We start from the raw sequence: 88,914 nt of genomic DNA on the forward strand, positions 1-88,914 counted from the left end.
ATCGTGGGGGAGTCGCTGGAGCTGTCGGACTTCTTGTAGGTGTCGTTGATGACGGTCGCGGGCGTCGTCAGCTTGTGCGGGCCGTCGTCCGCGACCGAACCGCTGCCGCTGCCACCACCGATGACGAGATACGCCCCCACGGCGATCGCGGCGACGACCGCGACCGAGCCGATGATGAGCGCCGTCTTCTTCTTGCCACCGCCGGGCGCGGGCGGCTGCGGGACGTTGTAGGGCTGCTGGCCGTAGGGAGGCTGCTGCCCGTAAGGGGGCTGCTGGCCGTACGCGGGCTGCTGACCGTACGGAGGAGCCTGCGGCGCACCCTGGGGAGCCTGCTGGGGGTAGCCGTAGCCGGGCTGCGGAGGGGCCTGCTGCGGGTAGCCGTAACCGGGCTGGGGGGCCTGCGGCGGCTGGCCGTAGCCGGGCTGGGGGGCCTGCGGCTGGCCGTAAGGCCCCGGCTGCCCCTGCTGCCCCGGCTGACCGTACGGTCCGGGCTGCTGGGGCTGCCCGCCGTACGGGCCCGGCTGGTTGTAGCTCATCTCTGGGTTCCCCTCCAGATGCTTATGTGTTCCTGACATCCTGGCGTAACCCCTGGGGTGCCACGGCAGTGGGGGGCGGACCGTTACGAAAGAACCGTGTTTCGGGACAGGGCGGTGACGCCCCTAAACTGACCCCGTGACCGAGAACTCTCAGCAGCCGCAATCAGAGCCCACTCCCGAACTGCCGACCCAGTACGCGCCGGCCGACGTAGAGGGGGCGCTGTACGAGCGCTGGGTAGAACGGGGTTACTTCGAGGCGGACGCGAAGAGCGACAAGCCGCCCTACACCGTTGTCATCCCGCCGCCGAACGTCACGGGCAGCCTGCACCTCGGGCACGCCTTCGAGCACACCCTCATCGATGCCCTCACCCGCCGCAAGCGCATGCAGGGCTACGAGACGCTGTGGCAGCCCGGCATGGACCACGCCGGCATCGCCACGCAGAACGTCGTCGAGCGGGAGCTGGGCAAGGAGGGCAAGTCCCGCCACGACCTGGGCCGGGAGGCCTTCGTCGAGCGCGTCTGGCAGTGGAAGGCCGAGTCCGGCGGGCAGATCTCCGGGCAGATGCGCCGCCTCGGTGACGGTGTCGCCTGGTCCCGTGAGCGCTTCACCATGGACGAGGGTCTGTCCCAGGCCGTCCAGACCATCTTCAAGAAGCTCTACGACGACGAGCTGATCTACCGCGCCGAGCGCATCATCAACTGGTGCCCGCGCTGTCTCACGGCCATCTCGGACATCGAGGTCGAGTACCAGGACGACGACGGCGAGCTGGTCTCCATGAAGTACGGGGAGGGGGACGACACGATCGTCGTCGCCACCACCCGTGCCGAGACGATGCTCGGTGACACGGCCGTCGCCGTGCACCCCGACGACGAGCGCTACAAGCACCTCGTCGGCAAGAACATCCGCCTCCCGCTCACCGAGCGCTTCATCCCGGTCGTCGCGGACACCCACGTCGATCCGGAGTTCGGCACGGGTGCGGTCAAGGTCACCCCGGCCCACGACCCGAACGACTTCGAGATCGGCCAGCGCCACAACCTGCCGAACATCGCCGTGATGGACGAGCACGCGGTCATCACGGTCCCGGGTCCGTTCCAGGGCCTGGACCGGCTGGAGGCCCGCTCCGCCATCGTCGCCGCGCTGCGCGCCGAGGGCCGGATCGTCGCCGAGAAGCGGCCGTACGTCCACTCGGTCGGCCACTGCTCGCGCTGCAAGACCACCATCGAGCCGCGGCTGTCCATGCAGTGGTGGGTCAAGGTCGGCCCGCTCGCCAAGGCCGCCGGTGACGCGGTCCGCGACGGCCGGGTCAAGATCCACCCGCAGGAGATGGAGAAGCGGTACTTCGACTGGGTCGACAACCTCCACGACTGGTGCATCTCGCGGCAGTTGTGGTGGGGCCACCGCATTCCGGTCTGGTACGGCCCGAACGGCGAGATCGTCTGTGTCGGCCCCGACGACGAGGCCCCGACCGGCGCGGGCTGGCACCAGGACACCGACGTCCTCGACACGTGGTTCTCCTCCGGCCTGTGGCCCTTCTCGACCCTCGGCTGGCCCGAACAGACCGAGTCGCTCGCGAAGTTCTACCCGAACTCCGTGCTGGTCACCGGCTACGACATCCTCTTCTTCTGGGTCGCCCGGATGATGATGTTCGGCCTGTACGCGATGGACGGCACCCCGCCGTTCCACACCATCGCCCTGCACGGCATGGTCCGCGACCAGTTCGGCAAGAAGATGTCGAAGTCCTTCGGCAACGCGGTCAACCCGCTGGACTGGATGGACAAGTACGGCTCGGACGCGCTCCGGTTCACGCTCGCGCGCGGCGCCAACCCCGGCGTCGACGTGCCGATCGGCGAGGACTGGGTCCAGGGCTCGCGCAACTTCGCCAACAAGATCTGGAACGCCACCCGCTTCGCGCTGATGAACGGCGCGACGGTGGAGGGCCCGCTGCCGGACGCCTCGGAGATGTCGGCGACCGACCGCTGGATCCTCTCCCGTCTCAACGCGACGGTCGCCGAAGTCGACGCGCTCTACGACGACTTCCAGTTCGCCAAGCTCTCGGACGTCCTGTTCCACTTCGCATGGGACGAGGTCTTCGACTGGTACGTCGAGCTGTCCAAGACGACGTTCATGGCGGGCGGCGAGCCGGCGAAGGTCTCCGGGCGTGTCCTGGGCGAGGTCCTCGACGTCACCCTGCGCCTCCTGCACCCGATCGTCCCCTTCGTCACCGAGACGCTGTGGACGACGCTGACCGGCGGCGAGTCGGTCGTCATCGCCGAGTGGCCGACCGACTCCGGCTTCCGCGACGCGGGTGCCGAGCGCGAGATCGAGACGCTTCAGCAGGTCATCACCGAGGTCCGCCGCTTCCGTGCCGACCAGGGTCTCCAGCCCGGCCAGCGCGTCCCGGCCCGCCTCACGCTGGACGGCACCGCCCTCGCCCCGCACGAGGCGGCCATCCGCCAGCTGCTGCGGCTGCAGCCGGAGGGTGAGGCCTTCGCGGCCACGGCGACGCTTCCCGTCGCCGGGGCCACGGTGGCGCTCGACCTCTCCGGCACGATCGATGTCGTGGCCGAGCGCAAGCGGCTCGCCAAGGACCTCGCCGCCGCGGAGAAGGAGAAGGCCCAGGCGAACGCCAAGCTCGGCAACGAGGCGTTCCTCGCCAAGGCGCCGGACCAGGTCGTGGACAAGATCCGTACGCGGCTCGCCAAGGCGGACGAGGACATCGCCCGCATCCAGGCCCAACTGGAACGCCTCCCGGAGGCGTAACGGCTCTGCCGTAGGTGAACGAAGGCCCCCGGGACTCACTGGCCCCGGGGGCCTTCGACGTCCATCGGCTGCGGGCGGGCGGGGGCTTCGCCCCGCATCTCCCGCTCGCCCGGATTCGTCCGGCCGCGGGCCGGTGGAGGCTTGGCAAGCCTGGGGCGCCGGGGCGCAGCCCCGTGCCCGGGGGCGCGGGGAACTGCGCGACCGGCCCCCACTCGCCCGCACCCGAGGAACCCACCCCGGGGGTCTGGGGGCGGAGCCCCCGGGGATGGGACGGGTAGGGGCGGCGGGGGCGAGAGACCCGGGGCGGGCTCGGCTCCGTAGACTGGCAGCGTGAGTGAGCTCCCCCCGCACGACAGCAGCGAGCCGGACGAGCCGGACCCCAGCGACCCGCACGGTCTCTTCGACGAGATCATCGCGGCCGAGACCGACCGCGACCCCGACCTCGCCGTGATCGAGGCCGGCAGCCGCACCCTTCGCACCCAGGGCGCCGACGCGGGCCGTCAGGCCGACGTGCCCGCGCGCCCGGCCGACCCCGAGGTCGACAAGGCGCTGCGCGAGGTGGAGGCCGAGCTCGCCAGCCGCTGGGGCGAGACCAAACTGGAGCCCTCCGTCAGCCGGATCGCCGCGCTGATGGACGTCCTGGGTGAGCCCCAGCGCGCGTACCCCTCGATCCACATCACGGGCACGAACGGCAAGACCTCCACCGCCCGCATGATCGAGGCCCTCCTCGGCGCCTTCGACCTGCGCACCGGCCGGTACACCAGCCCTCACGTCCAGTCGATCACCGAGCGGATCAGCCTCGACGGCGCCCCGATCTCCGCCGAGCGGTTCATCGAGACGTACAACGACATCAAGCCGTACATCGAGATGGTCGACGGCCAGCAGGAGTACCGGCTGTCGTTCTTCGAGGTGCTCACCGGCATGGCGTACGCCGCCTTCGCGGACAGCCCGGTCGACGTCGCCGTCGTCGAGGTCGGCATGGGCGGCAGCTGGGACGCCACCAACGTGATCGACGGGGACGTCGCCGTCGTCACCCCCATCGACCTCGACCACACCGACCGGCTCGGCGAGACGCCCGGCGAGATCGCCACCGAGAAGGCCGGCATCATCAAGCAGGACGCGACGGTGATCCTGGCGCAGCAGCCGGTGGACGCCGTTCAGGTGCTACTGAAGAAAGCCGTGGAAGTCGACGCGACCGTGGCCCGGGAGGGCCTGGAGTTCGGGGTCGTCGCCCGGCAGATCGCCGTCGGCGGGCAGCTCATCACACTGCGCGGGCTCGGCGGCGAGTACGAGGACATCTTCCTGCCGCTGCACGGCCCCTATCAGGCGCACAACGCCGCCGTGGCGCTCGCCGCGGTCGAGGCGTTCTTCGGTGTCGGCGCGGCGCACGCCCAGCGGCTCGACATCGACACCGTGCGGAAGGCCTTCGCCTCCGTCACCTCGCCGGGCCGCCTCGAGGTCGTACGGCGCTCGCCGACCGTCGTCCTGGACGCCGCGCACAACCCGGCGGGCGCCCGTGCCACCGCCGAGGCCGTGGGCGAGGCCTTCGACTTCAGCCGGCTGATCGGGGTCGTCGGCGCGAGCGGCGACAAGAACGTACAGGGGCTGCTCGAGGCCTTCGAGCCGATCTTCGCCGAGGTCGTGATCACCCAGAACTCCAGCCATCGCGCGATGGACGCCGACGAGCTCGCCGCGATCGCCGTCGAGATCTTCGGCGACGAGCGGGTGCAGGTGGAGCCGCGGCTCGACGACGCGATCGAGGCGGCGATCACGCTGGCCGAGGAGGAGGGCGAGTACGCGGGCGGCGGCGTCCTCGTGACCGGCTCCGTCATCACCGTCGGCGAGGCCCGACTGCTCCTGAGGAGGGGCTGACCGCTGTGCGTACGCTCTGTGCTTCCACTCTGATCGGCGAGTTCTTCGTCATCGGCTTCGCCGGGCTCGTCGCCATGAAGAATCCCGATCTGTCCACGACCACGGTGTGGACGGTCAGCGGGATCTTCATGGCGGTGAGTGTGCTGCTCTGCGGGATGATCACCAGGCCCGGGGGTGTCCAACTCGGCTGGGCCCTGCAGATCGCACTGATCGCCAGCGGGTTCTTCGTGGGGTCGATGTTCTTCCTGGGGGCGATCTTCGCCGCACTGTGGTGGGCCTCGGTGCACTACGGGCGGAAGATCGACGAGGCCAAGGCGAGGTTCGCCGCGCAGGCGGAGGCGGGCGGGAACCCGGCGTAGGCTTTTTCGCCCCCGCCACCTCTGCCCCGTCCCACCCGTGGCCGGGGCTCCCCCGTCCCACCTGTGGCTGGGGCTCCGCGCCCGGTCGAACGGCCCCGAACGGCCGCGAACAGCCCCGAACCCCCCCGCCTACTTGACTCTGCGTAACACCCACCCAGACACGCCCTGTAGCCTCGGTCACCCGCACACTTGTGACCCGAAGGAGCCACCACCGTGAGCCAGCGCACCCTCGTCCTCCTCAAGCCCGACGCCGTCCGTCGCGGCCTGACCGGCGAGATCATCAGCCGTATCGAGCGCAAGGCCGGCTGGCAGATCACCGCGCTGGAGCTGCGCACGCTGGACCAGGACACGCTGGAACAGCACTACGGCGAGCACAAGGGCAAGCCGTTCTACGAGCCGCTGGTGGAGTTCATGGCGTCCGGCCCGGTCGTGGCGCTGGTCGTCGAGGGCGAGCGGGTCATCGAGGGCGTGCGCGCGCTCGCCGGCCCCACCGACCCCATCGCCGCCGCCCCCGGTTCCATCCGCGGCGACTACGGTGTGATCGTCCGCGAGAACCTGATCCACGCCTCCGACTCCGAGGAGTCCGCAGAGCGCGAGCTGAAGATCTTCTTCCCCGGCCGCGTCTGACCCTTCCTCGTAGTCGCGTCCGAACTGCGCCCAGGTCGCCGCCGAGTCGCTTCCCAGTCGCCTTCAAGCCAGGTCCAAGTCAGGTCGAAGTCGCGTCCAAGTCGCCTCCAAGTGGCGGCAGACCCGCGCAGACATCACGATTCCAAGATGTTCTTGTAACGGCTTGTAAAGGCTTGTAAAGGACTTGCGTCCCCAGCCTGATGTCCGACCAGGGACGGCCGTGGAAATTCCGGCCGTCCCGCGGCATATGCGTGCCGATCGGGGGAACGCGTGCCCCCGTTGGGTCGTCTCCACAAGCGAGGCGGCGCCACGCATGCTGACAATGGCGAAGACCCTCGCGCAGTGTTCGTGCAGGCGCGTCTACGATGGAGACCTTCACGTCACTGCACCCACCTCGCCGTTCCTAAAAAGCCGTCAAAGCTCCGCTTGGGAAGGCCAGACGAATCCTGATGGGGAACTCAATGTCGTTCATCGGCCGTGACATGGCTGTCGACCTCGGGACCGCCAACACGCTGGTGTACGTCAGGGGTCGCGGGATCGTACTCAACGAGCCGTCCGTCGTCGCGATCAACACCAACACCGGTGGCATCCTCGCGGTCGGCGCGGAGGCGAAGAAGATGATCGGGCGGACCCCCGGCAACATCGTTGCCGTGCGCCCGCTGAAGGACGGTGTCATCGCCGACTTCGAGATCACCGAGCGCATGCTCCGCTACTTCATCCTGAAGATCCACAAGCGGCGCTATCTCGCCCGTCCCCGTGTCGTGGTCTGCGTGCCCTCGGGCATCACGGGTGTCGAGCGCCGTGCCGTCATCGAGGCGTCGTCCCAGGCCGGCGCCCGCCAGGTGCACATCATCGAGGAGCCCATGGCCGCGGCCATCGGCTCCGGCCTGCCGGTCCACGAGGCCACGGGCAACATGGTGGTGGACATCGGCGGCGGCACCACGGAGGTCGCGGTCATCTCGCTCGGCGGCATCGTCACCGCCCAGTCCATCCGCGTCGCGGGCGACGAGTTGGACAACGCGATCATCCAGCACATCAAGAAGGAGTACAGCCTCCTCCTCGGTGAGCGCACCGCCGAACAGATCAAGATCACGATCGGTTCGGCGTACGACCTGGACAACGACGAACACACCGAAATCCGCGGCCGGGACCTCGTCTCCGGGCTGCCCAAGACCGTGGTCATCTCCGCGGCCGAGGTCCGCAAGGCGATCGAGGAACCGGTCAACGCCATTGTCGACGCCGTGAAGACGACGCTCGACAAGTGCCCGCCGGAGCTGTCGGGTGACGTGATGGACCGCGGAATCGTTCTGACGGGCGGCGGGGCGCTGCTGCGCGGGCTCGACGAGCGCCTGCGCCGTGAGACCGGTATGCCGATCCATATCGCCGAGGATCCGCTGGACAGCGTGGCGCTCGGCTCCGGCAAGTGCGTCGAGGAATTCGAGGCGCTGCAGCAGGTTCTTGACGCCCAGCCGCGCAGATGAGGTAACTCTTCGATTCCGCCGTACGGGATGATCGCTTCTCGTACGGCGGATCGTTGATATCGAGGCATAAGCTCCCCCATAACACCCTTGGGCGTCAGCACTCGCTCGGGGTGCGTTCCTGTTGACACCGACGAGGAAGGCACGGCCGCCGCACGTGAGGGACACACGAGAGAGCCGGCTGCTCCTGGTGCTGCTGATCGCCATCGCGTTCGCTTTGATCACGGTGGACATCCGTGGTGGACAGGACTCACCGGTCCAGGGTGCCCGCCAGGCCGCCGCGACGGTCTTCGGCCCGATCGAGAACGGGGTGTCCTCCGCGGTCGACCCCGTCGGCAACGCGATCGCCGCGGTCCGTGACTCGGACAGCCGACACGATCGCATCGCCCAACTCGAGCACGACAACACGGCGCTGAAGGCCAAGCTCGGCAGTGACGACCGCAATCGCAGCCGTCTGACCCAGCTCGACAAGATGCTGAAGACGGCCGGCGCCGGGCAGTACGGCATCAAGGGCGCCGAGGTCATCGCCATAGGATCCGCCCAGGGCTTCTCCTGGACCGTGACCATCGACGTCGGCAGCAACGACGGCATCCAGCGCGACATGACGGTCCTGAACGGCGACGGGCTCGTCGGCCGCGTGACCACCGTCGGTCCGGACACCGCCACGGTGCTGCTCGCCAACGACCCCGATTTCACCGTCGGTACGCGGATGGAGGCCAGCGACGAGCTCGGCTTCGCCTCCGGTCAGGGCGACCGCCCGCTGCGGGTGGAGATGCTCAACGGCAAGGCGAAGATCAAGAAGGGGGACCGGCTGGTCACCTTCGGCTCGCAGGCCGACAAGCCCTTCGTGCCCGGCGTCCCGGTCGGCGTGGTCTCCCGTGTCGACCCGTCGGGCGGCGACCTGACCCGCACGATCTACGTCACGCCGTACGTCGCGTTCTCGAAGCTCGACATCGTCGGTGTCGTCGTGGAGGCCCCCCGCAAGGACCCACGTGACACGGTCCTGCCGGCCCAGCCCAAACCGACGCCCACGCCGACCGTGACCGTGACGGTCACCCCCTCGGCGTCCGAGCCCGTCACCGGCCAGACGCCGTAGGAGCTGAATCCCCATGCGTTTCAATCGGATGCTGCTCTCCGCCACTCTGGTGGTGGTCGCCCTGGTGATCCAGGTGAGCGTCCTCGCCCGTCTCCATCTCCCGGGTGCCGTCCCGGACCTCGTCCTGCTCACCGTGCTGGCCCTCGCCATGGTCTACGGCCATGTCGGCGGCGCCCTCATCGGCTTCGCTGCCGGCCTGCTCGCCGACCTCGCCCCGCCCGCCGACCACGCCGCCGGGCGCTACGCCCTCGTGCTGTGCGTCATCGGCTATCTCGCGGGGCTGGCGAAGCCGGAGAACGGCCAGCTCAAGTCGGCGACCGGCCCGATGGCCGTGGTCGTCGCCGCCGCGGTCGGCTCCACTCTGCTGTACGCCGGTGTCGGCGCCCTCGTCGGTGACACCGCCGCCCGCCATGTGGGCCTGGGCAGCCTGCTGTTCACGGCCGCCCTGTACGACCTGCTGCTCGCGCCGTTCGTGGTCCCGGGGCTGATGGCTCTGGCCCGGCGCTCCGAGAACAATCCGCTCGCCGATTCCAACAGCGCCAAGGCCGCCGACGTCTCCTCGGGCTGGCTGGCCTCCGGCACCGGCCTGCGCATCGGCAGCCAGCGCGGCCACCGGGTCAAGGCCGCCCGCGCGCGCGTCGCCCGCGCGGGGCGCATCAAGGGGGTCAAGCGTCTGTGAGCGCACCTCAGTTGACCCACCCCGGGGTCGAGGCCCCCAGGTTCGCCGTGTACTCGTATGACTTGTACGCATGTGGCGCCCCGTACGCACACGGCTCGCGCGCCCGTGTCCCGTACCCACTCTGAGAGGGGGAGGCAGCACCAGTGACCAACATTCCCGAGACCGGCAGGACCCCACGGGTACAGATCCGACTCGTCGTCATCCAGATCCTCGTCCTCTCCCTCCTCGGCACCCTCGGCGGCCGTCTCTGGTACCTCCAGATCCGCAACGGCCAGGAGTACGCCAAGGAAGCCTCCGGCAACCACGTCCAACAGGTCGTCCAGCCCGCCGTACGCGGCTCGATCCTCGACGCGCGTGGGGTGCCGATCGCCGACAACGAGACCCGGCTCGTGGTCTCCGCCTCGCGCACCGACCTGCTGAAGATGAAGGACGACGGCAAGGCGGTCCTGACGAAGCTGGCCGACGTGCTGGACATGAAGCCCGAGGACGTCATCCAGAAGGTCCGGCTGTGTGACGCGAAGACACCGCAGCCCTGCTGGAACGGCTCCCCGTACCAGCCCATCCCCATCACCGACGAGGCCACCGCCAAGCAGGCCCTGCAGATCCGTGAGCGTTCCGAGGACTTCCCCGGCATCAGCGCCGAGCCCGAGGCCGTACGCCGCTATGCCGCCCCCGGCAAGGCCAACACCGCTCAGGTCCTCGGCTATCTCTCGCCCGTCACGGACGCCGAGATCACCCAGGCCAAGGACAGCAGTTCGCCCTACCTCCGCTCCGACCAGGTCGGCCGCTCCGGCCTCGAGCGCCAGTACGACAAGGAGTTGCGCGGCAAGGCAGGCGTCACCCGTTACGAGGTCGACAACCTCGGCCGCGTGATCGGCAAGGCCAAGAGCGACGCGGCCCAGTCCGGCTCCAACCTCGTCACCAGCATCGACTCCCGCGTCCAGCGGGTCGCCGAGTACGAGTTGGACACGGCGATGAAGACCGCCCGCCAGCAGTTCGACAAGATCACCGGCGAGAACTACAAGGCCGACTCAGGCGCCGTCGTCGTGATGGAGGCCAAGACCGGCCGGATCGTCGCCATGGCGTCCGCCCCGACGTACGACCCGAACGCCTGGGTCGGGGGCATCTCCGCCAAGGACTACAAGGCACTCACCGGGAAGAGCTCGGACTACCCGCTGCTCAACAGGGCCATACAGGGTCAGTCCGCGCCCGGTTCGACCTTCAAGGTGGTCTCCACGGCCGCCGCGGTCGAGGCCGGCTACGAGTGGGACGGCGGCTACCCCTGCACCAGCTCGTACTCGGTGGGCGGCCAGGTCTTCAAGAACTTCGAGGGCGAGAACTTCGGCCCCATCTCGCTCGGCCGGGCCCTCGAGGTCTCCTGCGACACCGTCTTCTACGGCCTCGCGGACAACGAGTGGAAGAAGGACGGCGGCATCAACCCCAAGAAGGGGGAGCCGAAGGACTACTTCTACAAGACCGCCCACCAGTTCGGCCTCGGCAAGCAGACCGGCGTCGACCTGCCCAACGAGGTCACCGGCCGCGTCCCCGACCGCCAGTGGAAGCTGAACTACTGGAAGGCCAACAAGGACGCCTGGTGCAAGAGCGGCAAGAAGGACGGCGACTACGTCCAGAGGATCGCGTACGAGAACTGCCTCGAGGGCAACAAGATGCGCGAGGGTGACTCGATCAACTACTCCATCGGCCAGGGCGACACCCTCGTCACCCCGATCCAGGAGGCCATGATCTACGGGGCGATCGCCAACGGCGGCACGATCCACACGCCGACCATCGGCAAGGCGATCGTCAGCGCCGACGGCAAGACCGTCCAGGAGATCAAGCCCAAGGTCAGCGGCAAGCTGCCGATCAACAAGGCCACGATCAAGGGCATGGACGACGCGCTCGAGGGCGTCGTCACCCGTGGTACCGCCGCCTGGAAGTTCGGCGGCTGGCCGCAGGACAAGATCCCGCTGCACGCCAAGACCGGTACCGCCGAGGTCTACGGCAAGCAGACCACGTCGTGGTTCTCCACGTACAGCAAGGACTACACGGTCGTCATGACGATCGCTCAGGCCGGTACGGGTTCCGGCGCCTCCGGTGAGGCCGTGCGCAACATCTACAACGCGCTGTACGGCGTCCAGGCCGACGGTTCCATCGACAACTCCAAGGCCCTCCTCCCCACCCCCCAGAAGGGCCTCCCGAAGATCCAGACCGACGGTTCGATCGACACCCCGGACATCTCCAAGGACCCGGTCAAGGACCTCCAGGCCAGCGAGTCGCCCTCGCCCGGGGCCACCGACCAGCAGCTGCCCGCGGGCACCACGCCGTCTCCGACAGCCAGTAACCGGAACACCCGCAGGCGTACGGAACGTCCGAAGAAGCGGCGGGGGACGAGGATCCTGACATGACCGGAGCGAACAACTTCTCCGTCTCCGGCTACGGCCCCGCCCGCGGCGGGATGTCACGGCTCTTCGCCCGTGACTCCCTGGCCCGTCGCCTCGACTGGCCGATACTGCTCTCGGCCCTCGCGCTCTCCCTGATCGGCTCGGCCCTCGTCTACTCGGCGACCCGCAACCGCACCGAGATCAACCAGGGCGACCCGTACTACTTCCTCATCCGCCACGTCATGAACACCGGCATCGGCTTCGGCCTGATGGTCGGCACGATCTGGCTGGGCCACCGCACCCTGCGCACGGCGGTCCCGATCCTGTACGGCCTCTCGGTCTTCATGATCCTGCTGGTGCTGACCCCGCTCGGCGCGACGATCAACGGCCAGCGCAACTGGCTCGTCGCGGGCGGTCTGTCGCTCCAGCCCGCCGAGTTCATCAAGATCACGATCATCCTGGGCATGGCGATGCTGCTGGCCACCCGGGTGGACGCGGGCGACAAGCAGTACCCCGACCACCGCACGGTGCTGCAGGCGCTGGGCCTCGCGGCCGTCCCGTTGATGGTCGTGCTGCTCATGCCCGACCTGGGCACGATCATGGTCGCGGTCATCATCGTGCTCGGTGTGCTGCTCGCCTCCGGTGCCTCCAACCGCTGGGTGTTCGGTCTGCTCGGCGCCGGTGGGCTGGGCGCGGTGGCGGTCTGGCAGCTCAAGATCCTCGACGAGTACCAGATCAACCGCTTCGCCGCCTTCGCCAACCCCAACCTCGACCCGGCAGGCGTCGGCTACAACACCAACCAGGCCCGTATCGCCATCGGCTCCGGCGGCCTCTTCGGCACGGGCCTGGGCCACGGCTCCCAGACCACGGGCCAGTTCGTCCCGGAACAGCAGACAGACTTCGTCTTCACGGTCGCGGGCGAGGAACTGGGCTTCGTGGGCGCCGGCCTGATCCTGCTCCTGCTGGGCGTCGTCCTGTGGCGGGCCTGCCGCATAGCCCGCGAGACCACCGAGCTGTACGGCACGATCGTCGCCGCCGGCATCATCGCCTGGTTCGCCTTCCAGGCCTTCGAGAACATCGGCATGACGCTGGGCATCATGCCGGTCGCGGGCCTTCCCCTGCCCTTCGTCTCCTACGGCGGTTCGTCGATGTTCGCGGTGTGGGTGGCGGTGGGGTTGTTGCAGTCGATCAGAGTCCAACGCCCCATGTCGGCGTAGGCCTCCGGCGGTTGGGCGGGAGGGGGTACGTCTTCGGGTGCGGCCCGCTGGGGGCGGGCCGCGCAGTTCCCCGCGCCCCTGAAACCGGGGGTTGGCCCTTGGTTCCGGTTGGTTCTTCGGGTGTGGGGTGGGTGGGGGCTGGTCGCGCAGTTCCTCGCGCCCCTGAAACCGGGGGTTGGCCCCTGGTCGCGCAGTTCCTCGCGCCGCTGAAAGCCTTGGGCGTTCGGTGTTCGAGGGGTGTGCCCGAGCCGGTCCCGCTCTCGGAGCACCTCGCGCGTCCGGCGCATGAGGACGCGGCCGAGTCGGCCATGCCACTCACCCCGGCCCGCATGCCTCCGGTGCCTCCGGTGCCTCCGGTGCGTGAGGACGAGGCGGCCCGCTCACCCCGGTGCGCACCTTTCAGCCCGTCCGGCGTTTGAGAACGAGGCCGTTCAGCCCGAGCCTCACCCACCCCGCTCGTCCCACCCGCCGGGCCGGCATCCACAGGCCGGGGCCGGGGCCTGGGGCGCGGCCCCGGCGGGTGTCGGGGCCGCAGTCCCGCCGGGGTCCAAGGGCGGGGCTTTGTGGGGGTGCAGGGGGCGGCAGCCCCCGGCGGGGTGCAGGGGCGGAGCCCCGCGGGGATTGGGGGGCGGTGTAGCCCACGGTTGGGGCGGAGGCACGGAGCCACGCGGGGTGCCGGGGGGCGGCAGCCCCCGGGTGGGTTCGGGGGCGGAGCCCCGTGGGGGGTTCGGGGGCGTGTAGCCCACGGTTGGGGCGGAGGGGCGGAGCCACGCGGGGTGCAGGGGGCGGCAGCCCCCGGTGGGTTCGGGGGCGGAGCCCCGTGGGGGGCGTGCCTCTGGTGGGGTGCGGGGGCGGCAGCCCCGCGGGGGTTCGGGGGCGTAGCCCGCGGTGGGGTTGAAGGGGCGGAGCCCCTGGGGATGGGACGGGTAGGGGCGGCGGGGGCGAGATCCGGTCGTTCCCGGAGGTCCCGGAAGGGGCTGGTACTGCCATCCCGGCCCGACAGCCACTAGATTCAGTTCATGGCGGACACCAAGCGCGAAATCGAGCGAAAGTACGAGGGTCCCCCGGCCGGCGGCGACGCGCCACTCCCGGACCTGACCGACGTCCCAGGAGTCTCGGGCGTCATCGACAAGGGCGTGGCCGAACTGGACGCCACCTACTACGACACGGCCGACCAGCGGCTCGCCACCGCCTCCCTCACCCTCCGCCGCCGCACCGGCGGCGACGACGCGGGCTGGCACCTCAAACTCCCCGTTTCCGAGGGCGTCCGCGACGAAATCCGCGCCCCGCTCTCCGACACCGTCCCCGAAGACCTGACCGCCCTCGTCCGCTCCCGCATCCGCGAGGCCGAACTCGTCCCCGTCGTACGTCTCCTGTCGGCCCGCGACATCCGCCACCTCGTCGACGCCTCCGGCACCCTCCTGGCCGAGGTCAGTATCGACCGTGTCCGCGCGGAGCGCCTCAGCGGCGGCGCGGGCAGCGCGGAATGGACCGAGATCGAGGTGGAACTCGCCGACGACGGCGATCCGGCCTTCCTCGACAAGGTCGAGAAGAAGCTCCGCAAGGCGGGCATCAAACGCTCCGCCTCCGCGTCCAAACTGGCCAAGGCACTGGACGACACGGCCCCCCGCAAGCCGGAGAAGCCGGAGAAGGCAGGCAAGCCGGAGAAGGCAGGCAAGCCGGAGACGGCAGGCAAGCCGGAGAAGGCAGGCAAGCCGGAGACGGCAAGCAAGGCGGAGACGGCAGGCAAGCCCGGGAAGGCAGGCAAGGCGGCGGCGCCCGACAAGGCCACTGACGCGTCGAAAGCGACGACGACGGCCGCGAAGCCCGAACCCCCCGATTCGCCCCCGCACACCGCCGGCGACCACATCCTCACCTACGTCCGGGCCCAGCGCGACGCGATCGTCGAGCTGGACCCCGCCGTCCGCCGCGACGTGCCCGACTCCGTGCACCGTATGCGCGTCGCCACCCGCCGCCTCCGCAGCACCTTCCGCTCGTTCGGCAAGGTCCTCGACCGCACCGTCACCGACCCGGTCGGCGTCGAGCTGAAGTGGCTCGCCGCCGAGCTGGGCGTCGACCGCGACCAGGAGGTCCTCACCGAGCACCTGACGGCGGCGCTCGACGACCTCCCGTCCGACCTGGTCACGGGCCCTGTCCAGGCCCGTCTGAGCACCTGGTCGGGGGCCCGCCGCTCCGGCTCCCGGCAGCGCCTGATCGCCGTACTGGACGGCAAGCGCTACCTGGACCTGCTGACGACACTGGACACCCTGGTGGCCGGCCCGCCCCTGCGGGAGGCGGCCTCGAAGAAGCCCGAGAAGGTGATCGCCAAGGCCGTACGGAAGGATTTCAAGAAGGTCGCCGACCTCGTGGGCGAGGCACTGGAACTGCCGCCCGGCTCCGAGCGCGACCTCGCGATGCACGACGCGCGCAAGAAGGCCAAGCGCACGCGCTACGCGGCCGAGGCGGCCACCCCCGCCCTCGGCATGCCCTCCGCCGACCTGGTCAAGTCGATGAAGTCCCTGCAGACGCTGCTGGGCGACCACCAGGACAGCGTGATGGTCCGCGGGGCCCTGCGGGAGGTGGCGTCCGAGGCGCACGAGGCGGGCGAGAACGGGTTCACGTACGGGGTGCTGTACGGCCGCGCGGAGCAGCGCGCGGCGGCGGTGGAGGCGGAGCTGCCGGGGGAGTGGGAGGCGATCGAGGACAAGGGCGCCGTCTGAGGCGGACGGGAGTCGGCTCCGGCCGCGTTAGGCTGGATGGTCACCCCTGTCAGTCACCCCTGTCAGTACCTCCCAGCTCACGAAGGTTCGCGAGATGCCTGCCGAAGCCGCTGTATCGGTGTTTCCACAGCTCGAAGCTCTGCTCCCGCATGTGCAGAAGCCGATCCAGTACGTCGGCGGAGAGCTCAACTCCACGGTCAAGGCCTGGGACGCCTGTGACGTCCGCTGGGCGCTGATGTACCCGGACGCGTACGAGGTCGGGCTGCCCAACCAGGGCGTCATGATCCTTTACGAGGTGCTGAACGAGCGCGAGGGCGTCCTCGCCGAGCGCACGTACAGCGTCTGGCCGGACCTGGAGGAGCTGATGCGCGAGCACCGGGTCCCCCAGTTCACGGTGGACAGTCACCGCCCGGTGAAGGCCTTCGACGTCTTCGGTCTGTCCTTCTCCACGGAGCTGGGCTACACGAACATGCTGACGGCCCTGGACCTGGCCGGGATCCCGCTGGAGTCCAAGAACCGCACCCTCGACGACCCGATCGTCCTGGCCGGCGGCCACGCGGCGTTCAACCCCGAGCCGATCGCCGACTTCATCGACGCGGCGATCATCGGTGACGGCGAGCAGGCCGTGCTCGACATGACGGAGATCATCCGGGCCTGGAAGGCGGAGGGCCGCCCGGGCGGCCGCGAGGAGGTCCTCTTCCGCCTGGCGAAGACGGGCAACGTCTACATCCCGGCGTTCTACGACGTCGAGTACCTCTCCGACGGCCGTATCGCCCGTGTCGTGCCCAACAAGTCGGGTGTGCCGTGGCGTGTGTCCAAGCACACGGTCATGGACCTCGACGAGTGGCCGTACCCCAAGCAGCCGCTGGTCCCCCTGGCCGAGACGGTCCACGAGCGGATGTCGGTGGAGATCTTCCGCGGTTGCACGCGCGGCTGCCGCTTCTGCCAGGCGGGCATGATCACCCGCCCGGTGCGCGAGCGCTCGATCACGGGCATCGGCGAGATGGTGGAGAAGGGCCTGAAGGCGACGGGCTTCGAGGAGGTCGGCCTCCTGTCCCTCTCCTCCGCCGACCACTCGGAGATCGGCGACATCGCCAAGGGCCTGGCCGACCGCTACGAGGAGGACAAGATCGGTCTGTCCCTCCCCTCGACCCGTGTGGACGCCTTCAACGTCGACCTGGCGAACGAGCTGACGAGGAACGGCCGTCGCTCCGGTCTGACCTTCGCGCCGGAGGGCGGCTCCGAGCGCATGCGCAAGGTCATCAACAAGATGGTCTCGGAGGAGGACCTCATCCGGACTGTCTCCACGGCGTACGGCAACGGCTGGCGCCAGGTGAAGCTGTACTTCATGTGCGGCCTGCCGACGGAGACGGACGAGGACGTCCTGCAGATCGCCGACATGGCGATGAACGTGATCGCCGAGGGCCGCAAGGTCTCCGGCCAGAACGACATCCGCTGCACGGTGTCGATCGGCGGCTTCGTTCCCAAGCCGCACACCCCGTTCCAGTGGGCGCCCCAGCTCTCCGCCGAGGAGACGGACGCGCGCCTGGAGAAGCTCCGCGACAAGATCCGCGGTGACAAGAAGTACGGCCGCTCCATCGGCTTCCGCTACCACGACGGCAAGCCCGGCATCGTCGAGGGCCTGCTCTCCCGCGGTGACCGCCGCATCGGCGCCGTCATCCGCGCGGTCTACGAGGACGGCGGCCGCTTCGACGGCTGGCGCGAGCACTTCTCGTACGACCGCTGGATGGCCTGCGCCGAGAAGACCCTCCCCGCCTTCGGCGTGGACGTCGACTGGTACACCACCCGCGAGAAGACCTACGAGGAGGTCCTCCCCTGGGACCACCTCGACTCCGGCCTCGACAAGGACTGGCTCTGGGAGGACTGGCAGGACGCCCTCGACGAGACGGAGGTCGAGGACTGCCGCTGGACCCCGTGCTTCGACTGCGGTGTCTGCCCGCAGATGGATACGTCCATCCAAATCGGCCCGACCGGCAAGAAGTTGCTGCCTCTGACGGTCAAGAACGCGGGTCCGACGCCCGCGGCGAGTGGTCACACCCACTGACGTGAGTGAGGCACCCGATCGGGTGATCGAGGCGCAGGCGGCGTCTCCTCGGACGCCGCTGCCGGGCCCCGGGGAAGCCACGGGGGCCGCCTCCGAGGTGGAGCGGGTCTGAGGCTCGTTCCTGCTTCTGGGTGACTGCATGGAACCGTGCCCCCTCCCTGACCGGGAGGGGGCTCACTGATGTGCACGAGCCTCCGGCGGGGGCGCTCAGGCTCCGAAATGGAGGAGGCGCCGTTCGCGAGTGCCGGCCGGAGAGTGGCGTGCGCGGGGAGGAAGAGTTGGGTCACGCAAGGCGTTGACCTGCGTGATCACGATGTGCCGCAACGCCGAGTGGCATGGGAGGCGGCGGCGGGCCAAGATGGGCGGCAACTGGAGGTCGCCGTCGGCGTCACCGGGGGTCAGGCTCTGAGCACCAAGGGGTTGCCGTCACAGTGATCGACACGGACGAGCTGGCCAAGCGGAACGCCGGGTTCGCCGACGGCGGATCATTCGCCAACCTCAGGCTCATGCCCAGTGGCAGTCTGACGGTCATCGGATGCGTCGACCCTCGTGTCGAGCCGTCCGACGTGCTGGGGCTCAAACTCGGCGAGGCAGCGGTGATCCGCAACGTCGGAGGGCGGGTCACGCCCGCGACACTCCGGACGCTGGAGATGCTCTCGAAGGTCGTCCAGGCCCGCACGGGCGGCCCTCGCCCGCCGGGCGATGTCCACTATGCGGTCCTGCACCACACCGACTGCGGGATCACGGACCTGGCCGCGTTCCCCGAGCTGCTGGCCGATTACTTCGAAGTTCCGGCCGGGGAGCTGGACGCCAAGGCGGTCACCGACCCGGTCGCAGCCGTCCGCGTCGACGTCGGAATCCTCAAGCGGAAGCTTCCGGCCGGAGTCCTCGTCTCAGGGCTCGTCTACGACGTGGCCACCGGGCTCATCGACATCGTCATCCCGCCCGCGCGAGTGGACGCATGACACCGCGCGGCGCCTGCGGCCGGTCCGGCCGGCGCGACCGCCGTGGGCCTGCGGCTTGTACCGGGATCCGCTTCCCTGGGCGGCCGCATCGGCGGGGAGGCGCTATCGAGCGTCGGCAGCCAGCCCCCGTAGCGCAGCCCTCGGACGCCCCTACCGGAGCCTGGAGGCTTCCGGTGGCCCGGGCTGGTCGCGGGGTGCGCGCCCGTCCGGTCGGGAAGCGCGAAGGCTGACGCGTCAGTCGATCAGAGCGTACCGACGGCCGGGTGGGTGGCCGCCAAATCAATCAGCTGATCCTTGATCCAGGGGTCGAACGCTGCCCGCTGGCCCGCGACCCAGGAGTCGACAGGGTGAGCGTGATGACTGATTTCGTGCGCGCCGTGGTTCCTGCCGTCGAGACGGTAGCTGTGTCGGACGTCGCCACGGCCGGACCGTGGGTCGTGGGCGGTGACGGTTTTCGTGTCCTCAGGCATAGCTGCCGGGGCGGATACGTGCCCGTGCACCTGCGGGGTGGCCGCCGCGGCGGAGCCACCGGCGGCGAGCAAAGCGGCTCCCAAGAGCGTGGCGGAAACGCCCGCGGTCGCTAGGTGACGCATGACCTTCTTCATGACTTTTCCTCCTTGCGCGGGCCGCCGGTCTGCGATTGCAGACGATGAATCCCGCCGGGCTTTCGACACCACCGAAGCTACGCACTGATTTCTAGTTGAACAATAAACTACTTGCGTGAAGTGAATCACTCGGATGTGCAGGAGCAGGTGGGAGCGGCGGCGGTCTGCGACCTGCGTGCCGGTCGCCGTGCGTGAGGCTCCCGCCGTGCCGCCGGCCGGAAGTGGGCCAGGTCGCCGTGGCGGACTTCACGCGGCCCGGCCGGGTCGAAGGTGCCATCATCCAATTTATGCAAGTTTCAACTACACGCTCGGGGCTCACTCCGGCGACCGCGGCGGCGCCGATACGGCGGCCGGGCGGCCGGCTGCGCGCCGAGCGGACCGGGCACGTGGTGCACGGCGCCAAGGCTGTGGTCGCGGCCCTGCTCGCCTGGGGCATCGCGGCCCCCTGGTCCTCCGGGGGCCGCCCCTACCTTGCGGTCGCCACCGCTCTTCTCATGGTCAACGCCTCCACGGTGTACCGATCCGTGACGAAGGCGGCACGAAGCGTTGGCGCGAAGATGGCCGGGCTGGTCCTCGCCCTCGCGACCGTCCGGCTGCTGGGGCCGACCGCGGCCGCCGTGGCCGTCATCGCGCTCGTCGCGGTCCTGGCAGGCCCTCGCCGGAGCACGGACGACCGTCTCCAGATCGCGTCGACCGCGGTCATCTCGCTGACCGCCACCGCAACCGGTCCCATGAGCGGCCTTGTGTCCCCCGTGCTGCAGACACTGACCGGCGCCGTCGTGGGCATCGCCGTCAACGCCCTCGTCCTGCCGCCGCTGTACCTGAACGAATCCGACTCCGCGGTCCGCGACCTTGCTCATGCCATGGGAACACTGCTTCGCGACATGGGCGCCGGCCTCGCACAGCAGCAACTCACCTCCAAGGCCCACGCCTGGCTGCACCGGGCACGCAGCCTGGAGCAGCGCCTGACACACGCGGAGGAACAGGTGCGCAACGCCGACGAGAGCCTGCGTTGGAACACACGGTGCGTGGTGTCCGGGCGGCGCAAGGAGGTGACCCACAGTGAGGCATTCAAAGCCTTGCGCGGGGTCTCGCTCCAGGTCCGCGGAATCGCCCGGCCCCTGGCCGACAACGCACATGACCGCCACGCCGACCACCACCTGGGGCATCAGTTCCTCGACCGGTACGCCGAAACCCTGCAACTGGCCGGAGAAGCCCTCCAGGAAAGCGCGGCGGCGCACGCGGCGACCAGCTCTCCTGGCGCGGCCCCCCGCGAGCGACTGCGTGAAGCGATCGACCGAGCGCTGGCCTGGCACGAAACCATGACCGCCCTGATCGGCCACGGCACCCTCACCAAGCCCGGCGCATGGCACGTCTACGGCTCACTCATGACCGACATGGAAAGACTCCTGGCCGACCTGGACCGCAAAAGCACGCTGGCTCATGCGGTTGCCGGGCCTGCCCGAGCCTCGGCATTTCTTGACGGCTCGTCAGTCCGACTGGCGGGCCGTGTCGGCTCGTCGGGCTGATGGCGGGGCGGAGCGAACCCCGCGCCGCTGCTGTCAGCGGCCCTGCCAGTGGGGTTGGCGCTTTTCGGTGAATGCGTGTGCGCCCTCCTGCGCGTCCTGCGATGTCAGGACCGGCGCGACGATCTGGTCCTGTTGCCGGAAGGCGTCCTGGTCGTCGAATGCTGTCCGCTCATCGACCGCGCGCTTGACGGCCATGATGGACAGCGGGGCGTTCCGCGCGATGCGGTCGGCCAGTTCCAAGGCGCGGGTCAGTGCTTCACCGGGCTCGGTGAGGTGATTGACCAGGCCGAACTGCTCGGCTCGTGCGGCCGGCAGGGGGTCACCGGTAAGGAGGATTTCCAGGGCGATGTTCCGCGGAATCCGTTCGGGAAGGCGCACGATCCCGCCTTCCGGAGGGACGAGTCCGAAGGTGACCTCGGTGAGGCCGAAGGTGGCTTCGCGGGAGGCCACGATGAGATCGCAGGCGAGTGCCATCTCGGTGCCGCCGCCCAGTGCATAGCCTTCGACGGCGGCGACGAGCGGGGTACGCAGCGGGAAGCGGGTGAGCCCGGCGAAGCCCCGGCCGGGAATGACGGGGCTGTCCCCGGCCGCGAACGCCTTGAGGTCCATGCCCGCGCTGAAGGTCCCTCCCGCGCCCGTGAGCACGCCGACCGAGATGTCGTCACGGGCGTCGAGCTGGTCGAAGGCATCGGCCAGTGCACGAGCGGTGGCTCCGTCGACGGCGTTGCGGACCGCCGGGCGGTTGATGGTGATCACGAGGATGCCCTCGCGTTCCTCTGTTCGCACCGTGGCGGCGTCGGTGGTGGGGGTGTCCGGCATGACGGTGATTCCTTGTCTTGCGAGGTTCTGTGCGCAGGGTCTTGCGAGGTTCTGTGCAGGCGGGGGCTGACCCGCTGCCCCTCACCGCGCGGCCGGGATGGCCTCCGTGGCGCGCAGTTCCTCGATTCCGGCGGCGTCGAAGCCGAGTTCGCCGAGGATGGCCTCGGTGTGTTCGCCGAGGTCGGGAGCGGGCCGCGCGCGGACCTTCTGTTCCTGGTCCAGCCGCACGGGACTGTCGATGGTGAGGGGAGAGGAGGTGCCGTCGGTGTCGATCGGCACGAGAACCCCGTTGGCCGTGAGCTGGGGGTCGTGGGCGCTCTCCTCCAGTGTCTGGACCACGCCGTAGGTGAGGCCGGCTGCGTCCAGCGTCTCGCGCCATTCGGCCAGCGACCTCGTGGCGAAGGACTTGTCCAGCAGCGCGACGATGTCGGCGGAGTAGACATGCCGGCTCGCGGAGTCCTTGAAACGCGGGTCCTCCGTGGCCTCGGGATGGCCGATGGCCCTGAGAAAGAGGGGCACCTGCTTGTCCTCGTTGACGAAGGCGAGCAGCAGCCAGCGGTCATCGGCGGTGCGGTACACGTTCGTCAGTGCGTTGGGCGGGTGGAACCGGTCCACCGCGTGGGGATTCTTCGCGCCGACCAGGATGGCCTGCAGCCATACACCCGCCGCCCACGCGCCCTCGGCGGCCAGTGACGCGGAGACCCGCGCCCCCTGGCCCGTCTTCTCGCGACGGTAGAGCGCGGTCATGATCCCGGCGAACAGTGTGATCGCCGTCGAGTGGTCGCCCGCGCCGGAGACGTTGATCGCGGGTGGCGCGCCGTGCTGGCGCGTGAGGTCCATCAGGCCGCTGCGCGCCCAGTACGCGGTGGCGTCGAACCCGGGCAGGTGGGCGTCCGGCCCTGTCTCGCCGAAGCCGGTGATGTCCGCGTAGATCAGCCGGCTGTTGAACGGAGCCAGGTCCTCGTAGTCCAGACCGAGCTTGGCCCGCGTCAACGGCGGGAAGTTCGTCACCAGCACGTCCGCCCACCGCACCAGCCGTTCGAGGACCGGGCGGGCTCCAGGGGACTTGAGGTTCAGCTCGATGCTGCGCTTGTTGCGGTTGTCCAGCTGCCACGCGTAATTGGTGCCGTCGACCCTGGGGTTCGGCGGGATGCGGCTGAAGGCCCGGTAGGTGTCGCCGACATGGGGTGGTTCCACCTTGACGACGTCGGCGCCGAAGTCACCGAGGACGGTGGCCGCGGCGGGTCCGGCGATGAAACTGGCGAGGTCGACGACGTGCAGTCCCTGGAGCAGTGGTGTGTCTTCCATGGCTGGTCCTTCTTCGGCTCGATCCGCGGACGCGTGCCGCGTGAGGTCACTGGCCGGGAGCCATGGGCACGAAGGCGTTGTAGCCGGTGATGTCCCGGCCGACGATCATCGCCTGGACGGTGTCGGTGCCCTCGTAGGTGTCGATGGCCTCGATGTCGCACAGGTGACGGGCGACGTGGTAGTCGAGGACGATGCCGTTGCCGCCGAGCATGTCGCGGGCGTCGGCGAGGATGGCACGGGCGCGTTCGGTGTAGTGCATCTTGGCCAGGGCGACCCGGGGCATCGAGTACTTGCCCTCGTCCATGAGCTGGCTGAGCCGGTACTGCATGCACAGCATGTCGGTGATGTCCGCCAGCAAGCGCGCCAGGCGGTACTGGATGAGCTGGTAGGCCGCCAGCGGTATCCCGAACTGCTTGCGCTGCATCGCGTAGGCCAGAGCGGTCTCATAGCCGGCGATGGCGGCTCCGATCGACTCCCAGGCCACGCAGAAGCGGGAGGCCAGCAGCACCTTCTCGGTGTCACGGAAGGTGCTGACGTTCGCCAGGCGGTTCTCGGCCGGTACGCGGACGTCGGTGAGGGAGATCTGCGCGTTCTGCACACAGCGCAGTGCCGTCTTGCCCGTGATGACCTGGGCGTCGAAGCCCGGTGTGCCCTTCTCGACGACGTATCCGCCGACGTGGCCGTCCTCACCGCGGGCCCAGATGATCACGTAGTCGGCGAAGGTCGCGTTGCCGATCCACCGCTTGTGGCCATTGAGCACATACGAATCGCCGTCCCGGCGCGCGGTGGTCTCCAGCTTCACCACATCCGTGCCGTGAGCGGGTTCGGTCAGTCCGAAGGCGCCGATCTTCTCCAGGCGCGCCATCGGCGGCAGGAAACGTTCACGTTGCTCGTCCGATCCCAGCAGCCCGATCGACGTCATGGCCAGGGCCGAGTGCACACCCATGAACGTGGAGATGCTCAGGTCACCGCGCGCCAGTTCCAGGATCACCACGCCGGCCGTCACGTTGCTCATCCCCGGGCAGTCCTGGCCCTGCATCTGGAAGCCGGCGATACGCAGCTGCGCCAGCTTGGGGACGAGCGCATGGGGAAACTCCGCCCGTTCCCAGTACGGGTTGATGATCGGGCTGACCTCCTGGTCCATGAAGTCCCGGACCCTCTGGCGTAGAGCCTGCTGCTCATCGTCCAGCAGGTCGTTCAGCAGGTAGTAGTCCGTGTGCTCGGGTCCGCCCAGGACAGGCGGCTGCACGACCGGTTTCCCATTCCCGGAGCCGACGGTCACGAGATCGATTCCCGTCGGCGCGGCGCTCTGCATCGCATTCATCTGCCGACGCTCCTCTCCGGTTCTCCCGGTATTCCACGGCCCCCGCTGTCTCACGCTAAGAGAAATCGGCCGGCGAGCCATCGGACGCTGGAGACGACGTTTCCGACGGATATGGTGCCGACGACCCAGAGAACTCACGGTAGCGATTCGGCTGCGTATGGCTGCGGCGCGAGTCGAGCCGCGGCGGCCGTCGCGGTACGGTGACTGCATGGCCATGGGTGACACCGAAGCCATGAAGCTGCTGGCAGCCGTGGCGTCGGAGGTGGGGTCGCACGCCTCGGAGGTCAGCCGAGACGTGTGGGAGTACCTGGTTCTCGACATCCCGCAGCTCAGAGGGGATGAAGCCATCCTCGGCCTGCTGCAGGCGAGCGTCTCGGAAAACGTCATCACCCTGCTCCACGTTCTCGAGCACGACGTGCCCCCGGAGAATGTCGAAGTGCCCGCGGCGGCATTGGAATACGCACGCAGGCTGGCTCAGCGAAATATCCCCATCAGCGCACTCGTCAGGGCGTACCGGATAGGCCACTTCCATTTCCTGGAATGGTTTCTCGACGAACTCCACCGTCAGTGCGCCGATGAGAACATCTCCGCGCGGACCACGCGCCGCACGCTGGCCGTGAGTTTTGCCTACATCGACCGGGTCAGCGAGCTGGTCATCGAGGTGTACCAGTACGGACGTGATCGCTGGCTGCTGGGACAGACCGCGGCCCGCACGCGACGGGTGCGGGAGATCCTCGACGAGGAACGCGTGGACTCCGAGTGGGAGGAATCGGTCCTCGGCTACCGGCTGCGGCAGCACCACGTCGGACTCGTGCTGTGGCTGCCCGAGCGCTCCCACGGCGGGGCGGCTCTGTCCCGCCTCGACCGGCTCACCGTCAGCATCGCCACAGAACTGGACTGCTGTGCCAGACCGCTGTTCGTGGCCCGGGACGAGGCGCTGGCCTGGGCCTGGCTGCCGTTCGACGCGCGCGGTGACGTCGCCTGGTCCCTGCTGTCGGACACCGTCGAGGGCACCGATCCCACGGCCCTGACGTGCGTGGGTGACCTGGAGTCCGGCATCGAGGGGTTCAGGCGCACCCACCGGCAGGCATTGCGTGCCCAGGAGCTGTCGATGGCGGCGGGTCCGGGCGTCCGCGTCACTCTGTACGCCGAGGTCGCGCCGATTGCCCTGATGTGCAAGGACATCGACGACACACGGGCCTGGGTGCGGAGCGTCCTCGGGAAACTGGCGACCGACGACGAGCACTCCGCCCGGCTGCGGGAAACGCTGCAGATCTTTCTTGTCACCGGCTGCAGTTACACCGCGACAGCGGGCCGCCAGATTCTGCACAAGAACACCGTGCAGTACCGGATCCGCAAAGCCGAGGAAGCCATGGGGCGGTCGGTCCACGACCGTCCTACAGAGCTGGGACTGGCGCTGATGGCCTGCCAGCACCTCGGCTCCTCGTTCCTGAGGCTTCACCCCGATCCGAACTGACTCGGCTCGCCGAGGCCGAGTCACGGCAGCCGTGCCTCCCGGCTGCGCTGCCGCACCCACTCCCGCAGTGGATCGCCGGGCGGCAGCCACCTCGTGGGCCGCTGACGAGGTGGCTGCCGCCTCGGCTGCTGCCGCCGCTTCCGGTTGTCGGAACCATCCTGCTGCCCCTGCGCTGTTGCGGAGGGGAGTGACCCGGCGTTGGAATCAAGTGTGAGGCACTTTGGCGGCGCCGAGTCCGCCGGCCGCCCCGCTCCCGGGACGGGGTCCGGCCGGAAAGGGCTCAAGAACAACGCCCTGGGCATGTTCTCCTCGGTGGCCATGGGCCTGGCCTCCACCGGCCCGGCGTTCAGCATTGCCGCCACGCTGGGCGTCATCGTGGCGGGGGTCGGACTGCAGGCCCCGATCGTCACCATGCTGGCGTTCATCCCGATGCTGCTGGTCGCGTACGCCTTCCGGGAGCTGAACGCGAGCAACGCCGACTGCGGGACCACCTTCACCTGGGCCACCCGCGCCTTCGGACCGCGTACCGGCTGGATGGGCGGCTGGGGCCTCATCGTCGCCAACATCATCGTCATGGCGAGCCTCGCCGAGGTCGCCGCCGCCTACAGCTTCCGGCTGGTGGGTCTGGACGGACTGGCGGAGAACCGGCTGTGGACCACCGTGGCGGGCATCGTCTGGATCGCCGTGCTCACCGCGATCTGCTACGTCGGCATCGAGTTCTCGGCGGCTGTCCAGCGCTGGCTGCTGTGCCTGGAAGTGGTGATGCTGATCCTGTTCGCGGTCGCCGCACTGGTCAAGGTCTACACCGACCCGCCCCCGACGGCGATCCATGTTTCCGCCTCCTGGTTCAACCCGTTCGAGGTGCCCTCGGCAACGGCGCTGACCTCGGGCATCCTCGCGGGGGTCTTCATCTACTGGGGCTGGGACACCGCGTTCTCGGTCAACGAGGAAACCGTCGACAGCGCGTGCGTCCCCGGTCGCGCCGCGGTCCTGTCCACCGTGCTGCTCGTGATCATGTACGGGCTGGTGTCCACTTCGGCGCAGGCGTTCGCAGGGGTCGGCACCGCGGGCATCGGGCTCGGCAACTCGCACAACTCGAACGATGTGTTCTCCGGACTGGGCGACGCCGTGTTCGGGAGCGACGACACGGGGCTGCTCCTGTCGAGACTGCTGATCCTGATGGTGCTGACCTCGGCGTTGGCCTCCGCCGAGACCACCATCCTGCCCCTGGCCAGGACCGTTTTCTCCATGGCGGTCCACAAGGCCGTCCCCTCCCGGTTCGCCCGGGTCCACCGCAGGTTCCTCACTCCGACCTGGGGAACCGTCGGCATGGGCGCGGTGTCCATCGCCTTGCTGGTCCTGCTGACGTCATTCAGCCATAACGTCCTGGCCGACTCGATCGACTCGGTCGGTCTCGCGATCGCGTTCCAGTACGGACTGACCGGCTTCGCTTGCGTCTGGTACCACCGCAAGGTCCTCACCCGCAGTGCCAGGGACCTGGTCTTCAAGGGCGTGTTGCCGGGGCTCGGCGGGCTGATCATGCTCCTGTTGTTCCTCTACGCCACCTTCGTCGTCTATGCGAACCCCAGATACGGCACGACCAGCGTCGACCTGCCGCTGATCGGCAGGACGGGCGGGGTCACCGTCCTGGGCCTGGGCGCCCTGCTGCTCGGCTTCCTGCTGATGCCGCTGGTCACCCGTGGTCATGCCGTGGCCCTCAAACTCCAGCGGAGCCTGCTTCCGGGCCGCCTGCCGCCGCACGCCGCCGTGGACGCGGCGAGCCGCTACCAGCCCGCCGACAGCGGGTCCGGGGTGGGCGGCGACTGGTACGACGTCATCCCCCTGTCGGGCACCCGGGTCGGCCTGGTCGTAGGGGACGTGCTGGGTCACGGCCTGCGCGCCGCGGCCACCATGGGCCGCCTGCGCACGGGTGTGCGCGTCCTGGCCCGGCTGGACCTGAGCCCGGACGAGCTCCTGTCCCGCCTGGACGACCTGGTCGAGCAGACCGCGCACGAGCGCGGAGCCGGCCAAGGCCCGGGCCACCTGAGGCCGAAGGCCGACGAGGCACTGGGCGTGACCTGTCTGTACGCGGTGTACGACCCCGTCTCGGGGAAGTGCAGTCTGGCGCGGGCCGGGGAGTCGGTGCTGGTGGTCGTCGAGCCGCACACGGGTGTCGTCGACCATCCGGAGCTGCCCCCCGGACCGCCGCTGGGAATCGGTGGCCTGCCCTACCAGAGCACGGATCTGGAGCTCCCGCCGGGCAGTCTCGTCGCGCTCTTCACGGGCGGCCTCCTCCAGGCGGCCCACAGCCGTGACGCCGGGCTCGCGCAGCTGTCCGAGGTCCTCGCCGACCCCCGAGCGTCCCTCGAAGAGCTGTGCGACCGGGCGGTGACCGCCCTGCTGCCCGGGGCCGTGGACGAGGACGCGACGCTGCTCATCGCCCGCACACGCCTGCTCGACCGGAACCGGTTCACCCAGTGGGAACTGCCTCCGGACCCGGCGGCGGTGGCCACCATCCGCACCGCCGTCAGCAAGCAGCTCCGCGACTGGGGGCTGGACGACCTGACGTTCGCCAGCGAGCTCATCGTCAGCGAACTGGTCACCAACGCCATCCGCTACGTAGGCGGCCCGATCCAGGTACGCCTGATCCGCGACCGGACCCTGATCTGCGAAGTCTCCGACACCGGCCACACCACGCCCAATCTCCGGCACGCCGCGAACGACGACGAGGGAGGCCGGGGCCTGTTCATCATCGCCCAGATGACCCACCACTGGGGCACGCGCTACACACCCACCGGCAAGACGATCTGGACCGAGCAGGACCTGTCGCCGGCGGACGGCCGGTAGCACCGCCCGAGGTCCGAACAGGCTGCGGCGCCGCCGGTCGGTCACAGACGCCGCCAGGCCGATCACCGGGTCGGCCGTAACGGAAAGGACAAGATCGCGCGTGGCGTGATCAACCTGCCTACCCTGCCTGGCATGGGCGGGATCGATGTGGCCAACGGACTCGTGGGTGCCGTACTCGGGATGCTGTGTGCCGTGCTGTTCCAGCAACCGTTGCAGGACGGCTGGTTCCGGCTGCGTACTCGCTCCACCCGCGCGGTGCGCGGCCTGCGGCAGCGGGCGGAGTCCAGTCCCGCGTGGAGGACCTTCTCCATAGGTCCTCTGCACACGTCCGCCCTGATCGTCGAAGGGGACGGCGAGTCGTCCATACCCGCCGAAGCCGTCCATGTCCAAGTGCTCGACGCGGAGATCGAGCTGCCCTCGGACATGGCCGGCTGGCGGGCCGAGATCGAGGGGGAGAGCGAGCGTCTGAGGGCGGAGGGGCGGACTCCGTTGTGGAACGGTCCTCGTTACGCGGTCGAGTCGTTCGACATCTCACGCACCGCTCTCGAAGAGCAACCCGTGGTCCACCTGAGGCTCCGCCCGACGGACTACTACACCTTTCTCGCCGCTCAGCAGCTGGACCGCCGACTGGCCGACGGGACAACCCCTCGTTCCCGGTATCTCACGCCGGACGACCCGCTGCGGGCACCCGCGTTTCTGCAGTGCAGCTTCGCTGTGAACGTGGCGGTGGTGACCACCGACGACCTGCTGGTCGTCAGCCGGCGCAGTGACCGGGTCCGGATGGCCCCGGGTGTCTGGAACTCCTCTGTCAACGAAGGCATGTCGCGGCACATCGACTCGTCCGGCAGGAACGCCCCCGACGTGCATGCGGTAGCCCGGCGCGGCATGCGGGAGGAGCTGTCCCTCGAACCCCACGAGTACGCACTCGATCTGCTTGCCTTTGTGCTGGACGTCGACAAGCGCCACTGGAGCGCCCACTTCCACGCCAGGCTGAAGGACTTGACCCGAGAAGGCCTGCAAGCGCGTATGGGCCGAGGGGTCGCGGATCGATGGGAGCATCAGACCATCGATTACGTGCCTTTCCGTCCTGCGGCAGTGGTCACGTACATGCTGCGCGCGGATCGGATCCACCGCTGGGCCCCTCTTGCGCCCGCCCTGTTCCATCTCGCCCTGGTCCATGTCTACGGCCGCACGCCGGTCGAGCGGGCGGAGGCGCAGGTCGTCCGGCGTATGTAGTACCCGGGGTCCTACAGGGACCCCGGGTACCTCGTTCTACGTACCGATGGCGGACTACTTGCTGACGGCGAAGCGCATCAGGGCGTGCTCGTCACCCTGCTTGATCTTCCCCGTCACGTTGATGACCTCGAGCTTCCAGTTGCCGTCGACACGAACGGCCTTGGCCACGGCGCACCCGTTGTCCTGGGTGAGCATGCTCGGCCAGATGTCGGCGACCTGCTGAGTGGTGCCGCCGGTCGCGTCGTACACCTTGAAGCTGATGTTGCGGGCCTTCTGGAAGGAGCTGCCCTTCTTGAAGGCGGCGGCGATGAACACGATCGACGTGATGTTGGACGGTATCCGGGCGAACTCGACCGTCAACGTCTCGTCGTCGCCCTCCCCGCGCCCGGTCTGGTTGTCTCCGCTGTGGACCAGGGAACCGTTGCCCATGGGGTCGAGCGAGTCGAGGCCCGCCAGGCGCACCGGGTCCATGCCCTGCATCGCGATGGCGATCAGGTCCAGGTCGGTGCCGGTCTTGCGGCGGAGTACACCCATCACCCCACCGCTGCTGCCCGCGGTGGGATCCCAGGACACTCCGATGGACAGGTGGGTGACTCCGTCCAGATCCGCCGGGCCGTCTTCTTTGGTGAGCGTAATCATGCGTGGATCATCCTCTTGGAGACGGGACTGCGACAGGCAAAGTGTGCATGGAGTTCCCGGCGTTACCCCGGCAGGGGTCCCTTCAGCAGCGGACAAGGGGACACGTTCTCAGCGGGTCGAGCCCTTCGCTCGGGGGCCGCTGGTGCAGCCGACGCCCATGCCTGATCCGAACCACCGCCAGGTCCAGGGCGGTTGGGGGCTTGCCGCCCGTCGCGCCCAGGCGCAGGCGGACGCGCGGGTCCGCTTCGAGCGTGACCGGGGTGCCGCGCAGGCGGCGGCCGGTACGACGCCGCCGTGTCCGAGATGATGGCGGGGCTTCGCGAGGGCTTGGCCGACGAGGTGCCGCTCGTGATCATGCCGGTGCTCCTCGGCGACGGAAAGAAGGTCTTCCCCGACGACGGCGCGCCGCGCACGCTCGTACTGGCTCGACGGACACCAGCGGCGCGGGCGTGCACGTGTGCGTCCGCCGGCCGGCCGACGCACGGTAGACCGGGCGGAACGGCGCGACCGCCAGAAGTTCCGACGGGAGCGCAACCGGCCTCGGAGGCGTGCATCCAGATGGTGCCCTGACGCGTCTACGTCGGTATGGATCTGGAAAAGTCGCCTGCTGAGCGACCCGCAGTACCGGCCGAGGGGTGCCTCACGGTCGCGATCCGCCTGCCCGTGCGGATCGTCGTCCTCGTGCTCGTCGTGCCGGTGCGCATGCTGTGGGACGCCCTGGTGGTCGGCGGAAGGTTTCTGCGGGACACCGTGCTGCGCCCCGTGGGGCGGGTGTTGCAGTGGGTCGCCTGGGCGGTGTTCGTCTGGCCGTGGGTGACGCTGTGGCGGTACGCCGTGGTGCCGCTCGGCAAGGCGCTGGCGTGGCTCGGGTACGTGCTGCTCGTCGTGCCCGCCGTGTGGATGTACGAGACGGTGCTCACGCCGGTCGGACACGCGATCGCCTGGGTGGCCCGGGGCGTCGGCGCCGGGTTCGCCTGGGTCTTCCGCGGTCTCGGCGCCGGGTTCGCCTGGGTGCTCCGTGGCATCGGCGCCGTACTCACCTGGCTGTACGCCCGGGTGCTGACCCCTGTCGGGCGGGCCGTCGCCTGGCTGCTCAGGGGCCTGGGGCTCGGGTTCGGGGCGGTCGCGCTCGGGGCGTACCGGGTCGTGGCCTGGCTGGTGCGCCATCTGATCGTCGTACCGGCGCTGTGGTTGTACGAGTGGATCCTCGCCCCCGTCGGACGGGCGATCGCGTGGGCGGCGCGCGGACTCGGGTGGCTCGTACGGATGATCTTCACCGGGATCGGCGCCGCGCTCTACTGGACCCTGCGCGTCCTGCTCGTGCTGCCCGCGCTCGCCCTGTGGCGCTGGGTGCTCGTGCCGGTCGGACGGGTCCTCGCCGTCGTCGCGCGGGAGGTCGGGGACGCACTCGGACACGCCTGGCGGGTGGCCGGACACCTCTCGCTCGCCGTCGGCCGGTTCCTCGGACGACTCTTCCGGTGGATCTTCGTGGAGCCCGTGCGCTGGGTGTACCGCAGCGTGCTGACGCCGGTCGGACACGTCGTCCGGGACACAGTCCTGCGGCCCGCCGCCGAGGCCGCGCGCGGCGTGGGCCGCGTGACACGGCAGGCCCTGGCCACCGCCCGCGAGTCGGCGCGGCAGACCCGCGCGGACATCCGCCGCATGCTCTTCGGCACGCCCCGGGAGCCCGAGCAGGTGCCCCTGGCGAAGCACCGGCGGGAACCGGGAGCCGCCGGGACACGTACTCTAGGTAGCAGTACGACCGCTCTCACGAAGGACTGAACGACACTGGGCAAGCGACAGCCCGAAGGCCCGCCGCCCGCACCCGCGGTGCAGCGCATCCGACTGCGCTACACCAAGCGTGGCCGCCTCCGGTTCACCAGCCACCGTGACTTCCAGCGCGCCTTCGAGCGTGCGTTGCGCCGTGCCGAGGTGCCGATGGCGTACTCGGCGGGGTTCACACCGCATCCGAAGGTGTCGTACGCCAATGCCGCACCCACCGGCACAGGCAGCGAGGCGGAGTACCTGGAGATCGCGCTCACCCAGACGCGTGACCCTCAGAAGCTGCGTGAGCTCCTCGACGAGTCGATGCCCGTGGGGCTCGACATCATCGAGGCGGTCGAGGCCCGCACGTCGGGTCTCGCCGACCGGCTCACCGCGTCCGTGTGGGAACTGCGCCTCGACGGCGTGGCACCCGAGGACGCGGAGCGCGCGGTCGACGCCTTCAAGTCGGCCGACACGGTGGAAGTCCAGCGCAGGACCAAGAACGGGATGCGCACCTTCGACGCCCGCGGTGCCGTGGCGAGCCTCGAGGCGCACAGTCCACAGGCCGATAGGCCGACCGACCAGCCCTGTGCGATACTGCGCCTGGTTGTTCGGCACGTGACGCCTGCCGTACGACCCGACGACGTCCTGTCCGGTCTTCGCGCCGTGGCCGACCTGGCGCCGCCGGTCGCCGCAGCGGTGACCAGGCTGGCGCAGGGGCTGTTCGATGAAGAGACCGGCACGGTGACCGACCCGCTCGCGCCCGACCGCGAGGCAGTCACGGCCGCCCCAGCCGATCGCACAGGGGCCGCCGAAACTGCCGCCGCGAAGGCGTCGGCGTAAGGAAGGTCCCGCGTAAGGACGGACGTCGTAGCGCCGCCCTCGGATCCGGGAGCCACCTGGGTCGGGCAGCGCACCGACCAGAAGACTTTCGCCAGGCCGTACGCACACATGGCGTACGGAACCGGCGAGACAGGACACAGAGAGCTCCCGTGCGGCGCCCGCGCCCCGGACGGCGGCACCGCGCATCGCGCGAGCCGCGGACGTCACCGGCACTGCCGGACCAGGCGCGGCGCCCGGGAGCCTGACGGGAGATCCACCCGCATGCTCGAGCCGACCGAACCCACTGAGGGTTCCGACAACAACAACACTCCGAGCGACACCCTGCCGCCGCGGCGCCGCCGCCGTGCGGCGTCGCGTCCGGCCGGCCCGCCCACGGGCGCGGCCGAGTCCGCGTCCGCGGCCGAGACCACTGCTCCGGCCATACCGCCGGTGGCATCGGCCGAGGCCATGGCCACCGCCGAGGTCGTCGAGGCCCCCGAGGCTCTCGAGACCGAAGAGGCCCAGGAGACCGAAGAGACGGTGGAGGAGGCGGTGGCTCAGGCCGCTGCCGCCGAGCCGGTCGAGCCCGCCGAGGACGCCGCTCCGCGCCGTACGCGTCGCCGCGCCACCCGCCGGGCGTCCGCGCCCGCCGGTGCGCCGGTGACGGCCGAGGCGACAGGGGCGGCGGAGACCGTGATGCCCGCGACCGCGCCAGCCGAGACCGAGGCCGAGGCCCAGGCCGAAGAGGTCCCCGCTGCCGAAGCGGCCCCCGCCGTCGAGGAGGAGGCGGCGCCCGCCGCCCGTCCGCGTCGTCGTGCGACCCGTCGTGCCTCCGCACCGACCGGTGCGCCCAAGGCGGCCGAGGCCGCCCGCACCACCGAGGCCGCTCGGACCCCTGAGGCTGCTGAGACCCCTGAGGTCGTCAGGGAGCCCGTCGAGGCGCAGGCCGAAGAGGCCCCCGCCGCCGAGGACGCCGCACCCCGCCGCACCACCCGTCGTCGCGCCACCCGGCGCGTCTCCGCGCCCGCCGGTGCGCCCGAGGGCGACGCCGCCGACGAGCGTGTGGAGGCGCCCGTGACCAGCGAGACCAGCCCCAGCGAGAGCAAGCCCGCGGCCGAGGCCGAGAGCAAGCCCGCCGCGCAGGCCGAGACCACGCCCGCGGCCGAGGCCGAGACCGCCGAGGACGGCGCCCCGCGCCGGACCCGCCGCCGTGCCACGCGCAAGGCCGCTGTCGGTTTCTCCGCCCCCGCGCCGAAGGAGGCCGAGTCCGCGCGACGGCCCGCGCGTCCGGCCGTCGCCGTGTTCCAGGCGCCCGTGTTCACCGAGCCGATGTTCCAGACGCCGGAGCGGGCCGCCGCCGCGGCTGCGGCCGAGGCGGCGGAAGTGGCCGCCGAGACCGCCGAGGCCCCCCAGGCCGAAGAGGTCGTCGAGGCACCCGTGGCCGTCGAGGAGGAGACGGGCGGACGCCGTCGCCGTCGCCGCCGGGCCGTCGAGGAGGCACCCGCGGCCCCGGCCGCGGAGCCCGTCGACGAGGTGGAGGAGCCCGCCGAGGATGTCGAGGACGTCGAGGACGGCGCCGAGGACGACGAGTCCGAGGAGGAGTCCGCGGGCTCGCGCCGCCGTCGCCGTCGTGGTGGCCGTCGCCGTCGCCGCGGCGAGTCCGCCGAGGCGGACGGTGAGGCCGGTGACGACGAGTACGCCGCCGAGCAGGCCGCGCAGGACGCCGAGGACACCGCCGAGCAGGCCGAGGAGGACGCCGAGGAGGCGGACGAGCGCGACGAGCCGGGCGGTTCCGGCTCCAGCAGCAGCCGTCGCCGCCGTCGGCGTCGTCGTCGCGCCGGTGACTCCGGCCCCGAGGCCGAGCCCGGCGAGAACGACCCCGAGCGCACGGTCGTCAAGGTCCGCGAGCCGCGCGGCAAGAAGGACGAGCACCCGTCCGACGAGGTGCAGTCCATCAAGGGCTCGACCCGCCTGGAGGCCAAGAAGCAGCGCCGCCGTGAAGGGCGCGAGCAGGGCCGCCGTCGCGTTCCGATCATCACCGAGGCCGAGTTCCTGGCCCGCCGTGAGGCCGTCGAGCGTGTGATGGTCGTCCGCCAGAGCGGCGAGCGCACGCAGATCGGCGTCCTCGAGGACAACGTGCTCGTCGAGCACTACGTCAACAAGGAGCAGTCGACCTCGTACGTCGGCAACGTCTACCTGGGCAAGGTCCAGAACGTGCTGCCGTCGATGGAGGCCGCCTTCATCGACATCGGCAAGGGCCGCAACGCCGTGCTCTACGCCGGTGAGGTCAACTTCGAGGCGCTCGGCATGGCCAACGGGCCGCGCCGCATCGAGAGCGCGCTGAAGTCCGGTCAGTCGGTCCTCGTGCAGGTCACCAAGGACCCGATCGGCCACAAGGGCGCCCGCCTCACCAGCCAGGTCTCCCTGCCCGGCCGCTACCTGGTCTATGTGCCCGAGGGCTCGATGACCGGTATCAGCCGCAAGCTGCCCGACACCGAGCGCGCGCGCCTGAAGACCATCCTCAAGAAGATCGTCCCCGAGGACGCGGGCGTCATCGTGCGCACCGCCGCCGAGGGAGCGAGCGAGGACGAGCTGGCCCGCGACGTCGAGCGACTGCAGGCGCAGTGGGAGGACATCCAGAAGAAGGCGAAGAGCGGCGGCAGCTCGAACGCGCCGTCCCTGCTGTACGGCGAGCCGGACATGACCGTCCGCGTCGTCCGCGACATCTTCAACGAGGACTTCACCAAGGTCATCGTCAGCGGCGACGAGGCGTGGGAGACCATCCACGGGTACGTGTCCCACGTCGCGCCCGACCTGGCCGACCGTCTCTCGAAGTGGACCTCCGAGGTCGACGTCTTCGCGACGTACCGCATCGACGAGCAGCTGATGAAGGCCCTGGACCGCAAGGTCTGGCTGCCCAGCGGCGGTTCGCTGGTGATCGACAAGACCGAGGCCATGGTCGTGGTCGACGTCAACACCGGCAAGTTCACCGGTCAGGGCGGCAACCTCGAAGAGACCGTGACCAGGAACAACCTGGAGGCGGCCGAGGAGATCGTGCGCCAGCTGCGGCTGCGCGACCTGGGCGGCATCGTCGTCATCGACTTCATCGACATGGTCCTGGAGTCCAACCGGGACCTGGTGCTGCGGCGCCTTCTGGAGTGCCTGGGACGCGACCGTACGAAGCACCAGGTCGCCGAGGTGACCTCGCTGGGCCTGGTGCAGATGACGCGCAAGCGTGTCGGCCAGGGTCTGCTGGAGTCCTTCTCGGAGACCTGCGTCCACTGCAACGGCCGTGGCGTGATCGTGCACATGGAGCAGCCGACCTCGGTCGGAGGCGGCGGCAAGCGCAAGAAGCGCGGCCGTGGTGGTGCCGAGCAGGTCCCCGAGCACGACCACGAGCTCGAGATCGCGGAGGAGCCGGAGACGGTCGAGAGCGAGGCCGAGGTGGCCGCCGAGGTCGCCGCGCCCGTCGCCCTGGTCGAGCAGGAGTTCCAGCCGGACGAGGAGCTGTACAGCAGCGCCGCCGAGGCGGAGGCCGCGGCTTCCCGTGGCGGCCGTTCGCGGCGCCGGGCGACCCGGCGCGTGTCGGCTCCCGCGGGTGCGCCGAAGGCCGAGGAGCGTGCTCCCCGGGGCCGCCGTGAGGAGCGGGCCGAGCGGACCGAGCGGGCTCTGACGTCCCACGAGGCCGCCGCGTCCGAGCCGGTCGCGGTCGAGGTCCCGGTCGTCGAGGCGCCGGTCGCCGAAGCGGCCGAGGTCACGCCGGCCGCTGAGGCCGCTCCGGCCCCCGTGGTCGCCGTACCGGAGGACGAGGCCGCTCCCAAGGGCCGTACGCGTCGTCGCGCCACCCGCAAGGTGTCGGCTCCGGCCGGTTCCCCGAAGGCGGCGGAAGAGGCCGTGGTGACAGTTACGGAGCCGGTCGCGGCGCCCGTGCCGGAGGCCGCCGCCGAGGTCGTCGAGCCGCAGCCCGCGCCGGTCGCCGAGGCGCCCGCCGAGGTCGCCGCGCCGGCCCGCCCGCGTCGGCGCGCCGTCCGCAAGGCCACCGCGCCCACCGCGTCCGAGGAGGCGGCCGTCGTGGTCGTCCCGTCGGCCTCGGCGGAGCCGGCCGAGGCTCCCGCTGCGGCCGAGACGGCGGCCGAGACCGCGGTCGAGACGGACGCCGAGGCCCCGGCCCCGGCCAAGAAGACGGCCGCCCGCAAGACGGCGAAGAAGGCGACGGCGAAGAAGGCCGCCACCAAGAAGACCGCTGCCAAGAAGACGGTCGCCAAGAAGGCCACGGCCAAGAAGGCGACGGCGAAGAAGACGGCCGCCAAGACCACCGCGAAGAAGACCGCGGCGGCCGAGCAGCAGGACCGTTCGGCAGTCTCGGCGACCACCGAGGACTGACGCGGAACCGGCGGAGGGCTGACGGAAGTCGGTCCCTCCGCTGCTCCGACAGCATGACGGTGGCCCGGTTTGACCCCTCAAGCCGGGCCCCGTAACCTAGACCGTCGGCGTGTCCCCTGACGCGCCGCACCCCCGTAAACCTCTTCCTCCCGTAATTCTGCGTGTCATGCGTGTCATGCGTGTTCGCGTGCCGTGCGTTTCGGGAGAGGCCGCTCGCGCAGCGCGTGGCTGGACTGCGGGGTTCCGTTCCGAGCGAGAGAGAGATCCGCGTGTACGCCATCGTGCGCAGCGGTGGTCGCCAGCACAAGGTTGCTGTCGGCGACATCGTTGAGGTTGACAAGATTTCCACTGCCAAGGTTGGCGACACGGTCGAGCTCTCGACCCTGCTCGTTGTCGACGGCGACGCCGTGACCAGCGACCCGTGGGTCCTTGCCGGCATCAAGGTCCAGGCCGAGATCGTGGACCACCACAAGGGCGTCAAGATCGACATCCTTCGCTACAAGAACAAGACCGGTTACCGCCGTCGTCAGGGCCACCGCCAGCAGTACACGGCGATCAAGGTCACTGAGATCCCCGCGGCTGCGAAGTAAGGGACTGAGGAGAGATGGCACACAAGAAGGGCGCATCGTCCACTCGGAACGGTCGCGACTCCAATGCTCAGCGGCTCGGCGTGAAGCGCTTCGGCGGTCAGGTCGTCAACGCCGGTGAGATCCTGGTCCGCCAGCGCGGCACCCACTTCCACCCGGGCAACGGCGTCGGCCGTGGCAAGGACGACACGCTGTTCGCCCTTGACGCCGGTGCGGTGGAGTTCGGTACCCACCGTGGCCGCAAGGTCGTGAACATCGTTCCGGTCGCCTGACCGGTTCTTTCGCGAGGCGGACCTCACTTCCCCTACGGGAAGCGGGTCCGCCTTTCGCGTGTTTTGAATAGAAGCGGCTCTGTGGCACACAGGGCTGAGCAGGACTTTCGTACGTAACTGGAGGCACATCCCATGACCACCTTCGTGGACCGCGTCGAGCTGCACGTCGCCGCGGGTAGCGGAGGCCACGGCTGTGCCTCCGTACACCGGGAGAAGTTCAAGCCGCTCGGCGGCCCGGACGGTGGCAACGGCGGCCGGGGCGGTGACGTGATGCTGGTCGTCGACCAGTCCGTGACCACGCTGCTCGACTATCACCACAAGCCGCACCGCAGCGCCACCAACGGCAAGCCCGGCGAGGGCGGCAACCGCTCCGGCAAGGACGGGCAGGACCTGATCCTGCCGGTGCCGGACGGCACGGTCGTGCTCGACAAGGCGGGCAACGTCCTCGCGGACCTCGTCGGCCACGGCACGTCGTACGTCGCCGCACAGGGCGGTCGCGGTGGCCTCGGCAACGCGGCGCTGGCCTCGGCCCGCCGCAAGGCGCCCGGCTTCGCGCTGCTCGGTGTCCCCGGTGACTTCCAGGACATCGTCCTGGAGCTGAAGACCGTCGCGGACGTGGCCCTCGTCGGCTACCCGAGCGCCGGCAAGTCCTCCCTCATCTCCGTCCTGTCGGCCGCCAAGCCGAAGATCGCGGACTACCCCTTCACGACCCTCATCCCCAACCTGGGCGTGGTGACGGCGGGCGAGACGGTCTACACGATCGCGGACGTGCCCGGCCTCATCCCCGGCGCCAGCCAGGGCAAGGGCCTCGGCCTCGAGTTCCTCCGCCACGTCGAGCGCTGCAGCGTGCTGGTGCACGTGCTGGACACGGCCACCCTGGAGTCCGAGCGCGACCCGGTCACCGACCTCGACATCATCGAGGAAGAGCTGAAGCAGTACGGCGGCCTCGGCAACCGTCCGCGCATCGTCGTCCTCAACAAGATCGACGTGCCCGACGGCAAGGACCTCGCCGAGATGGTCCGCCCCGACCTGGAGGCCCGCGGCTACCGCGTCTTCGAGGTGTCGGCGGTTGCGCACATGGGCCTGAAGGAGCTGTCCTTCGCGCTCGCCGAGATGGTCGGCACGGCGCGCGCTGCCAAGCCCAAGGAGGAGGCGACCCGGATCGTCATCCGCCCGAAGGCGGTCGACGACGCCGGCTTCACCGTGGTCCAGGAGGAGGACGGCCTCTACCGCGTGCGCGGCGAGAAGCCCGAACGCTGGGTCCGCCAGACCGACTTCAACAACGACGAGGCCGTCGGCTACCTCGCCGACCGTCTCAACCGCCTCGGTGTCGAGGCGGAGCTGATGAAGGCGGGCGCCCGCTCGGGCGACGGCGTCGCCATCGGCCCCGAGGAGAACGCGGTCGTCTTCGACTGGGAGCCCACCGTCATGGCCGGCGCGGAGATGCTCGGCCGCCGTGGTGAGGACCACCGTCTCGAAGCCCCGCGGCCCGCCGCGCAGCGCCGCCGCGACAAGCAGGCGGAGCGCGACGACGCGGACAAGGAGTACGACGACTTCGAGCCGTTCTAGGCCGAGGTTCCCGGTCCCTCTGCCGCCGTTCGTTCGGCTGCGGGTGGGCGGGGGTTGTTCGCGCGGTTCCCCGCGTCCTTGAACGCGCGGTTCCCCGTGTCCCTGAAGAGGGGTGCGAGGAACCGCGCGGTCTTTTGGGTGTGAGAGGCCGCCCTTCACCTTCTTGTCATGCCCTTGATTAACTCCGTTCAGCGAGCAGGCCGCTGCGGCGTGTGAGCCTCCCGATGTCCAAGGGGCCACCGACGCAGGGGAGTTCACCGATGACCGGAACCGTCTCGCGCGATCGACGCCGCTTTCTCACCGCCGGCGCCGCGGCCCTGGGTGCCGCCGCCACCAGCCAGTTGTGGCTTCCGGGCACCGCCCGCGCCGCCGAACCCCCGCTGCCCGACGGGGTGTTCACCCTCGGCATCGCCTCCGGCGACCCGCTGCCCGACGCCGTCGTGCTGTGGACCAGGCTCGCCCCCGACCCGCTGAACGGCGGCGGCATGCCCGACCGCGCGGTACCGGTGGAGTGGGAGATCGCCGAGGACGCCCGTTTCGGAAGGCCCGTGCGGCGGGGCGTCGCGCAGGCGCTGCCCGAGTACGGGCACAGCGTCCACGTCGACGTCCGTGGACTGCGCCCCGACCGCGCGTACTGGTACCGCTTCCGCGCCGACGGCCAGCTCTCGCCGACCGGCCGCACCCGCACCGCCCCGCACCCCCACAGCTCCGGCGGCTTGCTGCGCGTCGCGCTCGCCTCCTGCCAGAACTGGCAGAACGGCTACTTCACCCCGTACGCCGACATGCTCGCCCAGGATCCCGACTTCGTGCTCTTCGTAGGCGACTACATCTACGAGTCCGCGCCGTCGGCGACGGCCGTCCGCCGGCACGAGGGCGGCGGGGAGCCGTACACCCTCGTCCAGTACCGCAACCGCTACGCGCAGTACCGCACCGACCCGCACCTCCTGGCGATGCACGCCGCGGCGCCCTGGGTGGTCACCTTCGACGACCACGAGGTCGACAACGACTTCGCCGGGGAGATCCCGCAGGACCCGGCCAAGCAGTCGCACGACGCGTTCGTGGCCCGGCTGACCGCCGCCTACCAGGCGTACTACGAGCACATGCCGGTCCGGGCGGCCGCGGTGCCGAACGGCCCGCACATCCGGATGCACCGGCGGCTCGACTTCGGACGGCTGGTCCGGCTGAACGTTCTGGACACCCGGCAGTTCCGCAGCGACCAGGCGACCACCCAGGCGGGCGCCGAGGACCCCTCGATGACCATGCTCGGCGCCGAGCAGAAGGACTGGCTGCTGCGCGGGCTGCACCACTCACCGACGCGCTGGAACCTGATCGCCTCGCAGATCATGATGGCCGAGACCGATCTGCAGATCGGCCCCGGCAAGCTCTGGTTCTACGACGCCTGGGACGGCTACCAGGCCGAACGCAACGCGCTCATGGGGGAGTTGGCCACCGTGCGCAACCCCGTCGTGCTGACCGGGGACCGTCACCTCACCATGATCAGTGACCTCAAGAAGGACTTCGCCGACCCGGAGTCCGACGTCGTCGGCGCCGAGTTCGTCGGGACCTCCATCTCCAGTGGCGGTGACCAGGACCAGGTGGCCTTCCACAACGAGTGGGACCCGCGGATGCCGGACAACCCGCACTGGAAGTTCATCGACGCCCATCGCGGCTACCACCTCTTCGACATCCGGCGCGACGGCATCGACGCCACCGTCCGTGCCCCGGAGACCGTGCTGCGGCCGGACGCCGCGTCCAGCACGCTGGCCCGGCTGCGGGTCGAGGCGGGGAAGCCGGGCGTACGTCTGGTCTGAGCAGGGTTGTTCTGGGGCTCACAGATTTCATGGAACTCTCAGAACTCATAGAACTCTCAGAACTCATGGGATTCCTGGGACTCATGTGAGTCCCAGGACATTCTCAGGTAAGGCTCAGGTAAGAGATTTAACCTCCCTTGACCATGGAGACCGACTGTACGCATCACGACTCGGCGGCCCCGGAGGCGGAGAGCGGCGAAACCGTCCCGAAGAGCGCCCCCACGCCGCTGCCCCCCGGCACCCGGCTGCTGCACATCGGCCCGCACAAGACCGGGACCACGTCGATCCAGAGCGCCCTGTTCGCCGCGAAGGACGCGATGGCCGGGCACGGCGTCGACTTCCCGGCCCACAGCAGGCACCCGATGGAAGCCGCCCTCGCGGTCTGCGCCCGGCCCGGGATGATGGGCGACGCCAAGCCCACCGAGAGGCACTGGCAGCAGCTCGTCGACGCGGTGCACGCCACCGGCAGGCGCACCTCGGTGGTCAGCAGCGAGTTCTTCGCCGACGCGCCCGACGACGAGGCCATCGCCCGGATCGTCGACGACCTCGGCCGGGGCCAGGGCCGGGACCAGAGCCGGGTTCATGTCCTGGTCACCCTGCGGCCGCTGGCGAAGATCATGCCCTCGCAGTGGCAGCAGTACGTGCAGAACGGTCTGCGCATGGGCTACGAGGACTGGCTCGAACACATGCTGCGCAAGGCCCCGTACGAGAAGCCCAATCCGAGCTTCTGGCGCCGCCACCGCCACGACCGGCTCGTCGAACGCTGGGTGCGGGTCGTCGGTGCCGAGAACGTCACCGTCGTGGTGGTCGACGACCGTGACCGCGACGGTCTGATGCGCACCTTCGAATCCCTCCTCGGCCTGCCTGGCGGTCTCCTGGCGCCGGTGCCGGACACGGCCAATCGCTCACTCACGCTCGCCGAGACCGAAATGCTGCGGAAACTCAATAGGGAGTTCCGCGGCAATGGGCTGCCCGACGAGGTGTATTCCAGGATGGTGCGTGGCGGCGCCGTCATGCATATGAAGAACGCCTGCCTCCCGGCCCCGGACGACGCACGGATCACCACGCCCCGCTGGGCGCTGGAGGCGGCCGCCGGTATCGGCGCGGAGATGGCCGGGCGGATCGCCGCCATGGGCGTACGGGTGCTCGGTGACCCGGAGTTGCTGTCCGTCGTACCCAGCGTCGCGAGGGCCGCGAGCGCCCAGGAGACGGGGCCGCCGCGGATCGATCCCGAGGTGGCGGCCCACGCGCTGTACGGGGCGCTCGCCGTGGCGGCCGCGACTCCCGCGTATCCCCCCGCGCCCGTGCGCTCGGTTCACCAGACCCCGTCCAGGGAACTCGTCCGGGTTCTCGGTCACCGGGTCCTCAAGCGTCTGAAGCGGGCGTGAAGAGCGCACGTAAAACGTGTGCAGTTACTCACAGCAAATCCGGACAATACGGTTCGGGATCTCGGAAGAGACCTGCCTGCAAGGTGAATAGCCGGTTGCGTGCACATAAGCAGCAGAGGGCGCTCACCTTGCATGGCAGTAACGGAAAGTGGGAGCATCCCAAAGTTCCCTGTCGCCCCAAGGTAGGTCACCTGTGTCTGAGCACTTTGCCAAGCCCCGTACCACCGCAGTGATCCTGGCCGGCGGCACCGGTCAGCGCGTGGGTCTGTCGATTCCGAAGCAGCTGCTGAAGATCGCAGGCAAGGCGGTCATCGAACACACGCTGACCACCTTCGAACAGGCCGAGTCGATCGACGACATCATCGTGCTGATGGCTCCCGGCTATGTGCCGGACGTCGAGAAGATCGTCGCGAAGGCGGGGCTGAAGAAGGTCACCCAGGTGATCGAGGGCGGCTCGACGCGGAACGAGACCACCGAGCGCGCGATCGCCGCCCTCGGCGAGGGTCTGGCCGAGGGCGAGGACGCCAACGTCCTCTTCCACGACGCCGTGCGCCCGCTGCTGTCCGAGCGCGTCATAGACGACTGCGTCACGGCCCTGGAGCGTTACCAGGCCGTCGACGTCGCCATCCCCTCCGCGGACACGATCATCGTGACCCGCACCCACGGCGAGGACGGCGAGTTCATCACCGAGATCCCGGACCGCTCCCGGCTGCGCCGCGGCCAGACGCCCCAGGCGTTCAAGCTGTCCACGATCCGCCGCGCCTACGAGGTCGCGGCCGGTGACCCCAACTTCCAGGCCACCGACGACTGCTCGGTCGTGCTCAAGTACCTGCCGGACGTGCCGATCCACGTCGTCGCGGGCGACGAGTACAACATGAAGGTCACCCAGCCCGTCGACGTCTTCATCGCCGACAAGCTCTTCCAGCTGGCCTCCACCGCCGCCCCCGAGCAGGCCGACGAGGCCGCCTACCGCGAGCTGCTCAGCGGCAAGACCGTGGTGGTCTTCGGCGGTTCGTACGGCATCGGCAAGGACATAGCCGAACTCGCCGAGGGCTACGGCGCGAAGACCTACGCGCTCGGCCGCTCGACCACCGGCACCCACGTCGAGAACCCGGAGGAGGTCGACGACGCGCTGTCCACGGCGTACGCCGAGACCGGGCGCATCGACTACGTCATCAACACCGCCGGGGTGCTGCGCATAGGCAAGCTCGCGGAGACGGACAACGCGACGATCGAGGAAGCGCTGAAGGTCAACTACCTGGCCCCGGTGCAGATCGCCCGCTCCGCGTACAAGTACCTCGCCGAGAGCAACGGCCAGCTGCTGCTCTACACCTCCAGCAGCTACACCCGCGGCCGCGCCGAGTACAGCCTCTACTCCTCCACCAAGGCCGCCATGGTGAACCTCACCCAGGCGCTGTCCGACGAGTGGGCAGGCGACGGCATCCGCGTCAACTGCATCAACCCCGAGCGCACCGCGACCCCGATGCGCACCAAGGCCTTCGGCCAGGAGCCCGCGGGCTCGCTGCTCTCCTCCGAGGCGGTCGCGCGCACCTCGCTCGACGTCCTCCTTTCCGAAATGACCGGTCACGTCATCGACGTACGCCAGCAGGACCCGACCGCCGGCGCCGGACGGGCCTCCGGATTCGAAGCGGCGCTGGCCGGCGTGCTGGACCGGCAGGACGGCGTGGCATAATTAACACCCATTAGTTTTCTTGGAATTCAGGCCTCTGAGTCTGCGCGTTTGCCGCGTATTCACAGAGGCCTGAGTCAGTAAAATTCCCGGATTGTCCGCGATCGCCCGCAAGGCCCTTTTCGTTAATCAAGCAGTAACAAAACCGGCACATACCCCCCAAGAGCAGGTTTATCCGTGATATCCACCGCTATACGCGTTGCCCGGGTGGGCAGTGCGGCCGAGTTGGCCGCGGCGGCCCTCATGATGCTGGGCTTCCCCTGCCTGATGCTGGCCGCGCTTCTCCCGAGCGTCGGTGCCTTCGCCGCCGCGGCCGCTGTGACGTACCTGGCGGACCACTATCTGCACCGGCGCGGCAGCTATCTGATCAACCGCCTCAGCAAGGTGCGCGCCGGTCTGTCCATCAGGTTCCTGATCCGACAGCTGCTCCTGGTCCTGCTGCTCGCACGCCTGGACCTGTCCGACAGCATGGTCTTCTACGCGGCGATCGCGTGCTTCCTCGCCTTCTACGGCTTCCAGGCCCCGCACAGCGCGCTGATCGCTCTGATCCGGCTGCGCCGCAAGATGCCGGTCGCCACCCGCAACGTCGACCTGGCCTCGCGCATCCGCATCCCGGACGCACCGCCGCGCGCCCTGCTCAGCCGGGCCGCCGAAAAGATGCTCCACCTCGACCTGCTGGCCGTCGCCGGTGTCCTCGTCACCGGGGCCACCGACAGCAACGTGTACGGCTTCGCGGGCATCGGGGCCACGCTGGTGCTGGCGTTCGTCTACGTCGTCGCGCTCGTCCCGTACATCCGCGGCAAGAAGACCCCGCCGGACGCGGACACGGTCCTTGCGGCGGTCGACGGCTGGCTGCGCGAGTACCGCCCGGAGACGGTGCTGTACTTCTCGGGCTCCAGGGACTCGGCGTACCAGGTCAACATGTGGCTGGAGACGATGGAGCAGCTGGACACCCGGCCGCTGATCATCCTGCGCGAGCGCGCCATCCTGGAGCGCATGGCGCCCACCACGGTGCCGGTCATCTGCGTGCCCGGAGGGGTGCACCTGATGAACATGGACCTGTCCACGGTGCGTGTCGCGCTGTACGCGGCGAACGTCGGCAAGAACATCCACATGCTGCGCGTCCCGACCATGAAGCACGTCTTCATCGGCCACGGCGACAGCGACAAGCTGGCCAGCGTCAACCCGTTCAGCAAGGCGTACGACGAGGTGTGGACCGCCGGTCGCGCGGGCCGCGACCGCTACGCCATCGCCGACGTCGGTGTCCGCGACGACGACATAGCGGAGGTCGGCCGCCCGCAGCTCGCCCCGATCCAGACCTGGCGGGGCGTGCCCGAGGGGCGTATCCCCACGATCCTGTACGCCCCCACCTGGGAGGGCTGGGACGACAACCCGGGCAACACCTCGATCCTGCTGGCGGGCGCCAACATCGTGCGCGCGCTGCTGAAGGCCGAGCAGCCCGTCCGCGTCCTCTACAAGCCGCACCCGTTCACCGGCACCCGCAGCCCGCAGGCCAAGACCGCGCACGAGAAGATCGTCGCGCTGGTCGAGAAGGCGGCCGCCGAGCGCGCCGCCGACCCGCGCTTCGCCGTCGACGCGGCGGCCCAGTCCGCGGCCAAGGCGGAGCTGGCCCGCATCGGGGCCCGCATCGAGAAGCTGACCGGTGTCACCGAGAGCGGTGACGAGGCCGAGGCCACCCGCGACGGCATGGTCGACACGGCCGCGCACGCCGAGGTCGCCCGGCTGCGCACCGAGTGGAACGACGCCTACTGGCGCTCGTTCGGCAGCTGGGAGCACCGGGTCATCACGGGCGCCGAGCCGCGCCTGTACGACTGCTTCAACGTCTCCGACGCGATGGTCTCCGACATCTCGTCCGTGGTCTCCGACTTCATCGCGAGCGGCAAGCCGTACGCGGTCACGGACTCCGCGGAGCTGGGCGTCGAGGAGTTCAAGCGGCAGAACACCGCGGTGCGTGCCGCCGTGATCCTGTCGAACTCGGCGCGCGAGCTGGGCGAACTGCTCGCCGAGGTCACCGACCCGTCCGCGGACGCGCTCGCCGCCGACCGCCGGGAGCTGAAGGAGTACCTGCTCGGCCCCGACGAGCCGGCGTCGATCGACCAGTTCAACGCCGCGGTGCGCGACCTCGCGAAGAAGTCCCGGGCGCGCAACCTCGGCCAGGAGACCGGCGCGTCGGCCGCCGCCGTGGAACTCGCGAACGGGGTTCCCGGGCAGCGCAAGGCTTCGGCGGACGAGACGGGCGGCGCGGCCGTCAAGGGCTGATCCCTCTCGCCGAGCAGTCAGGGACAGGGTCCGGCCCCGAGGAGCATCCTCGGGGCCGGACCCTGTCCCGTTCCCCGTAAACCTGTGAACCGCATCACATCTGTGGTCCGATGAGGCAACCTCCTAGTACTTTCAACCGTCTTTGAGGTAGCCCTTGAGCTGATACGGGGGAAATGTTCGGATGACAATGGAGAAACGTGACCGTGACGCAGCCTGATGTGAGCGTGATCATCGGGGCGTACGAGGCCATGCCCTACCTGGTCAAGTGCCTGGAGTCGGTCGAGGCCCAGACGCTCGACCCCGCTCGTATCGAGGTCATCGCCATCGACGACGGGTCGAAGGACGGCACCGGCGAGTACCTCGAGGAGTTCGCGAAGCGTGCGGCCATGACCGTCACGGTGATCCGGCAGGCCAACTCCGGCGGCCCCAGCGGCCCGCGCAACGTCGGCCTCGACCAGGCCCGCGGCCGGTTCGTCTTCTTCCTCGACGCCGACGACTACTTCGGCCCCGAGGCCCTGGAGCGCATGGTCGCCATGGCCGACGAGCACAGCACGGACGTCGTGCTCGGCAAGGTCATCGGCGTCAACCGCAACGCCCCCAAGTCGATGTGGGGCAAGAACCAGCCCCGTACGGACGTCTTCTCCTCGCAGATCAAGTTCACGCTCAGCGCGCAGAAGCTCTTCCGGCGCGAGCTGCTCACCCGGTACGACATGCACTTCGACGAGTCGCTGAAGACCGGCGAGGACGCCCTCTTCACCATGGAGGCCTACCTCCGCGCCGACGGCGTCTCCGTGGTCGCCGACTACGACTGCTACTACCTCGTCGGCCGCGACGACGGAAAGCACGTCACCAAGAGCGGCAGCTACACCCTGCGCTTCGACTCCGCCCGCGCCCTGATGGGCCTGATCGCCGAGCACGTGCCCGCGGGCAAGCGCCGCGACGGCCTGATGGTCCGCCCCTTCCTCGTCACGCTGCTGCCGCAGTTCGGCCCCGTCTTCCTCAGAGACGACGAGGAGGTCAGACAGAACAAGCTCGTGCTGGCCAAGCCGCTGATCGACGCGTACTGGACCGAGGGGGTCGCGAACCGCCTCAAGGTCAACGAGCGGCTCCGGGTGAACCTCGCCGGTCAGGGCCGGGGCGACCTGCTGGTGGACGTCCTGGACTTCATCAAGAAGAAGAAGGCGCCCACCCTCCACGTGGACCCGCGCAGCCGCAAGGCCTACCTCGCCTACCCGCACTTCCGGGACAAGGCGGCGCCGCTCCCGGACGGTTGGTTCGTCCCGACCTCCCGCGAGACGGTCACCATCGAGAGCTTCAAGTTCGCCCCCGCCGCCCACTTCCCGGGCATGCGCACCGCCCGCAAGATGGCGCGCAAGATCCTCGGACCGCGCCGCGCGGGCTGACGAAGAGGCCCGTTCCGCGGCCCGGAGGGCTACGGAACGGGCCGGTGACGGCTACTGGCGCCCCGCTTGCAGGGCCTTCCGCAGCGGGCGCCCCACCGCTCGCCGGGCGATGCGGTAGACGGAGCGCTGCGGCGCCGCAGCGGCCGCCGGCTGCACGGCGGTCTTGCGGGCCTTGTCGAGTTCGCGCCTGAGCTTCGCGTTGTCCGTGGACAGTTCGCCGATACGGGTCTGGAGCCAGCCGAACCGGCTGGTCAGCGAGGTGACGTCGGCGTCGTTCCAGGGCCGGATGCCGGCCGGGAAGGCGAGCGAGCGCAGCCGTTTCTCGTGTGCCGCGCCCCCGTCGCCGTGCGTGAACGTGTTCTCCAGGCCGTTGCGCTCCAGGAAGCCCATGAAGCGGTCGAAGCGCTCCTGGTGGCCGCCGGTGAGCGAGCCGAAGTCCGCCTCCGCGTACAGCTCGGCCGGGTCGAGGTCCTGCGGCAGCGCGTTGATCCTGCGGTGCGGGATGCCGAAGTAACGGCACAGTTCAAGGGTGCGCGAGTCGCCGCACAGCACGGTCGCGGGCGTACCCGCCAGCAGCGCCGCGATATTGCCGTGGATGCGGGAGCCGAACGAGAAGTCGAAGTCCCGCAGGTCGTCGATCCAGGTCACGGGGTCGATGTACACACGGACCTTGTCCTCGCGGTACATCGGGTGATCGGGGTGCGTGGGCATCGCGGTGACGGAGCCGTTCGGATCCGACAGGTCGCGCCAGTGCAGCTGGCGGCCGTCGCTGAGGTTCTGTCCGACGAACCGCAGGTGGGGGTAGCGGGCGTGCGCCCGGCGGATGACGCCGTCCAGGCCCTGGGACTTCACCGCACTGTGCGAGCCATTGATCGCGACCCGGGACCCGGGGCCGAGCGCGGGCGCGTTCTTGCGTACGTCGAGCTCCCTGCCGTACATGAACATCGACGGGCAGCCGATGACCTCGACGTCACGGAAGCCCATGTCCTTCAGATACCGCTCGGTGAACTCGCCGCGCACCCCGATGGACGCGCTGCGCTCGAGCACGGCGGTGACGAACTCCCGGACGGCCGGTTCCATGGGCTTCAGCCTGGCCGGGTTGTAGTCCAGACCGGTCTGCGCGCCGATGCCCGGCACGACCACCGGGATCCGCAACTTGCTGATCAGCTGCGTCAGCCGCCTGAGCTGGGGCTCGAACGAGGGCCGGAACGCGTTGGCCAGCGGAACGACGAAGGCGTCGTACTCCTCGTTGATGCGGCCCGCGGCGGCGACGTTGGTACGGATGCCGTTCGACACGACCTCGGCGCGAGGCGTCTCGAGGATCTTGTGCGCGGCGTCGCTGAAGATCAGGTTTCCCGCGTTGGTGGCGATGACGTCCTGGTGGAGGGCCTGCTCCACAGGGACGACGTCGTACGGGCTCTTCCCTGATCTCAGGAGTATGCGCTTCACCGGATGAACATTAGATGCCACGTTGGTCAACTTATCTTTGCGCCATCTTTAAGTTCCATGAGGAACCCGCACAACCTTTTGTGCATACGCGGGACGTGAGCGGGTGGCTACGCCCCGGTGATCACGAGGGGGTGGGCACCGTCCGCAGGCTGGACCGACGGGCGCCGCCCCCGCCCGTTCGCGTAGATTGCCGGGCGGGAGCGACGCGAGGGGACACATCGCAGGTGGCAGGGCAGGTGACTGGGCACATGGCAGGCCAGGTGGCAGGGGCGAGGCAGGCCGCGGCCGGGGCCCACAGGATCGTCGTCAAGGTGGGTTCCTCGTCGCTGACCACGGCCGCGGGCGGGCTCGACGCCGACCGTGTCGACGCGCTCGTCGACGTCCTCGCCAAGCACCGCAGCGGCGGCGAGAAGGAGATCGTCCTCGTCTCGTCCGGCGCCATCGCCGCCGGCCTCGCCCCGCTCGGGCTGCGCCGCCGCCCCAAGGACCTGGCCCGGCAGCAGGCCGCCGCCAGCGTCGGCCAGGGCCTCCTGGTCGCCCGCTACACCGCTTCCTGCGCGCGCCATGGCGTCCGTGTCGGTCAGGTGCTCCTCACCGCCGACGACACCAGCCGGCGCGCCCACCACCGCAACGCCGCCCGCACCCTCGACAAGCTCCTCGCGATGGGCGCCCTGCCGGTCGTCAACGAGAACGACACCGTCGCCACGGACGAGATCCGCTTCGGCGACAACGACCGGCTCGCCGCGCTCGTAGCCCACCTCGTACGGGCCGACCTGCTGGTCCTGCTCTCCGACGTGGACGGCGTGTACGACGGCGACCCCAGCAAGCCCGGCACCTCGCGGATAGCGGAGGTCCGCGGACCCGGGGACCTCGCGCACGTCGACGTCGGCACCGCGGGCAAGGCGGGCGTCGGCACCGGCGGCATGGTCACCAAGGTCGAGGCGGCCCGGATCGCTGCGGCCGCGGGCATCCCCGTGGTGCTCACCTCCGCCGTGCACGCCGCCGAGGCCCTCGCGGGCGGCGACACCGGCACGTACTTCCACCCCACCGGCAAGCGCTCCGCCGACCGGCTGCTGTGGCTGCAGCACGCCTCGACCCCGCAGGGCGCGCTCGTCCTGGACGACGGGGCCGTGCGCGCGGTCGTCGACCGGCGCACCTCGCTGCTGCCGGCGGGTATCGCGGCCGTCGAGGGCGACTTCGCCGCGGGCGATCCCGTCGAGCTGCGCGACAGCACGGGGCGGGCGGTCGCACGGGGCCTGGTGAACTTCGACGCCAAGGAGATTCCCCAGCTCATCGGGCGCTCGACCCGCGAGCTGGCCCGCGAGCTGGGACCGGAGTACGAACGCGAGGTCGTACACAGGGACGACCTCGTGCTCCTGCATCCGTAAGACGCCTGTTCCGCACCACCTCTGAAACAGCTGTCCAGTACACCCGGAAAAGGCCGATTCCGAGGCCCCCGCCGGGGGACGTTGTGTAAAAGTGCCACACGGCGGCTCCCCACCTGCTCAACTTTGTTGCGGGGAGACCCCGATGCAGCCCGATGCAGTACGACGATTGCGGACCATTGCGGACCATTGCGAAAAGGAGGCCGTCGTGAGACGAGTGCGCCCTGGGGCGGCGGCGTCCCGCGGCGGTGCCGCCTCCCGGGCGGGTGGTCCGGCTTCCCGCGCGACGGGCGAGGAGCGGGCCCTGACGAGCGTCGCGGCCGGTGACACCTACGCGGGCGAGAGGCCGGCCGACCAGCCCCGGCTGTGGCACGTCACGCTGAGCGTCTCGGGTGGCGAGGCCCCGCTGAAGGAGGTCAGGCGTGCCCTCGAACAGCTGGCCCACGACCACCCGTTCCTGCTGACCAGCCGCTACGCCAACGACCACGCGGAGATCCGCTACTGGGAAGAGGCCCGCGACCTGCACGACGCGGCCGCCGTCGCCCTGCGCCTGTGGGGCGAACACCGCCAGACCGCCAAGCTCCCGCCCTGGGAGATCGTCGGCCTGGAGGTCATCGACCGCGAGACGTATCACCAGCGGATCGCGGAGGGGTATGGGCCACTTCCGGCCACTCCGGTCGGAGTCCATCCCTTTTGACCCTGTCTCGGGGTGTGGGACAGCCGCTGGACGGGTCCGTCCGGCGCACTACCCTTCCGATATGACCACGCTCTCGCCGTACGACTCGATGTCCCCGGTCACCCAGGCCGCCTACCGCGCCAAGGCCGCCGCCGCCGATCTGGCGCCCCTGCCGCGGGCCGAGAAGGACGACGCGCTGCTCGCGATCGCGGACGCGCTGGAGGTCCGTACGAGCGAGATCGTCGCGGCCAACGCCAAGGACATCGCGCGCGCCCGCGAGGCCGGCACCAGCGAGACCGTCATCGACCGGCTCACGCTCACGCCCGAGCGCGTGCGCGCCATCGCCTCGGACGTGCGGGACGTCGTCTCGCTGCCCGACCCGGTCGGCGAGGTCGTGCGCGGCTCGACCCTCCCGAACGGCATCGACCTGCGCCAGGTCCGCGTCCCGCTCGGCGTCGTCGGGATCATCTACGAGGCCCGCCCGAACGTCACGGTCGACGCCGCCGCCCTCTGCCTGAAGTCCGGCAACGCCGTCCTGCTGCGCGGCTCCTCCTCGGCCTTCGAGTCGAACACCGCCCTGGTCCGGGTGCTGCGCGACGCCGTGGGCGGCGCCGGTCTGCCCGCCGACGCCATCCAGCTGGTGCCCGGCGAGGGCCGCGAGTCGGTGCGCGAGCTGATGCGCGCCCGCGGTCTGGTCGACGTCCTCATCCCGCGCGGCGGCGCCTCGCTGATCCGCACGGTCGTCCAGGAGTCCACCGTCCCCGTCATCGAGACCGGCACGGGCAACTGCCACGTGTACGTCGACGCCAACGCCGACCTCGACATGGCGATCGACATCCTGATCAACTCCAAGGCGCAGCGGCCCAGCGTCTGCAACTCCGCCGAGACGCTCCTCGTGCACCAGGACATCGCCCCCGAGTTCCTGCCGCGCGCCCTGGACGCGCTCGCGGACGCCGGGGTCACCGTGCACGCCGACGAGCGCGTCCTCGCCTACGCCAAGGACTCCAAGGCCACCGTCGTCGAGGCCACGCCCGAGGACTGGGAGACCGAGTACCTCTCGTACGACATCGCCGCCGCCGTCGTCGATTCGCTCGACCGGGCCGTCGAACACATCCGGCTGTGGACCTCCGGCCACACCGAGGCCATCGTCACCACCTCGCAGCAGGCCGCCCGCCGCTTCACCCAGCTGGTGGACTCCACCACGGTCGCCGTGAACGCCTCGACCCGCTTCACCGACGGCGGCCAGTTCGGCTTCGGCGCCGAGATCGGCATCTCCACGCAGAAGCTGCACGCGCGGGGACCGATGGGGCTGCCGGAGCTGACGAGCACCAAGTACATCGTCACGGGCGACGGACACATCCGGCGCTGAGCCCGCGCTCCGCGTGAGCCGCGTCTCGTCAGGCGGATGAATTTCCATACCGTCTGCCCAAAATGACCCCCCAGGTCTACTCTGGATCCGTGCCGGAGGACGTGGGGGGCACGCCGTTCCCTGACGGCTGGGAGCCCGACGACGACCGCGACCGCGGGGGTGCGGACGAAGAGTTCGCCTCCGTGGTCTTCGACGAGGACTTCGTGCGTGCGGCGGTGATCCATGAGCCGACCGCCGTCGAACGCCTCCTAGCAGCCGCGCAGGCCCGCGCGGAGGCCTCAGAGGCCGAGGCGCGCCGGGCGCACTCCCGGGGTGCCCGCGGCGACGACGAGCGCTATGAGGACGGGTTCGGGCCCGACGGCCCCGGCGATTTCGACCATGACCCGGACCTGGACGACCTCGACGACGCCGAGATCCTCGAAGGCCGCTACGGAGTGCCGGGCTCGTACCGCAGATACGGCAGGGCCTACGGAAAACAGGCCCGCTGGCACCGCCCCGTCGCCTGGGTGCTCGCCCTCGTGATGGGCGTCGGCATGGTCGCCCTGGCCTTCACGGCGGTCTACCGGGGGGCCTCCTCGGGCCGCCAGGACCAGGTCCCGCCGCCCGCCTCCACGGGCCTCGAACAAGGCCAGGACAAGGTCACCGGCACCGGCCCCTCCGCTTCGGCCGAGTACTCCCATTCGGCCGTGTCCGCGGTTCCCCGAACGCCCTGACACCCATGGCGCCCGCGCCGTCCCTGACTGCCCTTCGAACATTCTGACGATCGCGACGGTCCTTGGCGATCCTGGTGAGAACCTGTCAGAAGTTGTCGTGTACCACGGCGTTTACCTGAGCCCCCGGAGACCTACCCTGAAGGTATGGGCGGGCCTGGAGACCCACCTGAGGGGACACCCGAGGGCGCTCCCGCTGGTGGAGAGGACGAATACCGATCCGTCGTCTTCGACGAGTCGTTCGTCCGCGCTGCCCGCCTCCAGGAGTTCTCCGCGCAGGAGCGGATGGCCGACCACGCCCCGGCCGTACGCCGCCGCCCCACCCTCCAGCGAGGTCTGCCCCGGCAGGCGCTGATCCTGGTCCTGCTGATCGCCGTCGCCTTCGGCACCGCGATCTACATGGGCGTGCGGCACCCGTACCAGACTCCGGTCGCCCAGCCTCCCGAACCGCTGCGGATGACCGTCATACCCCTCGCGCCCCAGACCGCCGTGCCGGGGGCCGCGAGCGCCGAGGAACTGTACGCGCACAGCCCGGCCGCCCAGTTCGCCGTCGGCGCCGACGGCATCGCGCTGCCCGCCTACCGGCGCACCGCGCACTTCTCCGACAGTCAGGTCGTGGCCGCCCTGACCACCGCCAAGGACTACCTGGTCAAGTCCTCGCTCGACCCGGAGGTGCTCACGGGAGTGACCAACCGGCCCGTGCGGATCCTGCTCGCCCCCCAGCAGCTCGACCAGTTCGACCAGAGCTTCGACCACCCGGCCGCCGACGGTCGGCACGCGCCCACCGGCTGGCTGGTCCGCTTCGACCCCACCCGCGCCCAGCTCGCCGACTCCAGGATCAGGGTGCAGGGCACCCTCCAGGCCGCCGAGTTCGACTCCAGCACCCTTGAGGTCGTCGCCGACCACACCTTCGTGTACGCCCTGAAGCCGGCCGGCTCGGACGTCAACGCGAAGGCCTCGCTGTTCACCGTCCGGCGCGAGCTGCAGTTCCGCTTCGACCGCGACGACCTGCGCATGCACCAGGCCGAGGTGGTCGTCTCCTACGTCCAGGCCGGACCGCTCGCCTGCTCCGAGGACTCGGTGAGCCATCTGCATCCGCTGCTCGCGGGCCAGACGGCGAAGGCGGGCGGCCCGGCCGGCACCGACCCGTACGCGACGGGCAGCGCGACGGCCCTGTGCGGCTCACTGGCGACGAGCTCGCAGCCGAGGGTCTGACAGCCAAGGGTCCGACGGCCGAGGGTCTGACGGCCGAGGGTCCGACGGCCAAGGGTCCGACAGCCGAGGGTCTGGCGGTCGAAGGTCTGGCGGTCGAGGCCCTGGCGGCCGATGGATGGTCTGGCAGCCGCAGGTCCGACGCCCAGAGTTCTGGTTCTGACCGGGACCGTCGCGTTCCCGGCTCCCGTGCGTGTCAGTCGTCGTCCTCCGGGGTGCTGTCCCGGGGCGGCTGGTCCTTCGGCGAGGTCCGGTCCTCGGGGGTGGTCTGGTCGTTCGGGGCAGTCTGGTCCTTAGGGGTGCTCTGGTCCTTCGAGGTGCCGCCGGCGAAGCCTCCGAACCCGCGCCGCACCCGCCCGCCGAGGTCGCCCGCGCCTCCCGCGATGTCGCTGACCAGCTTCATCAGCGGGTCCTTGGAGTTCTTGACGTCCGTGGCGTAGCTCGCCGCCGACTGCCGGAAGGAGTCCGAGACCGAGGTCTCCTTGTCCTCGGTGCGCCGCGGATAGTGACCGTCCATGATCCGCTGGTAGTCGCGGGACTCCGCCCACTTCTTCAGCTCGGCGGCGCGCACCGTGGTGAAGGGGTGGGTGCGGGGGAGGGTGTTGAGGATCTTGAGCACGGAGTCGCGCAGGTCGCCCCCGGCCTCGTACTCCTCGGCCTGCTCAAGGAACGCGTCCACGTTCATCTCGTGCAGGTGATTTCCTCCCGCGAGCTTCATCAGGCCGCGCATCGAGGCCTTCAGGTCCTGCCCGACGAGGAGCCCCGCCCGGTCGGCCGACAGCTCCGACTTGCGGAACCACTCGCGCAGGGCGGTCACGATCGCCATGATCGCGATGTTGCCCAGCGGGATCCAGGCCACCCGGAGCGCGAGATTGGTCAGGAAGAGCAGGATCGTGCGATAGACCGCGTGCCCGGAGAGCGCGTGGCCGACCTCGTGCCCGACGACGGCCCGCATCTCCTCCTCGTCCAGCAGCTCGACGAGCCCGGTCGTCACGACGATGATCGGCTCGTCCAGGCCGATGCACATCGCGTTCGGCTGCGGGTCCTGGGCGACGTACATCGGCGGGACCTTCTCCAGGTCCAGGATGTGGCAGGCGTCCCGCAGCATCGTGTTGAGGTGCGCGAACTGGGCGTCCGAGACGCGCACCGAGTCGGACAGGAACAGCAGCCGCAGGCTGCGCTCGGGCAGCAGGCCGCTCAGGGCCTTGAAGACCGTGTCGAAGCCGCTGAGCTTGCGCAGGGCCACGAGGGCCGAGCGGTCCGCCGGGTGCTCGTAGGTGCGCGAGGAGATCCCCTCGAAGCGCCTGCGCTGCCTGCTCGGCACGTTCTCGTGCCCGTTCTCCTGCCCGTTGTGCTGGTGGCCGTTGTCGGACATGTGTTCCCCCATGTGCGTCTGAGTGCCCTTTGTGCCCCCAAGGCACGGACCAGCCTAGGCGGAGATAACGTGGACGGGCAGTACAGAGAAGGAGTCCATCGCCATGGAGCACATCCCCGCAGCCGCCTGGCTCACCGAGGCCGCGAACGCGGCAGACAAGCAAGGCCCGGGCAATCTGCTCCGTGTCGTGCTGATCGTGATGATCGTAGGGGTGGGCCTGACCGCCTGGTTCCTGCTGCGTGGGTACAAGCGGGACGACTGACGCGGGGACAGGCGGGACGGGTTGACGCGGGACCGCTGAGGCGGGACGGCTGAGCAGGGACAAGCCGGACGACCGAGGGTGTGTCGGCCGGGGAGGCCGGAGCAACCGGCGTCCCCAACGGCGGAGTCGGCGTGATCGCGACCGAGGCCCCCGCATACGATGGACCGACGTCTTTATCCCGCCCACACCGGATAGGTCCTGCCGAGATGAGCTTCCACAGCACCGCTGCACACTTGGTCACCGTTGCCGCCGAAGGCGAGCAGGGGGGCAACCACGAGAGCCTGAACCCGTTCCTGACCGGCGGTGGCGCGCTGTTCGTGCTGCTTCTGCTGCTGTGGATCACCACGCGTTTCAACCGCGACCGCTGAGCCTTTTCGGCCGTTCGGAGCCGTCCCGGGGACCCCTGTCGGGCGGAGCCCGTCGACCGGGCCGGTAGGGTCTGCACGCATGGGAGAGCAGGACATGCCTACCGGTCCGGCGAGTGACACGGAGAGCGGCGCCGTCGGCGGCGCCGCGGGTGACGCGCTCGGCGGCCCGGTGAGAGGCAGGGTGAGCCGGCTGACGACCGGCCCCGGGAACGGCCCCTCGAATCCGGGCAAGCGCCGCCTCGGCGTCATGGGCGGAACGTTCGACCCGATCCACCACGGGCACCTCGTGGCGGCCAGCGAGGTCGCCGCGCAGTTCCACCTCGACGAGGTGGTGTTCGTGCCGACCGGGCAGCCGTGGCAGAAGTCCGACCGGAAGGTCTCACCGGCCGAGGACCGCTACCTGATGACGGTCATCGCCACAGCCGAGAACCCGCAGTTCTCGGTGAGCCGCATCGACATCGACCGCGGCGGCCCGACCTACACCACGGACACTCTGCGCGATCTGCGCGCCCTCAACCCCGACACCGATCTGTTCTTCATCACCGGTGCCGACGCGCTTGGCCAGATCCTCACTTGGCGGTACGCGGAAGAGTTGTTCTCCCTCGCGCACTTCATCGGAGTCACCCGGCCCGGTCACACCCTGACCGACCCGGGTCTGCCGGAGGGCGGCGTCTCGCTGGTCGAGGTTCCCGCGCTGGCCATCTCCTCCACAGACTGCCGTGCGAGAGTCGCCAAGGGCGACCCCGTCTGGTATCTGGTGCCGGACGGTGTGGTGCGCTACATCGACAAGCGTGAGCTGTACCGCGGCGAGTGAGGCGAGTGAGCCGAGAGGGGCACCGGTGAACGACCGATACGACGGATACGCGGGCGGCGACCAGTACGAGCTCGTCGGCTACGACGAGTTCGGGCAGCCTGTGTACCGGCAGGTGGCGCCCCAGCAGCCCCAACAGGGCTACGACCCGTACGCGCAGCCACAGCAGCCCCAGCAGCAGCACCAGGGCTACGGCTACGACCCCTACGCGACCGGCGCGGGGGGCTATGACACCGGTCAGCAGCAGCCCGTGTCCTCGTACGACACCGGTCCTCAGACCGCGGTCCCCGCCTACGACCCGTACGGAGCCGGTGCGTCCGGCGCCGCCGGGACGACGCCGTCGTACGACCCCTACGGGCAGACGGTGCACACGGGGCAGGCCGGCCAGGCCGGGCAGACAGGGCGGGCCGGGCAGACGGGTCAGTCCCGGAGCGGGACCGGCGCCGCGGGCACGAGCACCGGGCAGCAGCCCCGGGTCGCCGAGCAGACCGCGTACATCCCGCAGCAGGCGCGCCCCGCGGAGGAGAAGGAGCCCCGGGCCGACCGGGACTACCGCACCGAGCAGTTCGCCTTCGTCGAGGAGCAGGAAGCCGAGCCCGAAGACGTCATCGACTGGCTCAACTTCACCGAGAACCGTACCGAGCGCCGCGAGGAGGCCAAGCGCCGCGCCCGCAGCAGGATCGTCGCCCTGGTCGTGGTGCTCGCCCTGGTCGCGGTCGGCGGCGTCGGCTACCTCTGGTACGCGGGGAAGCTGCCCGGCACCTCCTCCGGTGGCAAGTCCGCCGCGACGACGGCCACGGGTGCCCAGAACCGCGACGTGATCGTCGTCCACCTGCACAACACGAAGGGCGGCGGCACCTCCACGGCGCTGCTCGTCGACAACACCACCACCAAGCAGGGCACCACCGTCCTGCTGCCCAACTCCCTTGCCCTGACGGACGACAGCGGCTCGACGACCACGCTCGCCAAGTCCGTCGGCGACGACGGCTCCTCCGGGACCCGGGACGCGATCGACACGGTGCTCGGGACCAACATCCAGGGCACCTGGCGCCTCGACACCCCCTACCTCAACAACCTGGTCGACCTCGTCGGCAGCATCGACCTCACCACCAACGCCGATGTGCCGGACCCCGACGCGAAGAAGAAGGGCGAGGCGCCCCTCGTGAAGAAGGGCGAGAACCAGACCCTCAGCGGCAAGATGGCCGTCGCCTACGCCACCTACCGGGCCTCCGGCGAAGCCCAGAACGCACAGTTGGAGCGGTTCGGACAGGTCATGCAGGGCGTGCTGCGCAAGCTGTCCTCGGACAAGCAGGCCGCGACCACCACCGTGCAGACCCTGGCGCAGATCCTCGACCCCTCCCTGACCGACCAGGACCTCGGCGCCTTCCTCGCCAAGCTCGCCGACCTCGCCAAGGGCGGCGACTACAAAACGGCGCTGCTGCCCGTGCAGCAGGACGGCACCCTGAGCGAGAGCGCCACCAACAGCGTGGTCAAGGACGTCCTCGGCGGCACCGCCAAGAGTCCCGACGCCGGTGCCGCCGTCCGGGTCGGCATCAAGAACGCCACCGGGACCAAGGACGCCACCGAGAAGTCCCGCGTCGTCCTGGTCAACGGCGGCTACACCTTCCTGGACGCCGGCACCGCCGCCACCGCCCAGAGCGTGTCGCAGATCACGTACACCGATGCGGCCAGGAAGAACGACGCCATCGAGGTCGCGAAGACCCTCGGCCTGCCCACCAGCACCGTGAAGAAGGGCAGTGGCTCGTCCAACGCGGACGTCTCGGTGGTCCTCGGCCAGGACTACAAGGTGACCACCTCCACCGGGTGATCACGGTGACCGCTCCACTGGGCGATCACGAGGAGTGGTCACGGGTGACCCTCCGGAGCGGTCGGCGCCACGTCCCGGGGGCCCCGGGACGTCGCCACGGAAACGCGTGGGGCGCCGTCGGCGGTCCGTGAGACCCTTGAGTCATTACTGACCGCCGACGGAAAGCCGCGTAGTGACCGCCACGGACCGCTCCATCGAGCTCATCACCACCGCCGCGCAGGCGGCCGCAGACAAGCTCGCGCACGACATCATCGCCTACGACGTCAGCGACGTTCTCTCGATCACCGACGCCTTCCTGCTGGCGTCCGCCCCCAACGACCGCCAGGTCAAGTCGATCGTCGACGAGATCGAGGAGCGGCTGAACAAGGAGCTCGGCGCCAAGCCGGTGCGCCGCGAGGGCGACCGCGAGGCCCGCTGGGTACTGCTCGACTACGTCGACATCGTGGTGCACGTGCAGCACAGCGAGGAGCGTGTCTTCTACGCCCTGGAGCGGCTGTGGAAGGACTGCCCCGAGCTTGACCTGCCCGCCGACGCCAAGGCCACCCGCGGCAAGGCCGCCGAGCACGCCAAGCTGCAGGCCGAGGAGGACTCCGTCGAATTCGGGGAGCTGCGGTGACCGCGGCGGGCGCCGAGGCGGCCAGGACGTCCGCCACGGGTGACGCCCAGACGGGGCGGCAGCCGACCGTCGCGGGCGTCGAGGCCGGGGAGAAGCCGGGCCGCGGTCGCCGCGTCATCCTGTGGCGGCACGGCCAGACCTCCTGGAACGTGGATCGTCGCTTCCAGGGCACCACGGACGTCGAGCTCACCGAGACGGGCATCGGCCAGGCCCGCCGAGCCGCCCGGCTGCTCGCCTCGCTGAAGCCCGATGTGATCGTCGCCTCGGACCTCCAGCGCGCCGCGAACACGGCCGCCGAACTGTCCACGCTCACCGGCATCGACGTCATCCACGACGAGGGCCTGCGCGAGACCTACGCGGGCGTCTGGCAGGGGCTGACGCACGAGGAGATCATCGCCCAGTACGGCGACGAGTACGCCGCCTGGAAGCGTGGTGAGCCGGTGCGCCGCGGCGGTGGCGAACTGGAGACCGAGGTCGCCGACCGCGCCGCCCCCGTGGTGCTGAGCCACGCCGACAAGCTCCCCGAGGACGGCACCCTGGTGGTCGTCAGCCACGGCGGCACCATCCGCACCACCATCGGGCGCCTGCTCGGCCTGGAGTCCCGGCACTGGGAGAGCCTGGGCGGCCTCTCCAACTGCTGCTGGTCCGTCCTCGGAGAGGGCGCGCGGGGCTGGCGGCTGCTCGAGCACAACGCCGGCACATTGCCGGAGCCGGTGCTCGGCGACGACGACTGAGCGGCCCCCTGTCCGGTCCCGGGGGCCAGGCGGGACCGGATTTCACTTTCTGGCAGGTCGCAGGCTAAAGTTCTTCTTGTTCGCCCCGCCGGGCGGGAAGAACACAAGGGGCTATAGCTCAGTTGGTAGAGCGCCTGCATGGCATGCAGGAGGTCAGGAGTTCAATTCTCCTTAGCTCCACAGATCAACTCTCTTGAGTTGTCAAAGATCAGCACAGATCAGTGATGAGAATCCCGTTCCTTTCGAGGGGCGGGATTTCTTTCATGTCCCCCAGGTTGTCGGTGACATGGGCGACATCGGTCCCAGGGATGCCGTGGCGGTCGCGAGTGACGGTGGCCACAACCGCTCCCGCCGCTCGCGCAGAACCGCCAGCCCCTTGCGCGCCTTCTCGTCGTCCGGGGTGTAGGCGACGATCCGGCACTCCGGCATCCCGTTGATGGACAGCGACACCGAGGTCATCCGCAGTTCGCCCACCGCCTCATGGCGGAACGTCTTCACACGTGGTCCCGGCGGGAGGACGTCCCCGCCCGCCCACAACTCGGCGAAGCGCGGGCTGGCGGCCGACAGCTTGCGTATGTAGTCCTCCCAGGCGGGCTCCCCGACATGTCTGCCGTACGCGGAGCGCAGCGTCGCCACCATCAACGGCAGTTCGCTGTCCAGGAACACCACGGGGCAGCCGGGCTCGGGCACGGTGAACAGGGTCCACAGCACGTTGGGAACGCCGATGCCGAGCGTCTGCGGCACGAAGAACAGGTCGCGGTAAGGGGGGTTGGCGGCCAGGATGTCGTACCGCGAGTTGTAGACCGCCGCCGGGCGCGGATCGAGGGCGTCGATGATGCCCTGGATCTCCGCGCTCACGGTCTGCGCGGGGAGCTCCGGCTCGGACTCGTAGGGCACTTCGGCCAAGTGGTACAGGTGCTCCCGCTCGGTCTGGTCCAGGCGCAGGGTGCGCGCCACCGCGTCCAGGACCTGAGGAGAGGCGTTGATGGGGCGGCCCTGCTCCAGCCATGTGTACCAGGTCACACCGACCCCGGAGAGCTGCGCGACCTCTTCGCGGCGCAGACCCGGTGTGCGGCGTCGTAAGCCCGGGGGCATCCCGACGTCGGCGGGTGTCACCCGCGCCCGCCGGCCGCGCAGAAAGCCGGCCAGCTCGGGCCTGCGGCGCTGTGTCGTGTTCATCGGCTTCACTTCCCCCGTCTTCCATCGTCCGCGCTGAACCCGTCCGCTGCCAGGTGCTGTCAGTACCAGCATCGGCGGGCTCTCGGCACCTGCATCCGGCCGCCGCCAGGCTCGGAGCCATGACGACGACAACCCCCGCGGGCCCAGGTCCCGCAGCGGATTCAAGTCCTGCGACCAGTAAAGCCCCCGGCACTGACAATCGCCCCGCACGACTGCTCGCGGTCGTGCTCACAGCCCAGTTCATGGCACTGCTCGACGTTTTCATCGTGAACGTCGCCGTGCCCACGATCGGTTCCGAACTCCACGCGTCCGGCGCCGGAATGCAGTTGGTGGTCGCCGGATACTCCATCGCGTACGCCGTACTGCTGATCACCGGCGCGCGCCTCGGCGACCTGCTCGGCCACCGCCGCGTCCACCTCGCCGGGCTCGCGCTGTTCACCGCGGCCTCGCTGGCGTGCGGACTCGCCGGGGGAACCGGGGAGTTGATCGCCTTCCGGCTGGTTCAGGGCGCCGGTGCGGCCGTGATGATCCCGCAGGTGCTCAGCCTGATCCAGCGCCACTTCACCGGCGAGGCACGGGCCCGTGCCCTCGGTGCGTACTCCGCCGTCGTCGCGACGGGAGCCGCGGCCGGACAGGTGCTGGGCGGCGTCCTGGTCAGCGCGGACCTGTTCGGTACCGGCTGGCGGCCGGTGTTCCTGGTCAACGTGCCCGTGGGCCTCGTGCTCCTGGCCGTCGGCCACCGCGTCCTGCCCCGGGATGCCACGGGAGCCGTAGAGCGCTCACGCGGCCTCGACCTGCCGGGCCTCGTCCTGCTCGGCGCGGCCGTGTCGCTGTTCACCGTGCCGCTCGTGCTCGGTCAGGAGGAGGGCTGGCCGCTGTGGTCCTGGCTGTCGCTCGGCGCGGCCGTGATCCTCTTCACCCTTTTCTGTCTGTACGAGTCCCGGCTCGCCCGGCGAGGTGGAGCGCCGCTGATCTCACCCCGGGTGCTGCGCCACCCCGGCATGGGTCTCGCGGTCTTCCGCCTGCTCGCGGTGATGGCGGTCAACGCGGGCTTCCTGTTCGCGCTGACCCTGCACGTTCAGGGCGGCCTCGGGTACAGCGCGCTGCGCGCCGGACTCACCTTCGCGCCGACCGCGGTGGTCTTCGGCCTGGTCGGTCTGACCTGGCGCGACTGGCCGGCAGCTCTGCAGGGTGTCCTGATCCCGGCCGGCTTCGCCATCGCCGCCGTTTCCGTGGCCGGTGTCGGAGCTGTGCTGAAGGGCGGGGGCGACGGTGGTTTCTGGCTGTACGTGGCGTTCGCGGGCATGGGGACCGGTCTCGCACTGGGCTTCAGCCCCACGCTGACCAGGGCTCTGGCCACGGTGCGGCCAGAGGATGCGGCGGACGCCAGTGGACTGCTCGCGACGGTCGCCCAGCTCGGGCAGCTGATCGGTGTCGCGGCCTTCGGCACACTCTTCTTGAACCGACTTGAGTCACTTGGGGCTCCGGGGGCGTATACCTCTGCGGACGCGCTCCTCATGTGCACGTATGCGCTGGCCGCGACGGCCACGTCGGGTGCCGTGTCCGGACTGGTACGAAGGCGTCGCTGACCGTATTGCTCCGGCCGTGGCAGAATCAAACGGCCGGAAGGGGGCGCGGCCCGACGGGAGGGAGAAGCGATGCCTGCGAGCATCCTCGAGGAGGTCGACGATCTCCTCGATGTGGCACAGACACGTAGAAGAGCCACTCTCCTCGACTGTCCTTCCTGCGGATCGGTCCACGTCGCCCAGGTCCTCGGCGACAACGGCGGGATCTCCTACGTGTGCACGGCCTGCGGCCACAGCTGGAGCTGATCGATGGGTGCACACAGGCGGAAGTGCGATTGGTGCGGCAGTGGTACGCCCATCGTCCGCGACATGGAGCCGGTCAACCACGACTACCAGTACTGGTGCGAGGAGTGCGCGCGGGCGCTGATCATAAAAGGCGACCCGATCGAGACGTACCGCGAGCTGGAGGGCGAGCCGATCTACGGCCGGCTCCTCGACGAGCACTGCACGCTCAAACGGTTCTATTCGTTCGCCACAGCTTGACCCCGATCAGGGTCAGGAAGACGAGACCGGCTCCTTCGTAGAGGGCCGACAACGTCAACTGGGCGCCCGTCTGGCGCAGTTCGAGCCGTCCCGGGCCGTGTGGCACCCACCACAGCGCGTACGAGCAGAAGGCCAGTGCCGTACCGGCGGCGGTCACCAGTGCCGTACCGGCGGCCGTCACCTGGGCCGTGCCGACGGCGGCCGCCCGGCCGCGTGTGCCGAGGATCAGCACCATCGGCACGCACCACACCCAGTGATGCGACCATGACACCGGGCTGATCAGCAGCGCCGTGACCGCGCAGGCGGCCACCGCCCAGGCGCGCCGTCCGCGAAGCTCCGCCGTCACGGCGACCCCGAGGCCCAGGGAGCCCGCCACGGCCGCCGAGGCGACCCACCAGAGGCCCGGCTGAGTGGTGTGCAGCAGCCGGGCCAGTACCCCGCGCAGCGACTGGTTCGCGGTGTCCTCCACGAGCCCGACCCGACCCGTCTCGAAGACCATGCGGCTCCAGAAGTGCCATGAGTCGTAGGGCAGGGCGGAGGCCGCCAGCAGGGTTGCCCCGGCGAACGTGAGGGCCGCCCCGCGCGCGTGCCGCAGCCAGGGGCCTCCAGGTCCCCGCCGTGCGTGTGCCACGACACCGGTGATCAGCAGGAACATCGCGAAGAGCGCCGGTGTCAGCTTGATCGCCGCCGCGAGCCCGATGCCCACTCCGGCCCACCGGTGCCGGGGCCGCCGCGTCAGGTCCCACAGCACCAGCACGCCGAGCAGCAGATTGATCTGCCCGTACCGCACGGTCGTCCACACCGGCTCGCACCACACGGCCACCGCGGACACCCACCAGACGCCCTCCATGCGCGCGTGGTCGACGAGCCGTAGCGAGAGGGCCACGAACGCCACAAGAAGGGCCAGATTTCCGGCCGTCGCCAGGGTCCGCATGGTCGACGTGTCCAGCAGCGTCAGGGGCGTGAACAGCAGCGCCGCGAACGGCGGGTAGGTGGTCGGCAGATGGGCCTCGGTCGTACGCAGCGCGTAGAGGTCGCCGCCCGCGCGGACGGTCTCGCCCTCCGCCCGGTACACCATCAGGTCGATCATCGACACGTGCGCGGCCCGCTGCGCCCACCAGAAGGCGGCGAAGGACAACAGGCACGCCCCCACGGCGGCGGGCGCACGGCGGCGGACACGGGGGAGCGCGATCACGGTCACGAAGGCCGACACTATCCCTCATGTCCGCATTGTCCGCACGGCGCGGAATCGATTTGGTGGTGCACGGGGAGGACCGTGTAATGTTGGCGTCGCCGCCGGGGAAACCGGGCGACACGGTCGATATGCGGCTTCGCCGCATGGCCACAAGGGGCTATAGCTCAGTTGGTAGAGCGCCTGCATGGCATGCAGGAGGTCAGGAGTTCAATTCTCCTTAGCTCCACACATATTGAAGGCGGGTCACCCGGTCAGGGTGACCCGCCTTCTTCGTGTTCAGCGGCCGCTGCCGAGCGCCCGACGACCACGGCGCTGGGAGAGGACCGGAAGGTTGTTGCGTGCCGGGGCGGAGGAGCGGGTGTCCTCCTCGATGCGCAGGGCGAGCGCCGGGCAGCGGCGTACGGCCCGCAGCGCCTTCGCCTCCGCGTACCGGGGCACCTGGGCCTGCGCGACGGTGGGGAAGCCGTCGGCGCCCAGTTCGAAGACCTCGGGAAGGATGTCCGCGCACAGGCCGTGACCGCGGCACAGTGTCCAGTCGACGTAGATCTTCTGGCGGCTGGGGCCGGCCTCCTCGACCGCCTGGCCGCCGGGGATGCCGGTGGGCAGCTGACCGCCCTCGAAGAGCGGCAGAACGCCCTCCACGGGCCTTCCGCAGCCATTGCCGAGGACATGGGCGGCCAGGTCGTCCGTGAACGCCTTGATGGTCGACTCGATGAACATCGCCGAGCCGTCGGGGTGCGAGCAGGCGCCGCGTCTTTTCACGGCCTTGGCGACCTGCTTCACGGCCTCCAGGGCGGCCGGTCCGCCGCCGTTGAGGATGTCCTCCAGGCCGCGCGCCGCGGCGGGCAGGCCGAGGTAGCAGGGACCGCACTGTCCCGCGCTCTCCTCCGCCAGCCACTGGGCCACCCGGAGAGACTCGCCCAGCGGGCACGTCTCCTGGGTGATCGGGAGGATCGCGCCGGCGCCGAGCGCGCCGCCCACCGCGTCCAGGGAGTTGCGCGAGACGATCGCCTCGTTGACCGTCGCCGCGTCCAGCCACTTGCCGTGGTAGCCGCCGGTCAGCACGCCCTGCGGCATCGGCGGGGCGCCGGCCAGCTGGAGCACGTAGCGCAGGGGTACGCCGGTGGGGACCTCGATCACCATGGGGCGGGCGACCGCCCCGGAGATGGTGAGCATGACGGTGCCGGGCTCGTCGTAGAGACCGGTGTTGCGGTAGCGGTCGGGGCCGATACGGGCGGCGATGGCCAGCTGCGCGTACGTCTCGGCGTTCGACAGCAGGGTGGGCGCGCCGCCGACACCGCTCTGCGACGCGCTGATCTTGCGGCCCGGCGGGATGGCCGGGCCGCCGTCGATGGAGCGGATGAGCGAAGCGGCGGCTCCGGTCACCATTCGCACGGGATTGCGCTGCACGCGCGCGCGGAGCGGCGATCCGCGCCGGTCGCTGAGGCCGCGCTCGGCCAGCGCGGCCTCCATGGACCGCTGGGTCGACTCACGGGTCACCCCGATGACCAGGGTGCGGGCACCCATGGCCTCCGCGGCGAGCAGGGCGCCGTCCAGGATGAGGTGCGGGGCACGGTTGATGAGCACCGTGTCCTTGCGGCAGGCGGGTTCGTCCTCACTTCCATTGACGACCACGACGGGTCGGATGCCCTTGCTGATGGCCGACTCGGCGACCGAGCGCAGTTTCTTGGCGAAGGGGAAGCCCGCGCCGCCGCGGCCCTTCAGGCCGATCGCCTCGGCGAGGCCCGCGAGCTGTTCACCGCCCATCGGCTCGAGCGGCCCGTGCACCTTGAGGTGCATGGGCAGATCGAGCCGTTCAACCAGGTCGAAGCCCGACGTGAGCTGCGGAAGCCCGACGACGCGGACCTCCGGGACGTCGGGCAGGGCCTCGTTCACTTAAAGCCTCCGGAAGGGGCGTTCCATGGTTCACCGGAGCCAGGAGCGTCGAAGGCGCCCGGCAGTACGTCAGTCGTGGGACCGCTGTCGTACGTGTCGTTGGTGTTGTACGTACCGAAGGCGGGGTTCGTCTCACCGTTGTTGTACACATCACTCGTGCCGTACCCACCGGTGGCCGAATTGTCATAGACGGGGATGTTGTATCCCGTGTCGGCGAGCGGGTCGTACGCGGAGCGGGGCGCCTCGCCGACCGGCGGCGGCGAGGGGATGGGCCAACTGCCCGACGTGCTGCCACCGGCGTCGGCGCGGGGGAACGTCTCCGTCGGCTGCATGTCCATGGGCATCTGGACGCGCTCGGTCGGGGCCGCGCCGGCGGGGTTCGCGCCGGGCGTGCCCGAGACGGCCCGGTAGGCGGCCGCGAAACCGGACGTCGCGTCCGCGGCAGCGGCGGGGTCGGCCGGGGTCTGGTACAGCGACTGCTCGGGGGACGGCGTGCGCTGCGGGGGGACGAAGGGGGCGCCCGAGGACTGCTGCGCGGGGCGCGGGGCGAAGCCAGGCAGGGAGTTCTCCGACAGGGCGGCACGGGATGCCATCAGGTCCTCGCGGGCCATGCGGCCACCGGCGCCGCCGCCCTCGCCGAGGATCGCCAGGATCCGGTCGGCGACCTTGCGCTTGATGGGGTGGGGAGCCGCGCGCAGGGCGAGGGCCCCGCCGACCGCGACCAGGCACAGCTCGTACGACACCATGAAGAACGGCTTTGCCGCGCGTCCTGCGAAGAGACCATGGATCAGCGCCGCGCACAGGGCCGGGTACGCCAGCATGTGCATCGCGCGCCAGCGTGCCGCGACCGGTGCCGGGGCCGCGAACTGGTTGCGCAGTGCGCCGGTGATGCCTACGAAGATCATGAGCAGCCCGGCCAGAGAGCCGAGGCCGATGAGTCCTGCGCTGCCCTTGACGCCCAGGCTGAAGGGGATCAGCGCGGCGATCAGGACGGTGTGGTCCAGCGCCAGTTTGATGGTGATGTGCACCAAGAGGAACGCGATCGAGCCGACGGCCGTCACCCGGTGGATGCCCTGTGCCACGATCCGCTGGCGCGTGTTGAGGATGAGCCGGTCCTGGGCGATGAGGCCCCAGATGACGGAGCACGTGAGGGAGACGAGCGACAGGACGCCCGCGCCGAAGTTGAGGAAGTCCTGGACTTGGTTGCCTCCGGCCAGCACGACCACGGGTATGAGCAGCAGGACGGCAGCCGTAGCCACCCCGTAGGCCGAGCGGCCCGGTCGGGGAAGCGTGCTGCCACTGCGACGAGGGTTCATAGGGGGTTACTCCCAACGGTTCGGGGAAGCGGTCCCGAAGCCGAACTCTAAGTCGAGCCATACCGATGGGTACGAGGTTTGAGTTATTGCGTTGTTATCAAAGGGCGGCCAGGTTCTTGTGTTGTCCCGTAGCGTCCCCTTACGCGAAGTAATATTTGAATATTGTTCAGTTTTTTTGGCGTGATTGTGACGAGCGGCACGGCGTGTCCGGCCCCGTCCAAAGCTCGTCGCGGCGCGCGCGGGGGCTGCGGTACCCTGACGCCATGCGTGCCGTACGCCTTCTGCTTAGCGAGCCGCGCTGATCAGTCCCGACCACTGACGACCCGTGGTCGGCATCGGCGCGGCGTCCCCTCCTGTGCGAGGGGATTTTTCATTTCTAAGCCGCCGGCAGAGACGATCGATGGAGCTTTGAGGATCATGAGCGAGACGAACCCCGCTGCCGCCCCCGAGGTGGCAGCGCCGCACCGCTACACGGCCGAGATGGCCGCTGAGATCGAGGCACGCTGGCAGGACTTCTGGGACGCCGAGGGTACGTACGAGGCGCCGAACCCCAGCGGTGACCTGGCGGGCGACCCCGAGCTGGCCGCCAAGCCCAAGAAGTTCATCATGGACATGTTCCCGTACCCCTCGGGGGCGGGTCTGCACGTCGGTCACCCCCTGGGCTACATCGCCACCGATGTATTCGCCCGGTTCCAGCGCATGACGGGCCACAACGTCCTGCACACCCTGGGCTTCGATGCCTTCGGTCTGCCCGCCGAGCAGTACGCCGTGCAGACGGGCACCCACCCGCGCGTGTCCACCGAGGCCAACATCGAGAACATGAAGGCCCAGCTGCGCGCGCTGGGCCTGGGCCACGACAAGCGCCGGTCGTTCGCCACGATCGACCCGGGGTACTACAAGTGGACGCAGTGGATCTTCCTGCAGATCTTCAACTCCTGGTACGACGACGAGGCGGACAAGGCCCGTCCGATCTCCGTACTGATCGCCCAGTTCGAGAGCGGCGAGCGCGCCGTACCGAGCGTTGACGGTGCCGTGCGCGCGTGGAACGAGCTGACCGCCACCGAGCGTGCCGACATCCTGAGCGAGTACCGGCTGGCGTACGCCTCCGATGCGCCCGTCAACTGGTCGCCCGGGCTGGGCACGGTGCTGGCCAACGAGGAAGTCACCGCCGACGGTCGCTCCGAGCGCGGGAACTTCCCCGTCTTCAAGGCCAAGCTGCGCCAGTGGAACATGCGCATCACGGCGTATGCCGACCGGCTGCTGGACGACCTGGAGGCGCTGGACTGGCCCGAGGCGATCAAGCTGCAGCAGCGCAACTGGATCGGCCGCTCCGAGGGCGCCCGCGTCGACTTCCCGATCGACGGCGAAGCCATCACGGTCTTCACCACGCGACCGGACACCCTGTTCGGCGCCACCTACATGGTGCTGGCGCCCGAGCACCCGCTGGTCGACAAGTTCGTCCCCGAGGCCTGGCCCGCGGGCACCCACGAGGTGTGGACCGGCGGTGACGCCACGCCCGCCGAGGCCGTCGCCGCCTACCGGGCGCAGGCCGCGTCGAAGTCCGACGTCGAACGGCAGGCCGAGGCCAAGGACAAGACCGGTGTCTTCACCGGCGCCTACGCGACCAACCCGGTCAACGGCGAACAGATCCCGGTCTTCATCGCCGACTACGTCCTGATGGGCTACGGCACCGGCGCGATCATGGCCGTCCCGGCCGGCGACCAGCGTGACTTCGAGTTCGCGCGCGCCTTCGAGCTGCCGATCCGCTGCATCGTCGAGCCGACCGACGACCGCGGCACCGACACGTCGACGTGGGAGAACGCCTTCGGGTCGTACGACGCGAAGATCATCAACTCCTCCAACGACGACATCTCGCTGGACGGCCTGGCGGTGGGCGAGGCGAAGGAGCGCATCACCGAGTGGCTGGCCCGCAAGGGCATCGGTGAGGGCACCGTCAACTTCCGTCTGCGCGACTGGCTGTTCAGCCGCCAGCGCTACTGGGGCGAGCCCTTCCCGATCGTCTACGACGAGGACGGCGTCGCGCACGCGCTGCCCGAGTCGATGCTGCCCCTCGAACTGCCGGAGGTGGAGGACTACTCGCCGCGCACCTTCGACCCGGACGACGCGAACACCTCTCCCGAGACGCCGCTGTCCCGCAACGAGGACTGGGTCAACGTCACCCTGGACCTGGGTGACGGCCGCGGCCCGCAGAAGTACCGCCGCGAGACCAACACCATGCCCAACTGGGCCGGTTCCTGCTGGTACGAGCTGCGCTACCTGGACCCGCACAACGACCAGAAGCTGGTCGACCCGGCCATCGAGCAGTACTGGATGGGCCCGCGCGAGGGCCAGCCGCACGGTGGCGTCGACCTGTACGTCGGCGGCGCCGAGCACGCCGTGCTGCACCTGCTGTACGCGCGCTTCTGGTCGAAGGTGCTGTACGACCTGGGGTATGTCTCCTCGGTCGAGCCGTTCCACAAGCTGTTCAACCAGGGCATGATCCAGGCCTTCGTGTACCGCGACAGCCGTGGCATCGCGGTGCCGGCCGCCGAGGTGGAGGAGCGCGACGGCGCGTACTACTACCAGGGCGAGAAGGTCTCCCGACTGCTGGGCAAGATGGGCAAGTCCCTGAAGAACGCGGTCACTCCGGACGAGATCTGCGCCGAGTACGGCGCGGACACCCTGCGCCTGTACGAGATGGCGATGGGTCCCCTGGACGTGTCGCGGCCGTGGGACACGCGTGCGGTGGTCGGCCAGTACCGGCTGCTGCAGCGGCTGTGGCGCAACGTCGTCGACGAGACCACGGGCGAGGTCACGGTCGACGACACCCCGGCAGGCGAGGACGCCCTGCGGGCGCTGCACAAGGCGATCGACGGCGTGCGCCAGGACCTGGAAGGCCTGCGCTTCAACACCGCCATCGCCAAGGTCACCGAGCTGAACAACCACCTGACCAAGGCCGGCGGCCCCGTGTCACGCACGGTCGCCGAGCCCCTGGTGCTGCTGATCGCGCCGCTGGCCCCGCACATCGCCGAGGAGCTGTGGCGCAAGCTGGGCCACACCGACTCGGTCGTCCACCAGGACTTCCCGGTGGCCGACCCGGCGTACGTCGTGGATGAGGCCGTGACCTGCGTCGTGCAGATCAAGGGCAAGGTCAAGGCCCGCCTGGAGGTCTCCCCGTCGATCTCCGACGCCGACCTGGAGAAGATCGCGCTGGCCGACGAGAAGGTCGTCGCCGCGCTGGACGGCGCGGGCATCCGCAAGGTGATCGTCCGGGCGCCGAAGCTGGTGAACATCGTCACGGCGTAGCCGCTTGCCCCGGTCCGGCACGGATGGGTGGCTTGGCTAGGGGTAGTCCCCTACGGGCAGGTTCGGGGTTCTTCCGGAACTCCGGACCTGCCCGTTGCGTTTACCGTTGAAGAGCGACGCGGCGGCTGCCGCGAGCGTCCGGAGGAGGAGCGTGGTGGAAGCCGTGATCACAGTAATCGCCCTGCTCTTCCTGCTGTTCGTGGTGCTGGGCGCATACGCCACCGTGAAGGTGATCGGCGCCGCCAAGCGCGGTGTGGACCGCACGATCTCCCAGGCCCGCCGCACGGTCGAGGACACCACCCTGCGTGCCAAGACCTTCGCTCAGCCGGGCCCGGCGGGGGAGATCGCCCAGCTGAGGCTGACGCTGCGCACCTCGATGCGGGCCACGCAGGACGCGCTGCACTCGGGCGTGGCAGAGGACGAGTCCTTGAAGGAGTCCCTGGGGCTGTTCGAGCGGCTCAGTGTGCACGGGCGCGAGCTGGACGACGAGCTGAGGCGCCTGGAGAGCGAACCGGACAAGAGGACACTCTCCACGCGGCTGCCCGAGCTGCGCGAGCGCACCGAACGGATCACACAGTCCGCGGACTCGCTGCGCTGGGCCGCGCGCGACCGGGCCCGCCGGTTCGCCGCCGACGACCTGGAATCGCTGAGTGAGCAGATCGACGTGGAGGCGGGCGCCCTGCGGCACTGGACGACCGAGCCGGGCCCCACCGCCTCCTGGCCCGAGGCACCGGCACCGGACACGGCCACTTCGAGCGGCCAGACCTGGCCGGAGCCCCCGCGGTCCCGCCCGGCCGACGAGCCGCCGCGCTCCGCGATCACTCCGCCGGTACAGCGGCCCGCCTACCCCTGGCAGAAGAAACCCCGTCCCGAGAGCACGACTTGACCCGACCTAGACCGCAGGTGAAAGGGGCCGGGCTGCCGTCCGCGCTCCACGGCAGGTAACCTCCAGCTCATGTCCCGCCATGTCGCGATCGTCACCGATTCCACGGCCTACTTGCCGCCCCGGACGATGGAGCGCCACGGCATCACCGCGGTGCCCCTGACCGTGGTTCTCGGTGATCAGGCGCTCGAAGAGGGCACCGAGATCTCGGCCCGCTCCCTGGCGCAGGCACTTCAGAAGCGGCGCTCCGTCACCACGTCCCGCCCCAGCCCCGAGGTTTTCGCCGCGGCCTACCGCAAGGTCGCCGAGTCGGGCGCGACCGACATCGTCTCGCTCCACCTGTCCGCCGAGTTCTCCGGCACCTACGACGCCGCCGTCCTCGCGGCCCGTGAAGCTCCGGTTCCCGTGCGGGTGGTGGACACCGGGATGGTCGCGATGGCCCTCGGGTTCTGTGCACTGGCCGCGGCCGAGTCCGCGGAGGCGGGGGGTACCGCCGACGAGGCGGTCGCGGCCGCGGAGAAGCGGGCCGCCGGCACCTACGCGTACTTCTACGTCGACACACTCGACTATCTGCGCCGTGGCGGCCGGATCGGCGCCGCGCAGGCGTTGTTGGGCTCCGCGCTCGCGGTGAAGCCGCTGCTCCAGCTCGACGGAGGGCGGATCGAACTCCTGGAGAAGGTACGGACGGCGTCCAAGGCGATCGCCCGGCTCGAGGAGATCGTGGCCGAACGCGCGGGCAGTGCCCAGGTCGACATCGCCGTCCACCACCTCGCCGCCCCCGAGCGGGCGTCCGCTCTCGCGGACCGGTTGCGGGCGAGGGTGCCGGGCGTGGTCGATCTGCATGTGAGCGAGGTCGGTGCGGTGATCGGCGCGCACACGGGCCCCGGGCTGCTGGGAGCGGTCGTCTCGCCTCGATGAGGCCGAGGAATCCGGTGGCGGCGGGGTGAGAGGCGCCTGCGCCTGGTGGGACTGCCGCGTGCGCTGCGTCGGCTGGTCCTGGTGTGACTCGTGTGGGTGACGGAGTTATCCACAACTGGGTAGTTTTCCCCGGGATTTGAGCGAGATCATCGCGATGGTCGCGAGTTGCCCGATCCTCGACGCATGGCACTTCGATCACGCTCACGCACCGCCACACCGACCAGCGGCCCGGGCCGCGGCCCCGTCTCCGACGGCCGCACCCGCCATCGCCGCCATCGCTCGCCAAGCCGCGCAGGCACAGGCGCAGGTACAGACGCAGGTGCACGTACAGGTACGGATACAGGCGCCCGCGCCCGACGCCGCGATGCCCCGGCCGAGGCGCTCCGCCTGCGCGCGCAGGCACTCTTCCCCGAAAGGCCCGGCACACGAGGGGAGTTGGGGGACGGTCCGCCGGGCGTGGACCGGGATGTGGGAGGCCCAAGGGGGAGCACCTCGGCAGGGGTCGGGGGCGCCGTCGTTCGGGGAAGTGGCGGCTCATCGCCCACCGGGGTCCTGGACCATGACGAACCGAGCCCAAGCTCAGGTGCGCGTGCGAGTGGCGAACATGCCGAGCATGGCGCTCCCGTGCCTGGGGCAACGGCGGCATGGCGAGAGCGGGCCGGGCTTGCCATGCGGGAGCGGATGCCGTTATGGCTGCAGTCGAGGTGCGGTCTGGAGCGCAGGAGTGTGACCGCACTCGGTGTGCTGCTCGTTGTCGCCGTGGTCTTCGCCGTGCAGCAGTTCTGGGGTGGCCGGACGCAGTCGGTGCGAGCTCCCGAGGTGGTGCGGGCAGTGGCGCCGTACGGCGGGCGGAGCGGCGCGGTGGAGCGGAAGTCGGCGGAGCCGGGAGGCTCGGCCGGGGCGCCGCCGAGCCTGGCCGGTTCGACCGGTTCGACCGGTTCGGCCGGGACCGTGATCGTGGTGGACGTCAGCGGCAAGGTGCGCAGTCCCGGGCTGCGACGACTGCCGGCCGGCTCGCGGGTCGAGGACGCGCTGCGGGCCGCGGGCGGGGTGCGACCGGGTGCGAACACCGAGGGGCTCAACCGGGCCCGCCTCCTGGTGGACGGCGAACAGGTCCTGGTGGGCGTCCCCGTCGCCGTGACTGGACCGGGCATGGGCGGGGGTTCCAGTGCCACGGGGATCGGTGGATCCGTTTCTGGAGCGGCTCCTTCGGCTCCCGTCTCCCTCAACACGGCCACCGTGGACCAGCTCGACACCCTGCCGGGCGTCGGCCCCGTTCTCGCCCAGCACATCATCGACTACCGCACCCAGCACGGCGGCTTCCGTTCGGTCGACGAGCTCCGTGAGGTCAATGGCATCGGCGACCGCCGGTTCTCCGATCTGCAGAAACTCGTACGGCCGTGAGCGGGCCCACCGGGCCCTCGGCGGCTTCCGTGACCTCTTCGCCCCCTTCGCTTCCTTCGCTTCCTTCGCCTCCGCAACCTCTTCCGCCCCCTTCACCCCACGCGGCCTTCGCGCCGATGGACGCCACGCGGAGCACCCGGCACTCCCGGAGGCGCCGAGCCGTGCACGCCGCCTCGGGAAAGCGGCTCGGTACCGCCCACCCACGGGAGGAAGGACCGACGGATCTGCGGCTCGTGCCGCCCGCGCTCGCGGTCTGGGTGACGGCGGCGGTGACCGTGGGCGCACCGCCCGGACGGGTCACGGTCGTGGTGGTGGGCTGCCTGGTCCTGGCCGGCGCGTTGTTGGCGTTGGGGCGGACCAAGGCGCGCAGGGCGACGCAGTACGGCGCACGACCATCCCGTGCGTGGCCGCGGGTCTCCGTCGCCGCCTCGCTGCTCTGTGTCGCGGCGGCCGCCGCCTCCGCGGGGCTGCATGGGGCGGATGCACGCCGCGGCCCGATCCCGGCCCTGGCACGGCAGTACGCCCATGTGACCGCCGAGGTGGAGATCACCTCCGACCCACGGCTCACCCGGCCGCGGATCAAGGGGGATCACGCGGCTCCCACGGCTGTGCTGCTCGACGCGGAGGTCCGGAGGGTGACGCGGGCGGGCGGCGACGAGGCCATGGTGGCGACGCGTACGCCGGTGCTGGTGATCGTCGACGCGAGTTCACCTAGGGGCTCGCCCCGGCTGCCCGGCGGGCGCTCGCCTTGGCTGTCACTGCTGCCGTCCACCCGGTTGCGGGTGGCCGCGCGGCTCGCCCCCGCGCTGTCGGGCGGGGACCGGATCGCGGCCGTGCTGCGCGTGCGGGGGAGCGGGCCGCCGGAGGTGGTGGGGCAGCCGTCCGGGCCACAGCGGTTCGCCGGCCGGTTGCGCGAGGGACTGCGGCAGGCGACCGACGGGCTGGAGGCGGACGCGCGGGCGCTGCTGCCGGGGCTGGTCGTGGGGGACACCTCACGGGTCACGCCGGAGCTGGACGAGGCGTTCAAGGCGACGGATCTCACACACCTGCTGGCGGTCAGCGGCGGCAACTTCACGATCTTGCTCGCCCTGTTCGTCGGACCACCGGGTCTCGCCCAGCGCGCCGAGCGGCGTGGCCTCGCACCGCGGCTCGGTATCCCGCTGCGGGCCACCGCCCTGCTCGGTGGCGCGGTCACGCTCGGCTTCGTGATCGTGTGCCGGCCGGACCCGAGCGTGCTGCGGGCCGCGGCCTGCGGATCGATCGCGCTGCTCGCCCTCGCCACCGGCCGCCGCAGGTCGCTGATCCCAGCCCTGGCCACGGCCGTACTGCTGCTGGTGCTGTACGACCCCTGGCTGTCGCGGAGTTACGGCTTCCTGCTCTCCGTGCTGGCGACCGGAGCCCTGCTCACGATCGCCCCGCGGTGGAGTGCGGCGCTCCAAAGACGCCGGATGCCGCCGCGCCTGGCCGAGGCACTGGCCGCCGCGGGCGCCGCACAGGCCCTGTGCGCGCCGGTCGTCGCGGTTCTGTCGGCCCGGGTGAGCCTGGTGGCGGTGCCGTGCAATCTGCTCGCGGAGTTCGCCGTCGCGCCGGCCACGGTGCTGGGGTTCGCGACGCTGGCGACGGCGCCGGTGGTGCTGCCCGTGGCCAAGGGGCTCGCTTGGTGCGCGAGTTGGCCGGCCCGGTGGATCGCCGACATCGCACGGACCGGAGCCGCGCTGCCCGGCGGGGGAGTGGACTGGCCCGCGAGCTGGCCGGGGGCGCTGCTGCTCGCCCTGGTCACGGCGGTCGTCGTGCTCGCCGGCCGACGGCTCCTGAAGCACCCTTGGCTGAGCGGTGCCTGTGTCGTGGTGTTCCTGCTGGTCGTGGTGCAGCCGGCGCCGCTCACCAGAGTGATCACGGGATGGCCGCCGCCCGGCTGGCGGTTCGCGATGTGCGACGTGGGACAGGGCGACGCGACGGTGCTCGCGGCGGGCGACGGCACCGCGGTGGTGGTGGACGCGGGCCCCGATCCGGCGCTGGTCGACCACTGTCTGAGCACGCTCGGCATCACCCGGATCCCGCTCGTCGTGCTGACGCACTTCCACGCCGACCATGTGGCGGGGCTGCCGGGGGTGCTGCGCGGGCGTGCGGTGGGGGCGATCGAGACGACGGGCTTCGCGGAGCCGCCCGACCAGGCCGAGTTCGTACGGAGGGAGGCGGCGGCTCGCCACATCTCGGTGACGTCGGCCGTGGCGGGTGAACGGCGGCGCATCGGCAGTCTCGACTGGGAGGTGCTGTGGCCGCCACCGAGCCCGGCGCCCACCCCGGACGGGCCGAACGACGCCAGCGTCGCCCTCGTCGTACGGTCGGCGGGGCTGCGGCTGCTGTTGCTCGGCGACCTCGAACCGCCGGCGCAGCAAGCGCTGCTGCGATCGCCGGCGGCCGGGGAGCTGACGGCCGTGGACGTGCTCAAGGTCGCCCACCACGGCTCGGCCTACCAGGACCCGGAGCTCATACGGAAGGTGGCCCCGCGGCTGGCCCTGATCTCATGCGGCAGGGACAACCCGTACGGGCATCCCGCGCCCGGCACGGTCGCGGCGCTGCGTGCCGGGGGCGCCGTGGTGCTGCGGACGGACAAGGACGGGGCGCTGGCCGTCGTCGGTGGGGGCGGAGGGCTGAGCGTGGCGAGAGACTGAGGGCATGAATTCCGCACAGGCCGATGCCTACCTCCGCCGGATCGGCGCCCATCACCCCGCGTGGCCCACGTCTGGTGTGCTGCGTGACCTGCACCTGCGCCATCTGAAGGCGGTGCCGTTCGAGAACCTGTCGATCCATCTGGGTGAGGAGATCGTGCTGGAGGAGAAGCGACTGCTGGACAAGGTGGTGGGCGGGCGCCGGGGTGGCTTCTGCTACGAACTGAACGGGGCGTTCGGGGCGTTGCTCGGGGCGCTGGGCTTCGACGTCACGCTGCTCGCGGGGCGGGTGTACGGGGAGGAGGGGAGGCTCGGGATCCCGTACGACCATCTCGCGTTGCGGGTGCGGACGGTGGACGGGGGTGACTGGCTGGCGGACGTCGGGTTCGGGGCGCACAGTCACTATCCGCTGGCTTTCGGGGCGCGGACCGAACAGGTGGACCCGGGCGGCACGTTCAGGGTGCTCGAGGCGGGGCCGGACGCGGCGGGCGTGCGGGGCGTCGGCGGGCGGCGGGAGGCCGAGGACTTGGACGTCATCCGGGACGGCGGCCCGCAGTACCGCCTGGAGGTGCGGCCGCGGGTGCTGGGGGACTTCGCCGCCGGAGCCTGGTGGAACAGCACTTCGCCGAAGTCGCATTTCACGCGGTCGCTGGTCTGTTCGCGGGTGACGGAGGACGGAGGGCGGATCACGCTCAGCGGTCGGAACCTGACGGCGACGGCGCCGGACGGGACGAAGGAGGTGTCGGAACTGGCAACGGACGAGGAGGTGCTGGCGCTCTACCGGGAGCGCTTCGGGATCGACCTGGACCGGGTGCCGGAGGTGCGGAAGGCCTGATTCCTGCGTGCTGGTGGAGTGGTCGGAGGCGGAGCGGTCACATGGGGTTACTTGCGCGGGGGTTCCAGTACGCGGTAGGCGCGTGGTCCCAGTACGTGCGTGGTGCCGGTGCATGTGCCGGACTCCTGTGACGGGGTCGTGAGTTCGTTGATCGGTCTCACCGTGCGGCACATCGGGCTGCGGATCGTTCAGAAGGGGGCGACCCCGGCGTCGCTCGTGTCCGGCGTGGCGGAAAATGTTCTCGTGAGCGATGTGAGACATGTGCTGGTGCTGCCCGACCGCGATGCCGCGGAAGAGGCGGCGGAGGTGATCGGTGACCGGTTCGGGCTCGACGAGGAGCCGCAGCTCGTCAGGGACGCGCTGGCCGGTGAGGACGATGCCGAGGACGCGCAGTGGCTGCTGGTCCTGACGGATCCCGGGGAGCGGCTCGATGCGAAGGAGCTGGACGAGTTCGCGGGGGAGTGGGACGGCTGGCGAGAGGAGCCGTAGCGCTCAGCCGGGGCCGGGCGCGCGGGTGCTCGCGCGGGTTCGCGTGCGGGGCGCGTTGTCAGTGGCGCGTGGGATGCTTTCGGTGATGGCCAAGAAGACCGCTCAAGACGACCCTCTCGCCCCCGTCACACTTGCCGTGGGCCAGGAGGACCTCCTGCTCGACCGTGCCGTGCAGGAGGTGGTGGCCGCCGCCAGGGCCGCCGACGCCGACACGGACGTACGGGACCTCACTCCGGACCAGCTGCAGCCCGGCACGCTGGCCGAGCTCACGAGTCCCTCGCTCTTCTCCGAGCGCAAGGTCGTGGTCGTGCGCAATGCGCAGGATCTGTCGGCCGACACGATCAAGGACGTGAAGGCGTACCTGGACGCGCCGGCCGAGGAGATCACCCTCGTGCTGCTGCACGCCGGTGGGGCCAAGGGCAAGGGGCTCCTCGACGCCGCGCGCAAGGTGGGGGCGCGGGAGGTGGCGTGCCCCAAGATGACGAAGCCCGCGGACCGGCTGTCGTTCGTGCGCGGCGAGTTCCGGGCGCTCGGGAGATCGGCCACGCCCGAGGCGTGCCAGGCGCTGGTCGACTCGATCGGGAGCGATCTGCGGGAGCTGGCGTCCGCGGTGTCGCAGCTGACCGCGGATGTCGAGGGGACGATCGACGAGGCCATCGTCGGGCGGTACTACACCGGGCGGGCCGAGGCGTCGAGCTTCACCGTGGCCGACCGGGCCGTGGAGGGGCGGGCCGCGGAGGCGTTGGAGGCGTTGCGGTGGTCTTTGTCGACCGGGGTCGCGCCCGTCCTGATCACCAGCGCGCTGGCTCAGGGGGTGCGGGCGATCGGAAAGCTGTCCTCCGCGCGAGGGGGCCGGCCGGCCGACCTTGCCCGTGAGCTGGGGATGCCGCCGTGGAAGATCGATCGGGTGCGGCAGCAGATGCGGGGGTGGACGCCGGACGGGGTCGCGGTCGCCCTGCGGGCGGTCGCCGATGCCGATGCCGGGGTCAAGGGCGGGGGAGACGATCCCGAGTACGCGCTGGAGAAGGCGGTCGTGGCGATTGCTCGGGCGGCTCGGTCCCGGCGGGGCTAGTTCCCGGCTGGGCTGAGACTGGGTTCTTCGCCCCCGCCGCCCCTACCCGTCCCATCCCCTGCCTGGGGGCTGCGCCCCCAGATCCCCCGGGTGCGTTCCTCGGCGGCGGGTCGGTGGGGGCTTGTCGTGCAGTTCCCCGCGCCCCTCGGATGGGGCTTCGCCCCGATTCCCTGTCCGTGGCCCTGGCAGGACGCTCGCCCTGGCCGAAGGCCCCGTACGCCAAAGGCCCCGTCCGTCTCCTGGGGAAGGAGGGGAACGGGGCCTTCGGATCACGATGGTGGATCCACGCCCGCGTGGCGAACGCAGGCCGCGCGTGGGTCCGGGGGTGCCGGTCAGGAGCGGAAGAGAGGGCCCGCTGGGTCCTTTCCGGCGTTCAAGTCAGGGGTTGAGCCCGATAGGGCCCAGCCGACTCAGCCCTTGAGGGAAGAGACCTTCGAAGCAAGCGCCGACTTCTTGTTGGCGGCCTGGTTCTTGTGGATGACGCCCTTCGAGACGGCCTTGTCGAGCTGGCGCGACGCAGCGCGCGTGTACTCGGTGGCCTTCTCGACGTCACCCGCGGCAGCAGCCTCGCGGGCCTTGCGGATCGCGGTCTTCAGGGAGGACTTGACCGACTTGTTGCGCAGCCGAGCCTTCTCGTTGGTCTTGATCCGCTTGATCTGGGACTTGATGTTCGCCACGAATGAGCCTTTACAGGTTCAGGCGCGCGAGACAGCACGTCTCACTCGCCGTTTGATTTCCTTGGGGTGTGCCTCCTGCAGAGAGGGCACGAGACACAGCCACCCAGGCTACCAGTAGCCGCACGACCGGCCCAAACCGGTCGCAGCTCCCCACCCGTGGGACCATGGAGCCTACGTATCGATCCGACCCGAGGCGACAGGCGCCTCAAGAGACAGGACCCTGCGTGCCCGCGACCCCTAACAATGTGCCCGAGCCGAGCCGTACCGCCCCGGCTCTGATCCGCAATTTCTGCATCATCGCGCACATCGACCACGGCAAGTCCACGCTCGCCGACCGCATGCTCCAGCTGACCGGGGTGGTCGAGCAGCGGCAGATGCGTGCTCAGTACCTCGACCGCATGGACATCGAGCGCGAGCGCGGCATCACGATCAAGTCCCAGGCGGTCCGGCTGCCCTGGGCCCCGACGGAGGATCCGGGCAACACCCACATCCTCAACATGATCGACACCCCCGGGCACGTGGACTTCACGTACGAGGTGTCCCGGTCGCTGGCCGCCTGCGAGGGGACCGTCCTCCTCGTCGACGCCGCCCAGGGCATCGAGGCGCAGACCCTCGCCAATCTCTACCTGGCGATGGAGAACGACCTCAAGATCATCCCCGTACTCAACAAGATCGACCTGCCGGCCGCCCAGCCGGAGAAGTTCTCCGAGGAGCTCGCCAACCTCATCGGCTGCGACCCCGAGGACGTACTGAAGGTCTCCGCCAAGACCGGTGTCGGCGTCGAGGCGCTGCTGGACAAGGTCGTGGCCGAGATTCCGGCTCCGGTCGGTGTCGAGGACGCGCCCGCGCGCGCCATGATCTTCGACTCCGTGTACGACTCCTACCGGGGCGTCGTGACGTACGTACGAGTCATCGACGGACAGCTCAACAAGCGTGAGCGGATCCGGATGATGTCCACGGGGGCTACGCACGAGCTTCTGGAGATCGGGACCAATTCGCCCGAGATGCTGCCCGCGGACGGGCTGGGTGTCGGTGAGGTGGGCTACCTCATCACCGGCGTGAAGGACGTCCGGCAGTCCAAGGTCGGTGACACCATCACCACCCTGCACAAGGGTGCGACCGAGGCGCTCGGCGGGTACAAGGACCCCAAGCCCATGGTCTTCTCCGGGCTCTATCCGCTGGACGGGTCCGACTACCCCGAGCTGCGCGACGCCCTCGACAAGCTGCAGCTCAACGACGCCGCGCTCGTCTACGAGCCGGAGACCTCCGCCGCGCTCGGCTTCGGTTTCCGCGTCGGTTTCCTCGGGCTGCTGCACCTCGACGTGATCCGTGAGCGGCTCGAGCGCGAGTTCGGGCTCGACCTGATCGCGACCGCGCCGAACGTGGTCTACCGGGTCGTCATGGAGGACCGCAGCGAGCACGTCGTCACCAACCCGAGCGAGTTCCCCGAGGGCAAGATCGACGAGGTGTACGAGCCCGTCGTACGCGCCACGATCCTTGCGCCCTCCGAGTTCATCGGCTCGATCATGGAGCTGTGCCAGACCCGGCGCGGCACCCTGCTCGGCATGGACTACCTGTCCGAGGACCGGGTCGAGATCCGGTACACGCTGCCGCTCGCCGAGATCGTCTTCGACTTCTTCGACCAGCTGAAGTCGAAGACCCGGGGTTACGCCTCGCTCGACTACGAGCCCACCGGCGAGCAGACCTCCAGCCTGGTCAAGGTCGACATCCTGCTGCACGGCGACAAGGTGGACGCCTTCTCGGCGATCACCCATAAGGACGCGGCGTACGCGTACGGTGTGCGGCTCGTCGCGAAGCTGCGTGAGCTGATCCCGAGGCAGGCCTTCGAGGTGCCCATCCAGGCCGCCATCGGGTCGCGCGTCATCGCGCGCGAGACCATCCGCGCCATCCGCAAGGACGTCCTCGCCAAGTGCTACGGCGGTGACATCTCCCGTAAGCGGAAGCTGCTGGAGAAGCAGAAGGAAGGCAAGAAGCGGATGAAGATGGTGGGCTCTGTGGAGGTTCCGCAAGAGGCCTTCATCGCGGTGCTGTCCAGCGACGACAGCGGCGGTTCGGCGAAGGGCAAGAAGTAGCCACCTGTTACCCCCGGAAACTGGGGCACAATGCGGGCTCGTCGCGCTTCGGCGCGGCGAGCCCGTACGCGTGCGTAGGGTCGCTCTCTGTAGGAAGTGACAGGCCGCCGCCTCTTACGCACTGGCCGGACGCGCCTTACTCTGATCTCTGCTCGATGGTTACTCGCGAGTTAAACAACAGCCGAACCAGCCAGCCGCACAGCAACAGTCAGCAGTCGGTCGAGCCAGACGCACGCACTGTCGCGGGCCCCGGAGGATGTCGTGAGCGACACACAGACCCTGATCGAGAACCGTCCGCCGTCCGTGGCGGCCCTCTTCCTGGAGCGCGTGGCAGCCACGCCCGACGCCGAGGCCTACCGCTACCCGGTCCCCCCTGCCTCAGGTGAGGGACCGGACGAGTGGAAGTCGCTGAGCTGGGCGCAGGCCGCCGAGCGGGTCTACGCCATCGCGGCCGGACTGATCGAACTGGGCGTACAGCCGGAGCAGCGCGTCGCGCTCGCCTCCTCCACCCGGGTCGAGTGGATCCTCGCCGACCTCGGCATCCTGTGCGCGGGCGCGGCCACGACGACGATCTACCCGCAGACGAACGCCGAGGAGTCGGCGTTCATCCTCTCCGACTCCGACAGCAAGGTCCTGATCGCGGAGAACGCGGCCCAGCTCGCCAAGGCCCGGGAGAAGCGTGCCGAGCTGCCCGCACTCGGCCACATCGTCGTCATCGACCCGGCGGGCGTCGAGACCGGCGACGGGGTGCTCACCCTCGCCGAACTGGAGACGCGGGGTGCCGCGTACCTGGAGAAGAACCCCGAGCTGATCCAGGAGCGCGTCGGCGCGATCACCGCCGACCAGCTCGCCACCCTCATCTACACCTCCGGTACCACCGGCCGTCCCAAGGGCGTGCGCCTCCCGCACGACAACTGGTCGTACATGGCGAAGGCCATCGCCTCGACCGGGCTGCTCGGCCCCGACGACGTGCAGTACCTGTGGCTGCCGCTCGCCCACGTCTTCGGCAAGGTGCTCACCTCCGGCCAGATCGAGGTCGGGCACGTCACCGCCGTCGACGGCCGGGTCGACAAGATCATCGAGAATCTGCCGATCGTGCAGCCGACGTACATGGCGGCCGTCCCGCGCATCTTCGAGAAGGTCTACAACGGGGTCGCGGCCAAGGCACGGGCCGGCGGCGGCGCCAAGTACAAGATCTTCCAGTGGGCCGCCGAGGTCTCCCGCGAGTACGCGAAGGCCAGCCAGGACAACTTCCGCCGCACCGGCACCGCCGCCGTGCCCTTCGGGCTGGGCGCCAAGCACAAGGTCGCGGACGCGCTCGTCTTCGCCAAGATCCGCGAGGCCTTCGGCGGCCGGCTGCGCGCCTGCGTCTCCGGCTCCGCCGCGCTCGCCCCCGAGATCGGCTACTTCTTCGCGGGCGCCGGCATCCACATCCTCGAGGGGTACGGCCTCACGGAGTCCTCCGCCGCCTCCTTCGTGAACCCCGGCGAGGCGTACCGCACCGGCACGGTCGGCAAGCCGCTGCCCGGCACGGAGGTGCGCATCGCGGACGACGGCGAGATCCTGCTGCGCAGCCCCGGCATCATGGAGGGCTACCACGGGCTGCCCGAGAAGACCGCCGAGGTCCTCGAATCCGACGGCTGGTTCCACACCGGCGACATCGGCGAGCTGTCGCCCGACGGGTACCTCCGGATCACCGACCGCAAGAAGGACCTCATCAAGACCTCGGGCGGCAAGTACATCGCGCCCGCCGAGGTCGAGGGCCAGTTCAAGGCCGTCTGCCCGTACGTCTCCAACATCCTCGTGCACGGCGCCGACCGGAACTTCTGCACCGCCCTCATCGCCCTGGACGAACCGTCCATCCTGGAGTGGGCGAAGGAGAACGGGCTGGAGGGCAAGTCGTACGCCGATGTCGTCGCGGCTCCCGCCACGGTCGCCCTCGTCGAGGGGTACGTCAAGGAACTCAACGAGGGGCTCCAGCGGTGGCAGACCATCAAGAAGTTCCGGTTGCTGCCGCGGGACCTCGATGTGGAGCACGGGGAGATCACGCCGAGTCTGAAGTTGAAGCGGCCGGTGGTGGAGCGGGAGTACAAGGGGCTCATCGAGGAGATGTACGCGGGTAGCCGGGAGGCGTGAGGTCGTCTTTCGGCTTGCGGATCGGTGGGGGCTGGGCGCGCGGTTCCTCGCGCTCCTAAAGGGCGCGGTTGCCGCTCAGCCCCGCTACCAGACTCTGCAGTTCTCGGACCTGCCTCCGCAGGTCGGGAAGGTCCGGGGGGTCTTCGGACGACAAGCGCTTCTCCAGGGCCGCAAGCCGGGTGCTGATCTGGGCGGCGTGGGTGTGTTCCTGGGTCAGCAGGCGTTCCAGCTGCTGGTTCTTGCGGTGGAGGTCCAGGAAGACCGTGACCTTGGCGCGCAGGACCCAGGGGTCGAAGGGCTTGGTCAGGTAGTCGGCGGCGCCGGTGGCGTAGCCGCGGAAGGCGTAGCCGGCGTCGGCGTCGGTGCCGGTCAGGAAGATGATCGGGACGTCCTTGGTCTGGTCGAGCCGCTTGATGTTGGCGGCTGTCTCGAAGCCGTCCATGCCGGGCATACGGATGTCGAGGAGGACCACGGCGAAGCGTTGCCTGAGCAGCGCCTTCATCGCCTCCTCGCCCGAACGCGCACGTACGAGCGGCTCGTTGAGGGACCCCAGGACGGCCTCCAGCGCGATCAGGTTGTCCTCCATGTCGTCGACCAGGAGGATGCTGGCGCGCTCGTAGGTCGTTTCCTCAGCGCTCATGGTGACTGTCCTCATTCGGTCGTCGGCGGGGCCGCGGCCTCCTCGGACGATGTGCTCGGCCCCGGAACAACGGATTCTTCGGAGTCGTCCTGCTCCGCGTCGCGCGCGCTCTGCGGGTCGAGGAGGGCGCAGACGACCGTGAGCAGCTGATCGACGTCCACCGGCTTGGGTACGTAGTCGTTGGCACCGCGCACGATGGACTTCTCGCGGTCTCCCGGCATCGCCTTCGCGGTGAGGGCGACGATCGGCAGGCCCGTCCAGCGGGGGGTGCGGCGGATGGCGGAGATCGTCTCGTAGCCGTCCATCTCCGGCATCATGATGTCCATCAGGATGAGTTCCACGTCGGGGTTGCGCTCCAGGGTCTCGATGCCCTCGCGGCCGTTCTCCGCGTACAGGACGGGCATGCCGACACGGCCCAGGACATGGGTGAGCGCGAAGACGTTGCGGATGTCGTCGTCCACGATCAGCACCCGTCGCCCCGGCAGGACCTGACCCGCCCGGCCGGCCTTCCACGCCTCCAGCTTGGTGGGGGTGGGCCAGGAGTCGTCGGTGTCGTGGGAGGTGTACGGGTCGGTGGACAGCTGCTCGGGCACGGGCGGCCGGTGGTCCTCCGGGGTGGCGCCGGTCGCCGTGTGGCCGGGGCTGATGACAGGGACGTACAGCGTGAAGGTGGAGCCTTTGCCGGGGGCGCTCTCCGCGATGATGCGGCCGCCGAGCAGTCCGGCGATCTCCCGGCTGATGGACAGGCCGAGGCCGGTGCCGCCGTACTTGCGGTTGGTGGTGCCGTCGGCCTGCTGGAACGCCTCGAAGATCACGGGGAGCTTCTCCGCGGCGATCCCGATGCCGGTGTCGGAGACGGCGAAGGCGATCACGTCGTCGCTGTTCTCCCGGGTGAAGGCGTGGTCGGGGTCCTTGAGGCGGTTGACGCGCAGCTCGACCCGGCCGGTCGCGGTGAACTTGATCGCGTTGGAGAGCAGGTTGCGCAGGATCTGCTGGAGCCGCTGCTCGTCCGAGTACATCTCCCGCGGTACGTCCTCCCCGACCGTCACCTCGAAGGCGAGACCCCGGTCGAGGGTGAGCGGGCGGAACGTGGCGTGGACGTAGTCGAGGAGTTTGATCAGGGGGAGCTTCTTCGGGCGTACGTCCATACGGCCCGCCTCGATCTTCGACAGGTCGAGGATGTCGTTGATGAGCTGGAGGAGGTCCGATCCCGAGCGGTGGATCGTCGTCGCGAACTGCACCTCCTGGTCGGAGAGATGGCCGTCCGGGTTGTCCGACAGCAGCCGGGCCAGGATCAGCAGCGAGTTCAGCGGGGTGCGCAGCTCGTGCGACATGTTCGCCAGGAACTCCGACTTGTACTGCGAGCTCGTCGCCAAGAGCGCCGCCTTTTCCTCCAGTTCGGCGTTCGAGCGTTGCAGCTCCGCCTGCTGCGACTGGAGTTCGTCCGAGCGGTCCTGGAGCTGGATGGCGAGGCGCTGGGACTCGCCGAGCAGGGACTCCGTACGGGAGTTGGCGATGATCGTGTTGATGGCCACGCCGATGGTGTTCACGAACTGGTCGAAGAAGGCCAGATGGACGTCGGAGAAGCGGGAGAAGGAGGCCAGCTCGATCACGCCGAGGAGTTTGTCCTCGAAGAGGATCGGGATGATGACCACGCTGGCGGGGGCGGCCTCCCCCAGACCGCTGTTGATCTTGATGTAGTCCGGCGGGGCCTCCTCGACGAGGATCCGCTTCTTCTCGCGGGCCGCCTGCCGCACCAGGCCGTGCACCGGCATGCCGCCCGTGTCGACCGTGGCGCCCTGCGCCGAGCCGTATCCGGCGATGAAGGCGAGTCCCTTGGCGGGGACGGCGGTGTGGAGGGAGGTTCCGTCCTCCTCCGGGTCGGCCAGGAAGAAGGCGCCGTACTGCGCGTTCACCAGCGGGGTCAGCTCGCGCAGGATCAGGTCGGCGACCTCCATCAGGTCGCGGTGGCCCTGCATCAGCGCGGCCAGGCGGGCGAGGTTCGACTCCAGCCAGTCCTTCGCGCGGGTCGTCTCGCGAAGGTTGGCCACCATCAGGTTGATGTTGTCCTTCAGCTCGGCGACCTCCCCCTGCGTCTCCACGGTGATGGAGCGGGACATGTCGCCCTGCGCCACCGCGGAGGCCACCTCGGCGATCGCGCGGACCTGGGTGGTGAGGTTGGAGGCGAGCTCGTTGACGTTGGTCGTGAGGCGCTTCCAGGTGCCGTACACGCCCTCGACCCGGGCCTGACCGCCGAGCTGGCCCTCCGAACCCACCTCGCGGGCCACCCGGGTCACCTCGGAGGAGAAGGAGGAGAGCGTGTCGACCATCGTGTTGATGGTCGTCTTCAGTTCGAGGATCTCGCCGCGGGCGTCCACGTCGATCTTCTTCGACAGGTCGCCCTGCGCCACGGCCGTCGCGACCTGCGCGATGTTCCGCACCTGCGAAGTCAGGTTGTCGGCCATGTAGTTGACGTTGTCGGTCAGATCCCGCCAGACGCCGGAGACGCCGAGAACCTGGGCCCGCCCGCCGAGCCGTCCGTCGGTGCCGACCTCGCGGGCCACCCGGGTCACCTCGTCGGCGAAGGCCCGCAGCTGCTCCACCATCGTGTTGACGGTGTCCTTCAGCTCCAGGATCTCGCCGCGGGCGTCGACCGTGATCTTCTTCGACAGGTCGCCGTTGGCGACGGCCGTCGTCACCTGGGCGATGTTGCGGACCTGGGAGGTCAGGTTCAGGGCCATGAAGTTGACGTTGTCGGTGAGGTCCTTCCAGACGCCGGAGACGCCTCTGACCTGGGCCTGGCCGCCGAGGTTGCCTTCGGTGCCGACCT

At 69.9% G+C, this 88,914-nt stretch carries 67 protein-coding genes and 2 tRNA genes (1 of these 69 only partly in view); 53 read left to right on the forward strand and 16 right to left on the reverse strand.

What is annotated here, in order from left to right; all coding sequences use genetic code 11:
• Nucleotides 1–536 carry the 5' portion of a hypothetical protein gene (locus ACZ69M_RS01315; RefSeq protein ID WP_470045889.1) on the reverse strand. Its footprint begins 496 nt before the window's first position, so 536 of the gene's 1,032 nt are visible here — the first part of the coding sequence; its start codon is at nucleotides 534–536; its stop codon lies off the left edge, out of view.
• 136 nt (nucleotides 537–672) lie between these two features.
• Between ACZ69M_RS01315 and ACZ69M_RS01320 the strand changes: the two genes are divergently transcribed.
• The 12 genes from ACZ69M_RS01320 (at nucleotide 673) to ACZ69M_RS01375 (ending at nucleotide 18,756) form a co-directional block, all read left to right on the forward strand.
• Nucleotides 673–3,297 carry a valine--tRNA ligase gene (locus ACZ69M_RS01320; protein ID WP_470045890.1) on the forward strand — a complete coding sequence of 875 codons (2,625 nt, stop codon included), beginning with the start codon at nucleotides 673–675 and terminating at the stop codon, nucleotides 3,295–3,297.
• A gap of 330 nt (nucleotides 3,298–3,627) precedes the next feature.
• Nucleotides 3,628–5,169: a bifunctional tetrahydrofolate synthase/dihydrofolate synthase gene (gene folC / locus ACZ69M_RS01325; protein WP_470045891.1), complete on the forward strand. Its 1,542-nt coding sequence runs from the start codon at nucleotides 3,628–3,630 to the stop codon at nucleotides 5,167–5,169.
• Between the two features lie 5 nt (nucleotides 5,170–5,174).
• Nucleotides 5,175–5,528 carry a DUF4233 domain-containing protein gene (locus ACZ69M_RS01330; RefSeq protein ID WP_470045892.1) on the forward strand — a complete coding sequence of 118 codons (354 nt, stop codon included), beginning with the start codon at nucleotides 5,175–5,177 and terminating at the stop codon, nucleotides 5,526–5,528.
• Between the two features lie 213 nt (nucleotides 5,529–5,741).
• Nucleotides 5,742–6,155: a nucleoside-diphosphate kinase gene (gene ndk / locus ACZ69M_RS01335; RefSeq protein WP_054231901.1), complete on the forward strand. Its 414-nt coding sequence runs from the start codon at nucleotides 5,742–5,744 to the stop codon at nucleotides 6,153–6,155.
• A 461-nt stretch (nucleotides 6,156–6,616) separates the two neighbouring features.
• Entirely contained in the window at nucleotides 6,617–7,636 is a 1,020-nt protein-coding gene (locus ACZ69M_RS01340; protein ID WP_037747701.1) for a rod shape-determining protein, read from the forward strand.
• Nucleotides 7,637–7,790: 154 nt separating this feature from the next.
• Nucleotides 7,791–8,729 (forward strand): rod shape-determining protein MreC, encoded by a 939-nt coding sequence (mreC, locus tag ACZ69M_RS01345; RefSeq protein WP_470045893.1) that lies wholly within the window; start codon nucleotides 7,791–7,793, stop codon nucleotides 8,727–8,729.
• Between the two features lie 13 nt (nucleotides 8,730–8,742).
• Nucleotides 8,743–9,408, forward strand: coding sequence for a rod shape-determining protein MreD (mreD, locus tag ACZ69M_RS01350; RefSeq protein ID WP_382191639.1), 666 nt, complete (start codon nucleotides 8,743–8,745; stop codon nucleotides 9,406–9,408).
• A 143-nt stretch (nucleotides 9,409–9,551) separates the two neighbouring features.
• Entirely contained in the window at nucleotides 9,552–11,813 is a 2,262-nt protein-coding gene (mrdA, locus tag ACZ69M_RS01355; protein ID WP_470045894.1) for a penicillin-binding protein 2, read from the forward strand.
• Entirely contained in the window at nucleotides 11,810–13,006 is a 1,197-nt protein-coding gene (rodA, locus tag ACZ69M_RS01360) for a rod shape-determining protein RodA (RefSeq protein WP_470045895.1), read from the forward strand. The genes mrdA and rodA overlap by 4 nt, the downstream gene beginning before the upstream one ends.
• Nucleotides 13,007–14,025: 1,019 nt before the next feature.
• Entirely contained in the window at nucleotides 14,026–15,726 is a 1,701-nt protein-coding gene (locus tag ACZ69M_RS01365) for a CHAD domain-containing protein (protein WP_470045896.1), read from the forward strand.
• 94 nt (nucleotides 15,727–15,820) lie between these two features.
• On the forward strand, nucleotides 15,821–17,791 hold the full coding sequence (locus ACZ69M_RS01370; protein WP_470045897.1) for a TIGR03960 family B12-binding radical SAM protein: 1,971 nt from the start codon (nucleotides 15,821–15,823) through the stop codon (nucleotides 17,789–17,791).
• Nucleotides 17,792–18,222: 431 nt separating this feature from the next.
• Nucleotides 18,223–18,756, forward strand: coding sequence for a carbonic anhydrase (locus ACZ69M_RS01375; protein ID WP_470045898.1), 534 nt, complete (start codon nucleotides 18,223–18,225; stop codon nucleotides 18,754–18,756).
• A gap of 242 nt (nucleotides 18,757–18,998) precedes the next feature.
• Here ACZ69M_RS01375 and ACZ69M_RS01380 read toward each other — a convergent pair whose 3' ends face one another.
• Nucleotides 18,999–19,361 (reverse strand): hypothetical protein, encoded by a 363-nt coding sequence (locus ACZ69M_RS01380; protein ID WP_470045899.1) that lies wholly within the window; start codon nucleotides 19,359–19,361, stop codon nucleotides 18,999–19,001.
• 287 nt (nucleotides 19,362–19,648) lie between these two features.
• Here ACZ69M_RS01380 and ACZ69M_RS01385 point away from each other — a divergent pair, with 287 nt between their 5' ends.
• Nucleotides 19,649–20,890 (forward strand): aromatic acid exporter family protein, encoded by a 1,242-nt coding sequence (locus tag ACZ69M_RS01385; protein WP_470045900.1) that lies wholly within the window; start codon nucleotides 19,649–19,651, stop codon nucleotides 20,888–20,890.
• Nucleotides 20,891–20,923: 33 nt separating this feature from the next.
• On the opposite strand, the gene ACZ69M_RS01390 is transcribed toward ACZ69M_RS01385, so the two are convergent.
• From ACZ69M_RS01390 to ACZ69M_RS01400, 3 genes are all read right to left on the reverse strand, one after another.
• Entirely contained in the window at nucleotides 20,924–21,709 is a 786-nt protein-coding gene (locus tag ACZ69M_RS01390; RefSeq protein ID WP_470045901.1) for a crotonase/enoyl-CoA hydratase family protein, read from the reverse strand.
• 81 nt (nucleotides 21,710–21,790) lie between these two features.
• Nucleotides 21,791–23,017, reverse strand: coding sequence for a CaiB/BaiF CoA transferase family protein (locus ACZ69M_RS01395; RefSeq protein WP_470045902.1), 1,227 nt, complete (start codon nucleotides 23,015–23,017; stop codon nucleotides 21,791–21,793).
• A 46-nt stretch (nucleotides 23,018–23,063) separates the two neighbouring features.
• Complete coding sequence (locus ACZ69M_RS01400; protein ID WP_470045903.1) at nucleotides 23,064–24,341, reverse strand: acyl-CoA dehydrogenase family protein; 1,278 nt, start codon at nucleotides 24,339–24,341, stop codon at nucleotides 23,064–23,066.
• Between the two features lie 208 nt (nucleotides 24,342–24,549).
• Between ACZ69M_RS01400 and ACZ69M_RS01405 the strand changes: the two genes are divergently transcribed.
• The 3 genes from ACZ69M_RS01405 (at nucleotide 24,550) to ACZ69M_RS01415 (ending at nucleotide 29,901) form a co-directional block, all read left to right on the forward strand.
• The gene (locus tag ACZ69M_RS01405; protein WP_470045904.1) at nucleotides 24,550–25,818 is read left to right on the forward strand and encodes a PucR family transcriptional regulator; all 1,269 of its coding nucleotides are present in this window, start codon (nucleotides 24,550–24,552) and stop codon (nucleotides 25,816–25,818) included.
• Between the two features lie 210 nt (nucleotides 25,819–26,028).
• Complete coding sequence (locus tag ACZ69M_RS01410) at nucleotides 26,029–28,665, forward strand: amino acid permease (RefSeq protein WP_470045905.1); 2,637 nt, start codon at nucleotides 26,029–26,031, stop codon at nucleotides 28,663–28,665.
• A 132-nt stretch (nucleotides 28,666–28,797) separates the two neighbouring features.
• Entirely contained in the window at nucleotides 28,798–29,901 is a 1,104-nt protein-coding gene (locus ACZ69M_RS01415; protein ID WP_470045906.1) for a hypothetical protein, read from the forward strand.
• Between the two features lie 54 nt (nucleotides 29,902–29,955).
• On the opposite strand, the gene ACZ69M_RS01420 is transcribed toward ACZ69M_RS01415, so the two are convergent.
• Complete coding sequence (locus ACZ69M_RS01420) at nucleotides 29,956–30,540, reverse strand: TerD family protein (RefSeq protein ID WP_470045907.1); 585 nt, start codon at nucleotides 30,538–30,540, stop codon at nucleotides 29,956–29,958.
• 585 nt (nucleotides 30,541–31,125) lie between these two features.
• Here ACZ69M_RS01420 and ACZ69M_RS01425 point away from each other — a divergent pair.
• From ACZ69M_RS01425 to ACZ69M_RS01475, 11 genes are all read left to right on the forward strand, one after another.
• Nucleotides 31,126–32,322, forward strand: a complete 1,197-nt coding sequence (locus ACZ69M_RS01425; RefSeq protein WP_470045908.1) for a hypothetical protein — start codon at nucleotides 31,126–31,128, stop codon at nucleotides 32,320–32,322.
• A 48-nt stretch (nucleotides 32,323–32,370) separates the two neighbouring features.
• Nucleotides 32,371–33,147, forward strand: a complete 777-nt coding sequence (locus ACZ69M_RS01430; protein ID WP_067370057.1) for a TIGR03936 family radical SAM-associated protein — start codon at nucleotides 32,371–32,373, stop codon at nucleotides 33,145–33,147.
• A 261-nt stretch (nucleotides 33,148–33,408) separates the two neighbouring features.
• Nucleotides 33,409–37,509 (forward strand): Rne/Rng family ribonuclease, encoded by a 4,101-nt coding sequence (locus ACZ69M_RS01435; protein ID WP_470045909.1) that lies wholly within the window; start codon nucleotides 33,409–33,411, stop codon nucleotides 37,507–37,509.
• Between the two features lie 269 nt (nucleotides 37,510–37,778).
• Nucleotides 37,779–38,099: a 50S ribosomal protein L21 gene (gene rplU, locus ACZ69M_RS01440; RefSeq protein WP_006374708.1), complete on the forward strand. Its 321-nt coding sequence runs from the start codon at nucleotides 37,779–37,781 to the stop codon at nucleotides 38,097–38,099.
• A gap of 14 nt (nucleotides 38,100–38,113) precedes the next feature.
• On the forward strand, nucleotides 38,114–38,368 hold the full coding sequence (gene rpmA / locus ACZ69M_RS01445) for a 50S ribosomal protein L27 (RefSeq protein WP_028802588.1): 255 nt from the start codon (nucleotides 38,114–38,116) through the stop codon (nucleotides 38,366–38,368).
• A gap of 132 nt (nucleotides 38,369–38,500) precedes the next feature.
• A complete protein-coding gene (gene obgE / locus ACZ69M_RS01450) occupies nucleotides 38,501–39,937 on the forward strand; it encodes a GTPase ObgE (RefSeq protein ID WP_470045910.1) in 1,437 nt (478 codons plus the stop codon).
• Nucleotides 39,938–40,197: 260 nt separating this feature from the next.
• Nucleotides 40,198–41,748 (forward strand): alkaline phosphatase D family protein, encoded by a 1,551-nt coding sequence (locus ACZ69M_RS01455; RefSeq protein ID WP_470045911.1) that lies wholly within the window; start codon nucleotides 40,198–40,200, stop codon nucleotides 41,746–41,748.
• A 143-nt stretch (nucleotides 41,749–41,891) separates the two neighbouring features.
• On the forward strand, nucleotides 41,892–43,136 hold the full coding sequence (locus ACZ69M_RS01460; protein WP_470045912.1) for a hypothetical protein: 1,245 nt from the start codon (nucleotides 41,892–41,894) through the stop codon (nucleotides 43,134–43,136).
• A 193-nt stretch (nucleotides 43,137–43,329) separates the two neighbouring features.
• Entirely contained in the window at nucleotides 43,330–44,829 is a 1,500-nt protein-coding gene (locus ACZ69M_RS01465; RefSeq protein ID WP_470045913.1) for a D-ribitol-5-phosphate cytidylyltransferase, read from the forward strand.
• Nucleotides 44,830–45,003: 174 nt separating this feature from the next.
• Nucleotides 45,004–47,106 (forward strand): hypothetical protein, encoded by a 2,103-nt coding sequence (locus tag ACZ69M_RS01470; RefSeq protein WP_470045914.1) that lies wholly within the window; start codon nucleotides 45,004–45,006, stop codon nucleotides 47,104–47,106.
• A gap of 197 nt (nucleotides 47,107–47,303) precedes the next feature.
• Nucleotides 47,304–48,509, forward strand: a complete 1,206-nt coding sequence (locus ACZ69M_RS01475; protein ID WP_470045915.1) for a glycosyltransferase family 2 protein — start codon at nucleotides 47,304–47,306, stop codon at nucleotides 48,507–48,509.
• 51 nt (nucleotides 48,510–48,560) lie between these two features.
• On the opposite strand, the gene ACZ69M_RS01480 is transcribed toward ACZ69M_RS01475, so the two are convergent.
• Nucleotides 48,561–49,958, reverse strand: a complete 1,398-nt coding sequence (locus tag ACZ69M_RS01480; RefSeq protein WP_470045916.1) for a polysaccharide pyruvyl transferase family protein — start codon at nucleotides 49,956–49,958, stop codon at nucleotides 48,561–48,563.
• A gap of 248 nt (nucleotides 49,959–50,206) precedes the next feature.
• Here ACZ69M_RS01480 and proB point away from each other — a divergent pair, with 248 nt between their 5' ends.
• The 5 genes from proB to ACZ69M_RS01505 all read left to right on the forward strand — a co-directional run bounded on the left by proB (nucleotide 50,207) and on the right by ACZ69M_RS01505 (nucleotide 55,313).
• Nucleotides 50,207–51,346: a glutamate 5-kinase gene (proB, locus tag ACZ69M_RS01485; protein ID WP_470045917.1), complete on the forward strand. Its 1,140-nt coding sequence runs from the start codon at nucleotides 50,207–50,209 to the stop codon at nucleotides 51,344–51,346.
• Between the two features lie 214 nt (nucleotides 51,347–51,560).
• Nucleotides 51,561–52,040, forward strand: coding sequence for a hypothetical protein (locus tag ACZ69M_RS01490; protein WP_470046343.1), 480 nt, complete (start codon nucleotides 51,561–51,563; stop codon nucleotides 52,038–52,040).
• Nucleotides 52,041–52,101: 61 nt separating this feature from the next.
• On the forward strand, nucleotides 52,102–53,388 hold the full coding sequence (locus tag ACZ69M_RS01495) for a glutamate-5-semialdehyde dehydrogenase (protein ID WP_095854712.1): 1,287 nt from the start codon (nucleotides 52,102–52,104) through the stop codon (nucleotides 53,386–53,388).
• Between the two features lie 89 nt (nucleotides 53,389–53,477).
• Nucleotides 53,478–54,101, forward strand: a complete 624-nt coding sequence (locus tag ACZ69M_RS01500; protein WP_470045918.1) for an SCO2584 family spore wall biosynthesis protein — start codon at nucleotides 53,478–53,480, stop codon at nucleotides 54,099–54,101.
• A gap of 144 nt (nucleotides 54,102–54,245) precedes the next feature.
• Nucleotides 54,246–55,313, forward strand: coding sequence for an SCO2583 family membrane protein (locus tag ACZ69M_RS01505; RefSeq protein ID WP_470045919.1), 1,068 nt, complete (start codon nucleotides 54,246–54,248; stop codon nucleotides 55,311–55,313).
• A 193-nt stretch (nucleotides 55,314–55,506) separates the two neighbouring features.
• Here the strand turns inward: ACZ69M_RS01505 and ACZ69M_RS01510 are convergent, their stop codons facing one another.
• Complete coding sequence (locus ACZ69M_RS01510) at nucleotides 55,507–56,685, reverse strand: M48 family metallopeptidase (protein WP_470045920.1); 1,179 nt, start codon at nucleotides 56,683–56,685, stop codon at nucleotides 55,507–55,509.
• Between the two features lie 103 nt (nucleotides 56,686–56,788).
• Here ACZ69M_RS01510 and ACZ69M_RS01515 point away from each other — a divergent pair, with 103 nt between their 5' ends.
• The 7 genes from ACZ69M_RS01515 (at nucleotide 56,789) to ACZ69M_RS01545 (ending at nucleotide 61,484) form a co-directional block, all read left to right on the forward strand.
• Nucleotides 56,789–56,947: a hypothetical protein gene (locus tag ACZ69M_RS01515; RefSeq protein WP_095854716.1), complete on the forward strand. Its 159-nt coding sequence runs from the start codon at nucleotides 56,789–56,791 to the stop codon at nucleotides 56,945–56,947.
• A 206-nt stretch (nucleotides 56,948–57,153) separates the two neighbouring features.
• Complete coding sequence (locus tag ACZ69M_RS01520; RefSeq protein ID WP_403688282.1) at nucleotides 57,154–57,315, forward strand: hypothetical protein; 162 nt, start codon at nucleotides 57,154–57,156, stop codon at nucleotides 57,313–57,315.
• A gap of 247 nt (nucleotides 57,316–57,562) precedes the next feature.
• Nucleotides 57,563–58,129, forward strand: a complete 567-nt coding sequence (nadD, locus tag ACZ69M_RS01525) for a nicotinate-nucleotide adenylyltransferase (RefSeq protein ID WP_248297702.1) — start codon at nucleotides 57,563–57,565, stop codon at nucleotides 58,127–58,129.
• A 25-nt stretch (nucleotides 58,130–58,154) separates the two neighbouring features.
• Entirely contained in the window at nucleotides 58,155–59,954 is a 1,800-nt protein-coding gene (locus ACZ69M_RS01530; protein WP_470045921.1) for an LCP family protein, read from the forward strand.
• A 172-nt stretch (nucleotides 59,955–60,126) separates the two neighbouring features.
• A complete protein-coding gene (rsfS, locus tag ACZ69M_RS01535; RefSeq protein WP_075032719.1) occupies nucleotides 60,127–60,570 on the forward strand; it encodes a ribosome silencing factor in 444 nt (147 codons plus the stop codon).
• A 116-nt stretch (nucleotides 60,571–60,686) separates the two neighbouring features.
• On the forward strand, nucleotides 60,687–61,304 hold the full coding sequence (locus ACZ69M_RS01540; RefSeq protein ID WP_352046253.1) for a histidine phosphatase family protein: 618 nt from the start codon (nucleotides 60,687–60,689) through the stop codon (nucleotides 61,302–61,304).
• A gap of 107 nt (nucleotides 61,305–61,411) precedes the next feature.
• Nucleotides 61,412–61,484, forward strand: a tRNA-Ala gene (locus ACZ69M_RS01545).
• Between the two features lie 81 nt (nucleotides 61,485–61,565).
• On the opposite strand, the gene ACZ69M_RS01550 is transcribed toward ACZ69M_RS01545, so the two are convergent.
• Nucleotides 61,566–62,483, reverse strand: a complete 918-nt coding sequence (locus ACZ69M_RS01550; protein ID WP_470045922.1) for a helix-turn-helix transcriptional regulator — start codon at nucleotides 62,481–62,483, stop codon at nucleotides 61,566–61,568.
• A 224-nt stretch (nucleotides 62,484–62,707) separates the two neighbouring features.
• On the opposite strand from ACZ69M_RS01550, the gene ACZ69M_RS01555 reads away from it, so the two are divergent.
• The 3 genes from ACZ69M_RS01555 to ACZ69M_RS01565 all read left to right on the forward strand — a co-directional run bounded on the left by ACZ69M_RS01555 (nucleotide 62,708) and on the right by ACZ69M_RS01565 (nucleotide 64,552).
• Nucleotides 62,708–64,072 (forward strand): MFS transporter, encoded by a 1,365-nt coding sequence (locus ACZ69M_RS01555; RefSeq protein ID WP_470045923.1) that lies wholly within the window; start codon nucleotides 62,708–62,710, stop codon nucleotides 64,070–64,072.
• Between the two features lie 69 nt (nucleotides 64,073–64,141).
• Nucleotides 64,142–64,315 carry a hypothetical protein gene (locus ACZ69M_RS01560; RefSeq protein ID WP_101405208.1) on the forward strand — a complete coding sequence of 58 codons (174 nt, stop codon included), beginning with the start codon at nucleotides 64,142–64,144 and terminating at the stop codon, nucleotides 64,313–64,315.
• A 3-nt stretch (nucleotides 64,316–64,318) separates the two neighbouring features.
• A complete protein-coding gene (locus ACZ69M_RS01565; RefSeq protein WP_010986886.1) occupies nucleotides 64,319–64,552 on the forward strand; it encodes a hypothetical protein in 234 nt (77 codons plus the stop codon).
• Here ACZ69M_RS01565 and ACZ69M_RS01570 read toward each other — a convergent pair.
• Nucleotides 64,521–65,753, reverse strand: a complete 1,233-nt coding sequence (locus ACZ69M_RS01570) for a glycosyltransferase 87 family protein (protein WP_470045924.1) — start codon at nucleotides 65,751–65,753, stop codon at nucleotides 64,521–64,523. The two genes, ACZ69M_RS01565 and ACZ69M_RS01570, sit on opposite strands and share 32 nt — an antisense overlap.
• Before the next feature lie 147 nt (nucleotides 65,754–65,900).
• On the opposite strand from ACZ69M_RS01570, the gene ACZ69M_RS01575 reads away from it, so the two are divergent.
• Nucleotides 65,901–65,973 (forward strand) — tRNA-Ala (locus ACZ69M_RS01575).
• 50 nt (nucleotides 65,974–66,023) lie between these two features.
• On the opposite strand, the gene ACZ69M_RS01580 is transcribed toward ACZ69M_RS01575, so the two are convergent.
• Both ACZ69M_RS01580 and ACZ69M_RS01585 read right to left on the reverse strand, forming a co-directional pair.
• Complete coding sequence (locus ACZ69M_RS01580) at nucleotides 66,024–67,643, reverse strand: NADH-quinone oxidoreductase subunit NuoF family protein (RefSeq protein ID WP_067370006.1); 1,620 nt, start codon at nucleotides 67,641–67,643, stop codon at nucleotides 66,024–66,026.
• Nucleotides 67,640–68,959, reverse strand: coding sequence for a cytochrome b/b6 domain-containing protein (locus ACZ69M_RS01585; RefSeq protein ID WP_470045925.1), 1,320 nt, complete (start codon nucleotides 68,957–68,959; stop codon nucleotides 67,640–67,642). Before ACZ69M_RS01585 ends, ACZ69M_RS01580 begins: the two co-directional genes overlap by 4 nt.
• Before the next feature lie 417 nt (nucleotides 68,960–69,376).
• Here ACZ69M_RS01585 and leuS point away from each other — a divergent pair, with 417 nt between their 5' ends.
• The gene (gene leuS, locus ACZ69M_RS01590) at nucleotides 69,377–72,265 is read left to right on the forward strand and encodes a leucine--tRNA ligase (protein ID WP_470045926.1); all 2,889 of its coding nucleotides are present in this window, start codon (nucleotides 69,377–69,379) and stop codon (nucleotides 72,263–72,265) included.
• A 36-nt stretch (nucleotides 72,266–72,301) separates the two neighbouring features.
• Here leuS and ACZ69M_RS01595 read toward each other — a convergent pair whose 3' ends face one another.
• Entirely contained in the window at nucleotides 72,302–72,529 is a 228-nt protein-coding gene (locus ACZ69M_RS01595; RefSeq protein WP_470045927.1) for a hypothetical protein, read from the reverse strand.
• Here ACZ69M_RS01595 and ACZ69M_RS01600 point away from each other — a divergent pair.
• From ACZ69M_RS01600 to holA, 7 genes are all read left to right on the forward strand, one after another.
• Nucleotides 72,420–73,151: a hypothetical protein gene (locus ACZ69M_RS01600; RefSeq protein WP_470045928.1), complete on the forward strand. Its 732-nt coding sequence runs from the start codon at nucleotides 72,420–72,422 to the stop codon at nucleotides 73,149–73,151. The two genes, ACZ69M_RS01595 and ACZ69M_RS01600, sit on opposite strands and share 110 nt — an antisense overlap.
• A gap of 69 nt (nucleotides 73,152–73,220) precedes the next feature.
• The gene (locus tag ACZ69M_RS01605) at nucleotides 73,221–74,066 is read left to right on the forward strand and encodes a DegV family protein (RefSeq protein ID WP_470045929.1); all 846 of its coding nucleotides are present in this window, start codon (nucleotides 73,221–73,223) and stop codon (nucleotides 74,064–74,066) included.
• 726 nt (nucleotides 74,067–74,792) lie between these two features.
• Entirely contained in the window at nucleotides 74,793–75,470 is a 678-nt protein-coding gene (locus tag ACZ69M_RS01610) for a ComEA family DNA-binding protein (RefSeq protein WP_470045930.1), read from the forward strand.
• Between the two features lie 116 nt (nucleotides 75,471–75,586).
• Complete coding sequence (locus ACZ69M_RS01615) at nucleotides 75,587–78,145, forward strand: ComEC/Rec2 family competence protein (protein WP_470045931.1); 2,559 nt, start codon at nucleotides 75,587–75,589, stop codon at nucleotides 78,143–78,145.
• A 4-nt stretch (nucleotides 78,146–78,149) separates the two neighbouring features.
• Nucleotides 78,150–78,977: an arylamine N-acetyltransferase family protein gene (locus ACZ69M_RS01620; RefSeq protein WP_470045932.1), complete on the forward strand. Its 828-nt coding sequence runs from the start codon at nucleotides 78,150–78,152 to the stop codon at nucleotides 78,975–78,977.
• 243 nt (nucleotides 78,978–79,220) lie between these two features.
• A complete protein-coding gene (locus tag ACZ69M_RS01625; RefSeq protein ID WP_319744211.1) occupies nucleotides 79,221–79,466 on the forward strand; it encodes a hypothetical protein in 246 nt (81 codons plus the stop codon).
• Between the two features lie 85 nt (nucleotides 79,467–79,551).
• Nucleotides 79,552–80,538, forward strand: a complete 987-nt coding sequence (holA, locus tag ACZ69M_RS01630) for a DNA polymerase III subunit delta (RefSeq protein ID WP_470045933.1) — start codon at nucleotides 79,552–79,554, stop codon at nucleotides 80,536–80,538.
• A gap of 410 nt (nucleotides 80,539–80,948) precedes the next feature.
• Here the strand turns inward: holA and rpsT are convergent, their stop codons facing one another.
• On the reverse strand, nucleotides 80,949–81,215 hold the full coding sequence (gene rpsT / locus ACZ69M_RS01635; protein WP_054231951.1) for a 30S ribosomal protein S20: 267 nt from the start codon (nucleotides 81,213–81,215) through the stop codon (nucleotides 80,949–80,951).
• Between the two features lie 224 nt (nucleotides 81,216–81,439).
• On the opposite strand from rpsT, the gene lepA reads away from it, so the two are divergent.
• Together lepA and ACZ69M_RS01645 are read left to right on the forward strand one after the other, a co-directional pair.
• Nucleotides 81,440–83,308, forward strand: a complete 1,869-nt coding sequence (lepA, locus tag ACZ69M_RS01640) for a translation elongation factor 4 (RefSeq protein WP_470045934.1) — start codon at nucleotides 81,440–81,442, stop codon at nucleotides 83,306–83,308.
• A 261-nt stretch (nucleotides 83,309–83,569) separates the two neighbouring features.
• On the forward strand, nucleotides 83,570–85,444 hold the full coding sequence (locus ACZ69M_RS01645; protein ID WP_470045935.1) for an AMP-dependent synthetase/ligase: 1,875 nt from the start codon (nucleotides 83,570–83,572) through the stop codon (nucleotides 85,442–85,444).
• A 55-nt stretch (nucleotides 85,445–85,499) separates the two neighbouring features.
• Here ACZ69M_RS01645 and ACZ69M_RS01650 read toward each other — a convergent pair whose 3' ends face one another.
• Nucleotides 85,500–86,084 carry a response regulator gene (locus ACZ69M_RS01650; protein WP_470045936.1) on the reverse strand — a complete coding sequence of 195 codons (585 nt, stop codon included), beginning with the start codon at nucleotides 86,082–86,084 and terminating at the stop codon, nucleotides 85,500–85,502.
• A gap of 11 nt (nucleotides 86,085–86,095) precedes the next feature.
• Nucleotides 86,096–88,914 (reverse strand): ATP-binding protein (locus ACZ69M_RS01655; protein ID WP_470045937.1); only part of this gene is annotated, 2,819 nt, incomplete at its 5' end.

It is taken from the genome of Streptomyces sp. NPDC107454, from assembly GCF_055582885.1.

What these genes read in the sequence shown, in the direction of transcription:
- ACZ69M_RS01340 (WP_037747701.1), top strand. Translation starts at nt 6,617, where the DNA reads ATGTCGTTCATCGGCCGTGACATGGCTGTCGACCTCGGGACCGCCAAC.
- mreD (WP_382191639.1), top strand. Translation starts at nt 8,743, where the DNA reads ATGCGTTTCAATCGGATGCTGCTCTCCGCCACTCTGGTGGTGGTCGCC.
- rodA (WP_470045895.1), top strand. Translation starts at nt 11,810, where the DNA reads ATGACCGGAGCGAACAACTTCTCCGTCTCCGGCTACGGCCCCGCCCGC.
- ACZ69M_RS01365 (WP_470045896.1), top strand. Translation starts at nt 14,026, where the DNA reads ATGGCGGACACCAAGCGCGAAATCGAGCGAAAGTACGAGGGTCCCCCG.
- ACZ69M_RS01370 (WP_470045897.1), top strand. Translation starts at nt 15,821, where the DNA reads ATGCCTGCCGAAGCCGCTGTATCGGTGTTTCCACAGCTCGAAGCTCTG.
- ACZ69M_RS01380 (WP_470045899.1), bottom strand. Translation starts at nt 19,361, where the DNA reads ATGAAGAAGGTCATGCGTCACCTAGCGACCGCGGGCGTTTCCGCCACG.
- ACZ69M_RS01385 (WP_470045900.1), top strand. Translation starts at nt 19,649, where the DNA reads ATGCAAGTTTCAACTACACGCTCGGGGCTCACTCCGGCGACCGCGGCG.
- ACZ69M_RS01390 (WP_470045901.1), bottom strand. Translation starts at nt 21,709, where the DNA reads ATGCCGGACACCCCCACCACCGACGCCGCCACGGTGCGAACAGAGGAA.
- ACZ69M_RS01395 (WP_470045902.1), bottom strand. Translation starts at nt 23,017, where the DNA reads ATGGAAGACACACCACTGCTCCAGGGACTGCACGTCGTCGACCTCGCC.
- ACZ69M_RS01400 (WP_470045903.1), bottom strand. Translation starts at nt 24,341, where the DNA reads ATGAATGCGATGCAGAGCGCCGCGCCGACGGGAATCGATCTCGTGACC.
- ACZ69M_RS01405 (WP_470045904.1), top strand. Translation starts at nt 24,550, where the DNA reads ATGGCCATGGGTGACACCGAAGCCATGAAGCTGCTGGCAGCCGTGGCG.
- ACZ69M_RS01415 (WP_470045906.1), top strand. Translation starts at nt 28,798, where the DNA reads ATGGGCGGGATCGATGTGGCCAACGGACTCGTGGGTGCCGTACTCGGG.
- ACZ69M_RS01420 (WP_470045907.1), bottom strand. Translation starts at nt 30,540, where the DNA reads ATGATTACGCTCACCAAAGAAGACGGCCCGGCGGATCTGGACGGAGTC.
- ACZ69M_RS01425 (WP_470045908.1), top strand. Translation starts at nt 31,126, where the DNA reads ATGGATCTGGAAAAGTCGCCTGCTGAGCGACCCGCAGTACCGGCCGAG.
- ACZ69M_RS01435 (WP_470045909.1), top strand. Translation starts at nt 33,409, where the DNA reads ATGCTCGAGCCGACCGAACCCACTGAGGGTTCCGACAACAACAACACT.
- rpmA (WP_028802588.1), top strand. Translation starts at nt 38,114, where the DNA reads ATGGCACACAAGAAGGGCGCATCGTCCACTCGGAACGGTCGCGACTCC.
- obgE (WP_470045910.1), top strand. Translation starts at nt 38,501, where the DNA reads ATGACCACCTTCGTGGACCGCGTCGAGCTGCACGTCGCCGCGGGTAGC.
- ACZ69M_RS01455 (WP_470045911.1), top strand. Translation starts at nt 40,198, where the DNA reads ATGACCGGAACCGTCTCGCGCGATCGACGCCGCTTTCTCACCGCCGGC.
- ACZ69M_RS01460 (WP_470045912.1), top strand. Translation starts at nt 41,892, where the DNA reads ATGGAGACCGACTGTACGCATCACGACTCGGCGGCCCCGGAGGCGGAG.
- proB (WP_470045917.1), top strand. Translation starts at nt 50,207, where the DNA reads ATGGCAGGCCAGGTGGCAGGGGCGAGGCAGGCCGCGGCCGGGGCCCAC.
- ACZ69M_RS01495 (WP_095854712.1), top strand. Translation starts at nt 52,102, where the DNA reads ATGACCACGCTCTCGCCGTACGACTCGATGTCCCCGGTCACCCAGGCC.
- ACZ69M_RS01505 (WP_470045919.1), top strand. Translation starts at nt 54,246, where the DNA reads ATGGGCGGGCCTGGAGACCCACCTGAGGGGACACCCGAGGGCGCTCCC.
- ACZ69M_RS01510 (WP_470045920.1), bottom strand. Translation starts at nt 56,685, where the DNA reads ATGTCCGACAACGGCCACCAGCACAACGGGCAGGAGAACGGGCACGAG.
- ACZ69M_RS01515 (WP_095854716.1), top strand. Translation starts at nt 56,789, where the DNA reads ATGGAGCACATCCCCGCAGCCGCCTGGCTCACCGAGGCCGCGAACGCG.
- ACZ69M_RS01520 (WP_403688282.1), top strand. Translation starts at nt 57,154, where the DNA reads ATGAGCTTCCACAGCACCGCTGCACACTTGGTCACCGTTGCCGCCGAA.
- nadD (WP_248297702.1), top strand. Translation starts at nt 57,563, where the DNA reads ATGGGCGGAACGTTCGACCCGATCCACCACGGGCACCTCGTGGCGGCC.
- ACZ69M_RS01550 (WP_470045922.1), bottom strand. Translation starts at nt 62,483, where the DNA reads ATGAACACGACACAGCGCCGCAGGCCCGAGCTGGCCGGCTTTCTGCGC.
- ACZ69M_RS01560 (WP_101405208.1), top strand. Translation starts at nt 64,142, where the DNA reads ATGCCTGCGAGCATCCTCGAGGAGGTCGACGATCTCCTCGATGTGGCA.
- ACZ69M_RS01565 (WP_010986886.1), top strand. Translation starts at nt 64,319, where the DNA reads ATGGGTGCACACAGGCGGAAGTGCGATTGGTGCGGCAGTGGTACGCCC.
- ACZ69M_RS01585 (WP_470045925.1), bottom strand. Translation starts at nt 68,959, where the DNA reads ATGAACCCTCGTCGCAGTGGCAGCACGCTTCCCCGACCGGGCCGCTCG.
- leuS (WP_470045926.1), top strand. Translation starts at nt 69,377, where the DNA reads ATGAGCGAGACGAACCCCGCTGCCGCCCCCGAGGTGGCAGCGCCGCAC.
- ACZ69M_RS01605 (WP_470045929.1), top strand. Translation starts at nt 73,221, where the DNA reads ATGTCCCGCCATGTCGCGATCGTCACCGATTCCACGGCCTACTTGCCG.
- ACZ69M_RS01615 (WP_470045931.1), top strand. Translation starts at nt 75,587, where the DNA reads ATGGACGCCACGCGGAGCACCCGGCACTCCCGGAGGCGCCGAGCCGTG.
- ACZ69M_RS01620 (WP_470045932.1), top strand. Translation starts at nt 78,150, where the DNA reads ATGAATTCCGCACAGGCCGATGCCTACCTCCGCCGGATCGGCGCCCAT.
- holA (WP_470045933.1), top strand. Translation starts at nt 79,552, where the DNA reads ATGGCCAAGAAGACCGCTCAAGACGACCCTCTCGCCCCCGTCACACTT.
- ACZ69M_RS01650 (WP_470045936.1), bottom strand. Translation starts at nt 86,084, where the DNA reads ATGAGCGCTGAGGAAACGACCTACGAGCGCGCCAGCATCCTCCTGGTC.